Annotated in this window: 122 protein-coding genes, 6 tRNA genes, 3 rRNA genes and 1 pseudogene (2 of these 132 running past the window's edge); 66 read left to right on the top strand and 66 right to left on the bottom strand. The window is 36.3% G+C overall.

The features are described 5' to 3' along the window. The 4 genes and pseudogenes from petA to O5640_RS10285 form a co-directional block, all read left to right on the top strand. Window positions 1-384: the end of a cytochrome f gene (gene petA / locus O5640_RS10300; protein ID WP_269612381.1), read on the top strand. The gene continues 582 nt to the left of window position 1, outside the view; only the last 384 of its 966 coding nucleotides appear in the window; the start codon falls outside the window, past its left edge; its stop codon occupies window positions 382-384. Between the two features lie 13 nt (window positions 385-397). Further along, window positions 398-1308: pseudogene (gene lgt / locus O5640_RS10295) on the top strand (prolipoprotein diacylglyceryl transferase). Further along, window positions 1305-2057, top strand: coding sequence for a precorrin-4 C(11)-methyltransferase (cobM, locus tag O5640_RS10290; protein ID WP_269612380.1), 753 nt, complete (start codon window positions 1305-1307; stop codon window positions 2055-2057). Before lgt ends, cobM begins: the two are co-directional and overlap by 4 nt. Before the next feature lie 117 nt (window positions 2058-2174). Continuing rightward, the gene (locus O5640_RS10285; protein WP_269612379.1) at window positions 2175-2672 is read left to right on the top strand and encodes a helix-turn-helix domain-containing protein; all 498 of its coding nucleotides are present in this window, start codon (window positions 2175-2177) and stop codon (window positions 2670-2672) included. On the opposite strand, the gene O5640_RS10280 is transcribed toward O5640_RS10285, so the two are convergent. Further along, on the bottom strand, window positions 2669-4303 hold the full coding sequence (locus tag O5640_RS10280) for a Ppx/GppA phosphatase family protein (RefSeq protein ID WP_269612378.1): 1635 nt from the start codon (window positions 4301-4303) through the stop codon (window positions 2669-2671). The two genes, O5640_RS10285 and O5640_RS10280, sit on opposite strands and share 4 nt — an antisense overlap. 84 nt (window positions 4304-4387) lie before the next feature. On the opposite strand from O5640_RS10280, the gene O5640_RS10275 reads away from it, so the two are divergent. Together O5640_RS10275 and O5640_RS10270 are read left to right on the top strand one after the other, a co-directional pair. Further along, window positions 4388-5278, top strand: a complete 891-nt coding sequence (locus O5640_RS10275) for a 4-hydroxybenzoate polyprenyltransferase (RefSeq protein WP_269612377.1) — start codon at window positions 4388-4390, stop codon at window positions 5276-5278. A gap of 25 nt (window positions 5279-5303) precedes the next feature. Beyond that, on the top strand, window positions 5304-6179 hold the full coding sequence (locus O5640_RS10270; protein WP_269612376.1) for a S66 peptidase family protein: 876 nt from the start codon (window positions 5304-5306) through the stop codon (window positions 6177-6179). Here O5640_RS10270 and ispD read toward each other — a convergent pair. Next, window positions 6163-6840, bottom strand: a complete 678-nt coding sequence (gene ispD, locus O5640_RS10265; RefSeq protein WP_269612375.1) for a 2-C-methyl-D-erythritol 4-phosphate cytidylyltransferase — start codon at window positions 6838-6840, stop codon at window positions 6163-6165. The genes O5640_RS10270 and ispD overlap by 17 nt on opposite strands. A 161-nt stretch (window positions 6841-7001) precedes the next feature. Between ispD and fabG the strand changes: the two genes are divergently transcribed. Together fabG and O5640_RS10255 are read left to right on the top strand one after the other, a co-directional pair. Continuing rightward, window positions 7002-7754, top strand: a complete 753-nt coding sequence (gene fabG / locus O5640_RS10260; protein ID WP_269612374.1) for a 3-oxoacyl-[acyl-carrier-protein] reductase — start codon at window positions 7002-7004, stop codon at window positions 7752-7754. Between the two features lie 102 nt (window positions 7755-7856). Beyond that, window positions 7857-8102, top strand: coding sequence for a hypothetical protein (locus O5640_RS10255; protein WP_269612373.1), 246 nt, complete (start codon window positions 7857-7859; stop codon window positions 8100-8102). Window positions 8103-8150: 48 nt separating this feature from the next. On the opposite strand, the gene O5640_RS10250 is transcribed toward O5640_RS10255, so the two are convergent. Continuing rightward, window positions 8151-8294 (bottom strand): hypothetical protein, encoded by a 144-nt coding sequence (locus tag O5640_RS10250; protein ID WP_269612372.1) that lies wholly within the window; start codon window positions 8292-8294, stop codon window positions 8151-8153. 129 nt (window positions 8295-8423) lie between these two features. Here O5640_RS10250 and O5640_RS10870 point away from each other — a divergent pair, with 129 nt between their 5' ends. Further along, entirely contained in the window at window positions 8424-8795 is a 372-nt protein-coding gene (locus O5640_RS10870; protein WP_420063689.1) for a GtrA family protein, read from the top strand. Here O5640_RS10870 and O5640_RS10245 read toward each other — a convergent pair whose 3' ends face one another. Further along, complete coding sequence (locus O5640_RS10245) at window positions 8796-10145, bottom strand: DUF2079 domain-containing protein (protein WP_269612371.1); 1350 nt, start codon at window positions 10143-10145, stop codon at window positions 8796-8798. It lies immediately after the preceding gene. A gap of 72 nt (window positions 10146-10217) precedes the next feature. Further along, window positions 10218-11162 (bottom strand): glycosyltransferase family 2 protein, encoded by a 945-nt coding sequence (locus O5640_RS10240; RefSeq protein WP_269612370.1) that lies wholly within the window; start codon window positions 11160-11162, stop codon window positions 10218-10220. A 127-nt stretch (window positions 11163-11289) separates the two neighbouring features. Here O5640_RS10240 and O5640_RS10235 point away from each other — a divergent pair, with 127 nt between their 5' ends. Continuing rightward, on the top strand, window positions 11290-11481 hold the full coding sequence (locus tag O5640_RS10235; protein WP_269612369.1) for a hypothetical protein: 192 nt from the start codon (window positions 11290-11292) through the stop codon (window positions 11479-11481). A gap of 20 nt (window positions 11482-11501) precedes the next feature. On the opposite strand, the gene O5640_RS10230 is transcribed toward O5640_RS10235, so the two are convergent. Further along, window positions 11502-11678: a hypothetical protein gene (locus O5640_RS10230; protein WP_158466132.1), complete on the bottom strand. Its 177-nt coding sequence runs from the start codon at window positions 11676-11678 to the stop codon at window positions 11502-11504. A 128-nt stretch (window positions 11679-11806) separates the two neighbouring features. Here O5640_RS10230 and groL point away from each other — a divergent pair, with 128 nt between their 5' ends. Next, complete coding sequence (gene groL, locus O5640_RS10225) at window positions 11807-13507, top strand: chaperonin GroEL (RefSeq protein ID WP_269612368.1); 1701 nt, start codon at window positions 11807-11809, stop codon at window positions 13505-13507. 65 nt (window positions 13508-13572) lie between these two features. On the opposite strand, the gene O5640_RS10220 is transcribed toward groL, so the two are convergent. The 5 genes from O5640_RS10220 to O5640_RS10200 form a co-directional block, all read right to left on the bottom strand. Further along, on the bottom strand, window positions 13573-14049 hold the full coding sequence (locus O5640_RS10220) for a hypothetical protein (RefSeq protein ID WP_269612367.1): 477 nt from the start codon (window positions 14047-14049) through the stop codon (window positions 13573-13575). 29 nt (window positions 14050-14078) lie between these two features. After that, the gene (locus O5640_RS10215; RefSeq protein ID WP_269612366.1) at window positions 14079-14933 is read right to left on the bottom strand and encodes an ABC transporter permease; all 855 of its coding nucleotides are present in this window, start codon (window positions 14931-14933) and stop codon (window positions 14079-14081) included. 31 nt (window positions 14934-14964) lie between these two features. After that, on the bottom strand, window positions 14965-15978 hold the full coding sequence (locus O5640_RS10210; RefSeq protein WP_269612365.1) for an ABC transporter ATP-binding protein: 1014 nt from the start codon (window positions 15976-15978) through the stop codon (window positions 14965-14967). Window positions 15979-16079: 101 nt separating this feature from the next. Continuing rightward, window positions 16080-17075: a heme o synthase gene (locus O5640_RS10205; protein ID WP_269612363.1), complete on the bottom strand. Its 996-nt coding sequence runs from the start codon at window positions 17073-17075 to the stop codon at window positions 16080-16082. Next, the gene (locus O5640_RS10200) at window positions 17068-17994 is read right to left on the bottom strand and encodes a COX15/CtaA family protein (RefSeq protein ID WP_269612361.1); all 927 of its coding nucleotides are present in this window, start codon (window positions 17992-17994) and stop codon (window positions 17068-17070) included. The genes O5640_RS10205 and O5640_RS10200 overlap by 8 nt, the downstream gene beginning before the upstream one ends. Window positions 17995-18178: 184 nt before the next feature. Here O5640_RS10200 and O5640_RS10195 point away from each other — a divergent pair, with 184 nt between their 5' ends. From O5640_RS10195 to O5640_RS10180, 4 genes are all read left to right on the top strand, one after another. Beyond that, complete coding sequence (locus O5640_RS10195) at window positions 18179-18991, top strand: cytochrome c oxidase subunit II (protein ID WP_269612360.1); 813 nt, start codon at window positions 18179-18181, stop codon at window positions 18989-18991. 4 nt (window positions 18992-18995) lie between these two features. Then, window positions 18996-20636, top strand: a complete 1641-nt coding sequence (gene ctaD, locus O5640_RS10190) for a cytochrome c oxidase subunit I (RefSeq protein WP_269612359.1) — start codon at window positions 18996-18998, stop codon at window positions 20634-20636. Continuing rightward, on the top strand, window positions 20633-21238 hold the full coding sequence (locus O5640_RS10185; protein WP_269612358.1) for a cytochrome c oxidase subunit 3: 606 nt from the start codon (window positions 20633-20635) through the stop codon (window positions 21236-21238). The genes ctaD and O5640_RS10185 overlap by 4 nt, the downstream gene beginning before the upstream one ends. Window positions 21239-21333: 95 nt before the next feature. After that, window positions 21334-21690 (top strand): AbrB family transcriptional regulator, encoded by a 357-nt coding sequence (locus O5640_RS10180; protein WP_158466122.1) that lies wholly within the window; start codon window positions 21334-21336, stop codon window positions 21688-21690. A gap of 29 nt (window positions 21691-21719) precedes the next feature. On the opposite strand, the gene O5640_RS10175 is transcribed toward O5640_RS10180, so the two are convergent. The 6 genes from O5640_RS10175 to topA form a co-directional block, all read right to left on the bottom strand. Beyond that, window positions 21720-22376: a riboflavin synthase gene (locus O5640_RS10175; protein WP_269612357.1), complete on the bottom strand. Its 657-nt coding sequence runs from the start codon at window positions 22374-22376 to the stop codon at window positions 21720-21722. 75 nt (window positions 22377-22451) lie between these two features. Then, the gene (locus O5640_RS10170) at window positions 22452-23462 is read right to left on the bottom strand and encodes a hypothetical protein (RefSeq protein WP_269612356.1); all 1011 of its coding nucleotides are present in this window, start codon (window positions 23460-23462) and stop codon (window positions 22452-22454) included. Window positions 23463-23467: 5 nt separating this feature from the next. Further along, window positions 23468-24664 (bottom strand): nicotinate-nucleotide--dimethylbenzimidazole phosphoribosyltransferase, encoded by a 1197-nt coding sequence (locus O5640_RS10165; protein ID WP_269612355.1) that lies wholly within the window; start codon window positions 24662-24664, stop codon window positions 23468-23470. Between the two features lie 6 nt (window positions 24665-24670). Continuing rightward, window positions 24671-25357: a DUF2232 domain-containing protein gene (locus tag O5640_RS10160; protein ID WP_269612354.1), complete on the bottom strand. Its 687-nt coding sequence runs from the start codon at window positions 25355-25357 to the stop codon at window positions 24671-24673. Between the two features lie 5 nt (window positions 25358-25362). Then, on the bottom strand, window positions 25363-25851 hold the full coding sequence (locus tag O5640_RS10155) for a hypothetical protein (protein WP_269612353.1): 489 nt from the start codon (window positions 25849-25851) through the stop codon (window positions 25363-25365). A gap of 4 nt (window positions 25852-25855) precedes the next feature. Next, the gene (gene topA, locus O5640_RS10150) at window positions 25856-28750 is read right to left on the bottom strand and encodes a type I DNA topoisomerase (protein WP_269612351.1); all 2895 of its coding nucleotides are present in this window, start codon (window positions 28748-28750) and stop codon (window positions 25856-25858) included. A 130-nt stretch (window positions 28751-28880) separates the two neighbouring features. On the opposite strand from topA, the gene O5640_RS10145 reads away from it, so the two are divergent. Together O5640_RS10145 and O5640_RS10140 are read left to right on the top strand one after the other, a co-directional pair. Then, complete coding sequence (locus O5640_RS10145; protein WP_269612350.1) at window positions 28881-30443, top strand: NAD(P)H-quinone oxidoreductase subunit N; 1563 nt, start codon at window positions 28881-28883, stop codon at window positions 30441-30443. Then, window positions 30436-31143, top strand: coding sequence for an ABC transporter ATP-binding protein (locus O5640_RS10140; protein WP_269612349.1), 708 nt, complete (start codon window positions 30436-30438; stop codon window positions 31141-31143). The genes O5640_RS10145 and O5640_RS10140 overlap by 8 nt, the downstream gene beginning before the upstream one ends. On the opposite strand, the gene O5640_RS10135 is transcribed toward O5640_RS10140, so the two are convergent. Both O5640_RS10135 and O5640_RS10130 read right to left on the bottom strand, forming a co-directional pair. Next, complete coding sequence (locus O5640_RS10135; protein WP_269612347.1) at window positions 31144-31917, bottom strand: biotin--[acetyl-CoA-carboxylase] ligase; 774 nt, start codon at window positions 31915-31917, stop codon at window positions 31144-31146. Between the two features lie 29 nt (window positions 31918-31946). After that, entirely contained in the window at window positions 31947-32723 is a 777-nt protein-coding gene (locus O5640_RS10130) for a PspA/IM30 family protein (RefSeq protein ID WP_269612346.1), read from the bottom strand. A 72-nt stretch (window positions 32724-32795) separates the two neighbouring features. Between O5640_RS10130 and O5640_RS10125 the strand changes: the two genes are divergently transcribed. Further along, the gene (locus tag O5640_RS10125) at window positions 32796-33278 is read left to right on the top strand and encodes a DUF721 domain-containing protein (protein ID WP_269612345.1); all 483 of its coding nucleotides are present in this window, start codon (window positions 32796-32798) and stop codon (window positions 33276-33278) included. A 10-nt stretch (window positions 33279-33288) separates the two neighbouring features. On the opposite strand, the gene ubiE is transcribed toward O5640_RS10125, so the two are convergent. Both ubiE and hisF read right to left on the bottom strand, forming a co-directional pair. Continuing rightward, a complete protein-coding gene (gene ubiE, locus O5640_RS10120) occupies window positions 33289-33987 on the bottom strand; it encodes a bifunctional demethylmenaquinone methyltransferase/2-methoxy-6-polyprenyl-1,4-benzoquinol methylase UbiE (protein ID WP_269612344.1) in 699 nt (232 codons plus the stop codon). A gap of 80 nt (window positions 33988-34067) precedes the next feature. Beyond that, a complete protein-coding gene (hisF, locus tag O5640_RS10115; protein ID WP_269612343.1) occupies window positions 34068-34838 on the bottom strand; it encodes an imidazole glycerol phosphate synthase subunit HisF in 771 nt (256 codons plus the stop codon). A 54-nt stretch (window positions 34839-34892) separates the two neighbouring features. On the opposite strand from hisF, the gene O5640_RS10110 reads away from it, so the two are divergent. Then, window positions 34893-35111: a DUF2862 domain-containing protein gene (locus O5640_RS10110; RefSeq protein ID WP_269612342.1), complete on the top strand. Its 219-nt coding sequence runs from the start codon at window positions 34893-34895 to the stop codon at window positions 35109-35111. A 14-nt stretch (window positions 35112-35125) separates the two neighbouring features. Next, window positions 35126-36076: a chlorophyll synthase ChlG gene (gene chlG / locus O5640_RS10105; protein ID WP_269612341.1), complete on the top strand. Its 951-nt coding sequence runs from the start codon at window positions 35126-35128 to the stop codon at window positions 36074-36076. 61 nt (window positions 36077-36137) lie between these two features. On the opposite strand, the gene O5640_RS10100 is transcribed toward chlG, so the two are convergent. Further along, window positions 36138-37457 carry a 16S rRNA (cytosine(967)-C(5))-methyltransferase gene (locus O5640_RS10100; protein WP_269613851.1) on the bottom strand — a complete coding sequence of 440 codons (1320 nt, stop codon included), beginning with the start codon at window positions 37455-37457 and terminating at the stop codon, window positions 36138-36140. Window positions 37458-37675: 218 nt separating this feature from the next. Between O5640_RS10100 and O5640_RS10095 the strand changes: the two genes are divergently transcribed. Both O5640_RS10095 and trmH read left to right on the top strand, forming a co-directional pair. Then, entirely contained in the window at window positions 37676-38689 is a 1014-nt protein-coding gene (locus O5640_RS10095; RefSeq protein WP_269612340.1) for a porin, read from the top strand. Window positions 38690-38886: 197 nt separating this feature from the next. Beyond that, window positions 38887-39576, top strand: a complete 690-nt coding sequence (trmH, locus tag O5640_RS10090) for a tRNA (guanosine(18)-2'-O)-methyltransferase TrmH (protein WP_269612339.1) — start codon at window positions 38887-38889, stop codon at window positions 39574-39576. 21 nt (window positions 39577-39597) lie between these two features. On the opposite strand, the gene O5640_RS10085 is transcribed toward trmH, so the two are convergent. Continuing rightward, the gene (locus O5640_RS10085) at window positions 39598-40392 is read right to left on the bottom strand and encodes an ABC transporter permease (RefSeq protein WP_269612338.1); all 795 of its coding nucleotides are present in this window, start codon (window positions 40390-40392) and stop codon (window positions 39598-39600) included. 154 nt (window positions 40393-40546) lie between these two features. On the opposite strand from O5640_RS10085, the gene O5640_RS10080 reads away from it, so the two are divergent. Next, window positions 40547-40714 carry a hypothetical protein gene (locus O5640_RS10080; RefSeq protein ID WP_269612337.1) on the top strand — a complete coding sequence of 56 codons (168 nt, stop codon included), beginning with the start codon at window positions 40547-40549 and terminating at the stop codon, window positions 40712-40714. A 15-nt stretch (window positions 40715-40729) separates the two neighbouring features. Here the strand turns inward: O5640_RS10080 and lepA are convergent, their stop codons facing one another. Both lepA and O5640_RS10070 read right to left on the bottom strand, forming a co-directional pair. Beyond that, complete coding sequence (gene lepA, locus O5640_RS10075; RefSeq protein WP_269612336.1) at window positions 40730-42541, bottom strand: translation elongation factor 4; 1812 nt, start codon at window positions 42539-42541, stop codon at window positions 40730-40732. A gap of 83 nt (window positions 42542-42624) precedes the next feature. Continuing rightward, on the bottom strand, window positions 42625-44118 hold the full coding sequence (locus tag O5640_RS10070) for a malate:quinone oxidoreductase (RefSeq protein WP_269612335.1): 1494 nt from the start codon (window positions 44116-44118) through the stop codon (window positions 42625-42627). Between the two features lie 74 nt (window positions 44119-44192). Here O5640_RS10070 and O5640_RS10065 point away from each other — a divergent pair, with 74 nt between their 5' ends. After that, window positions 44193-44438, top strand: coding sequence for a NifU family protein (locus tag O5640_RS10065; RefSeq protein ID WP_011294385.1), 246 nt, complete (start codon window positions 44193-44195; stop codon window positions 44436-44438). A 523-nt stretch (window positions 44439-44961) separates the two neighbouring features. On the opposite strand, the gene O5640_RS10060 is transcribed toward O5640_RS10065, so the two are convergent. The 3 genes from O5640_RS10060 to O5640_RS10050 all read right to left on the bottom strand — a co-directional run bounded on the left by O5640_RS10060 (window position 44962) and on the right by O5640_RS10050 (window position 46654). Further along, window positions 44962-45630: a hydantoin utilization protein A gene (locus O5640_RS10060; RefSeq protein ID WP_269612334.1), complete on the bottom strand. Its 669-nt coding sequence runs from the start codon at window positions 45628-45630 to the stop codon at window positions 44962-44964. A 168-nt stretch (window positions 45631-45798) separates the two neighbouring features. After that, entirely contained in the window at window positions 45799-46035 is a 237-nt protein-coding gene (psbN, locus tag O5640_RS10055) for a photosystem II reaction center protein PsbN (RefSeq protein ID WP_225866589.1), read from the bottom strand. Between the two features lie 484 nt (window positions 46036-46519). After that, window positions 46520-46654 (bottom strand): hypothetical protein, encoded by a 135-nt coding sequence (locus O5640_RS10050; protein ID WP_269612333.1) that lies wholly within the window; start codon window positions 46652-46654, stop codon window positions 46520-46522. Between the two features lie 178 nt (window positions 46655-46832). Here O5640_RS10050 and O5640_RS10045 point away from each other — a divergent pair, with 178 nt between their 5' ends. Next, the gene (locus tag O5640_RS10045; RefSeq protein ID WP_269612332.1) at window positions 46833-48044 is read left to right on the top strand and encodes an aminotransferase class V-fold PLP-dependent enzyme; all 1212 of its coding nucleotides are present in this window, start codon (window positions 46833-46835) and stop codon (window positions 48042-48044) included. Here the strand turns inward: O5640_RS10045 and O5640_RS10040 are convergent. The 3 genes from O5640_RS10040 to yidD form a co-directional block, all read right to left on the bottom strand. Then, the gene (locus tag O5640_RS10040) at window positions 48037-49566 is read right to left on the bottom strand and encodes a UDP-N-acetylmuramoyl-L-alanyl-D-glutamate--2,6-diaminopimelate ligase (RefSeq protein WP_269612331.1); all 1530 of its coding nucleotides are present in this window, start codon (window positions 49564-49566) and stop codon (window positions 48037-48039) included. The two genes, O5640_RS10045 and O5640_RS10040, sit on opposite strands and share 8 nt — an antisense overlap. A gap of 212 nt (window positions 49567-49778) precedes the next feature. Further along, on the bottom strand, window positions 49779-50090 hold the full coding sequence (locus tag O5640_RS10035; RefSeq protein ID WP_269612330.1) for a glutaredoxin family protein: 312 nt from the start codon (window positions 50088-50090) through the stop codon (window positions 49779-49781). Continuing rightward, entirely contained in the window at window positions 50087-50326 is a 240-nt protein-coding gene (gene yidD, locus O5640_RS10030) for a membrane protein insertion efficiency factor YidD (protein ID WP_269612329.1), read from the bottom strand. The genes O5640_RS10035 and yidD overlap by 4 nt, the downstream gene beginning before the upstream one ends. Window positions 50327-50416: 90 nt before the next feature. Between yidD and rpsD the strand changes: the two genes are divergently transcribed. The 4 genes from rpsD (at window position 50417) to cysK (ending at window position 54837) form a co-directional block, all read left to right on the top strand. Beyond that, window positions 50417-51025 carry a 30S ribosomal protein S4 gene (gene rpsD / locus O5640_RS10025; RefSeq protein ID WP_269612328.1) on the top strand — a complete coding sequence of 203 codons (609 nt, stop codon included), beginning with the start codon at window positions 50417-50419 and terminating at the stop codon, window positions 51023-51025. A 104-nt stretch (window positions 51026-51129) separates the two neighbouring features. Beyond that, window positions 51130-52299, top strand: coding sequence for a trans-sulfuration enzyme family protein (locus O5640_RS10020; RefSeq protein WP_269612327.1), 1170 nt, complete (start codon window positions 51130-51132; stop codon window positions 52297-52299). Continuing rightward, window positions 52296-53762, top strand: coding sequence for a PLP-dependent transferase (locus O5640_RS10015; protein ID WP_269612326.1), 1467 nt, complete (start codon window positions 52296-52298; stop codon window positions 53760-53762). Before O5640_RS10020 ends, O5640_RS10015 begins: the two co-directional genes overlap by 4 nt. Before the next feature lie 88 nt (window positions 53763-53850). After that, entirely contained in the window at window positions 53851-54837 is a 987-nt protein-coding gene (cysK, locus tag O5640_RS10010; protein WP_269612325.1) for a cysteine synthase A, read from the top strand. Here cysK and queA read toward each other — a convergent pair. The 5 genes from queA to lipB all read right to left on the bottom strand — a co-directional run bounded on the left by queA (window position 54829) and on the right by lipB (window position 60817). Continuing rightward, window positions 54829-55944: a tRNA preQ1(34) S-adenosylmethionine ribosyltransferase-isomerase QueA gene (queA, locus tag O5640_RS10005; protein WP_269612324.1), complete on the bottom strand. Its 1116-nt coding sequence runs from the start codon at window positions 55942-55944 to the stop codon at window positions 54829-54831. The two genes, cysK and queA, sit on opposite strands and share 9 nt — an antisense overlap. Window positions 55945-55997: 53 nt before the next feature. Continuing rightward, window positions 55998-57368: a dihydrolipoamide acetyltransferase family protein gene (locus O5640_RS10000; RefSeq protein ID WP_269612323.1), complete on the bottom strand. Its 1371-nt coding sequence runs from the start codon at window positions 57366-57368 to the stop codon at window positions 55998-56000. 190 nt (window positions 57369-57558) lie between these two features. Beyond that, a complete protein-coding gene (locus O5640_RS09995; protein ID WP_011823206.1) occupies window positions 57559-57993 on the bottom strand; it encodes a YlqD family protein in 435 nt (144 codons plus the stop codon). A gap of 80 nt (window positions 57994-58073) precedes the next feature. Continuing rightward, window positions 58074-60047, bottom strand: a complete 1974-nt coding sequence (locus O5640_RS09990; protein WP_269612322.1) for an AMP-binding protein — start codon at window positions 60045-60047, stop codon at window positions 58074-58076. A 35-nt stretch (window positions 60048-60082) separates the two neighbouring features. Continuing rightward, window positions 60083-60817 (bottom strand): lipoyl(octanoyl) transferase LipB, encoded by a 735-nt coding sequence (lipB, locus tag O5640_RS09985; RefSeq protein WP_269612321.1) that lies wholly within the window; start codon window positions 60815-60817, stop codon window positions 60083-60085. Here lipB and hpf point away from each other — a divergent pair. From hpf to O5640_RS09965, 4 genes are all read left to right on the top strand, one after another. Continuing rightward, window positions 60800-61384, top strand: coding sequence for a ribosome hibernation-promoting factor, HPF/YfiA family (gene hpf, locus O5640_RS09980; RefSeq protein ID WP_269612320.1), 585 nt, complete (start codon window positions 60800-60802; stop codon window positions 61382-61384). The two genes, lipB and hpf, sit on opposite strands and share 18 nt — an antisense overlap. 14 nt (window positions 61385-61398) lie before the next feature. Continuing rightward, window positions 61399-62082: a deoxyribose-phosphate aldolase gene (gene deoC / locus O5640_RS09975; RefSeq protein ID WP_269612319.1), complete on the top strand. Its 684-nt coding sequence runs from the start codon at window positions 61399-61401 to the stop codon at window positions 62080-62082. Further along, complete coding sequence (recO, locus tag O5640_RS09970; RefSeq protein ID WP_269612317.1) at window positions 62082-62882, top strand: DNA repair protein RecO; 801 nt, start codon at window positions 62082-62084, stop codon at window positions 62880-62882. Before deoC ends, recO begins: the two co-directional genes overlap by 1 nt. 124 nt (window positions 62883-63006) lie before the next feature. Beyond that, window positions 63007-64281 carry a glycosyltransferase family 4 protein gene (locus tag O5640_RS09965; RefSeq protein WP_269612316.1) on the top strand — a complete coding sequence of 425 codons (1275 nt, stop codon included), beginning with the start codon at window positions 63007-63009 and terminating at the stop codon, window positions 64279-64281. Here O5640_RS09965 and proC read toward each other — a convergent pair. From proC to der, 6 genes are all read right to left on the bottom strand, one after another. Further along, complete coding sequence (proC, locus tag O5640_RS09960; protein ID WP_269613850.1) at window positions 64172-65014, bottom strand: pyrroline-5-carboxylate reductase; 843 nt, start codon at window positions 65012-65014, stop codon at window positions 64172-64174. The genes O5640_RS09965 and proC overlap by 110 nt on opposite strands. A gap of 13 nt (window positions 65015-65027) precedes the next feature. Then, the gene (locus O5640_RS09955) at window positions 65028-65603 is read right to left on the bottom strand and encodes a cell division protein SepF (RefSeq protein ID WP_269612315.1); all 576 of its coding nucleotides are present in this window, start codon (window positions 65601-65603) and stop codon (window positions 65028-65030) included. A 156-nt stretch (window positions 65604-65759) separates the two neighbouring features. Further along, window positions 65760-66407 (bottom strand): YggS family pyridoxal phosphate-dependent enzyme, encoded by a 648-nt coding sequence (locus O5640_RS09950; protein ID WP_269612314.1) that lies wholly within the window; start codon window positions 66405-66407, stop codon window positions 65760-65762. Window positions 66408-66418: 11 nt separating this feature from the next. Beyond that, window positions 66419-66685, bottom strand: a complete 267-nt coding sequence (locus tag O5640_RS09945) for a PipX family protein (protein WP_269612313.1) — start codon at window positions 66683-66685, stop codon at window positions 66419-66421. A gap of 16 nt (window positions 66686-66701) precedes the next feature. Beyond that, the gene (locus tag O5640_RS09940) at window positions 66702-67616 is read right to left on the bottom strand and encodes an energy-coupling factor transporter transmembrane component T family protein (protein ID WP_269612312.1); all 915 of its coding nucleotides are present in this window, start codon (window positions 67614-67616) and stop codon (window positions 66702-66704) included. A 9-nt stretch (window positions 67617-67625) separates the two neighbouring features. Further along, on the bottom strand, window positions 67626-68996 hold the full coding sequence (gene der / locus O5640_RS09935) for a ribosome biogenesis GTPase Der (RefSeq protein ID WP_269612310.1): 1371 nt from the start codon (window positions 68994-68996) through the stop codon (window positions 67626-67628). Between the two features lie 327 nt (window positions 68997-69323). Here der and dusB point away from each other — a divergent pair, with 327 nt between their 5' ends. After that, entirely contained in the window at window positions 69324-70316 is a 993-nt protein-coding gene (gene dusB, locus O5640_RS09930; RefSeq protein ID WP_269612309.1) for a tRNA dihydrouridine synthase DusB, read from the top strand. 6 nt (window positions 70317-70322) lie between these two features. Here the strand turns inward: dusB and cobI are convergent, their stop codons facing one another. Genes cobI through aroQ form a run of 3 tightly spaced genes read right to left on the bottom strand, consistent with a single transcriptional unit; the run spans window position 70323 to window position 72147 of the window. After that, entirely contained in the window at window positions 70323-71051 is a 729-nt protein-coding gene (gene cobI / locus O5640_RS09925) for a precorrin-2 C(20)-methyltransferase (protein WP_269612308.1), read from the bottom strand. 36 nt (window positions 71052-71087) lie between these two features. Then, window positions 71088-71702 carry a tRNA-(ms[2]io[6]A)-hydroxylase gene (locus tag O5640_RS09920; RefSeq protein WP_269612307.1) on the bottom strand — a complete coding sequence of 205 codons (615 nt, stop codon included), beginning with the start codon at window positions 71700-71702 and terminating at the stop codon, window positions 71088-71090. A 7-nt stretch (window positions 71703-71709) separates the two neighbouring features. After that, complete coding sequence (aroQ, locus tag O5640_RS09915; protein WP_269612306.1) at window positions 71710-72147, bottom strand: type II 3-dehydroquinate dehydratase; 438 nt, start codon at window positions 72145-72147, stop codon at window positions 71710-71712. Window positions 72148-72255: 108 nt separating this feature from the next. Here aroQ and O5640_RS09910 point away from each other — a divergent pair. The 3 genes from O5640_RS09910 (at window position 72256) to O5640_RS09900 (ending at window position 74275) form a co-directional block, all read left to right on the top strand. Continuing rightward, window positions 72256-72337: transfer RNA gene (locus O5640_RS09910), tRNA-Tyr, on the top strand. Between the two features lie 11 nt (window positions 72338-72348). Next, window positions 72349-72420, top strand: a tRNA-Thr gene (locus O5640_RS09905). Window positions 72421-72559: 139 nt separating this feature from the next. After that, a complete protein-coding gene (locus tag O5640_RS09900; protein WP_269612305.1) occupies window positions 72560-74275 on the top strand; it encodes a tetratricopeptide repeat-containing sulfotransferase family protein in 1716 nt (571 codons plus the stop codon). Window positions 74276-74365: 90 nt separating this feature from the next. Here O5640_RS09900 and O5640_RS09895 read toward each other — a convergent pair whose 3' ends face one another. Both O5640_RS09895 and O5640_RS09890 read right to left on the bottom strand, forming a co-directional pair. Then, window positions 74366-74641 (bottom strand): DUF1651 domain-containing protein, encoded by a 276-nt coding sequence (locus tag O5640_RS09895; RefSeq protein ID WP_269612304.1) that lies wholly within the window; start codon window positions 74639-74641, stop codon window positions 74366-74368. Window positions 74642-74948: 307 nt separating this feature from the next. Beyond that, entirely contained in the window at window positions 74949-75134 is a 186-nt protein-coding gene (locus tag O5640_RS09890) for a hypothetical protein (protein WP_269612303.1), read from the bottom strand. A gap of 228 nt (window positions 75135-75362) precedes the next feature. Between O5640_RS09890 and O5640_RS09885 the strand changes: the two genes are divergently transcribed. Then, the gene (locus O5640_RS09885; RefSeq protein WP_269603941.1) at window positions 75363-75533 is read left to right on the top strand and encodes a hypothetical protein; all 171 of its coding nucleotides are present in this window, start codon (window positions 75363-75365) and stop codon (window positions 75531-75533) included. 649 nt (window positions 75534-76182) lie between these two features. Next, window positions 76183-76284, top strand: coding sequence for a DUF4278 domain-containing protein (locus O5640_RS10865; protein ID WP_420063688.1), 102 nt, complete (start codon window positions 76183-76185; stop codon window positions 76282-76284). 60 nt (window positions 76285-76344) lie between these two features. On the opposite strand, the gene O5640_RS09880 is transcribed toward O5640_RS10865, so the two are convergent. Both O5640_RS09880 and O5640_RS09875 read right to left on the bottom strand, forming a co-directional pair. Next, entirely contained in the window at window positions 76345-77028 is a 684-nt protein-coding gene (locus tag O5640_RS09880) for a TVP38/TMEM64 family protein (RefSeq protein ID WP_269612295.1), read from the bottom strand. 143 nt (window positions 77029-77171) lie between these two features. Then, window positions 77172-77447: a hypothetical protein gene (locus O5640_RS09875; RefSeq protein WP_269612294.1), complete on the bottom strand. Its 276-nt coding sequence runs from the start codon at window positions 77445-77447 to the stop codon at window positions 77172-77174. Between the two features lie 252 nt (window positions 77448-77699). Between O5640_RS09875 and O5640_RS09870 the strand changes: the two genes are divergently transcribed. Both O5640_RS09870 and O5640_RS09865 read left to right on the top strand, forming a co-directional pair. Continuing rightward, window positions 77700-79079: an aldehyde dehydrogenase family protein gene (locus O5640_RS09870; RefSeq protein ID WP_269612292.1), complete on the top strand. Its 1380-nt coding sequence runs from the start codon at window positions 77700-77702 to the stop codon at window positions 79077-79079. 45 nt (window positions 79080-79124) lie between these two features. After that, on the top strand, window positions 79125-79985 hold the full coding sequence (locus O5640_RS09865; protein WP_269612291.1) for a lytic transglycosylase: 861 nt from the start codon (window positions 79125-79127) through the stop codon (window positions 79983-79985). A gap of 1 nt (window position 79986) precedes the next feature. On the opposite strand, the gene O5640_RS09860 is transcribed toward O5640_RS09865, so the two are convergent. Continuing rightward, complete coding sequence (locus tag O5640_RS09860) at window positions 79987-81036, bottom strand: hypothetical protein (protein WP_269612290.1); 1050 nt, start codon at window positions 81034-81036, stop codon at window positions 79987-79989. Window positions 81037-81240: 204 nt separating this feature from the next. Here O5640_RS09860 and O5640_RS09855 point away from each other — a divergent pair, with 204 nt between their 5' ends. Together O5640_RS09855 and O5640_RS09850 are read left to right on the top strand one after the other, a co-directional pair. Further along, complete coding sequence (locus O5640_RS09855) at window positions 81241-81459, top strand: photosystem I reaction center subunit IV (protein ID WP_269612289.1); 219 nt, start codon at window positions 81241-81243, stop codon at window positions 81457-81459. 13 nt (window positions 81460-81472) lie between these two features. Continuing rightward, complete coding sequence (locus O5640_RS09850) at window positions 81473-82321, top strand: DNA-formamidopyrimidine glycosylase (RefSeq protein WP_269612288.1); 849 nt, start codon at window positions 81473-81475, stop codon at window positions 82319-82321. A gap of 46 nt (window positions 82322-82367) precedes the next feature. Here O5640_RS09850 and rrf read toward each other — a convergent pair. The 5 genes from rrf to O5640_RS09825 all read right to left on the bottom strand — a co-directional run bounded on the left by rrf (window position 82368) and on the right by O5640_RS09825 (window position 87562). Further along, window positions 82368-82484 (bottom strand): 5S ribosomal RNA (gene rrf / locus O5640_RS09845). 94 nt (window positions 82485-82578) lie between these two features. Further along, window positions 82579-85454, bottom strand: a 23S ribosomal RNA gene (locus O5640_RS09840). A 302-nt stretch (window positions 85455-85756) separates the two neighbouring features. Further along, a tRNA-Ala gene (locus O5640_RS09835) sits at window positions 85757-85829 on the bottom strand. 9 nt (window positions 85830-85838) lie between these two features. Further along, a tRNA-Ile gene (locus O5640_RS09830) sits at window positions 85839-85912 on the bottom strand. Between the two features lie 165 nt (window positions 85913-86077). Next, window positions 86078-87562: ribosomal RNA gene (locus O5640_RS09825) — 16S ribosomal RNA — on the bottom strand. The 16S, 23S and 5S rRNA genes sit together here with 2 tRNA genes alongside, the layout of an rRNA operon. 639 nt (window positions 87563-88201) lie before the next feature. Here O5640_RS09825 and O5640_RS09820 point away from each other — a divergent pair. Continuing rightward, window positions 88202-89653 carry a glycoside hydrolase 100 family protein gene (locus tag O5640_RS09820; protein WP_269612287.1) on the top strand — a complete coding sequence of 484 codons (1452 nt, stop codon included), beginning with the start codon at window positions 88202-88204 and terminating at the stop codon, window positions 89651-89653. Here the strand turns inward: O5640_RS09820 and petD are convergent. Together petD and petB are read right to left on the bottom strand one after the other, a co-directional pair. Continuing rightward, entirely contained in the window at window positions 89650-90132 is a 483-nt protein-coding gene (gene petD, locus O5640_RS09815) for a cytochrome b6-f complex subunit IV (RefSeq protein WP_269612286.1), read from the bottom strand. The two genes, O5640_RS09820 and petD, sit on opposite strands and share 4 nt — an antisense overlap. Window positions 90133-90187: 55 nt before the next feature. Then, a complete protein-coding gene (gene petB / locus O5640_RS09810) occupies window positions 90188-90844 on the bottom strand; it encodes a cytochrome b6 (protein ID WP_011294336.1) in 657 nt (218 codons plus the stop codon). A 69-nt stretch (window positions 90845-90913) separates the two neighbouring features. On the opposite strand from petB, the gene ctpZ reads away from it, so the two are divergent. From ctpZ to O5640_RS09780, 6 genes are all read left to right on the top strand, one after another. Next, the gene (gene ctpZ, locus O5640_RS09805; protein WP_269612285.1) at window positions 90914-92224 is read left to right on the top strand and encodes a carboxyl-terminal processing protease CtpZ; all 1311 of its coding nucleotides are present in this window, start codon (window positions 90914-90916) and stop codon (window positions 92222-92224) included. 3 nt (window positions 92225-92227) lie between these two features. Beyond that, window positions 92228-93487 carry an HD domain-containing protein gene (locus O5640_RS09800; protein ID WP_269612284.1) on the top strand — a complete coding sequence of 420 codons (1260 nt, stop codon included), beginning with the start codon at window positions 92228-92230 and terminating at the stop codon, window positions 93485-93487. A 2-nt stretch (window positions 93488-93489) separates the two neighbouring features. Continuing rightward, entirely contained in the window at window positions 93490-94134 is a 645-nt protein-coding gene (minC, locus tag O5640_RS09795) for a septum site-determining protein MinC (protein WP_269612283.1), read from the top strand. Window positions 94135-94300: 166 nt separating this feature from the next. Beyond that, entirely contained in the window at window positions 94301-95116 is an 816-nt protein-coding gene (gene minD / locus O5640_RS09790) for a septum site-determining protein MinD (RefSeq protein WP_269613848.1), read from the top strand. A 4-nt stretch (window positions 95117-95120) separates the two neighbouring features. Beyond that, window positions 95121-95468 (top strand): cell division topological specificity factor MinE, encoded by a 348-nt coding sequence (minE, locus tag O5640_RS09785; protein ID WP_420063687.1) that lies wholly within the window; start codon window positions 95121-95123, stop codon window positions 95466-95468. A gap of 108 nt (window positions 95469-95576) precedes the next feature. Next, window positions 95577-95648 (top strand) — tRNA-Thr (locus O5640_RS09780). Window positions 95649-95841: 193 nt separating this feature from the next. Here the strand turns inward: O5640_RS09780 and O5640_RS09775 are convergent. The 4 genes from O5640_RS09775 to psbM all read right to left on the bottom strand — a co-directional run bounded on the left by O5640_RS09775 (window position 95842) and on the right by psbM (window position 98047). Then, a complete protein-coding gene (locus O5640_RS09775) occupies window positions 95842-96402 on the bottom strand; it encodes an L-threonylcarbamoyladenylate synthase (protein WP_269612282.1) in 561 nt (186 codons plus the stop codon). Window positions 96403-96419: 17 nt separating this feature from the next. Next, on the bottom strand, window positions 96420-97241 hold the full coding sequence (gene prmC, locus O5640_RS09770; protein WP_269613846.1) for a peptide chain release factor N(5)-glutamine methyltransferase: 822 nt from the start codon (window positions 97239-97241) through the stop codon (window positions 96420-96422). A gap of 69 nt (window positions 97242-97310) precedes the next feature. Then, the gene (locus tag O5640_RS09765) at window positions 97311-97751 is read right to left on the bottom strand and encodes an acyl-CoA thioesterase (RefSeq protein ID WP_269612280.1); all 441 of its coding nucleotides are present in this window, start codon (window positions 97749-97751) and stop codon (window positions 97311-97313) included. A gap of 137 nt (window positions 97752-97888) precedes the next feature. Further along, the gene (gene psbM / locus O5640_RS09760; protein WP_269612279.1) at window positions 97889-98047 is read right to left on the bottom strand and encodes a photosystem II reaction center protein PsbM; all 159 of its coding nucleotides are present in this window, start codon (window positions 98045-98047) and stop codon (window positions 97889-97891) included. A 481-nt stretch (window positions 98048-98528) separates the two neighbouring features. On the opposite strand from psbM, the gene psbB reads away from it, so the two are divergent. The 11 genes from psbB to O5640_RS09705 all read left to right on the top strand — a co-directional run bounded on the left by psbB (window position 98529) and on the right by O5640_RS09705 (window position 107012). Continuing rightward, window positions 98529-100052, top strand: a complete 1524-nt coding sequence (psbB, locus tag O5640_RS09755; protein ID WP_269612277.1) for a photosystem II chlorophyll-binding protein CP47 — start codon at window positions 98529-98531, stop codon at window positions 100050-100052. Window positions 100053-100088: 36 nt separating this feature from the next. Then, on the top strand, window positions 100089-100184 hold the full coding sequence (locus O5640_RS09750; RefSeq protein ID WP_011294325.1) for a photosystem II reaction center protein T: 96 nt from the start codon (window positions 100089-100091) through the stop codon (window positions 100182-100184). Between the two features lie 189 nt (window positions 100185-100373). Continuing rightward, complete coding sequence (nrdR, locus tag O5640_RS09745) at window positions 100374-100853, top strand: transcriptional regulator NrdR (RefSeq protein WP_269612275.1); 480 nt, start codon at window positions 100374-100376, stop codon at window positions 100851-100853. 103 nt (window positions 100854-100956) lie between these two features. Continuing rightward, window positions 100957-102066 carry a 30S ribosomal protein S1 gene (locus tag O5640_RS09740; protein WP_269612273.1) on the top strand — a complete coding sequence of 370 codons (1110 nt, stop codon included), beginning with the start codon at window positions 100957-100959 and terminating at the stop codon, window positions 102064-102066. An 18-nt stretch (window positions 102067-102084) separates the two neighbouring features. Continuing rightward, the gene (locus O5640_RS09735) at window positions 102085-102873 is read left to right on the top strand and encodes an HAD family hydrolase (RefSeq protein ID WP_269612271.1); all 789 of its coding nucleotides are present in this window, start codon (window positions 102085-102087) and stop codon (window positions 102871-102873) included. 23 nt (window positions 102874-102896) lie between these two features. Further along, entirely contained in the window at window positions 102897-104126 is a 1230-nt protein-coding gene (gene metK, locus O5640_RS09730; protein ID WP_269612270.1) for a methionine adenosyltransferase, read from the top strand. Between the two features lie 18 nt (window positions 104127-104144). After that, on the top strand, window positions 104145-105380 hold the full coding sequence (locus O5640_RS09725; protein ID WP_269612269.1) for an FGGY-family carbohydrate kinase: 1236 nt from the start codon (window positions 104145-104147) through the stop codon (window positions 105378-105380). Between the two features lie 93 nt (window positions 105381-105473). After that, the gene (locus O5640_RS09720) at window positions 105474-105743 is read left to right on the top strand and encodes a DUF2470 domain-containing protein (protein ID WP_269612268.1); all 270 of its coding nucleotides are present in this window, start codon (window positions 105474-105476) and stop codon (window positions 105741-105743) included. Window positions 105744-105887: 144 nt separating this feature from the next. Next, window positions 105888-105963 (top strand) — tRNA-Phe (locus O5640_RS09715). 251 nt (window positions 105964-106214) lie between these two features. Continuing rightward, window positions 106215-106382, top strand: a complete 168-nt coding sequence (locus O5640_RS09710; protein WP_269612267.1) for a photosystem I reaction center subunit XII — start codon at window positions 106215-106217, stop codon at window positions 106380-106382. Between the two features lie 399 nt (window positions 106383-106781). After that, window positions 106782-107012, top strand: a complete 231-nt coding sequence (locus O5640_RS09705; protein WP_269612266.1) for a hypothetical protein — start codon at window positions 106782-106784, stop codon at window positions 107010-107012. A 33-nt stretch (window positions 107013-107045) separates the two neighbouring features. Here O5640_RS09705 and O5640_RS09700 read toward each other — a convergent pair whose 3' ends face one another. Both O5640_RS09700 and O5640_RS09695 read right to left on the bottom strand, forming a co-directional pair. Beyond that, window positions 107046-108092: an NAD-dependent epimerase/dehydratase family protein gene (locus O5640_RS09700; protein ID WP_269612265.1), complete on the bottom strand. Its 1047-nt coding sequence runs from the start codon at window positions 108090-108092 to the stop codon at window positions 107046-107048. Between the two features lie 94 nt (window positions 108093-108186). Further along, window positions 108187-109137: a UDP-glucuronic acid decarboxylase family protein gene (locus O5640_RS09695; RefSeq protein ID WP_269612264.1), complete on the bottom strand. Its 951-nt coding sequence runs from the start codon at window positions 109135-109137 to the stop codon at window positions 108187-108189. Window positions 109138-109339: 202 nt separating this feature from the next. Between O5640_RS09695 and O5640_RS09690 the strand changes: the two genes are divergently transcribed. From O5640_RS09690 to O5640_RS09675, 4 genes are all read left to right on the top strand, one after another. After that, window positions 109340-109966, top strand: coding sequence for a TVP38/TMEM64 family protein (locus O5640_RS09690; protein ID WP_420063707.1), 627 nt, complete (start codon window positions 109340-109342; stop codon window positions 109964-109966). 105 nt (window positions 109967-110071) lie between these two features. Beyond that, window positions 110072-110854 carry a phycobilisome rod-core linker polypeptide gene (locus tag O5640_RS09685; protein ID WP_269612262.1) on the top strand — a complete coding sequence of 261 codons (783 nt, stop codon included), beginning with the start codon at window positions 110072-110074 and terminating at the stop codon, window positions 110852-110854. A gap of 48 nt (window positions 110855-110902) precedes the next feature. Then, complete coding sequence (locus O5640_RS09680) at window positions 110903-111436, top strand: phycobiliprotein lyase (protein ID WP_269612261.1); 534 nt, start codon at window positions 110903-110905, stop codon at window positions 111434-111436. Window positions 111437-111449: 13 nt separating this feature from the next. Then, window positions 111450-112049: a chromophore lyase CpcT/CpeT gene (locus O5640_RS09675; protein ID WP_269612260.1), complete on the top strand. Its 600-nt coding sequence runs from the start codon at window positions 111450-111452 to the stop codon at window positions 112047-112049. A 34-nt stretch (window positions 112050-112083) separates the two neighbouring features. Here O5640_RS09675 and O5640_RS09670 read toward each other — a convergent pair whose 3' ends face one another. Beyond that, on the bottom strand, window positions 112084-113388 hold the full coding sequence (locus O5640_RS09670) for a HEAT repeat domain-containing protein (protein WP_269612259.1): 1305 nt from the start codon (window positions 113386-113388) through the stop codon (window positions 112084-112086). Between the two features lie 152 nt (window positions 113389-113540). Here O5640_RS09670 and O5640_RS09665 point away from each other — a divergent pair, with 152 nt between their 5' ends. Further along, on the top strand, window positions 113541-114419 hold the full coding sequence (locus O5640_RS09665; RefSeq protein WP_269612258.1) for a HEAT repeat domain-containing protein: 879 nt from the start codon (window positions 113541-113543) through the stop codon (window positions 114417-114419). A 25-nt stretch (window positions 114420-114444) separates the two neighbouring features. Here the strand turns inward: O5640_RS09665 and O5640_RS09660 are convergent, their stop codons facing one another. Both O5640_RS09660 and O5640_RS09655 read right to left on the bottom strand, forming a co-directional pair. Then, complete coding sequence (locus O5640_RS09660; protein WP_269612257.1) at window positions 114445-115041, bottom strand: glycosyltransferase; 597 nt, start codon at window positions 115039-115041, stop codon at window positions 114445-114447. A 61-nt stretch (window positions 115042-115102) separates the two neighbouring features. Beyond that, window positions 115103-115343: the 3' portion of a bleomycin hydrolase gene (locus tag O5640_RS09655; protein ID WP_269612256.1), read on the bottom strand. It continues 227 nt past the right edge of the window; only the last 241 of its 468 coding nucleotides appear in the window; the start codon falls outside the window, past its right edge; the stop codon is at window positions 115103-115105.

Here is a 115343-nt window from a genome sequence, read left to right as displayed (position 1 = left end):
GGACAGGTTTATCCAACTGGTGAGAAGAGCAATAACAATTTATTTACAGCAACGAATTCTGGGACAATCACTTCAATAGAAACCAACGATGATGGAACAAAAATAATTAATTTAAATAATGAAGAAGGGGAAAGTTTTACTGAAAATCTTCCGGCTGGTACTTCATTATTAATAAAAGAAGGAGATACTATTGAGAAAGGTGCAAAATTAACTGAAGACCCTAATGTTGGAGGCTTTGGTCAACTTGACAAAGAAATAGTTTTGCAAAGCAAAGCAAGAGTTATTGGAATGATAATTTTCTTTATAGGGGTAGGTTTATCACAAATAATGCTCGTTCTCAAAAAGAAACAAGTTGAAAAGGTTCAAGCTGCTGAAGGAATATAAATTCAAATAGTTGATGGACAATATTTTTTTAGCGCTTAGATCACCAGGCCCTGAGTTGTTTCAACTGGGGCCTTTTTCATTAAGATGGTATGGATTGCTAATAGCTATTTCAGTCTTATTAGGTCTAAACTTATCAGGCAAGTTGGCCTCAGAAAAAGGGGTCAAAAGAAGCCTTATAAACGATTTACTTCCTATTTTAATTTTGGCATCTGTGTTTGGAGCAAGAATTTATTATGTTGCATTTGAATGGAGAAATTACATTGGCAAAAACTTCTGGAGTTCTATTAATTTCCTGAACTTAAATATTCCTATTCCCAGTGTGATAGAAATTTGGGGAGGAGGAATTGCAATTCATGGGGCATTGATAATGGGTACATTTTCTATCATATTTTTTTGCCGATGGAGAAAAGAACCTTTCTGGGATGTTGTTGATGTCTTGGTCCCCTCGGTTGCATTAGGCCAAGCAATAGGTAGATGGGGAAATTTTTTTAATAATGAAGCTTTTGGGATACCTACAAATTTACCCTGGAAATTATTCATACCTTATAGATTTAGGCCAGAAATATTCTCTACGCAAGAATATTTTCACCCTACTTTTCTTTATGAATCACTATGGAATATTTTTGTTTTTGGCATTCTGATTTTTCTTTTAAGAAGGCACATAAAGGAGAACTAACTCTACCGCCTGGTAGTTTAAGTTGCTTATATTTAATCACTTACAGCTTAGGCAGGTTGTGGATAGAAGCCTTAAGAATTGATCCTCTATGTTTGGGTGGTTTTCCACCTTTTTGCGAAGGGGGACTACGAATGGCACAATTAATTAGTTTATTTTTAATTAGTGCAGGTTTATTAGGACTATGGAGAATTTATATTTCTAAGAAAGCACTCCCCGATCCTTCCTTAACTAATGGGAGAAATCAATGAGCCCTATTTCAATTGTCGGAGCAGGTCCCGGCGCTTTAGATTTAATTACTATAAGAGCTCAACAAAGACTGAAAAAAGCTGATGTTCTTGTTTGGACAGACTCTCTTATACCTATACAAATAACAAAACTTGTTAAAGATGATTGTGAAAAGATAAAGACAAGTTCACTAACTCTAGAAGAAATTCTTTTAATATTAATTAAAAAGCATAAGGAAGGTAAAAAGATAGTTCGTCTCCATGATGGTGACCCTTGCTTATATGGAGCAATATCAGAACAAATATGTAGATTAAATGATGTAGGAATTGAGGTAGAAGTTGTTCCTGGAGTAAGTGCCTTTCAAGCTACAGCCGCAACTTTAGGGTTCGAACTAACAATTCCAGATTTAACCCAAACAATAATACTTAGCAGAGCTGATGGTAGGACAGGAAAACCAGAGAAGGAAAGTCTTCAAAAGCTAGCATCTATTCAATCTTCTTTATGTCTCTACCTAAGTGCAAGACATGTGGAAGAAGTGCAATCCATACTTATAAAATATTATCCGGCTAATACCCCTGTAGCAATTGCATATAGAGTGACTTGGCCAGACGAATGGATAAAAGTCATACCTTTGAGTGAGATGGCAAAAACATCTCAAGAACAAAATTTAATCAGAACAACTTTATACATAATCAGTCCAACGTTAAAGCTCGGGAATAATAGATCAAAGCTTTATAATCCTTCTCATTCACATTTATTTAGGTCGAATTAAAGAGAAAAACTAAGGAATATATTTTATTAATTATTAGAGTCATAGATAAATTATCTTTTAGAGACAAACGACTTTACAGAGCCTTTAGAATAATATTAATACCCAAAAGGTTTTTAATTGGAAAAAAGTGAAGAAAGAAAAAGCGGTAGCTCTTATATCGCAAATAAAAAATCCGCATTACGAACTGTTGGGGAGTTTCTCAGGGAAGCCCGACAAAGTAGAAATCTTTCAGTAGAGGATCTTTCTTCCTCACTCAGAATCGGGAAAGAACAATTGATTGCACTTGAATCAGGGGATGAAGGTGCACTTCCTGAAAAAGTTTTTATTAGAGCAATGGTTCGAAGAATAGCCGAAAAATTAAACTTAGATACAAGTTTTATTCTTGAAGAACTTAATGAAAAGAAAAACAATGAGCCAAAATCTAACCATGTAATTTATAAAAAAAATACCAAAAAGATTAAACATTTTAATCCATTTATCATTGTAATTTTATCGGGTATTTTAGGATTATCTAGTTCAATCATGCTATTAAAATATATTCAAAAAGAACAAAATGATTCGATCAATCCAAAGCCAAATGATATTATTTTACTAGACAAAAATAAATCTTCTTAAAGAATATTTATATCAACATCCTTTATCTTCTTAATTAGTAAAATCGCCCTATTCAAACTCCATTTCTCAAGATCTAAATTTTGGCCTAAGTCATTAGGAATTAGCTCTATATTAACTTTTTTATTATTAGCTTCAATAACTAATTTGGATACCAAAGGTTCTGGTCTTCTATCCAAAGCGCATGAAAGTCGAAGAAGTAAAGACATATCAGCTACTAAACTTCTTTGACTTTCATCAATCAATAATTGCCAAGATTCATGTCTTTTTTTTGGAAAACTTTTCCTGTGGTATCTTGCGATAGCAGCAACCATTAAATGCTCAATTTGGGAATAACCTAATAGCTCTCCATTTTTGATTAAATACCACGAGTGTTTGTGATAGGCAGTTATATTAATATGTTTACCGCATGAGTGAAGCTTAGCTGCTGCCCACAAAAGATCTCTACCTTCACCATTATCATTATGCAAAACCCCTTTAGTCTGATCATAAAAAGTAAGGGCAAATTCTGATACACTTTTTGATCGTTTTGAATTAACACCAAATCTTTTCGCTTGATGAATAACTGTTCTTTCTCTAATTGACCCTTGAAAGCTCAACTGATCTTTTAAATAATTATTTCGACACATCCAATCAACAACTAATCCTTCGCGAAGAGCTCTTTCACTTAAAATAATTTCATTAGCATCAACCATAGTCATGATGGTTTGCAAAATCAAAGCACCTGGAACAATAATCTCAGATCTTCTTTCACTTAATGAGGATAATTGACTCCGTTCAGAAGGTGTCATTTTAATTAACTCATTAACAATTATATCCAAATTATTTTTTTTTATTTTATATCCTTGTAATTTTACTTGCATATGATTTTCTTTATAAGATATTAACGACCCAATAGCCATGGCAGTTCCACTAGTTGCTACTAAAACTGGAATTTCTCCTACTTCAATTCTCTTAGATACTTTATCAATTGCAGACTCCATAGAGCCTCGAATAAATGACCTTAAAAACAATTCATTTTGAGAAGATATTGGCTCTTTTTTAATAAATTCTCTTTGTAATCTTACTGCTCCAATCTTTGTACTTGTTAATGCTCGTGCCTCAGAGCTATCAGCAAGAATTAATTCTGTCGATCCTCCTCCAATATCAAGAACTAGATGAGGTTTATTTCCAAATTGCATTCCTGAAAGTACACCAAGATAAATCAATCTTGCTTCTTCTGCTCCGCTTATTAATTCAACATCTAAGCCTATCTTCTTTTTTATTTCAGCAATAAAGGTTTGCCCATTTGGTGCTTCTCTAACCGCACTTGTAGCAGCAATAATAAGACTCTCAACTTTATAACTTTCAGATAAATCCTTAAACCTCTTTAATGTTGAAAAAGCCCTATTCATTGCAAGGGAAGTAAGTTCTCCCGTCTGAGTATCTCTTTCTCCTAGTCGTGTTGTAGATTTCTCTGCAAGTTCAATACTAAAAGTGTTTAATTTTCGCTCAATTTTTGCAATTAACAGATGAGTTGAGTTGGTGCCAATATCAATTGTTGCCACACGACATAATTCAGCATCTTGCTTTTCTCCAAGATCCAATTCAATAGAATTCCTTTCAGAGAAATTGTTTATTGAGTCACCTAACATAATTAGTAGGTTTAACCTCAATACTCTGACACCTTCAGCACCACATTGAGAAGACCTTATAAATCATTATCAATTTGAATTTTCGTGAATAATCTATTTACAAAAAAAATGGGATATTATTTTCAACTTCTTAGATGGAACAAACCTAGTGGAAGATTGATACTTCTCATTCCCGCTGGCTGGTCTCTTTGGTTAACTCCTTCAGCCCCTCCCTCTCTATTCGTTTTTGGAATAATAATTTTAGGTGGATTATTTGTAAGCGGTGCCGGATGTATAGCTAATGATATTTGGGATAGGAAGTTTGACAAGAAAGTACTAAGAACAAAAGAAAGACCATTGGCCAATGGCAACGTATCTCTTAAGACTGCATGGATACTACTAATTTTAATGTTATTTTTTAGTCTTTTCATAGTTCTTGCAATACCAACAGAGAGTAGAAATTTATGCCTTTTACTTGCGACCTTATCGTTACCTTTTATTCTTTTATATCCATCAGCCAAAAGATGGTTTAAATTTCCTCAACTTATTCTTTCTATTTGCTGGGGTTTTTCAGTTCTAATTCCTTGGGCAGCGAGCGAATCTTCATTGGAAGGAGGGGGAACATTGCTATTTTGTTGGCTTGCAACAATATTTTGGACTTTTGGCTTTGATACTGTTTATGCAATGGCAGATGAGATTGACGACAAAGTAATTGGTCTAAATAGCAGTGCAATCAGTCTTGGAAAAAAATCAACGCAAATAGTTTCTTTTTGCTACTTTTTTACCTGTTTATTTCTAGCTCTTGCTGCTTTCAAAGCAAATTTAGGATTAATATATTGGCCTTTTTGGTTGGTATCTACTCTAGGAATGCAAAGAGAAGTTCTCTTATTAAATTCAAGATCACAAGGTATTAAGACTTCAGGATTGCATTTCAGCAATCAGGTGCGAATTGGAAGTTTATTGCTTCTTGGCATGGTGTTAAGCAAGCTTATTTAATCAATGTTTTTAGCAAAATTTGCAAATGACTGAGCCGCTAAAAAAAGGTGATCTTTTCCACATAGTTGCTGCAAGTTCCCCTATAAACAAAAAAGAGGATCTTCAAGCTGGGATAAAAGTACTTGAGGAGTGGGGGTTAACATGCAACCAAATGGATACTATAGATAGGTCATGGGGTTATTTAGCAGGTAATGATGAAGTTAGGTTCAACGAATTACACCCAAACAGTTATTACCCTCTATTGACTTTTGCTAGAGGTGGCTGGGGATCAGCAAGATTACTAGAGAAAAGTCAACCATGGAAAGAAGGTTGGATGATTGGTTTTTCTGATTTGACTTCTATACTTCTTGCACGGCTAGCAGGTGGATTTCAAGGAGGAGTTCATGGGCCTCTAATTACAACTTTGGGGTCCGAACCCGAATGGAGTAAAGACAGGCTTAAATCAATTTTGTTTGGCAATTGTGTACCAGATATTTATGGAGACCCATGGGGAGGTGGGCTCGCAAAGGGGCCTCTAATAGTTGGGAACCTTACTGTCATGACTCACTTAATTGGGACTGAACATCTACCAACTTTCAAAGAATCAATTTTAATCATAGAAGATATTGGAGAAGCCCCCTACAGAATTGACAGGATGCTAACTCACTTAAGATTAGCTGGAGTTCTACAACAGCTATCTGGCATAGGTTTTGGATCATTTAAATATTGTGAAGATGAGAAGGACGTCGACGAAACAAAGACGTTTAGGCTTCTTGATATTTTCAAAAATCGAACACAAGATCTCAAAATCCCAATTGTTTCAAATTTGCCCATTGGACATTGTTGTGGGAATGCCTCACTTCCACTAGGTAGTCAAGCAATCTTAAATGGCGACAAAGGGAGTCTTAGTCTTTTAAAGTAGACAATAAAGACTCTGCAATTACGAGATCAAATGGGGTTGTAACTTTAATATTTGAAGGCCCTGCATCATAAATTTTTACTGGTAATCCCAAACGTTCAAATAAGGATGCATCATCGGTGACACTCCATCCTTTAGCGATTGCTTCACTGTGAGCATGCTTCAGTTTGTTTACTGGAAAGCCCTGAGGTGTCTGGGCTGCCCATAAATCTGAGCGAGGAGGGCTCTCAATAATCTCACCATCTTTATCAACCTTTTTTATCGTGTCAGTTACTTGTGAAGCAGCAATAACAGATTGTCCCGTGGAAACAATCTTTGAGATTTCATCAAAAACGAATGATCTCACCAAGCATCTTGCTCCATCATGAATCAGCACAGACTTAGCCTCAGATGGAAGGGCAGCCAAGCCCAGTTGAACTGACTGCTGTCTTGTAGATCCTCCATTGATCCATTGAACTGACTTAACTGAGTTATCAAGAATTGAACAAATAGAATTTTTGTCTTTGGGTTGTCCAATAATTCCAATCCAAGAAATTGTTTTAGCGTCGAAAGCTGCTTTCAAAGTCCACTCTAAAATCGTTTTACCTGCAACTTTCAAAAGAAGCTTATTTTTATCAGCACCCATTCGACTTCCACTTCCCGCCGCCGCAATTAACAAATGCACAACTGGTCCCTCTCCATTGATTATTCATTCAATATATTTCGATCAGTAAAAATAACTATTTTTGGTGTCTTAGCTTAAAGTCTTTTCAAAAAGCAAGTGGCTCAATAGTAAGTTAAATAAACCAGTTATTGGATTTTAACGATTTTAAAAATCATAAGATTATGACATTATCAAAATCACTTGAAGGTCAAATTGCAATTGTAACTGGAGCCAGTAGGGGGATTGGTAAGGCTATTGCGATTTTTTTAGCAAAAGAAGGAGCAGAAGTAATCATCAATTATTCTTCATCTTTGGAGAATGCAAATAAAGTCGTTTCAGAAATAAACTCCTTAGGGGGTAAGGCATATCCACTTCAAGCTGATATTTCAGATGAAAACTCGGTAAATGAATTAATAAAAAAAGTATTGGAGAAAAATAATAAAATTGATGTCCTGGTCAATAACGCAGGTATAACTAAAGATGGCCTTTTAATGAGAATGAAAACGGACGATTGGCAGAAAGTTTTAGACCTAAACTTGAGCGGTGTTTTTTATTGCACAAGAGCCGTTTCCAGGCAGATGTTAAAGCAAAAAAAAGGAAGAATTATTAACATCACTTCGGTCGTTGGGTTGATGGGCAATCCAGGACAAGCAAACTATTCTGCCGCCAAGGCAGGAGTAGTAGGTCTTACACAAAGTGCTGCAAAAGAATTTGCAAGCAGAGGGATAACTGTAAATGCAGTTGCTCCAGGTTTTATTTCAACTGATATGACAAAAGATCTGAACACTGAATCAATCCTTTCTGCTATCCCGCTTGGAAGATTCGGGAATCCTGAAGATGTTGCAGGAGCAGTGAGGTTTTTAGCCGCAGATCCTTCGGCTGCTTACATAACCGGTCAGACACTTCAAGTTGATGGTGGCATGGTTATGAGTTAACCGTCGTACTCGCTAACTTTATAGAAGCCAGTTATAACAAGGTCATTGAAGAAAAAACTACATAATCTTGCCCACAATGCCTAAAACTCAAATTCCAATTAGGTGGGTCGTCAGTTATCTGAGGTTTTCGACTGCAAAACAGACTGGAGAGACAAAGGACTCACCATCTTATTGGACTTAAGAACGGGAGCTTTTGAAATAGGTATAGGAAAATTTGAGAAAAATGTATTAGAAGAGCTTGATATGACTCTTGAAGATCTAGCTAGTTTGATTACTGATAAAGAACAGTTTGAAAAAGCAAAAACAATCAGAGAGAAGGAAATGGCAGTCGCATGCATACTAAATTAATCGCTAAAAAATCAAATAGCTTGTGGCATGCCGAGTTTATTTAGATGCCTATGTGAGCATTGAAGGCTCTTCTGCCCAAGACTTCGCTCCAGCATGCGCACCTTTCTCAGTCCCATCATGAGAAAGAAGTTCCAAGTTGCATCTTTGGCTCTGACAAACTCCCTCTCTTAGATATTGCAGAAGTGTTCTCACAGATTGATTATCTATATAACTCCAACCTCCTCTAGATGAGACGGATTTAGCTGATCCCTTTTACGATTCAAAGATGAGAATTTAAAACCTTAATTCGATTATAAAAAGAAACGGTTGAATTTTTATTGGATGAAAAAATTCCTTAAGTATATTTTGACTGGCATTATAAATACACTTACCACATATTTGACCTCGATTATACTTTTAGAAATTTTTAATTTCTACTTAATTACAAGCAATCTAATAGGCTTTCTATTTGGGATTTCTGTTTCTTTTTGTTTAAATAGAAATTTTGTATTTAAGAGTAAAGATAAGAAAATTAGAAAACAGATATTAAAGTTTATTTGTGCTTTTTTGATTTCGTATTTGATAAATTTAATTTTCCTAATTGTATTTACATATATTTTTTCAGTAAGTTATTATATTTCACAAATTTTATCAATGGCAACTTATAGTTTATCTTTTTATTATTTATCAAATAGATACATCTTTGCTAAATAATTATTTTTTGCAAAGCTCTAAATTATTTTCCCATTTTTTGCATTTCCATTTATTTGCCTTAGCAATTTTAAGATAGTCATTTTGCAAATAACTATTTGACATCACTCCTGGATCTAATGGATTAAGCAATAAAACATTATATACTTCTAAATCTGACTTTATATCATTATTGCTAGTTGGCAATTTGATAAATTGTCTTTGAGATAAGTGTGGAACTAAATAACTTGTTGTAATAACATTTGAATCTATCGGGATTTCCGAAAATGCTTCATTAGCCGGTTTTATAGAGTTTAATCTACCTAAATAAGGTCCAATAAACAAAAGAGGTTTCGCTAACGCAAACCAACATAAAAGTATCCATAGAAATCTTTTCTTTTCGAATCCTAACTTACCTTTATTTTGACTAATTCCATTTACGACAGAAATTACTATAACAAGTGCAATCGGTAGACTATATTGATGCAATAAATCCCTTTGGAGCGAATTATCAGAAAGAATATTAGTAATTATTAATGGAACTCCACTTATTAAAGTAAAAAGAGAAATCCTTTTGCAAAACACAAATGCAGGAAGAAATAAAATCAATATATAAAATATAGATTCACTCCAATTAATACTACTGATTACAAGATTAGGTTTTAAAAACAAAGTATATAATATTTCTTTAAATGTATCCCCATATTTTGAATATCTTTCTAATGCCATTACTGAACCTTTATCATCATTAAGCAATGGATATAGCCAATTGTTTAAAAATACGAACCATAATGTTGAAATAGAAAAAAGCATCAAAAACCTTCCAAATCTTTTCTTTAAAAGTTGTTCTAATCCAAAACCGAAAATCAGAAGAACTAATCCATCTCTTGTTCCTAGAATTATAAATGTGCAAGCAATTGATTTAATAAAATTTTCATTTTCTTCAAAATAATAATATAAAACAATAAAAGGCATCGACCATACCTCTGGATGAAAATCAAATAGATTTACATTAAAGACAACAGGTTGTAGAAGCCAAAATAATACTATTAAAAAACTAATTTTTTGATTTAAACCTTTACTTTTACAAAGCAAGTATAATGGAACAATTGTAAAGCAAAGAGAAGCAGATTGAGAAATAAATAATATATTTAAATCAGGTTTTATTTTATAAATTAATGATGCAATATAAAGTGTCCAGGCACCATGATCTGCAAGCATATGTAATCCCGTCATAGATGAATATGATGGAAGACCTTTACTAGTCAGCCAAATCCATTGGTCGAACAAACCCAAATCATAAGCTGTACTTTGAAGTAATATGTGTTTTAAAATAGCTAGTAAATAGAAAATTAATGTTGAGCTAATTGCCACTATAAGAACTTTTTTTAAGAGAATATCTTTTCTAATTTTATTTAAAATATACATAAATTATTTAAATATTTTTTAGATTATATTCTTTTCTTTAATAATGTAAATAGGTCTATTCTTTGTTTCAAAAAATATATTTCCCACATATTCTCCCAAAATGCCTATAAAAATCAATTGTACGCCTGCTGAAAGTAAGATGGTCATACAAATTGCAGCCCATCCTGCAACCCATGTTTGAGTAAACAGCCTTACATATAAGACATAGACTATGCCTAAGAATGATAGCGATGAGAAAAAGAATCCTATGAACGTAGCTACTCTGAGTGGTTTCCTAGAGAAACTTGTTAAGCCATCAATTGCAAAGGAAAGCATCTTTTTAAAAGGGTATTTTGTTACACCTGCAAATCTTGCATCTCTGGAATAGCTAACACTTACTTGTTTAAAACCTACCCATGATATTAAACCCCTCATGAATCGACCTCTCTCTGGAAGTTTATGTAATGCTTGAATAACAGTCTTATCAATTAATCTGAAATCGCCGGTGTCCAGTGGGATTTTTGTTCCAGAAAAGAAATTAAATAATCTATAAAAGAGAAATGCTGTGAATTTTTTGAATTGATTTTCTTTGTATCTTACTGTTCTTTGTCCATAAACTACTTCATAACCTTTTTCCCACTTGTCGATCATTCTTTCAGCTATTTCAGGTGGATCTTGTAAATCGGCATCAATAATTATTGCTGCTGATCCAGAACAGTTATCTATGCCAGCTTGAACAGCAGGTTGATGTCCAAAATTCCTAGAGAAACTCAACAAAATTATTGTAAATGGGTATTCATTAATTTCCTGAATAATTCTCTTTGTATTATCTGAACTACCATCGTCAATAAGAATTAATTCCCATTCAAATTTATTTAATTTCTCTGAAACTATTTTTATCCTTTCTAAGGTTTCTAGAATTACTTTCTCCTCATTAAAGCAAGGAATAATCCAAGATATTTTTTTATCTTTTTTTGCAGTCATTCTTACTTTATATCCATTTATTTTAATCAATCCTAATCATACTATTCTTTCTCGTAGCTTTTATCTTACTAAAATACTAGTTAAAGCTCTTGTGACTTTTTAGAGTAACTGTTCAGTTTATTTATAAATGAATCTTGCATTAAAAACTACTGCTTTAGCTATTCCTTCAGTTCCATTGGCTCTGCTATCAGGTCGGCTCGTGGCTATTGAAATCTATGCATCTAAGTTTCCAACTCCAATCGTTAAAGAATCAAGAGCCAACCCTACAGGGATCCTTTATGTAGATTGGTTTATAGGCTGTTGTCTACCGCGCTTGTAATAACTCATGAGTTGAGCAGATCAATTTTGAATAGGCTGTCCTAATTCATCTCTCAATCTTCTTATTCGCTGCAATAATTTTAATCTTCTGCTTCTTGCCGTGGCTGTAAGAAATATCCTCAAAGGGAAATAAATCAAAGTCATAGTCCCGGCCAACCCAGCCATGAGAATAAAAAATAAAGCCCCAGGATCGTTCATACGTTGACACTAACTACATTCTGCAAAAATTGGGAATTATTTGTGAATTACAATTCGGCTTTCCCCACTTATTTAGCCTCCCCTAATGTGTGTTTCCTGTGGGAGATTAAGTTTAATTCAATTCAAATATGGCCAAACTTCTAAGTTTTTCGGACGAATCTCGTGGTGCTCTCGAAAAAGGAGTAAACAATTTAGCCAATGCTCTAAAAGTCACTATCGGACCTAAGGGTAGAAATGTAGTTATTGAAAAAAAATTTGGTGCCCCTGATATCGTTAATGATGGAGTAACTATTGCTAAGGAAATAGATCTTGAAGATCCATTTGAAAATATAGGAGCAAAGCTAATTGAACAAGTTGCATCAAAAACGAAGGAAAAAGCAGGGGATGGAACAACAACTGCAACAGTTTTAGCTCAATTTATGGTTCAAGAAGGTTTGAGAAATACAGCTGCGGGAGCAAGCCCAATCGAATTGAGAAGAGGAATGGAAAAAGCTGTAGCTCAAATAGTCGATGATCTCAAGAGAAAAAGCAAGTCAGTTAGTGGTGATGCTATTAAACAGGTCGCGACAGTAAGTGCTGGTGGAGACGAGGAAATAGGCTCAATGATTGCTGATGCAATAGATAAGGTAAGTTTTGATGGAGTAATAACTGTTGAGGAATCCAAATCTCTAGCCACTGAACTAGATATCACTGAGGGAATGGCATTTGACAGAGGGTATAGCTCTCCATATTTTGTTACTGATGAAGATCGATTAATTTGTGAATTTGAAAATCCTTCAATACTCATTACTGACAAAAAAATTTCATCTATTGCCGATCTCATTCCTGTTCTAGAAACAGTTCAAAAGAATGGAACACCATTAATAATTCTTGCTGAAGAAGTAGAGGGTGAAGCTTTAGCGACACTAGTCGTAAACAAAAACCGCGGAGTTTTACAAGTAGCTGCAGTTAGAGCTCCCTCATTTGGCGAGAGGAGAAAAGCTGCTCTTGGAGATATTGCTGTTCTAACTGGCGGCACATTAATAAGCGAAGACAAAGCAATGAGTCTTGAGAAAGTTCAAATTTCTGATTTGGGTCAAGCTAGAAGAGTAACAATTACAAAAGACAGTACAACAATTGTCGCCAATGACAATCAAAACACTGAACTATCTAATCGCATTGCCTCAATAAAGAGAGAACTGGATGAAACAGATTCTGAGTACGACCAAGAGAAGTTAAATGAAAGAATCGCAAAACTTGCAGGAGGTGTAGCTGTAATTAAAGTTGGTGCTCCAACTGAAACTGAGTTGAAAAACAGAAAACTCAGAATTGAGGATGCTCTCAATGCAACTCGTGCAGCTATTGAAGAAGGTATTGTTGCAGGTGGAGGAACGACTCTTCTAGAACTAAGCGATGGACTTGAAGATTTATCTAAAAAGCTTGAAGGTGATCAAAGAACCGGAGTTGAAATTATAAAAAGAGCATTGACTGCTCCAACAAAACAAATTGCTATAAATGCGGGATTTAATGGAGATGTTGTTGTATCTGATATTAAGAGATTAGGTAAAGGCTTCAATGCACAAACTGGAGAGTATGTAGATTTACTTGAAGCAGGAATCTTAGACGCTTCAAAAGTGATAAGACTTGCTCTTCAAGATGCTGTTTCAATTGCCTCCCTTCTTATAACCACTGAAGTTGTTATTGCTGACAAACCTGAGCCCCCATCAGCACCAGGAGCTGATGGCGGAGACCCGATGGGCGGAATGGGCGGAATGGGCGGAATGGGCGGAATGGGCGGAATGGGCGGAATGGGCGGAATGGGCGGAATGGGTATGCCAGGAATGATGTAAGAAAGTAAAAAGATCTAAAATTTCAAACTCAATAGAAATAGAATTCAACAAAAGCAATTTATAACTTACTTTCTTAACAACCACTTCTTCAAATAACTATATTTAGGTTTAGGAGGCAAAGGAATCAAAGCTTTAATTTCAGGTTGACTTTTACTGTCATTTACTGAATTTATAGCTTTGTTTTCATTATTTTCTCTATCAACTATTGAATAAGATGCAATTGTAAAAGATTTATCATTTTCATCCTTAACTGACTCATCAAGCTCTTTGTTTATTATTTCTTTTAACTGATTATTATCGTCTTTTATAGAAGTTTCTTTTTCACCCTCGAGAGAATTTTCTTGTGATTGATCAATTTTTTGATTATCCACATTATTGGGGTTTTGATTTAACTGTTTTAAATCTAGGTTTTCCAGTTCTTCCAAACTATCTACTCCAAAACGATGAGCCCATTGAGATTTCAGGAGAGAATATAAATCATTATCATTAGCCTTAACAGCTTCTATAATTTGTTTTTGTAGCTGATACTTTCTAGAATCCAAAGTTCTTTTAAACCGCTAAATAAAGATTATCAAGCAAGTTTGCGATTTAAAAGAGGTCTTATAAGAAAAAATAATCCAACTGTAAGAATTAATAGAATTGCTAGACAAGAATATCCATTTACTTCTCCATAAGGAGCATTGATTAAAACTGCTTTCAGATCTACAGAACTGTGGTAAGCCATTCGAATAGGTTCAATCGCAAATGTTAATGGATTAATTGATGCTATCCATCCAAGCCATTCAGGCATAAAAGATATGGGAGCCAGAGCCGTGCTAGCAAAAAGGACAGGCAGATTAGCTATGAAGATAATTGCAATTAGTTCTATATGTCCTGGTAAAACAAAGGCCAAACCAAGACTTAGGCCAGTTATTGCAAATACCAATAACAATAGGGTTACAGCAATGAGAAGAAAACCTCCCAGACTTGGCCATCCATAACCCAAGAGAGCAGAAGTTGCCATTATTGCAAAACTCTGCAAAAGGCTAATAGAAGTTATGTAGATTACTGACGAAATTACGATTGAACTTCTACTCGTCAATGGTGCAACTAATAGTCGATTAAGAAAACCAAATTCTCTATCAAACATCAAAGGGAGGCCAGCATTAAGAGCACCACTAAAAGCAGTAAAGACTATTAATCCTGCTCCAAGGAATTCTCCATAGCTACTGCTCCCAGGCAAAAAATCAATGGGAGCTTTAGAAAATAACGCTGCAAAAAGTAAAAGCCATATCAAAGGCTGAAGAATCCCTGCAAATAACGTTGAGGGTCGTCGAATTAATTGAATAAAAAGCCTCCAAGTTAAAGCAGAAATCTCCTGAGACATTTCATTCAAATTATTTCTAGATTGCTTTTCCCTCTGAAGTGATGGATTAGTAGTAATCATGTGTTTAATAATTCAAGAGTAATACAGTTAATTAACGCATCGATTTCTTATTTTCAAGCTTAAAATCTCTTTTACCAGCAAGTTCTAATTCAGCGTCCATAAGCGTTTTTCCTGTCGCCTGCAAATAAACATCATCTAAACTTGGCCTACTGTGAGAAAGTGCAAAGACTTCGAAATTTTCTTTTGAAAGATGACCCGATAAATTAGATATAACATCATTACTTTGCACTAAAAAATTTAGAGAATATCCTTGCTTTTGATTCACTACTACATTTGAAACCCCATTTAAATTTTTAATTATTTTCTTTACAGATTCAGCTTCAACTTCATCACTGAACTCTCGCACCCTAAGTGTCACTCTATCTCCACCAAGTTCTTTTTTTAAATCATCTGGTTTTCCACTAGCAATGACTTTCCCTTTATCAATAATAGCCATCTCATCTGCCAATTCATCTACTTCCTCGAGATAATGACTACTTAAAAGAATTGTAGTTTCGTTATTTCTTAGTTCCTTCAATAATCCCCAAATAACTGATCGACTTTCTATGTCCAACCCAACAGTGGGTTCATCAAGAATCAATAATTCTGGTTCATGCAACAATCCTGAGGCAAGGTCAAGTCTTCTTTTCATACCTCCCGAAAAAGAACCACATCGTCTATCAATCCATTCATGCATATCCAGTCTTTCAATCAATTCATCAATTCTTTTTTTCTTATATTTTTTATCTAGATGATAAAGATCTCCTTGAAGCTGTAACAACTCTCTACCTGTAAGTATTTTATCGATTGCGACATCTTGAGCTACATAACCCAATCTTCGTCTAGTTTCTTTTTCCTCAAGCAAGACATTTCGTCCCCCGACCTCGATATGACCCGAATCAGGCGCAAGAAGAGTACAGATAATTCTAAGTGCGGTGCTTTTACCTGCCCCGTTTGGCCCCAATAACCCATACAAAGAACCTTTTGGCACTTCAAGGTTAAGTCCATTTAGAGCCATAATAGGACCATAAGACTTAAATAAATCTCTTAGTTTGATGAAAAACATCTAGGAATAAATTGCCTAAAAAGATAAGCTGATATCTTCTAACAAATTCTAATTAATTTTGCACAGCAAGTTCATAAAGTTTTTATTTTTATTTTATAGATTTACGAAAATCCCATAGAGAAGTCTTTAATTAAAGCTATCAACTGATCATTAAAAACAATTGACACTTGCAATCTACTAATAACAAGCAAAAAACAAACCCCAAACATATAAAGAATAGACCATCGAAACAAACCCTTCGCCCGATCTAAATCTTCAGGATTATCTCTTAATCTGGAAACCAATTGAAGAAGTCTTGAATTGTAAGGTAGTAATAGAATTCCATATAACAAACCTCCTTCAGGTAAAACAAAGCACCCTAAAAAGCTTAAACATACAGTTAGATATGCATACACAGATATAGCCTTAGCTGTAACGAAAGGTCCACTTACTGTTGGAAGCATAGGAATGCCAACAGATCGATAGTCCTCTTTTAACAAGATGGCCAAAGCCCAAAAATGTGCTGGGGTCCACACCATAACCAAAGTGAATAGCCACCAACCACCTAATCCAATATGACCAGCGGCGGCTGAAGCTCCTACAAGAGGGGGGATTGCTCCAGCGACTCCTCCAAAAACTATATTTTGAGATGTTCTAGGTTTTAAGAAAGCTGTATAGAGGAGTACGTAACTACAGAGTCCTAAAAGAGTAAGTCCCGCTGCTAAAAAGTTAACTCCACTTACTAAAATGACTGAAGAAACAAGTGTGCAAGCAACTGCTCCAATAAAAACAGAAGACTGAGAAAGGCGACCAGAGGGTAATGCTCTATTACTGGTTCGTTTCATTCGCTTATCAAGATCTTGTTCCCATAAGCAATTAAGAGCTCCTGCAGCCGCAGCGGCAAGAGCTCCTCCGACCAAAGTGCATGCCACTCTTGGATAAGGTAATGGCCATTCATCCGAGAGAGCCATTCCTCCAACAGTTGTAGCAAGTAAAAGAGGAATTAATCTTGGTTTAGCGACTTCTAGCCAAGCTGGCAGTTTAATACGCTTTCTAGAAGGAACAATTTCCTCTCGATTAACGGGCTGTGTAATTAAATCTGATGTAGAGCTAACCATGACATGTCTCCAATGTTGATTGAGTTATGTAAAGTGATTGGGAATAGTCAACATTTCCTCTACCTTTAAAATTCAATGCTGCTATTACGGCAACTAACAAGCAGGCAATTAGTTGATGACCAATGATAAGGCTAGGCTCACTCATCCTTAGATGAATAGACAAAGCTCCTAAAAGGATTTGTGCAATGATCAAAAAAACAATCGTTAAAAGATAGGGCCATTGCTTAATAAAAACATCTCTCTGTAAAGATGAAACAATTACAAATAAAATCACCAAAAAGCTCACTGGGATAGCACTTACTCGATGTAGTCCTAAAAGATTGCAAGACTCTCCCAAATCCAAGCATCTTTGAGCAGCCCACGAGGTTGCTACCCGACTACCTAGTAAAGACTGAGCTATTACTGTAAAAAGGGATAAAAATCCAAAACATCGAAGCCAAGTTGGGAAAATTGATTTGCCTGGATTGAGTAATTGTTGAGTCACACCACTCATAATGGCCACAAGAGTAAATGCAACTACAAGATGAGCCATGATGACTAAAGATGGTAATAATTGCAGTACTGTCAAAGCACCTAAAAAACCCTGAAGAGAAACCAAAAGAGTCAAGAATCCATAGGTCCTAGGAAGCCATTTAGGTAAACTTTTTGCCCAGCACAAAGAGAAAACAAATTGTGTAATTAACACAATCCCTACGAAGAAGGCATCTAAGCGATGAAACCATTCCAAAAAGACTTGTAAATTCATTTGCCTACCAGGCAAAAACGATCCATAACATAAAGGCCAGTCTGGGCAAGCGAGACCAGCCTCCATTACTCTGGTTGCTCCTCCAATCACTACAAGAGCGATAAGTGCGACTACCACGTGAGCGGCAAGCTGGCCCAATCTAAAGAGTGGCTTGGTTGGATAAATAACCTGCACGTATGCAAAAATCCATCAAGGTCATTGTTTACTCAACGTAGCGATTACTTCGTATACGTCACCTGAATAAACTGACTGGAACATAAAGATTCTCTTTAAAAAAAAATTATTCATCTTGAATTAACAATTAGCCGATACATTAAATACATTTGCCCATAACCTATAAATAGAAAAGGAGATCTTCTTGCCGAAACTGTCGGCCATCTTAACTCTTACAACAAGTTTAATTCTTGGAATAGCTGGAGTTTGGATTGCGTACAACGTAGATATGCTTCCCGTGAGCGCGAGCATGAATGCTCCTGTTTACGATGAACTCTATCGAGTCCTGTTCATTATTGGCGTCATACTTTTCATAGGTATGACTGCTTTAGTAATTTATAGTCTTATTCAATTCCGTCGTAGGCCTGGAGAAACTGGTGATGGGATTGACTTAGAAGGTAATATTTCTCTAGAAATTTTCTGGACAGCAGTTCCTGCAATTGTTGTTTTATTTGTAGGTTTATATAGCTACGATATTTATGATCGAATGGGTGGTATGCAACCTTTAATGCATGATCACAGTGGGCAAATGGATAATCAGGCTGAGAGAGTTTGGGGAGGGATTGGTTCTGGTCCAATTGAGTCTTCATCTAAAAAAAATTCATCCTCATTACCAATTGAGTTAACTGCAATGCAATTTGCTTTTATTTTTCATTATCCAAAAGGAGATATTATTTCTGGTGAACTTCATGTTCCAGTTGGAAAAGAAATTAGCTTAAAAATGGAATCTAAAGATGTAATACATGCTTTTTGGGTGCCTCAATTCAGACTTAAACAAGATGTCATTCCAGGCCAACCAACTATTTTAAATTTCACTCCTACAAAAACAGGTAATTTCCCAATTGTTTGCGCGGAATTGTGTGGGCCTTATCATGGCGGAATGAGATCAAACGTAATAGTTGATGAACAAGAAGACTTTGAAACTTGGCTAACAGAAAACTCTAAAGAATCAATATAAATATATGACTATTTCACTCAAACCAAATAATTCCCCTTCAGAGAAGCTTCAACCAACTGGATGGCTTAAATATCTGAGTTTTAGTCTCGATCACAAAGTAATAGGCCTTCAATATTTAATTTGTGGTTTCTTGTTTTATTTAGTTGGAGGATCTCTAGCTGGAGCAATAAGGGTAGAGCTCATCAGTCCCCTCTCAGATTTCATGCCTAGAGAGGTTTACAACCAAGTTTTAACTCTCCACGGAACAATCATGATTTTCTTATGGATTGTGCCCGTAGTAAATGGTGCCTTTGGCAACTATTTAATACCTTTTTATGTTGGTGCCAGGGACATGGCCTTCCCAAGACTGAATGCAGTTGCTTTTTGGCTAATACCTCCCTCGGGTTTGATGTTGATAACTAGCTATTTCATAAACGGAGCTGCGCAATCTGGGTGGACAGCTTATCCACCTTTAAGCATTACTACTCCTGCCGCTGGTCAAATCATTTGGATATTAAGTGTATTACTTTTGGGTGGAAGCTCAATATTTGGTGGTATTAATTTCATCGCCACCATCCTCAAGTTAAGGAGACCTGGCCTTAAATTAATGCAATTACCTATGTATTGCTGGGCAATGCTTGGTACAAGTATTCTTGTCGTTCTTTCAACTCCAGTTCTCGCTGGTACTCTAATACTTTTGAGCTTTGACATAGTTGCTCATACAGGTTTCTTCAATCCCAGTCTTGGTGGGAATGTAATCGTTTATCAACATCTTTTTTGGTTTTACTCACATCCTGCTGTTTATATCATGGTCTTGCCTGCCTTTGGTTTGGTCAGTGAAATACTTCCCATCCATAGTAGAAAACCACTTTTTGGCTATACAACAATGGTTTTCTCAATAATGGGAATAGTTGTATTAGGTCTAGTTGTATGGGCCCATCATATGTTTACAAGTGGTACTCCTCCGTGGATGCGCTTATTTTTTACAATCGCTACTGCATTCATAGCTGTTCCTACAGGTATTAAGTTTTTCAATTGGGTTGCCACCTTATGGGGAGGAAAAATCTCACTTAATGCTGCAATGCTATTTTCCTGCGGATTTATTATTAACTTCGTTTTAGGTGGGATAACAGGAGTTGCTCTAGCTCAAGTACCTTTTGATGTTCATGTACACGACACATATTTTGTTGTGGCCCATTTTCATTACATAGTCTATGGAGGTTCAGTATTTGTTATCTTCTCCTCGATTTACCACTGGTTCCCAAAATTTACTGGAAAAATGCTCAATGAAAATCTTGGAAGATTCCACTTCATAATTACATTCATAGGCTTTAATCTTTGTTTTGCTCCACAACACTGGCTAGGTTTAAATGGAATGCCTAGACGAGTTGCTGAATACGACCCACAATTTCAATTAATCAATCAAATAAGTAGCGTAGGTGCCTTATTAATGGCTATAAGCACTTTACCTTTTCTATGGAATATTTTTCAAAGCATCCTCTACGGGGATGATGCTGGTAATAATCCATGGGATGCCCTTACTCCTGAGTGGCTAACAAGTTCCCCTCCTCCTGTTGAGAATTGGGAGGGAGAAGCCCCACTCGTTCTTGAACCATATGGTTATGGAGAAAAAGATTCAAATAATACTCAGGAGGAAATGAAATGACATCGATAGTTCCAAAAGAGCAATCCTCAGAAAGCAAGAAAAGTCTCTCAACTGAAGAACATGAAGATTTTCGTATGTTTGGCTTAGTAGCTTTTTTAATAGCAGACGGGATGACATTTGCAGGTTTTTTTGCTGCATATCTAACTTTCAAAGCAGTAAATCCAATTGGTCCTGATGCTATTTACGAATTAGAGCTACCATTACCAACTTTAAATACAGTCTTGCTCCTAGTTAGTAGCTTTACTTTTCATCGAGCTGGGAAATTTCTTGAAAAGAATGAATCAAAACAATGTCAAAAATGGCTTCTTATAACAGGCTCATTGGGATTGGCATTTTTAATCAGTCAAATGTTTGAGTACTTTACCTTGCCTTTTGGATTAACTGATAACCTTTTTGCAAGTACTTTTTATGCATTAACTGGCTTTCATGGGCTTCATGTAACACTTGGTTCAATAATGATAATGATCATTTGGTGGCAAACACGTGTCCCCTCTGGTCGAGTAAATAATGAAAACAAGTTCCCATTTGAAGCAGTAGAGCTCTATTGGCACTTTGTAGACGGGATTTGGGTCGTTTTATTCATCATCCTTTACCTGCTTTAAGAGATAAATATTAATACTAAGCAAGAAAATTTCAATTAATTTGTTGCCACAATTCCACTTATTGGTCAGAATTCAGTTAATTAAAACAGTCTGAAATGCTTGTTGGAAAAGAACTCCTAGACAAAGCAAGATCTTTGAGCAACCGTCCAGAAGACGAAATAGCCAAAGGATGTGGTTACGTGGGGCCAAGCGGGAGAGTTTTACGTAAAAGTTTTTACCGAGCTCTAGTCGAAGCTAAAGGTTATAAACTTCGCTCAAACGGACCTGGGAGAGCAGGAAATAGATCTTCAAGAGGAAGGCAAGCGGAATTTCGAACTAAAGTTCATGGCAATGGCAATCTTCTTATCGGACATGCCTATACAAAAAAATTAGGTCTTGAACCAGGGCAGGAATTTCGTATTGATGTAAGGAAAGAGTCTGGAGCGATAAGTTTGTTACCACTCAAAAAATAATAAGTCTCTCAAATCATCATATAAATTTACTAATTCCAACCTTGCTCTTTAAGCCACTGAGAACTAATTATTGTGCTTTGTTTTAAAACGGAGTCATTATTATTTACTTTTAAAAGTTTTTCTGCGTACTTAGCCATCAAATCAACTTCCAAATTAACCTTTTCGCCAATTGTCAAAAACTGTAAGCATGTATTTGACCAAGTGTGGGGTATTACGGCTAATGAAAATTCACATCCATCAATATATGTCTCTGAGATAGTTAGACTTATTCCATTAAGGCTAATACTAGCCTTATCGCACATGTATTTGCAGAAATTTAAATCATTCCAAGATACTCTCAAATTCCAAGAATTTTTTAAATTTTCGATTGAAATTACTTCACCTAAACCATCAATATGTCCACTCACAATATGTCCACCCAATCGGTCAGAAAGACGTAATGCTGGCTCAAGATTTACAAAACCATTTTTCTGAGCTTTTTCTGCAAGATTTGTTCTCTTAAGAGTCTCTTCACTTATATTGGCGGTAAAAGAATCATTCATTAATTCAGAAACTGTTAGACAAACCCCATCCACAGAAATACTATCTCCAAGTTTTAGAGGGGAAAAAGAGCTACATCCATTTACAACTACCCCATAATTATTTTTCTTTATAGTGCCAATTGATTGAATTAAACCAGTAAACATTATTGGGCTTACAACTTTTAGAATGCTAGTTATGGTATTTAAAAATGTCTTTGAAAAGTTTTTTGAATTTCAAGTTTAGTTTCGTTTTGAATTATTCCAATTTAAAGCTAAGTCTTTTTTCCTCTGAATACTCAGCATTGGCAAAGACCAACATTTATTCCAAACACTTTCTTCTGGAAGAAAGATTGCTTGATAATGATGGGGGAAATTTATATTTTTTCTCCTTAAGTCTGATAAATCTGTTGGTGGCAAAAAACCTTTCCTAATTACACGACTCAAAAAAGTAGCGCCCCATAATGAATTAAACCAATCAGTAGGGAAATTCGCTTGAGACTGCGAAGGGAAGGCAAGTAATGTCCAATTTAGTGGAGCTCCCTCCTGGGGCAAAAGAACTGACAAACGAGGGTCTTTAATCAGGCTATCAACACAGCTAGATAAAGGTAAAACTGCTGCATTAGCTCTACCTGAAACAACCCAATTTAGAGCATTCCTATCATCAAAGGACTTAGCTTGACTCTTGATCATTGAGAAATCATTAACTAAACCTATTTTTTGTGCTATCGAAATAAGAAGATAAGGACTATTAGGAAAAACTATTTGATTTGTAAGTGAACTCGAAAAAATTACTTCCCAAGAATTCTTATTTTTTAGAGACAGAGAATTTTCATTTCTAAAAAGTATCACCCAAGGACTAACAGCTAAAGGTAAAAGTTTTTTTTTATAATTATCGCCTAACCCATCGAGAAAAGACCTAGTCTGCTTGCTGAAATTACTTCTAATATTATCCGCTTTGATTTCTTTAAGTGAATTAATAGGTAAATCAGAAATCCAACCATCATTTAAGACTAATAAATCTGTTTTTTCTTGCAGAGTAGAACTATAGGAGAATTTTTGTAACTCGATATCTTTTATAGGAAAAAATTCCCAACCTGTAGATAAACTATTAAAAAATTCACTTGGGAAGCTATTAGAAACTCCTCTCAGAACTAATTTTTTTTGGGACGTTGAGCAACCAGATAAAAAAAACAAAGAAGAGAGTAATCCATATTTAATAAACTCTCTCCTTCCAAATGTATCAGTATTCATATGACTTAGATCCCTTGACAAGTACTCTCATTATTTGACTTAAATAGATTACAAACCTCAATATCACATCTTTCAATCATTTCTTTCTGAGTCAATCCCTTAATTTGAGCGAGTAAAGATAAGGCACCAGCCCCAACACCCTCTTTGACGTAACCAATTTCATAGTCTCGAAGAACCTTTTGATTACTATCAGTAAATCTATAACCACTAGCGAGACCTAGGATATTTACTTTAAAATGACTAGCGACATGATTCATTAAATGAATAAAAGAATTTCTATTTTTTTTAGATGAAAGGGATTCATCAATTAACCATGATGTAGTTCCTATTAACATTTTACCAACAAATTCAGATCTTGATTCAGGTTTAATTTCATTCAATGCCAAAGCCAATACAGCCAGCATTTGGCAACCTCCTCCTAATAAAATCTCCTGGCCAGATTCTCTAGCTCCCATTAAGAGACCAACTGCAATTGGCTGAAATGGGTCTCCCACAGCAGCCATTATTTCAACAGAAGATGGGTTCTTCTTTAATTGCGCTGCCTGAAGTCCTTGTTTAACTAAATTTGTTTTTAATTCTGAAGGTGGATTTCTATGACTTCCGCTTATTAGACCATTAACATTAATTCCCAACCCAGAAAGAACGGCAAAAGCTGTAGATGTTCCTCCTGGCACACACTCAGTGATCAAAAGAGATTTTTTTAATTTCTTACCTATCTTAAAACCACCATCGAGTAAAAGTTGAACCCTAGTTTTTTCCATTGCATTACCTGAACTCAAGCATCTAGCGGGTCCTATCTCCGGCGACTCTAAGGAAACATGCGTAAAGGGTGGCGTTTGTAGTAGTCCTGCAGATATGATTGTTGGTTTAATTTTTAAGAACCTTGAGGCAACGTAACTAATCAATGCTGGAGAGACACCTGCAGGTAAAGGAGGCAAAGGCCATCTTTTGGGGAGATTAGGTCCTCTCAATAAAAGTTCAGCATCTGCAACTGCTGTATAACGTCTAGAAACAGCAGTGGAACCAGCAGCAGAAATCCCCTCAATCTCCGCAGTTTGAGATCCAGCAAGAATTAAAAAGAAAGCCATATTCGTAATATTTTCTTGCCATCTTTGAACTCTTTCGTCAACATTTTGCTCTTGGAGGCCTTCCCCAAAAGCTAATACGCCTGACGGCAACAAAATATAACTATCTCCTATCATTATTAATCAATTAGATTCTAAAGAAATTAGATTTTCTAGCAATGCGGGTGGTTCAGGTATTGATGACTTGAGCCTAGGAAAAATCCAATAAGCCAAAGCATGTATGCAAAGAACGTAAACGATTTCTTGAGTAATAATTAGACATAATGCAACTATTTGGACTTGTCTCATATCAGGAGTAAAAGAAAGATTGAAAATGTCTATTCCTTTTTCAAGCAATCCAGCTCCAGCACGAGTAAGAATAACCCACAAATTCTCACCAACCAACACAGATAATGCGAAGACCCTAATAAGAAAACCCATCGTTCCGATTGAGACTCCAACACTCCAACTTAACCACCAATTCCAACCCTTCTGCCAACTATATCCTAACCATAAAGAAAGTAATCCATATGGGAAAAGAACTAAAGGTCCTCTAAGCGGACCCATCAGAGCAGTTAATAACATTACGCATATTGTCACTCCCTCAATGCCTGTTTTCACACCTCTCCTAACCTGAAGAAGAGCCAATGGCAATGGTAAAGCAAGACGAAAAACAGCCCCACCTATAGGCAAATAATAAAGAGCTATCCAAATCAAAGCTGTTGCAGCAGCAAGATAAGAGGACTCAACGATTTTCAAGGCTTTCCTCTTACTTAGAGGAGATTTATAAAAAGATCGACTTTTTAAAAGATTTTTGTTATTTAAGGTCAAAATTATTATCTTTCCAAAGATGTATTCTTTGAGAAATTCTCCTCATCAAAACGTTCGATCTTTTCCACCTCAAATTGGACACCTGCTTTTCTTAGGGCCTCAGTAACTGTCTCAGCTGGTGCAGAGGGGTTTGCACCAGATAATCTTAGAATTATTCTGTATGGCTGTGGATTAAAAATTGTCTTCTTTATTGATTTGGTTGATTTTTGACTAAGTCTATCTTTATTAGATATCGAATTTCCTTTGATAATATTACCAAAATCATTTTCATTTTCTTTCTTATCATCTTTTATTCTTGATTTGATTTTTTTTAATTCATTAAGTTTTTGTGGCTTATTATTAGTTTTTTCTGAAGTTTTTGAATTCTCAATGATATCAAAGCTATTTTCTAACTTTTCGCCAACTTGAGTATTTGAACATGATTGAAGTGAGAAAAAGGTAACTATTAGAAATGAGCTAATAAATATTTTCTCAACAAGTCTTGAAATATTCAAAATTTTATTTTGTTTTAATTACTCTTACTTTACTCGCTCTTAAACGTCCTGTTTTAGTTGTAGAAGGTGCTTTTCGGGTACTACTTGTTATTGATGATATATCCATATCTTTCTTAGCTGTTTTTTTCGTAGATTTTTTTTTCTTAGTTGTTGTCTTTTTACTTGATTTCTTAGCTGCCAATAATTCAATAGCCTCCTCAATAGTGATATCTTCAGCGCTTTTGCCCTCTGGTAGAGAAGCATTTACTTTGCCTTGTTTAACATATAAGCCATAAGGGCCATTAAATAGTTGGATGGTTTCTTTCTCTCCCTCTGGGGCACCAAGTTCCTTCAAGGCAGTTCTACCACCTCTACCTCTTTTAGGGATAGATAAAAGCTCAAGCGCTCTTTCTAGGCTTACTTGAAGAACATCATCTTCTCCCTTTATTGAGCGATAATCTTTCTCACCACCATCTTTGCTCCAAACCACATAGGGACCAAATCTACCCAAACTTGATTGCACTTTACCTCCCTCTGGATGCTCTCCGAGTAGACGTGGTAATTGAATTAATCCAAGGGCCTCCTCAAAAGTCAAGTTCTCTGGTTTTAAATTCTTTGGCAATGAAGTCCTTTTCGGATTTGGAGCTTTTTTTAATGATTTGTCATCTAAAAATTCAAGTGCTTTTTCAACATCAATCTCTTCTTCTTTTATATTTTCCGGCAACAAAACTTGAACCTTTGATGAATCCTGCTTTAGATAGAGTCCATATTGACTACTTTTAAACAAGCGAAGATTACCTAGCTTTTTCTTACCTTTTGGAATCCCAAGATCTTTCAATTCGACTACTAAACCCCTTTGAACAAAATGACCATATCTACCATTTAATAGATATAAATTCTGTCCAGTATCAGGATCAACTCCAAGTGATTCAGGGCCCTCAGCTTTTTGTTTCAAGATCATCTCTGCGATATCCTCGTCCAGGTCTGCGGGAGTAATTTCCTGCGGAAGAGTTGCTGTTATGGGCTTACCATTTTCACCAAGTTGCTTTGATTCGAGATATGTTCCGAATTTGCCCAACCTAACAAGAGATGAAAGTCCCTCCAAGGAAACTGCTCGAAATTCTCCCCCGTCTATATCTCCTTCTCTTTGTTGAACTTGACTCTCTAGACCAGTATCACCTTTATAAAAGCCCTTAAGGTATGGTAGCCAACTCACTTTCCCTGTTGAGATCTCATCAAGTGTAGATTCCATTCGAGCTGTAAAACTGGTATCTACAAGATCAGGGAAATGTTCTTCTAGAAGTGCCGTAACAGCAAATGCTGTAAAGCTTGGAGTCAAAGAATTATTATTGAGGATTGAATAACCTCGATCTACGATTGTTCCTATAATGCTTGCATATGTTGACGGACGACCTATACCTTCTTTCTCAAGTGTTTTAACTAATGAAGCTTCGCTATATCTAGCAGGAGGCTGAGTCTGATGCCCCAACGCCTCTACATTCTTTGCTGTTGGAGAATCTCCAACAGCTAATTTAGGCAAAAGCACTTCTTGTCCTTCAAGCGCACTATCTGGATCATCACTACCTTCAACATAAGCTCTGAAGAAGCCAGGGAAATCTATTCGTTTACCACTAGCCCGAAAAGTTACATCCGATGCTTGTAATTCCACTCCAAGCATTGTCAACCTTGCGTCGGCCATTTGACTGGCAACTGTTCGTTTCCAAATAAGTTCATATAAAGAAAGGTCCCGCCCTTGTAATTCGGACTCTTTGGGGGTTTTAAAAATCTCACCAGAGGGACGAATTGCTTCATGAGCTTCTTGAGCATTTCTCGTCTTGTTAGAGAATTGGCGGGGCTTTTTACTTAAATATTCAACTCCATATTTTGATTCAACACAATTTCGTGAGGCATTAATTGCCTGTTCGGACAGATGAACAGAATCTGTTCTCATATATGTGATAAAACCTCTTTCATACAAACCCTGGGCACATCTCATGGTCTCCCTAGCTGATAATCGAAGTTTTCTATTAGCTTCTTGTTGTAATGTGCTTGTTGTAAAAGGAGGGACTGGTTTACGGATTGACGGTTTTTCTTCGACATTTATAACTTTCCAAATATCAGTATTTAACTTTTTAGCAAGTTCCTTAGATTCTTCTTCCTTAAGTAATTTGACATTCCTGCCAGATTTCAACAATCCAGTGGACTCATCAAAATCACTACCACTAGCAATTCTTTGCCCCCCAATTGAGGTCATTTTCACCTCAAATTCACCACCTTCTTTTTCTAATTTTGCTTTTAAGTCCCAATAACTTCCGCTTTTAAAAGATCTTCTTGCTCTCTCTCTCAGAACGAGCAATCTTACAGCAACTGATTGGACTCTTCCAGCAGATAAACCCCAAGAAACTTTTTTCCATAAAAGAGGCGACAAAGTATATCCAACTAATCTGTCTAAAATCCTCCTTGTTTCTTGGGCATGAACCAATTCCATATCAATTTCTCTTGTTTTCGATAGTGCTTTGGAAATAGCTTCTTTAGTTATCTCATGAAAAACCATCCTCTTCACAGGGATTTTGGGATCAAGCACATTCATCAAATGCCAACTAATACTTTCCCCTTCTCTATCTTCATCAGTCGCAAGCAACAACTCACTAGCACCTTTCAAAGATTGTTTTAATTCCTTGACAATTTTTTTCTTGTCTTTGGGTACTACATACAAAGGATCAAAATCAGCAGTTGTATTAACACCAATAGTTGCCCACTTTTCCCCTTTGTGTTTTGCAGGAATCTCAGAGGCATTATTGGGCAAGTCTCTTACATGCCCCATTGACGCAAGAACTTGAAAATCCTTAGGTAAAAACCCTCTGATAGTTTTTGCCTTTGTGGGACTTTCAACAATTACCAGGGTATGGTCAGTGGGCATCAGCTCAATTTTCCTCCTTCTTATCTAACGTACTGAATAGTAAAATGCATAGCCCAAAATGATAAAAAAGGCATATTTCATAATTTCGCTAGAGTTATAAAATCAGATACAGCCTAAAAACAATACATAAATGTTAGAACTTTTGTCTTTTCAAATATTCATAAACGAGCCCGTAGAGCTTTTAAATCTCTCTTTAAATGCAAAAGCTGTATTACCAGAGGCAGCAGTTCTAATAGCAATGCTAGGGACACTTTTAGTTGATTTGGCTGGTGAAAAGATTTCAGCCCGTTGGTCGCCTCCAATTTGTTATGCAGGTCTTTTAACTTCTTTAATTTTGCTTGCAATTCAATGGAACGGAGAAATTCAAGAATCTTTCTTAGGTGCATTCATAGCAGACAATCTTGCTATTGCTTTTAGAGGTGTAATAGCACTATCAACTCTTATTTCTCTGCTAATCAGTTGGAGGTACGCTGAACAAAATGGCAGTCCCATTGGTGAATTTGCAGCAATATTATTAGCTGCCACTCTGGGAGCAATGCTTCTATGTGGTTCAACTGATTTGGTGAGTGTTTTTATTTCATTAGAAACACTTTCTGTTGCTAGCTACCTTCTTTCCGGATATCTCAAAAGAGATTCAAGAAGTTCAGAAGCAGCTTTAAAATATCTATTAGTGGGCTCGGCTGCTGCAGCCGTATTTCTCTATGGAGCATCTCTACTTTATGGAATAAGCGGGTCTACAAACCTAAGAGATATTGGAATAACCCTTGTAAATGCTCCAACTCCTTTATCTGCCTTAGCGCTTGTTTTCGTTTTATCGACAGTAGCCTTCAAAATAGCTGCAGTCCCCTTTCACCAATGGACACCAGATGTTTATGAGGGTTCTCCTACTCCAGTAGTTGCATTTTTATCGGTAGGGTCCAAAGCAGCAGGCTTTGCACTTGCCATAAGGATACTAGTCGGATGTTTTAGCGCTTTTGACACGCAATGGAAATTGCTTTTTACTGTTTTAGCAGTTCTTAGTATGTCCCTGGGGAATGTTGTAGCGCTAGCTCAAAAATCAATGAAAAGGATGCTTGCTTATAGCTCAATTGGACAAGCCGGATTTGTAATGATTGGATTAGTTTGCGGAACTGAAGATGGTTTCGCTGCAATGGTTTTATATATGGCAGCTTATTTATTTATGAATCTTGGTGCTTTTGCATGCATAATCCTTTTCTCAATTAGAACCGGTAGTGATCAAATCTCAGATTATGCAGGGCTCTACCAAAAAGATCCATTGATCACCCTAGGATTAAGTCTATGCCTACTTTCATTGGGAGGAATTCCTCCCATGTTGGGCTTTTTTGGAAAAATTTACTTATTTTTTGCTGGATGGGCAGATGGACAATACTTACTAGTGAGTGTTGGATTGGTTACCTCAGTAATTTCAATTTACTATTACATCTCAGTTATAAAAATGATGGTCGTCACAGAACCTAAAGAAGCTTCCGCAGTTGTTAAAGCATATCCATCTATAGAATGGTCAATTCCAGGAATGTCATCTCTCAAAGTAGCTTTGATTTTTTGTGTTCTCATAACTGCTATTGGTGGAATAATTTCGAACCCTCTCTTTGACTTTGCTGATAGTGCGGTAAATGGGACTCCATTACTTCAAGAAGCTATTACTCTTGCAAGTAAGAGTTCAATTGGATAACCAAATCAAATCATTGAAAAAATCTGTAGCTCGACTAACGAATGTAAATAAATTTTACGGAGAAGGCTCTGGCAAAGTTAAAGCTCTTGACCAACTAAACCTTGAGGTTTTTCAGGGGGATTATCTTGCTGTGATGGGTGCGAGTGGATCTGGTAAAAGTACTGCAATGAATATACTGGGATGCCTTGATCGCCCTACTAATGGGACATATGAATTAAATGGGACTGCGGTTGAGAAGCTTGATGATGACTTGCTAGCAGATATTAGAAATAAAGAACTTGGTTTTGTTTTTCAGCAATTTCATCTACTTCAAGAAGTTTCAGCACTTGAGAATGTAATGCTCCCAATGATTTATGCATGCGTCCCCTCTTTAGAGAGAAAAAAGCGAGCTGAAGAGGCTCTAAATCGAGTAGGGCTTGGGAACAGAATGAGCAATCTTCCTAACCAATTGTCTGGAGGGCAACAACAGAGAGTTGCCATAGCAAGAGCAATAATCAATCAACCGTCACTTTTATTGGCAGATGAACCAACTGGTGCTCTTGATTCCAAAACTACTGAAGATGTTTTAAATCTTTTCGACCAACTTCATAGTCAAGGAATCACAATTGTATTAGTGACTCATGAAGATAATGTTGGTCAAAGAGCAAAAAAAATTGCAAGATTTAGAGATGGCAAGGTAACCGATATTTCTCAAAATTAACTAAATCAAGCGTGATGAAGTAGACAATACTTTTTCTCTATTTTCTTTAGAAATTATCAATCTGCCACTCAGGTCAATACCTTTGATATCCCAATGATAGCCGGTTTCATTGTCAATATATTTTTTTGACCACAATCTTTGTTGAACTTGACTACGTAAAAATTTTGTATTATCTAAAAAATCTAATGATCTCTCTATTGCGAGTAAAACTTCTGATGACCAAAAATTGATATTCATCTTTTTATTTCCAATAATTTGTTTTAATGAAATCCCTTCTGTTGGAACATTATTAAAAACGTTTAAACCTACCCCTACTCTTAATAATCGAAGTTTTCCTCCTCTGAAAAATAATCTAGGTAAAATTCCAGCTAATTTTTTACCATCAACCAATAGATCATTTGGCCATTTTATATTGACAATAATTCCTATACGTTCAAGTCTTTCAACCAAAGCTAATGCCACCGCTAAACCGAAAAGCTGAGAGTTATTTTCACAGCAACATTCTTTCTTAATAGCTGCACTTACCCAAATCCCTCCTTTCGGCGCGTGCCAAATACGACCAACTTGCCCTTTAGCAAAATTTTGGGAGGAAGAAAAAATTGCTTTTGGCTGATTTTTTTTTACTGGATTCTCTGCGATCCAATTCGATAGCTCTATTTCCGTACTAGCGCAAATATGTTTCAACCTTAATTTCCAAGATGTTGGAGAGGGATAATTTAATTTGTGATATCTATATATCAATCCAACCCCTATATCCAATTTTTGATTATTCATATTTCAAAAGTAAACATGTTCTTAAAAAATTAAGAATTATCCATTGACTTTTTCATCTCCTCTAATTCAACTTCAACTTCTTTAATTTCTACTTTATTTACTTCATTGAAATCTAAATCAGACGGAGGTAGAGCTATTACCTCAACTCCTGATTTCAATTGAGTCCTCAATGACTCTAATTCTTTCTCTATATCATCACCTCCTTCTAATTCTGCGAATTTACTTTCTAGATCTTCTCCAGCCAACTCCAATGCTGCTTGACTAGAAGCTTCCAATGCCTCAACTTTATCTTCCATTCTTTCAAAAGCAGCCATGGCAGACTTACTACCTAAATCACCCACTGCGCTTTGAATTTGTTGCTGAGCTTTAGCGGCCTGCGCTCTTGCTTTTAGCATCTCTTTTTTAGTTCGAGCTTCGGCAATCTTTCTTTCTAGTAACAAAAGGCTTTTCTTTAGTTTTTCAACTTGACCATTTTGAGTTTGAAATTGAGCCGATAAAGATTCAAAAGTTTCTTGAAAAGTTTTTTTTCTACTCAATGCTTCTCTGGCTAAATCATCCTCTCCTTTTTTCAAGGCTAGCTCAGCTCTAGAAAACCAATTTTTAATTTGTTCTTTTGCTTGATTTGCCTGATTCTCTAACCTTTTTTGACTTGCGATAGCCATAGCTACCGCTTGACGAAGTTTTACTAGATCTTCTTGCATATCAGCAACAGACTGATCAAGTATTTTTATTGGATCTTCTACCTCATTAACAAAAGCATTTAAATTTGCCCTTATTAAGCGGCTTAACCTATCTAATAATCCCATTAGTATGTTTTATGCAATCAAAAAAATATTAGCTAGATTTAAGCATCAACTCATCCATAGTGTCGAATTACATTGATTTTAAAAGACTTAAAGCATAAAACAAAAGAAAAAAGAGAGCGGTCAATATATTCATGCTTAGAAGAAATCAAGGCTTCGTGGAAAGGAGAGGTAGGAGGCCTTATTCAAGATTGGGTAGAAATAGCTGGAGAGCAACTCGCATTGAATTGCACACCACTTTACATAAAAAATAAAATTTTAACTATCGGAGCAAGCCATCCACAGTGGAGACAAGCTCTCCAATACAACCGTTTAGAGTTAATTGAATCTTTAAAATCATATGGATATCAAATAAGAGATCTACGAATTAGACAGCATTATCCTATTGATTTAGTCACTAGAGAAAGTGAAAAAGAAATCTGGGAAAAACACCCAAGTAGAATTGATAAAAATGGAACTACGAATTGTCCTTTTTGCAAAGTGCCTTCTCCTAAGGGAGAGGTAAAATTATGGGGCAAATGTAGTTTTTGTAGAAGGAAAGAATTGAGAATAGATTGAACAATTCACCTTACGCTTCAAGTAATAAAATCCCCATTTGCCCATTTGCTAAAGTTTGGTATTTTGCTTTTTTAAAGCCCGCAGAAAGTGCCAAATGAATTTGTTTTTCGCCTGAAGGGAAGTTAATTAAGCTTTTTTTTATGTATGAATATTCTTTTCCTAAACCAAAAAGTGATGCAATAGGAACTACATAAAAACTTAAATAAAATTTTTGGAATAGTCCTTGAATGCAACGTCCTTCAAAAGATCTAAAATCTAAAATTCCAGCTCTTCCACCTGGTTTCAAAATCCTTAAAGCTTCTTTTAGTCCAGCGAATGAACTGGAAAGATTCCTTAAGCCATAGGCCATTAAAACGCCATCAAATTGATCTGATTTAAGATTTGTCTCCAGAGCATCACCATTTATCCATTCAATTGAAGAATAGTTTTGTTTAGATCTTTCTCTCGCTACTAATAATGCTTGAGCAGCTGAATCTATTCCAATAATGTTTTCAGAGCTTTTTATATATCTAGCCAACATTATTGACATATCTCCCGTACCACAACAAATATCTATCCATTTCTCTCCAAAAGTCGGATTAAGAATATCCAACAATTTTCTTTTCCAAAACCTATGTAATCCGAAACTAAATATATCATTTAAAAAATCATATCTTGAAGAAATTGAGTTAAACATTTCCTCTATAGATTTATTATTACCAGGCCTCATACAAATATAGAAAAATACTAAACTATCACTGAAATTTTAACGCTGGATTCAATTTATACATCTTTTGATGAAAATATTTATTATTCGATTGGTCTTATGGGCAAATTCTCTTTAATTAAATATTCTTTTATTTCTCTAATAGTTAATTGTCCATCGTGTAACAAGGAAGCCAAGAGAGCGGCTGAGGATTTCCCAAGAGTAAAAGCCTCTTTAATGTGTCTCAAGCAACCAGCCCCTCCAGAAGCTATTACTGGTATTGGAACTTTCTCAGAAATAGATTTCGTAAGTTCTATGTCATAACCATTTTGAGTCCCATCACCGTCCATAGACGTTAATAGAATTTCGCCTGCTCCAAATTCATATACTTTTTCTGCCCATTCAACCACATCTAAACCTGTATTTTTTCTTCCACCACTTACATAAACGTCCCACTTATTAGGAATGATTTTGTTCTTTTTTGCATCTATTGCAACCACAATACATTGAGAACCAAAACAATTTGACCCTTCAGAAATTAAGGAAGGGTCCTTAACAGCACTTGAATTTAAACTTACTTTGTCAGCGCCTGCTCTTAATAATTCATTTATTCCATTTAATGAACTTATTCCTCCTCCAACAGTAAATGGAATCGTTACAGCTTCGGATGTGCGTCTAACCATATCAACCAAAGTTGATCTTTTCTCGTGTGTAGCTGTTATGTCAAGAAAGACCAATTCATCCGCTCCAGCCTTGCTATATCTACATCCCAACTCAACTGGGTCGCCTGCATCACGCAATCCAACGAAATTAACCCCCTTTACTACTCGTCCGTTTGAAACATCAAGACAAGGAATTAATCTTAAAGCAACCATGATTTTTAAACAGAGGAACTGTTAAGGTTGCCCAGACTTAAGCATTTTGATGCCATGGCCAAGCCAGCCTCCCTAACTAGGATAGGATCAAAAATCAAAATTAATATTGAACAAGTTCGTGATCGCATACCTTCTGATTTGATTAAGCAACTTTCAGAAGATCCAAGAGGAACAGTAATGGATTACAAAATGACTGATGGTAGAGGAATTGGTTTGGTGCTTAAACTTAAAGATGGCAGCCAAAATTGGTTCTTCGAAGATGAAGTTTCTTAACCCGAGATTACAAAGTGAGTGATGCTAGGCAACTCCTTGGAATAAAAGGAGGTTCTGAAACAAAAAACATTTGGAAGCTTCGTTTGCAATTAATGAAGCCCATTACATGGATTCCTTTATTGTGGGGAGTAATTTGTGGAGCAGCTGCTAGTGGGAATTACCACTGGGAATTAAGCAACGTTTTTGCTTCAATAAGTTGCATGTTTATGAGCGGGCCGCTCTTAACTGGATACACCCAAACAATAAATGATTACTTTGATAGGGAAATAGACGCAATAAATGAACCCAATAGGCCAATACCCTCTGGGGCTATTTCCCTTTTTCAAGTTAAATGTCAAATCTGGGTTCTATTAATAGCTGGTCTGGGAGTTGCCTATTTATTAGATATATGGGCACATCACACCATCCCTTCAGTCCTTCTGCTTGCATTGGGAGGTTCATTTGTAAGCTTTATTTACTCAGCGCCACCTTTAAAACTTAAACAAAATGGTTGGCTCGGAAATTATGCACTTGGTGCAAGCTACATAGCTCTTCCATGGTGGGCTGGACAAGCTCTGTTTGGACATTTAACTTGGACAACCTCACTGCTTACTCTTGCCTACAGTTTGTCAGGCTTGGGCATTGCAGTGATTAACGATTTTAAAAGTGTGGAAGGGGATAGAAGCCTTGGACTTGAATCACTCCCTGTCGTATTTGGTATAAAGAATGCAAGTCGCATTAGCGCAGGAATGATAGATATCTTTCAACTAGCAATGGTAATAGTTTTGATAGCGATAGGACAACATCTTGCATCTGTCATCCTGGTTTTACTCATAATCCCTCAAATAACCTTCCAAGACATATGGCTATTACGTGATCCGTTGAGTTTTGATGTTAAATACCAAGCCAGCGCACAACCATTTCTAATTTTAGGAATGCTTGTAACGGCTATCGCCATAGGTCATAGTCCACTGATTAGTTTGTAAAATTAATTATTAAATTTAAGAATAGAATGATAAATATTTAAGCTTCATTCATTTATATCTTTTATTTATTTTTAAATTTATTTAAAACTGCAATATAAAAACCATCCCCATTAGCTTTTTCTCCAGGCCATATTTGTTTTTCATAAACCAATATAAATTCAGCCTTTAATTGAAGAAACTTTTTTATCTGATTAAAATTTTCATCAGGGTGAATAGTACAAGTGGAATAGACCAATGTGCCTCCTCTTTTCAATAAAGGCGCCAAGGCGTTAAGTAACTGACTTTGAACAGAAACAAGCTCCTGTATATTATCTTGATTCATTCTCCATCTTGCATCAGGGTGGCGAGCGAGAGTACCCAGTCCAGAGCAGGGAGCATCAATAAGTATACGATCAAAAAAACCTTCCCATTCAGGATGTTTTAGTAATAATTCATTAGAATCAGCAACCAATAGTTGCAAACATTTAGTCCCTAGTCTCTCTGAGTTAGCTAATATTTTTTGAGATCTTCGTGATGATCTATCAACAGACCAAATCTTTCCCTCATTATTAATTAATTCAGCGATGTGTGTTGATTTACCACCTGGTGCGGCACAAGCATCAAGAATTTTTTCTCCAGGCAAAGCCCCTAATGATGGAGCGATTAGCTGTGATGATCTATCTTGAACACTCCATTTTCCTTCTTCATAACCCGGCCATTTTTTAGGCTCACCCCCACCAGCAGGGACTTCCAATCCATAAGGGCACCCTGGGATCAATTGGGTTTTAATACCGAAAGAATCAAAAATTTCTTTTACATCTTTTCTCTCTGCACGTAATTTATTCACTCTTATATCAATGGGGCTAACACTGTTGAATGCTTGCGCAATCTTATTAGCATCTTTAAATCCCCTCCAAGCAATCAATTCCTCTGCGAACCAAACAGGTATTGACTCATTTTTAGCTAATTCTAAACTCGGCTTCTTTGATTTAGGTGGTTGGAGATTTTTCTCCTTACTACGAAGAGCCGATCGCAAAATACCATTTACCACAGGAGCTAGCTTTGACAAACTAAGATTTTTTGTAAGTTCAACAGTTGTGTTAATCGCAGCAGCTGGAGGTATTCGCTCCATTTTTAAAATTTGATAAAGCCCAAGATGCAATAACCATCTCAATAGCGGAGGTTGTTTTTTGGCTGGTACTTTTCCTAAAAAATCTATCCAGTGATCCAAAAAATATCTTTGACGAATTGCGCCATAAGAAAGCTCTGTTATCAAGGCTTTATCTATCGGCTTAAATGAATAAAGATTAAAGACCCTCTCCAAAGCCACATCAGCAAAGGCTCCTCCACCAGCAGCTTGAATAACCTCCAAAGCAGCTTTTCTTGCCTCTAAGCCTTTCATTGCAGACAGATGTTTATTCAAAAGCAAACATTTTATACTGAAACGTAAAATATCAATGAAATAATATTAGCGCGAAAATACCAGGAAGTCTTTTACTGCAATCACTTTCAAAGGAAAGGCCTCCCCTAGTCCAGCCTAAGAGGTGTAACATAAGATACTTTTAACCTCTTGTTAACAGAGTTATTCTTGGAGCAACTTCTTTAATGTGTGAGGACACGATGAAGCTTTTTCAACGTTTATTAGTAGCTCCTGCAGCTCTAGGCCTTATGGCTCCAGTTGCAGCTAATGCTGATTCTGCATTTACATCAACTACTACTCTTTCTGGTACTGCTGTTTTCACTGTTGGTTCTGTTGCCGACGGCGGAACAGATGACAAGTCAGAAGAGCTTTATATGCAATATGCATATGGCCTTGACATCAATACTAGCTTCACTGGCGAAGACCTATTTACAGCTGGAATCATTACTGGTAATGCAAGTGGTCCTTTAGCAAGCATGGATAGTGCTGAAACAGGAACAGGTGCTCTAACAGTTTCATCTCTTTACTACGCATTCCCTGTAGGCGATCTTTCAGTAACAGCTGGTCCTTTGGTTGACCAAGATGATGTTGTTGCAGCAACAACTTCTGCTTACTCAGATGCTTTCAGACTAGGCAGCATGCCTTACTCTTTGGCTGGTAGCGAAACTGGTCCTGGAATTGGTGTTGCTTACTCTAATGACAACGGCGTAGTTGCTTCTGCTAGCTTCGTTTCTGTTGGTGGTGCTGATTCAACAGTAGGAATCGGTGGTGACAATGGTGATGACGTAACAACTGTAACCCTTGGCTACAACGGTGACGGATTTGGTGGTGGTCTTGTAATCGCTTCCAACGACGGTGAAGCTGGAACAACTGGTTACGACACATTTGGTGGCGGTATCTATTACAGCCCTGAGTCCATCCCAGCAACTATCAGCGTTGCTTACGACACAAAGGATCCAGAAGGAACAGCTAAAGACGAAACTGACTTTTTCGTTGGTGTCGACTATGAAGTAGGTCCTGGAACATTAAGTGCTGCTTACAATTCAACTGATGTTGATGGAAGCGATACTTTTGATAGAACAGGATTTGAAGTTTCTTACACCTATGCAGTGAACGACAGCGTTACAATCACTCCTGGTTTCTTCACAGTAGAAGATACAGGTGCTGGTGATGACGACTCTGGTGTTGTTGTTGAAACAGTGTTTAGCTTCTAAATTTACTAGAAATCAAAACACTCTCAAATTAAATAAAAGGCTTCTGTCCAATGGACAGGAGCCTTTTATTTATGTGATATTTTGATTAATTGTTTTTGATTAAAATAAGTTATTTAATTTAGCTTTTCATAATCAATTAAACTCAATTTCCTACTATCCTCATCAAAAAGAACTAACTGTTCTATGAATAATTAGAAATGCCTGTCTTACCTAGACGTTTTGAGCGACTAAAATCAGTCCTAAACAAAAGAATTTCAAATCTCACTGTCTTAATTGAGAATGTTGAAAAGCCTCATAATCTCTCAGCCATAATAAGAAGTTGTGATGCTGTTGGTGTTCTTGAAGCTAATGCAATATTCAACAAAGAGAAATTTCTAACGTTTAATAGCACCGCTCAAGGAAGCCAAAAATGGGTCAAAATAAACCAATATAAGGAAACCACCGAGGCAGTCAAAGTTCTTAAAGATAAAGGGTTTAAATTATTCGGAACGAACTTGAATCCCAAATCAATTGACTACAGAAAATGTGATTTCAAGGGGCCAACAGCATTTGTACTAGGTGCCGAAAAATGGGGTATTAGCGAAGAAGCAGCCAGCCTAGTGGATGAGCACATTCATATTCCAATGAGAGGCATGGTCGAGTCATTGAATGTATCAGTCGCAGCATCCGCACTATTATTTGAAGCAATAAGACAACGACAAGTAGCCAATATAATTCCTGAATCTGGAGAAGGTATGAGCCAAGAAACATATAAAGAAAAGATCTTCGAGTGGGCTTACCCCGAGGTTTCTCAATGGTGCAAGAATGAAGGAAGAAAATATCCAGAACTTAATGAAAAAGGTGAAATTATAGATGATCTCCCAAGAACAGAAAAAATGAGATATTAAATTCCAAACCTCAAGTATGATTTAATTATGCAAACTATTTTCACTTATAAATTTCTCTAAACCTTCTCCAATAAAAGATAAACCTAACACTAAAACGAACATAGCCATACCAGGATAAATCGCTGTCCACCAGATACCAGTTGGCAATGCAACTAATGCCATATTTAAATCGCTTCCCCATTCTGGAATATTCTCTGGGAGACCTAATCCAAGGAATCCCAATCCTCCAAGAACCAATACAGCATCGGCAGCATTAAGTGTTAAGACCACAGGAATAGAAGTAAGAACATTTTTAAGAAGATACTTTCTTATCACCCAAAGTGGGGATGCTCCCAATGATATGGCTGCCTCAATATAAAGTTCTGATTTAACCTGTGAAGTTTGGTTTCTAACGAGTCGGAAGTATTGAGGAATATAAACAACACATAATGCTATTGAGGCATTTAAAATACCTCTACCCAATAAAAATGCCATCACCACAGAAAGGAGGAGCACAGGGATGGTATAAAGAGTATCCATGAAAAGGACTAAAATCCTATCCAAAAGCCCGCCAATGTAGCCACTTAAAAGTCCTAAAAGTATACCTATCAGAACAGCAAGAGATACCGCAACGAAAACGACCTGTAATGCAACCCCACTCGCAGCCAAAGTTCTAATACAAACATCTCTTCCTAGTCGATCTGTTCCACACCAGTGATCTATGGATGGAGCTGAAAAAATCGGGTTCCCTAACCCAAGTTCACCATTAGGTACAATCTTTAAAGATATTAATAGTGGCATAAAAATAGAGATACCTATATATACAAACAAAATCATCAGCCCAACAAACAATAACCGTGTCGACAAGTTCTTTCGTCTTAAAAAATCTCTCAGATTCAATGATCAAATAAGAAAACCTAATTAAATTTAGCTGTAAAAGGTAGAAATTAAAAAAAAAATTGCTTAAATAAAGCAATACATACAGTTTAAGATGCATTTTAAAAATGATGGTCTCACCGTAGGGGAGCTCTCAATCACCATTGCAGCATTAATAATTATAGGTTTTATATGGACAAACCTAACAAAAGACAAAGGTAATCAAGAAGTCTCAATGTTTATAAATAATTCAAGTGAGATAAACTACACAAAACAAACATAGATCATAAAATATCTATTATTCATTATTTAATTTCAAGACTGCCATAAAAGCCTCTTGGGGAACATCTACTTTCCCCATAGACTTCATTCTTTTTTTCCCTTTTGCCTGTTTTTTCAACAATTTCTTTTTTCTAGAGATATCACCCCCATAGCATTTGGACAAAACATCTTTTCGTAAAGCACTAATACCTTCACTTGCAATAATTCGACTCCCAATTGAAGCCTGTAAAGGAATCTTAAATTGCTGTTTTGGAATAAGTTCTTTTAATTTCTCAACAAGTCCTTTCCCTACACCATAAGCATTATCTTTATGAACAATTGTCGTTAAAGGGTCTGCTCGCTCTGAATTAATTAAAACGTCTAATCTAACTAAATCATTTTCTCGATAACCAATTAAGTGATATTCCATCGAAGCATATCCCTTAGTTCTGCTTTTCATCTGATCAAAGAAGTCGGTGACTACTTCTGCTAGGGGTATTTCATAAATAAGAGTAACTCGGTCAGTTGTTATGTACTTCATATCAATAAAATCTCCTCTTCTGTCCTGACAAAGTCCCATCAAAGTTCCGTTGTAATCATTAGGAGCATAAATTTCCATTCTGACGTAAGGTTCTTCTATGGTTTCACGTTTTTGAGGGTCTGGAAGTGTAGCTGGATTATCGATCATCAAAACTTCTCCATCAGTCATTTTTACTTTATAAATAACTGAGGGTGCAGTAACAATTAAATCCAAATCATATTCACGCTCTAAACGCTCTTGAACAATTTCCATATGCAATAAACCCAAGAATCCACAACGAAAGCCAAATCCCATTGCACTACTTGTTTCAGGTTCATATTTCAATGCAGCATCGGATAGCTGTAATTTATCTAAAGCCTCCCTTAGATCTGGGTATTGGTCTGCATCCGTGGGGAACAACCCACAAAAAACCATTGGCTTAGCTTCGGTATAACCTGGTAAAGCTTCATCAGCAGGTCTATCCTGCAACGTGATCGTATCCCCGACTCTTGCATCAGCAACTGCTTTAATTGATGCAGCTAAATATCCAACCTCACCTGCATGAAGAGAGTTTACCTTTACTTGATCAGGAGCCATAACACCTATTTCATCTAACTCATAACTTTTTTTACTAGCCATAAGTAAGACTTTGTCTTTCTTACTTATGCCACCACTCATGATTCTGAAATATACAATTACCCCTCTATAAGGGTCGTAATAAGAATCAAAGATAAGTGCCTTTGTAGCTTGACCAGTATTATCTTTAGGTGAAGGTATTCTATCTACAACTGCTTGCAGTATTTGTGGAATGCCAACCCCTGTTTTAGCAGAACAGCAAATCGCCTTAGATGTATCTAAACCAATAATTGATTCAATCTCATTTTTTATTTTTTCAGGATCAGCACCAGGTAAATCAACTTTATTGAGAACAGGAATAATTTCTAAATCATTTTCCAAAGCAAGATAAACATTCGCCAAAGTTTGGGCTTCAACTCCTTGACTAGCATCAACAACCAGCAAGGCACCTTCACAAGCCTGCAATGATCTACTCACCTCATAAGAAAAATCAACATGACCAGGAGTATCAATCAAATTCAAGACATATTCCTCTCCATCATCAGCTTTATAATTCATCCGGGCTGCTTGTAATTTTATAGTTATCCCTCTCTCTCTCTCAAGGTCCATATTATCCAAAAATTGTTCTTGCATGTCCCTAGAAGAGACAGTCCCAGTGTCCTGAAGAAGCCTATCTGCCAAGGTTGATTTACCATGGTCAATATGTGCAATTATGCAGAAGTTCCTCAGACGAGAAATGGGAACATTAGTCATGCGAAAGATATTAAAGGAACAAGATTTTCATTTATCAATTCAACTCAGAATAAAGATTAAACATAACTCACCATTACTATGTTTTAAATTAATTTAAGTAAGAAATCGTTTCTTTTGCGAATTGACAAAAGTGCTTCTTGATTTGAATTAATATCTGTCCCAATACTTGGAAAAAGCTCTAACAATTTACTTTGCCATTTACTTGATTTCATTTTTTCCTGCCAGCAACGGTTTAAAACTTCAATCATAATTGTTACTGCTGTGCTTGCGCCAGGGGAAGCCCCAAGCAAAGCAGCTAAGGATCCATCTGATGAAGTAACAACCTCTGTCCCCATTTTTAAAACACCACCTTTAGAGGTTTTTTTAATTATTTGAACACGCTGTCCTGCTATTGAAAGCTTCCAATCGTTAGGTGAAACCTGAGGTAGAAATCTTTTTAAAGTTTTTATTCTATCCTCATTTGTTTGTAGTAATTGATTAAATAAGTATTTTCCTAAATCTATATTGTCTATTCCTGCTTGAATCATAGAGAAAAGATTAGTTGTTTTGATGGATCTGAATAAATCCAATTTTGATCCATACTTTAAAAAATTTGAACTAAATCCTGCAAAAGGCCCAAACAAAAGAGACCTTTTTCCATCTATCCATCGTGTGTCTAAATGTGGGACAGACATTGGTGGTGCTCCAACTGCTGCATTTCCATAAACCTTTGCATTATGTATTTTTGTTGATTTTTCCTCTTCACAAATCAACCATTTGCCACTTACAGGAAAACCTGCATATGACAATCCTTCTGGGATTCCAGATTTTTGCAAAAGAGTTAAAGCTCCTCCTCCCGCTCCAAGAAAAACAAACTTTGATCTAACAATTCTATGTTTTTTTGCTCCTCCTTCTAAAGATACATACCAATCTCCTTCACTATCTTGTTGAAGATTTTCAACATTAGTAGAGAAGTTAATCTCAATAGATTTTGCCTCTTGAATATGATTGATATATGAGCGAGTTAAATTGCCAAAATCAATATCAGTTCCTCTCTGAATTCTTGTCGCAGCGATCTCTTCGCTCTGTTTCCTACCATCCATAATCAACGGAATCCAATCTTTTAACTCACCATGATCCTTGGTGAATTCCATTTCTGCAAAAGCGCCATGAGAACTAAGTTCAGAGAATCTTTTTTTAAGCAAAAAGATATCTTTATCTCCAAAGACAAGACTGATGTGTGGCAACTTATTTAAAAAAGTTTTTGGAATCAATTTTCCTTTTTCTGCCAAAGATGCCCAAAACTCTAAGCTTTGCTCAAAGGATTTATTTATTTCAAAAGCTTTGGTAGTACTAAGAGATCCATCCTCTTGAATTGGAGTGTAATTCAGCTCACAGTTAGCAGCATGTCCTGTTCCAGCATTATTCTTAGCGCAGCTACTTTCCAAACCAGCAGAAGATAATCTTTCAACGACCAGTAATCGTAAATCTGGCTCAAGCTCATGCAGAAGTACTGCAAGAGTTGAGCTCATAATTCCTGCACCTACTAATATTGCGTCATAAGTATTTTCTGAATCTGAGGCACTAGTATTAAACAAAATCTTTATCAAGATTACATACAGACTATCCTGCAATTAACTAAGCTAAGCAAAATTAAATTAAATAGACCAAAATGAGCGACGAAACTCTTGCGCTTACGACAGAAAACGTTGAAAAGGTTCTTGATGAATTAAGACCATTTCTAATGGCTGATGGAGGAAATGTAGAGATAGCTGAAATAGATGGACCAATTGTCAAAGTCAGACTGCAGGGAGCTTGCGGAAGTTGCCCGAGTAGCACGATGACTCTAAAAATGGGTATTGAAAGAAAACTAAGAGAAATGATTCCAGAGGTTAGCGAAGTAATACAAGTCTTATAAATTAATTTTATACTTAGCCTTTATTATTAATTTATAGAACTTAATTCCCTTTTAATTGCAGACTTATAATTAAGACAATCTAAGGGGAGACCATTATAAATGAGATAAGCGATTGGAGCCATTAAGCCAACTGTAAAAATAAGGTTAGAGGCCCCTAAACCAATGCTTCTAAGCAAATAAGTTATTCCATATATCCCTAAAAGATATATGTGCATAATCAAAAATTCCTTAGTATTTTGAACAGGCCATCTAAAGATAGAACCTAAGAAAAACAAAACACCTTTCATCAATCTTCTTTATAGTTGAATGATCATACATAATCTTTAATCATTTTCACTGATAAATATGTATCTTAAGATGATAAATGATGTATCAATTAATTTTTGAATTTTGATTTATTTAAAGAATATTCTTGCTTAAGTTTCCTCATTCTTCTTGACCATATCAGTGTCGCAATAACAACCCATAAAAAAAAGAAACCCAAAGCAAGAAGGCTAGCTGTGTAATTCATGAAGAAAGACTTTTAAAAAGTTAGAACCGAAGTCTTTTGAAGCCAAAATATTCCTGTCGCTATTGATAGTGCTCCTATTGATCGCATCAAGAAAGGATAAAACATTTTATTAGCTTTACTCGTTGCAAAAGATATACCTAAAACAACGCATCCCATTGCAAAGACTGATCCAAGTAAATATGCAAATAAATAAGCCACAGCTCCAAACAATGGCAATGCCAATGCGGGAATGACTGCAACCAAATGACTAGCACCAGCAAAACCATGCAAAACGCCTAATCCCGTTGCAGCATGAGTATGCCTTCTATGAAGGTTATTTCCAGATGAATGGAAATGAAAATGTTTATGAGGTTTTTCTTCTCCATGCATATGCTGATGCATGTGAATGTTTACATTCAAGGAAGTCTTAATAGCTAAAAACCCCACAATCAAAAGACTTACGCCAACAAGAACTTCTGCATAAGAAGACATTAATTCAATATTTATTAAGTCCTTAGCCAAAATTCCTAATATTAAGAGAATTAGGACACCTGCTGAGTGTCCAATTCCCCATGCCAAACCATCATTTAAAGCTACTATTGGTTTTTTTATAGATGAAGGAGCCATTGCGACCATATGGTCAGCTCCGCTAACTACATGCACTGCCCCAGCAGTAAATCCAGTTAAGATGCTGATTAACATGAGCAATTATTGGTTGATACTTCTTTCAAGTAATGGATATTTTCTTTAACGTGAATCAATTTTTTAATCTTAATTACTCAATATTACATCGGGGTACCTAAAAAATATAGATGAAAATTTTTATGAATAAAATTTTTCATCTAGTTTGTTCTGGATACTGCTTGATTATTACGAAATTTGATCTTTTTGAAGTTTCCCAGACATTTCGTAGGCCTCTGAACTTCCACCATGTCCATGGGCAATACCTAATTCATGCATTTTCGCATGTTCATCAATGGTATCCCTGAGCTCTTTTGAGCCTGAACCGAATGTTGAGTAAACTCCATATGCTACTGAGCCAGCTAGTAAAACAACTATCCCTCCTATGAGCATCAATAATGTTGGATCAGTAGTTGAGGTTTCCATTCGTATTTAATTTAAATTCAAGTAATTCTACTGTATGAATAAAGACATCGAGAGCTAAAAATGGAAACTACATAAATTGGCCTAATTATAATCTTTGTTTCGTAAATCAAAAAGTCAAAAAATATTTATAGTTAACTAGTTTTAAATGATAGATAAGTTAGAAATAAATTGATAAAAATTTATATAAAATAATTTAATTCTATAAATAGGAATTAAATTATTTTATCATTAAAAGATTAATTAAAATATAATTAGAGAGTAGAGTTATAAGCCAAAAGCCCAAAGAAACCCAATATCAAGAGGATGCTAGCAATCCTGCTAAAAGTTACAGGACCAAAATCAATTTTCATCTTAAAACTCAATTAGGACTTACATCTTAATATAAAAAACCACAAAAAGTGAAATAGCTTAAATAGAAAGTAATTCAAAAGTTCAACAGAAATATCATTTCACTATTTTGCCTGATGGAACCAAAATCTAATCACTATTCACTCTTTTGATTGTTAACTTCCAAATGATGTTCATCAGAATTAATCTCTTTTTCACTTTTTCTTATTTGCCCATCGAACATGACCACCCATTCTTGAGCTTTGATTTTTTGTTCTTTTTTGATATTCATAAACCAGTTAACAATTAAAAACCATCCTACTTTAATGAAGTGCTTTTTGATTTAAAATCGCTCCAGAAAATAATTAAAAATGGTAGACGTTAAGGTTCATATAACTAAAAGATATAATTAAATTGGTAAGTTAGCTAAAAAAAGATATTCTTAGTTACCACAACTAAAAGATAAGGATATGTCACCAATATTGTTCAAAGACAATATGCCTGCTCTACAAAATAAAGACTATTTTAATTATGGAGGTCAAGGTCCACTCCCAACTCAATCATTAAATGCAATAACATCGAGTTGGGAAACAATTCAAAAGTTAGGTCCATTCACAAATAATGTTTGGCCATACATTACTAAAGAAGTCATAGCTACGAAAAATCTTTTAGCAGAGATTTGCGCTATTCATCCTAAAAGAATTGCCTTGACTGAAAATGTCACCTCTGGTTGTGTCTTACCTCTACTAGGACTGCCATTTTCTGATGGTGATAATTTATTACTTAGCGATTGTGAACATCCTGGGATAGTCGCAGCATGTAAAGAATTAGCTCGAAAAAAGAATCTAACAATCGCCATCCTACCAGTATCAAAATTATGCAATGGTAACGACAAGAAAGATGAGACATATAATGAAGTACTCAAATTGATAGATGAATATCTACAAAAAAACACGAAGCTAGTTGTTCTCTCACATCTCCTATGGAATACAGGACAAATCATGCCAATTAAACTTATTTCAAAAAAACTTAAAGAGCATTTAAGCAAACCTTATTTATTAGTTGATGCTGCCCAAAGTTTTTCTCATATCCCAATCAAAGATGCTTGTAACCATGCGGATATCTATGCGTTTACAGGACATAAATGGGCTTACGGGCCTGAGGGACTGGGGGCTGTTGCTCTTTCAACAAGAGTTCTAGAAGAATCAAGTCCAACATTAGTTGGTTGGAAAAGCTTAAAAGCTGAAGAAGGGATATATGTCAATAATAAAACTCCTTTTCATTCTGATGGCAGACGCTTTGAGATAGCGACCTCTTGTGTCCCTCTTTTAGCTGGTCTCAGGAGCTCTCTAATAATGTTAAAAGATGAAGGTCATGAGACTGAGCGCTTTTGTAAGATTAAAGATCTCAGCGCTATCCTGTGGGGAAAACTAAATCAAATCAAAAATATTGAACTTGTTTTAAATAGTCCACCACCTTCAGGAATTGTAAGTTTTAATATTAGAGGAATTAATTCTCCTGAAGAGGTTGTCAACTATCTTGGGCAAGAGAATTTATGGATAAGAGTTCTAGAAGATCCTAAATGGCTACGTGCTTGCGTTAATATCACTACCGATTTAAACGAAATAAATAATCTTGTTATTGGTCTGAAAAATTTCATATCGAATCAAGAGTCTATATAAAAATCTTTTTTATAGATAGTGCTTTTCTAGCTTGTTCACGATCATCAAAGTAAATTGTCTGATCTTTTAAAATTTGATAATCCTCATGACCTTTTCCTGCAATTAAAACAACATCGTTTGTCTTAGCTTTTGCTATGGCAAGTTGAATTGCTCTGGATCTCTCTGGCTCAACAGAGATTTCAGAATCGAAAATCATACCTTTTTCAATATCTCTAATAATTTCGCATGGGTCTTCTTGTCGAGGATTATCAGATGTCACAACTACATAGTCTGCAAACTTAGCAGCAATTTCTCCCATCTTAGGTCTTTTACCTTTATCTCTATTACCACCACAACCAAAAACGCAAATTAATTTATTTTTCGTCAAAGATCTTGATGCGAATAAAGCATTTTGCAATCCATCCGGTGTATGTGCATAATCTACTATTACTAGTGGATAGCCGTCTTTGACTTTAAATCCATCTATATTTATAAGTTGCATTCTCCCTGGCACTCCAGGGAATTTTTTTAAAGCAGCCAAAAGATCATCTAAGGGCAATCCTCTTTGAACTAGAACGCCTACTGCTTGCAAGATATTCATTAAATTAAAATCACCTATCAGTGGTGAAAAAAAGTTTCCTGCCCCAAAGGGTGTATGCAATTTTCCCTTATATCCATCTTGCATAACTTGAAGATTACTAATATATATATCTGGTTTTTCTCTGGTTTGAGACTTTTCTTTTAATGAGCATGTCCAACATTTTTGGTTTAGCTCTTTTGCTAATAAGGCGCCCCATTTATCATCTATATTAACAACTGATCTAGGCTCATCATCTTCTATTAAATGTGATCGGAACAAACTAGCTTTAGCCTCAAAATAAGATTCCATTGAATCGTGATAGTCTAAATGGTCTCTTGAAAGATTTGTAAATATTGCCCCACTAAAGTCGCAACCAGCAACTCTATTCTGAGATAACGCATGTGAACTTACTTCCATTGCTGCATATTCGACTCCTGCCTGAACAGCTTTTCTAAGTTGTTCCTGCAAAGGGACAGCAAAAGTAGTTGTATATTTTGCCGTTTCCTCATGGTTAGGCCATCGATTAATTAATGTTCCAAATAAGGCGGATGAATGGCCAAGCGAAGCAGACAAAAATTCAATTAAAAATGATGTAGTCGTTTTACCATTAGTACCAGTGACACCTATCAAACAGATCTCACTAGATGGTTTACCCCAAAAGTCTGCAGCTAATTTGCCCATAAATAGTGAGACAGGATCCGGAATAATAATTACAGGATCTTCATTAGTTGGTGGATTTAGAAGAGAGGCATTTTTACTAATAATGGCCGCACAAGCACCTTTCTCCATTGCTTTTGCCCAGTAAGTCCCTCCATCAACTTTTTCACCATCTAAACCTAAAAACAAATCACCTTTTTCAATTTCTCTAGAATCACATGAAAGATTTTTTATTTCTGGATTCGCTAATCCTGAAGGGACTTGAAGATCAATGGCTTTCAATAAATTGTGTAGATAACGCGACAAAGCAAACCTCTGATGATGAAAAATCAATAAAGGATCATTTCAAGTATGAAAGACCTGCATGATGTTCACTACAAAACAAATCTACTTACGATTCAATAATTAGAAAGAAATTTAATCTTCTTTATAAAAGAGTCTTGGTTACTAAAAAAATAAATTATATTTTCCTATTTAAATCATAAAGTAATTTCATAAAAGAGAAATTGATTATTTTCTTAAGCTGTTTTGTACAAAATATTCAAATTCTTTTGTATCCAAGATAAAAGCATGTCTTCCTTTAAGCGTGGAGAAACACGAGGTAATTCAATCTTTTTTAATAATCTAGCTGAGTCAAGAACCATTACTGGAACTTCATTTGTATACTTCATTTGAATATCTAAAGAGACTCTATTGCTATCTATATCGACAATTGAAAGTACAATAGAAGGTTTTAAATTTCTTAGACATATATTAGACAATTTTTCTTCAAGTGTTTGACACAAACAGCACCCTTGACGTGAATATAAAATCAATACCTCTGAGTTCATTTTTCGGGAACAGGGTCACAGCCACATGGGGTAAAAGGATGACATTTGCTTAACCTTTTCAAAGTCAGCCAACCACCTTTCCAAGGGCCATGCTTATTAACGGCTTCTATCCCATAAGCACTGCAACTAGGGATAAAGCGACAACTCGGACCAAACAATGGGGAAATCCACTTTTGATAAAAAGAAATTAAACCAACAAAAACAAATGCAATGGCTTTATTGATCTTTGTAAGCATCTTTAGATAGAATAAATAACTGGTGAATAAGGGCCAATGGATTTAGTTCCAGATTACCCTCGCCAGCAAACATTTCCAATTTAAGTCCTTATGTCTAGATACCGCGGACCTCGATTGAGGATCACGCGACGCTTGGGAGACCTACCTGGTCTCACCCGGAAGGCCGCTAAAAGGTCTCATCCCCCTGGTCAGCACGGCCAAGCCCGTCGCAAGCGCTCTGAATACGCGATCCGACTCGAAGAAAAGCAAAAACTTCGATTCAACTATGGTATTTCTGAACGCCAGCTTGTTCGCTATGTAAAGAAAGCTCGTGCTCAGGAAGGTTCCACAGGAACAAATCTCTTAAAGCTTTTAGAAAATAGGCTTGATAATGTTTGTTTTAGACTTGGATTTGGACCTACCATCCCAGGTGCAAGGCAGCTAGTAAACCATGGGCATGTAACTGTTAATGGCAGGACAACTGACATTGCAAGTTACCAATGCAAGGCTGGAGATGTTATTGCCATAAGAGATAACAAGGCTAGCAAGCAATTGGCTCAAGCCAACTTAGAGTTCCCTGGTCTTGCGAATGTTCCTCCACACCTTGAGCTTGATAAAACCAAACTCTCGGCCAAGATATCTGCAAAGACAGATAGGGAATGGGTTGCTATAGAAATTAATGAATTGTTAGTTGTTGAGTATTACTCAAGGAAGGTATAGAGCTACACATAGCTTCTTTCTTATTAAATTTATATATGGAGCCCCTTTTTTTAGGGGCTTTTTAGTTGTTTTTCTATAGCCTATAGAAAAACAACTAAAAAGATATGGGATCAGTAAAAAGGAAAAAGGAGTTCAGCACTGGAGTAAACACAAGAGTCATTCATCCCAAAGAAAATTTTTCTGAAGAGACTGGATCAATAATGCCTCCAATCTTCCCAACATCAACGTTCATTCATGGCAATGAGGGTGGCTTTGACTACACTCGTTCAGGAAATCCAAATTTCCGAATCCTTGAATCAGTTTTGTCAGATCTGGAAGAATGCCAGTTCGCAAGTGTGTTTAGTTCTGGAGTAGCTGCAATTACAGCAATAGTCTCCTCACTTAAGGCTGGAGACTTAATCATTTGTGAGGAGAACCTTTATGGATGTACGGTGAGATTATTTGAACAAGTTTTTAATCGTTTTGGATTAAAAACTAAATGGATAGACTTTACCAAGCCCAATTTTCAAGAAGTCATTTCAAATCACAAACCCGCGATGATTTGGATCGAAAGTCCGACCAACCCACTCCTTAAAATTATTGATATTGAAGGGATTTGTCACTTCTCAAATAAAATGCAAATACCTGTTGTTGTAGACAATACTTTTGCAACACCTCTATTACAAAGACCTCTAAAACTTGGCGCGACCTTATCTTTAACTAGCACGACCAAGTATATCAATGGTCACTCAGACGCACTTGGAGGTGCGGTATGTACCGAGAGTACCGTATGGAAAGACAAGTTGGATTTCGCCCAAAAAGCTCTTGGTTTAAATCCTTCTCCTTTTGATTGCTGGCTTATTACTAGGGGGATAAAAACTCTTCCACTTCGATTAGAAAGACAAATAAATAATGCATCTAAAATAGCCAATCAATTAGCCAACAATCCAGTAATAAAATCAGTTCGATATCCCTTCAGAAGCGATCATCCACAATGTAAATTAGCACAAAGGCAAATGACTCTTGGAGGAGCAATTGTTACTGCCACTGTTAATGCAACTCAAGCCCAAACTTATTCATTTTGCAAAAGTCTTCATTACTTCAAGATGGCAGAAAGTCTCGGAGGAATTGAAAGCCTTGTTTGCCACCCAGCAACAATGACACACGCATCAGTTTCCAAAGAAACCAAATTAAAGATCGGAATTACTGATTCACTTATCCGATTTTCCGTAGGATGTGAAGATATTGAGGACTTGAGTGCTGACTTAAATCAAGCCTTGGGAAACATCTCTTGACTGAAAGAAATTTACTAAATGATCCTTGCTGGAGTGCTAAAGATTTAGGAGAGCCTCTACCGAATAGGCCACATGCCGTATCTGTTGCTTTACCTAGATGGGAAGATGTAATCGCCTACGAAGAGAAGGTTCCAGCCTGTATTGATTCATTAAAAGCAATTTATCCTAGATTTGGGTTTAACCCTTTTGTTGCTGAGGTGGCTCGTAAATCACTTGAATTTCATGGTGAATCACAGCAAAGCAGTTGGCCCTATCCCAATAGAGCTTCTGCTTTGAGTGCTCAAACATATTGTCATCGAAAATATTCTGATTGTTCTTCAAAAATAAAAGATTTTCTTGGGATTTCATGTCTAATTGTTGATCAAAAAAGTACTCCTTCAGCAAAAGCCTACTGGCAACATACTGGTCTTGGATTATCATCACGTGAAGCTGCCATTGCCCTTGGGAGAGAGAACTCACCCTCCATTTCAGATAGCCATTCAGCTAGAGGTGAACTGCTTAATCGCTTAGCAAATATATATAATTGTGATTGCACTTTAATACAACTACATCGCTCAGGCATGGCGGCCTTAACGACTATTCTTACTGCGATAAAGTATATTAAAGGAAATAATTCGACACTTCAAATAGGCTTTCCATATGTTGATGTGCTTAAACTCCCTCAAATTATTTTCCAAGGAAGCGATCTCATTATAAAAACAAAATTAAATCATATAAAAGAAGAGCTGGATAAAAAAAATCCAGCTGCATTAATCATAGAAATACCAAGCAACCCGTTATTGCAATGTGTTGACCTAATATCTATTTCAAAATTAGCTCAAGATAAAAATATCCCAATTATCGTTGACGATACTATTGGTTCATCTCTAAATGTTCATCTAACTCCTTATGCAGATGTTGTTTTTAGTTCACTTACAAAAAGTTTTGCTGGAAGAGGGGATATTCTTGCTGGCAGCTCTGTCATAAGTCCTTATTCCAAGTGGAAAAAAGAATTAGCAGAGATAATTCCTAAAGTTGCATTATCTACCTTATCTGATTCAGATACTATCGAGTTGGAGAAAACCAGTCGAGACGTTGAGGATCGCTTGAAAAGGTTAAATCTATCTTGCTTAAGGCTGAAAGAAAAATTAGAAACAAAAAAAGAAATTTCAAAGGTTTTACATCCCCAATATTGTAAAAATTTTAATTCGCTACTGAAGAAAGGAGGAGGTTATGGATGTCTATTATCGTTTGAACTTAAAGGTGGGATTGAAGAATCAAAAAGAGTTTATGATTCATTAAGAGTAAACAAAGGACCAAGTTTAGGTACAAATTTTACATTGGTTTGCCCATATGTTCAGTTAGCTCACTTTAAAGAATTGAAATGGGCGGAAAGTTGTGGAGTCTCGGAACACTTATTAAGAGTGTCAGTAGGGTTAGAAAATGAAGATGAATTATGGTCAAGATTTAATTCAGTAATATAAAAAAATCACTAATAAAGATTATCTAAATAACCAATCACCGAGATTTTTATATAGATTTAGAATATTAGTTAATTAAGTCATTTAAAAAATGTCCAGAATCTATGAAGACAATAGTTTTGCTATTGGTCATACACCATTAGTGAAGCTTAATTCGATTACAAAAAACGCAAAAGCAACAGTACTTGCAAAGATAGAAGGCCGTAACCCTGCCTACAGCGTCAAATGCAGAATTGGAGCGAATATGATCTGGGACGCTGAGAAGAAAGGTTTACTCAACAAAGATAAAGTCATTATTGAACCAACATCTGGAAATACTGGAATAGCCCTTGCTTATACTGCTGCTGCTCGAGGTTACAAATTAATCCTCACGATGCCTGAGTCCATGTCAATTGAACGTCGGAGGATGATGGCTGTTCTTGGTGCCGAATTAATACTTACGGAAGCAGCCAAAGGAATGCCTGGTGCAATAGCAAAAGCGAAGGAAATAGCAGATAGCGATCCTCAAAAATATTTCATGCCAGGACAATTTGATAATCCAGCTAATCCAGAAATACATTTCAAAACAACGGGTCCTGAAATCTGGGATGATACCGATGGTCAAATTGATGTTTTAGTCTCTGGCGTCGGGACAGGTGGAACAATCACAGGTGTTTCTCGTTTCATAAAGCAAGAAAAAAATCATTCATTATTATCTGTTGCCGTTGAGCCCACTCATAGCCCAGTAATAACACAAACTCTAAATGGAGAAGAAGTAAAACCCGGTCCTCACAAAATCCAAGGGATTGGAGCTGGGTTTATCCCAAAAAATCTTGACTTATCAGTAGTCGATAAAGTTGAGCAAGTCTCTAATGATGAGTCTATTGCGATGGCATTACGTTTGGCACAAGAAGAAGGTCTACTAGTTGGGATCTCATGTGGTGCCGCTGCAGCTGTGGCTTTAAGACTGGCCGAAAAAGAAGAGTTCTCAGGGAAGACAATCGTTGTAGTTCTACCTGATCTTGCCGAAAGATATATCTCATCCGTAATGTTTGAGAATGTTCCTACAGGCGTTATTAAAGAACCATCATTAGCTTGAATTTTGAGTTTGTATGACTGACTCCGGTGTTATCAACATCGCGTCTCCATAAGAGAAAAATCGATATTTGTTAGAGATAGCATGTTTATAAAGTTTCAACATACGTTTTCGACCAATTAGAGCGCTAACTAAAAGCAATAGGGAACTTTTAGGTAGGTGGAAGTTAGTGAGTAATCCATCAATAACGGAAAATTTAAATCCTGGTTTAATTACTAAATTCACTTTACCCTCATACGGCTTCAAAGTACCTCTTCCTGAAAGGTAAGCAGCTTCAAGGGCTCTCACACTTGTAGTGCCAACGGCAAAGACTTTTCCCCCTTCGTCCTTACAATTAGTTATCACTTTTGTGGTCTCTTCAGAGACCTCTATCCACTCACTATGTAAATGTAACTGAGATAAGTCTTCTTTATCTAATGGTCTAAAAGTTCCTAAGCCGACATGCAAAGTAATTTGTGCAATTCTAATGCCTGTGATTTTTAAAATCTCTATAAGTTCATCACTTAAATGTAAGCCCGCTGTGGGAGCAGCTATTGCTCCTGGCTTCGAGGCAAATCTAGTCTGATATCTTTCCTCATGCCCACTAGATTTATCCTTATCTATATAGGGAGGCAATGGGACTTCTCCACATAAATCAAGTAAATTTTCCATTTCGATCCAATTAGTAAACTCATTAGGAAATTGAATAATTCTTCCGCCTGTAATCTCGTCTTTATCAATAACCTTTAAACATAAAGAATCATTTGAAGACCTATCCAACCATAATTGATCACCTCTTCTCATACGTCTAGCAGGGCGACCTAAACAAATCCATTGGCCATTCCCCTTTGGTTCCATTAGCAACAGTTCACCTAAACCTCCTCCTGATAATCGAATTTTCAATCTTGCCTTAATCACCCGCGTATTATTGACAACCAAAAGGTCACCCTTCTTCAAAATTTCCTTAATGTCCCATACCTTTGCATGCACAAGATTTAAAGGCTCATCGATCCCATCTTTTACAATCATCAGTTTCGCATCATGCCTACTCTCGATAGGTGATTGAGCAATTAAGTCATTTGGTAAATCATAGTTATAGGAGCTTAAAAGATTATCTTTTTGGTCTAACACATCAAATCAGATTAAAATAAGAAAAAATCACTTGTGGTTCCACTAATTAAATCTCAAGATGAGAGACTATGAGAGTTCTTTTCGATTAAGTAAGCCAAATCCTTCAGGAACAATGCTCCATCAGCCCCATAGATCACTCTATGATCAGCGGTAAGATTTACCTGCATCTGTTTTTTGATTGAAATCGAGCCATCTTTAGAAGCAACCACTTTAGGCAAGGAAGCTCCAACCGCTAAAATTGCTCCAGTCCCTGGGGGCAGAATTGCATCAAAACGATCAACACCAAACATACCTAGATTAGAGAGTGTAAATGTACCACTGCTATATTCTTGAGGTTCTAATTGCTTATTCCTCGCACGCTTAACAAGATCCGCCCATTGAAGGGATAAATCAGCAAGGCTGGTCTTGTCAGCATTTTGCAACACTGGAGTTATCAACCCTCCATCCTCCATTGCGACTGCAACGGCTACATTTATTTGTGAAGGATATGCTATCCCCTCAGAACTAAAAGCTGCATTCACCTGGGGGTGCCTAGCGAGGCTTAAACCAACCGCTTTAGCAAGTAAAGCGGTCATAGTTACTCCATTAGGTTTAACTTGTTTATAAAAATCATCCAATTCATCAGTAAGAATTGAATATCCGACTCTGAAACAAGGTGTATTTAAGCTTTCCTCCATGTTCCGGTTTACAGCTTGTTGAAGAGTGTTGAATGCAATTGTTTCCCCTCTAGATCCAAAACTTTTCCCTGGAGCAGGTGGCTTACCAGAGTCAACAGATTTTTTTTCTATGCGAGGCACGTCAGAAACGATTTTCGCTGGAGCATTACTTTCTGCAATCCAAGGAACGCTTATGGGTTGCCCTTTTGCACTTTGAACATCTTCAGCTTGTATTCGTCCATGAGGTCCTGAGCCCCTAACAGTTGCCAAATCCACTCCCATTTGAGAAGCAAGTTTTTTAGCTCTTGGGGAAGCGACTATTCGACCATCATTTAAAAACTGATCCTGATTTACAGAGGATTCTGAAACAAGAGGTGCAGGAGATGCCTTTGTAACTACTGTTGCTTTAGGAGAGTCAACAGAGGCTTGTTTTTCTTGAACTTGAGGCGATGAACTCTCTTTTTCTTGATTACTTGATTGCGGGGAAGGAGAAGGTGCATTTGCTTGAGCCGCAGCGATCTCATCTTCTGTCTCAACGATCAATCCGATTGTCTCTCCAACAGGTGCAGAGCTGCCTGCAGGCATCACAATCGAAGCAAGAAAGCCATCTTGGAAAGACTCAACATCCATATCAGCTTTGTCTGACTCAACAACTAAAACTGACTCACCTCTTTCAACTTTATCTCCAGGTTTTTTTAGCCACTCAACTATTTTGCCCTCAGTCATAGTTGAACTTAAAGCAGGCATAAAGATGTCATGAGTGGCCATAATTTGTTCCTATTTCCTTTATGGAGAGTTTTTGGCAAGGCTTCAAAAATTTCTATCTAGAAGCTTTGCAAGTATCAATACATACCAATGTTAGTTCTACATGAGTGTCCTTACAACGATAGTTTTTTTTATGTGGATTTCTTCTTAATATCAAAAATTATTTTTGGACTAATTGTAGTTCAACCAAATTTCAATCTTGATCAATTGCCTCTACTACGCCATCTCTGACCAAAATACTCACACCCATTTTACTGACTAAGTTATCACCAACTTTTAAATCACAAAAGCTGTCAATTTGTCCTTGCTCGACGATTTGTTCCATCTCCAACTCACGAACTTGAGATTGCTGTGACAGAAGATTTCTTTTTTGTTCTTCAAATTCCGATCTCTTTGAAGCAACTTGGTTCTGAACTTGGGCGACTTGCTCTTGAACTCTTGGGTCAAGGGGATTAGAGCTCTGACGTCTAATACCATCAACAATTTGTTGTCCTTCTTTTTCTAATTCACCAAGTTGCTGATCTATTGCTGATATTGCATTACTTAATTCTCGCTCAGCCTCCTCTTTCCATGAAGGTGTTACAACTGCTCTTACAGTTATTGAACGTTTTATAGAAATTGAGTCCACCTGATCAATCAATAATAGTTCGACTCATAGAGTCTCAGTAAAAGACTGTATTGGTCAATTTAATTGGCCAAACAAACAAATTACAAACCATATATTTCATTTATAAGTTTCAAATCACGTTGGATAATTTTTTCACGTTTTTGCTTAAGAGTTTGCGTTAACAAGCCATTCTCTATTGTAAATGGCTCTACCAAGGCAATTGAAAATAATCTCTCTTCTCTTCTAGATCCCAGACGATTTGCCAGTGCTTGATTCATTTCCAATTTTAGAGATTGTCTTAATTCATAATTTTCAGGAGATATTCCAAGAACAACTTTTGAATTCACACCCCTTTCGGCAAGCCATTCTTTTACGTTATCAATTCTTGGAACAATCAAAGCAGCAAGATATTTTTGATCTTGCCCCAACAGCAAAGCCTGCTCTATCAATGGACTAGCAATCAAACATTCCTCCAAAGGTCCAGGCTCAATATTTTCTCCACTACTTAGCACAATCGTATCTTTTGCTCTTCCCGTCAGGATTAAGGATCCATCAGAAAGCAACATCCCTAAATCTCCAGTATTAAACCAGCCGGTTGCATCTAAAACCTTCTTCGATTCAGATCGTTTCCCTAAATAACCAGACATTATTTGAGGACCACGCGCAAGAACCAAACCTTTTTGACGCAGTTTTTTTATTTGGAATGTTTCAGGATCTACTATTTTTATCTCAGTCTCTGGTAAAGGTTGACCTGCACCTCCACGTATATTTCTCCAAGGCCTTCTACATGTAAGGACTGGACTAGTTTCTGTTAAGCCATAACCAACTAATAATTCAACACCTAAAGCTTCAAAGAAAGAATCAATATGCGGAGCAATTGCACCTCCACCACTAATTGGGAATCTCAATCTTCCTCCACAAATCTTGGTAAGAATTTTTGGCCACAAATAAATAGAAGAAATTCTATGAATTGGGTACCGCATCAGAATCTCTATGAAAGAGACAATTTGTTCAAAACTAGAAACACTCTCAATAGTTAAAAAATAAAGTTTTCTTCGAGCCAATTTATATGCCTTACTATTAGAAATCGCACTTTTTATCAAGGTCTTTCTCAGTCTCGGCATTTTATCAACAGCATCCTCAAACCCTAACTTTATTGACTCCCAAAGTCTTGGAACTGTTGCCATTACTATTGGCTTAACCATTGGCAAATCTTCCTTAAGATGCCTAATTGATGTATATGTTTGAGTACAACCACAAGAAAAAAAATAATATTCTGCACTACGTTCATATGAATGCCAAATTGGTAAGACACTTAATACAGGCGCACCCGGAGAAGGGTTCGCTACGCAAGCAAGAGACCTGATTTGATGTAATAAATTAGAATGTGTTAGTGGAACTCCTTTAGGTTTACCAGTCGTTCCAGAAGTATATAAAATGGTTGCTATTCTTTTTGGTTGCCTATCAATTATTTTCTCCTGTTTACTTACATTTTCTATATTCAATCCTTTCTTCAAAAAACTCTCCCATTCAAAAACGCCTTCACAAGCTTTACCCTCAAGTTGAAGAACAAATTTCAAACTATTGATTTGATCATCATTAAGCGAAAGTCTTTCCCATACATCGGAGTTTTGAACAATCAATCCAACCGCATTTGAGTCTTCAAGAATATATCTAAGTTCACTTGGTGGAGCAGTCGCACCTCTAACAGAGTCTGTTGCACCTATTCGCATAAGACCTTGATCGGCGATGAGCCATCTAGGACTATTTTCGGCAAAAAGAGCGACCACCTCATCAGGTTCTACTCCGACCTGAGAAAAAGCAGAGGCTGCCATAGAAATATTTTCTGCAAGTTCTTCATATGTAAAGCTTTCTGGGTGGAAAGTATGTGGTGAATCAACCGCCAACACCTCCCCTAACTGAACTTTTAATAGTTCCCAAATCTCGTCAACTTGAGTGATCTTATTAAGATGAGATCTTCTATTGATTGCTTGTTCCTCTTTCCTATTAGGGATCCAAAAAGCCAAAGCATCCTCAGAAGAAAATATATTTTTTTGTGAGTTAGTTTTTGTCATAGCCAAAAAATAATTTGTTATTTTTTTAGTGATATTTAAAGAGGTTGATTTATTTTTTCCCAGTTCAATTTAAAACGTCTTTTAACAGATTCCCTTAAAAGAGGCGTAACGTCACAGACTTTGATGCCAGGTATCCAATCACTCAATTTCCCTACTTTCACTTTATCTAGTCCACAAGGAATTATCTTTTCAAAACCAATTAGGTCACAATCTACATTTAGTGAAAATCCATGCTGAGTCACCCATCTCTTGCAACCAATTCCTATTGAACCAACCTTTTTATCTTCGCACCAAACTCCTGTTAAGCCATCTACCCTCTTTCCCTCTATTCCCAACAAGTCAAGAACATCAATCAGCACTTGCTCCAATTCTCTCAAATACCAAGATAAGTCTTTTTTGTGAAGACTTAAATTTAAAACTAGGTATCCAACGATCTGCCCAGGCATGTGATGCGTAACTTCACCTCCTCTCTCAATACTAAAAACTGGCAAAGGAGAATTATTTTCTTCGAACAACAAATTTTTTTTGTCGCTACCTCTACCCATTGTGAAACAAGAAAAATGTTCAAGAAGCCATACTGCTTGGGGTGAGAACGGTTCCTCAATAAGGTTTTTTTGAAAATCCTTCTGCCAACCTAAGGCAGTCTCAAATGGCACAATATTTTTAGGTTCAAAAAGAAAAGCGGAAGAAGATTGTGCAAGTTGAGGGGTTAGATCTAAGTTGCTATTAGGCCCTGACTCAGGCGAAACAGAATGAAGCTTCTTATCCATGGACGCAATCTTGAATTAACTCCATCACTTCGTGATTACACCAAAACAAAAATTGATAAGGCAACTCACAATTTCCAAGAAATGGTGCAAGAAGCTGATGTCCACCTCTCAGTCGCTCGAAATCCTCGCGTGCCACAACAGACAGCTGAGGTGACTGTCTTTGCAAACGGAACAGTAATAAGAGCCCAAGAAAGAAGTGAGAATCTTTATGCAAGCATCGACTTAGTAGCAAATAAACTTGCACGACAATTACGTAAGTACAAAGAGCGACATAACAGTCATAATGTTCATAATAATCAGTCAACAAAATCAGTCCAAAACGAAGAAACTCAAAATCTCTCTTCTTCAGATCATTCACTCATTGAAGGCAAAGAGCCACTTCTACCTAGCCCAGGAATAAGACGCAAATATTTCGAGATGGATCCCATGAGCATTGAACAGGCAAGAGTCCAATTAGACCTGATTGATCATGACTTTTATTTATTTAGGGAAGAAGAAGGATCAGCTTTGCGAGTTATATATAAGAGAAATCAAGGAGGCTATGGCGTAATCCAAGAAAAAATTTAAATACTTAAAGTCAAATGAGTAAAAACAGCTTGGAACAAGCACATGCCAATATTTCTAATGTGATTTATCAAGCAGTTTTAAATCCTCATTTCGATCAAGAAATGCTTGTTCAAATTTGTGATGCCTCCAAGCGAAATGGTTTTGCAGGTTTATGCACAAGTCTTTCCTTTCTAGGATCTGCACGTGAGAGGTTAGGTAGCCAAAGTGCTACAAAACTAATCTCAGTAATTGCCTTTCCTTTTGGGTTTATCCCAACTTTTAATAAACTAAAAGAAGCTGAGTATGCGATCGAGAATGGAGCGGAAGAATTAGATCTTGTTCCAAATTATTTAGCCTTAAAAGAAGGAAATGTCGAACTTTTTGGTGATGAAATAAATCAAATAAGTGAACTTGGTATTCCAGTAAGAGTGATAATTGATGCAAATACACTATTAAATTCTTCAAAACTTGCTTTAGCAATAGATGCTTTAATTGATGCTGGAGCAACCGGAATTCAAATAGGTAATGGTTTTGGTCCATCTATTACCAATAATCAAACTAATCATGTTGCAAAAATTGTTAAGAATCGCTGCTCAATTAAAACTGTTGGAGGTATTAAAACTTTGGGTCAAGCAATAGAAATCATTGAAGCAGGATCAACATATATTGGGACAAGTTTTGGGTTTGAAATTGCTCAAGAACAAAAAAGAAAGGAGTAATGAATTCAAATCAAAGAATGAAAGGACTGTCTTTAAAGGTTGGTCCTCTTGGTGAAAATGACAGGCTTTTAACCATACTTAGCGAAGAAAATGGAATATCTCGTCTTGCCATACCAGGAGCAAGAAAACCCAAAAGCAGACTTGGAGCAACCTCTCCTTTTAATTTTTTAGATTTAAACATCGTTGGCAAAAAAAATCTTAGGCGAGTTACACAAATAAAGATCCTTAAGAGTTATGGGAATCTTGGCAAAAGTATCGAAACTCTTTCAGCAGCACAAGCAATTTCAGAGCTGATTTTATTTATGGTTGGAAATGAAGATCCACAAAAAGATATACTTAAACTGGTTTTAATCCATTTAGATAGATTAAATGACTTACATAAAACAGAAGTCGATTCATTAACCGCTCTAGCAATAAGCGTTCAATCGTGTATACATTTATTGGCTTTAGGAGGATATTGCTTACCACTTCAAAACTGTTGTCATTCTGGCTCAAGGCTTATACCCCCTATTGGAGAATGGAGCTGGAAGTGCAGTTTTATTCCTGAAGAAGGTTTTGCGATTGGAACAATCCCTAATGCAAGCACTGAGCTGAATCCATCTGAACTGGCTTTACTTCAAAGACTTTTACAAGAAAAATTACCTTTTCACAGTAATGGAAAATTATTGGGTCCTAAAAAAGTCTGGTTAAAACTACTTAAAATTGTTGAAACCTGGATTGAAACTCATTTACAAAGAAGAATCACATCTCTTCAAATGATGAGAGAGGTAATAATTAGTAATGATCTAAATACTAAGTAGGAGCATACATATTTTTTAAATAATTAATAGTTAAGTATCTTATTTATAAATTATTTAATTATTAACAATAGTTTGAGAAGAAATATAAGCTAGCTGCTAATTTGAAATACCGGTTTTTTAGAGTTTGACCCATATCGCCTGGCTAGGCAAAAAAACCCCTTTTTGCGGGAACGTCTGTTACGGGCTTAGCACCACTGAAGAGCTTAGAGCAAGGGGATATCAAACAAGTTTTATTCACTTTGATAACCCAATGAGAGATGGGAATAATAAAACTTCCTTACTAGCAAATGATCCTGATGTAAGTCTTCCTTATTTAATTAAATCTCAAGTTTATACAATCCCTTCTTTAAATGCTCAAAGAGAACTTAGAGAATCTCTCTCAAGACTTAAACCTGATTTAGTTCATGCGAGCCTGACTCTCTCTCCATTAGATTTTCGACTACCTGAGCTTTGTCATCAACTTAATTTACCTTTGATCGCAACTTTTCACCCTGCTTTCGATTCAAAACTCAGAAATCTTACAGCCAATACACAGCAACTTACCTATCAACTTTATGCTCCATCATTAGCTAAGTATGACAAAGTAATTGTTTTTTCAGATTTGCAAGCGGAGGTTCTTGCAAAACTAGGAGTAAAAGAGAGCCGACTAGAAGTAATCCCTAATGGAATTGACATAAAAAAATGGAAGCCTCTTAAACCAAGCAATTCTCAAAGTGAGCTTCAACTTGAACTAAGAAAAAAACTTGGTGCTGAGAGAATATTTATCTATATGGGCAGAATAGCTTCTGAAAAAAATGTTGAAGCTTTACTACGTGCATGGAGATTTGTCCAACCTAATGGATGTCGACTAGTAATAGTAGGAGATGGGCCACTAAGGCCAACACTCGAAAATCATTCAATCTTTAATAAGGAAGATAATGTGGTTTGGTGGGGATACGAAGCCGATCAAAATAAAAGAGTCGCCCTTCTGCAAATTGCCGAGGTTTTTTTACTTCCAAGTCTTGTAGAGGGATTATCGATAGCCTTGCTCGAGGCTATGGCAACAGGAACTGCATGTATCGCGACAGATGCTGGAGCAGATGGAGAAGTGCTTAAAAACGGAGCAGGGATCATACTTAACACTGAGGGGGTTACTTCTCAATTAAGGACCCTTTTACCGGTTTTGCGTGATCAACCAGTACTTACCCACGAATTAGGAAGACGTGCGCGTTTGAGAGTAGAAGAAAAATATACACTTCAACAAAACATTGACTCACTTGAAACTCTCTATGCAAACATTCTTAGATCATCTAAGTCGAAACTTCTTCGGACAATAGACGACTCTTCTGAGCTGCCAAAACAACTGCTTCAATTAAGGCGGATCTCAAGCCCGCAAGTTCAAGGTGTCGAAGAGCACTAATTGTAGTACCGGCAGGAGAAGCAACCATATCTTTTAGTTGAGCAGGGTGTATTTTTTTTTCTCTTAGCAGAGAGGCAGTGCCTGAAAGGGTTTTGTGCGCTAATTGATTCGATAAATATCGTGGTAATCCTGCGGCAACAGCCCCATCAGCCATTGCTTCAACAACTAAAGCGATATATGCAGGTCCTGAAGAAGTTAGAGCCAAAAAGGAATCAAGTTTTTGCTCCTCTAACTCGTAAATTTCACTTATGGGTTCAAAAATCTTTCTAACAACTTCCTTTTGATCAATAGTAATATCATCTGGCCAGGCCAGGCCAGTAAGTCCTTGGCCGACAAGAGAAGGGGTATTTGGCACTGCTCTAACACATGTGTGTCCAGGGAAAGCTTTATTAAGACTTTTCAATGTTATTCCAGCCAACACTGAAATTAATAAAGGTTTAAGAGGCTGATCATTCGATTGGAATGATGAGACCGGTTCTTTAATTTGATTTAATTGTTGAGGTTTTACAGCCAATATCTTCAAAGGAGCTTTCCATACTTCTCTGGAGAAAGAATCTTCACTAGATACAACTTTCACTTCCTTTGGAAGATCATTCAAAGCAGATGAAATACTTGAGCTCCTACCAACAATTCCTAAAACATGTTGAGGATGGTATTCACCTCTCTTTAAAAGAGGTGAAATAATAGCCTTTGCCATACTGCCAAGACCAATTATCCCAATAGAAATTTCCAAACTATTCAATCATTCAAAGAGCTGTAGCTACCGTCTCCCCCCAAGCAGGCTCTGGAGCAGGAGAGGTTTCCTTAGAAATCAAATCAGTACCTTTATTACTCATACTTGAAGGAGAGGCTTCCTCTTGAAATGAATTGGTTACTGTTACGCAAGAAGGTGCGAAAAGGAAAATACTTTCTCCGACTCTTTCTTGATGTCCATCAATCGCAAAGGTTCCACCTGCGACAAAATCAACTGCTCTTTGAGCCTGATCAGGCTCCATCATTGTGAGATTTAAAATAACTGTTTTACGCTCCCTCAAAGCTTGGATCACTCTTGGCATTTCATCAAAGCTTCTAGGTTCCATCAAACTAACTTCAGAATCATTTGTTGAGATCCCAGGCATACCAATGACATTTGAAGAACTAAACCCACTCCTTCCATCAAAAGGGTTAGTCTGAGAAATGGTTGCCATTTCTCCACTTCCTTCTTTGTTGCCTCTATTAAAATTCTCAAAATCATCACTTGTTTCGTAATCGAGCTCATCAAAATCACTATCTAAAAAGTCATCGCCAGCGACGACAGCACGAAGACGGGAAATAAGCGACACCAGTTAATCCTCTCGGGATGATTTGTTAAAAAGTTGGATAAGCCAACAATCGATACATCTTCAACAATATGAAGGATGAACCATATACTTAAATAACGTTCCTTATCTTAAGGGGCAAGCTTTTTTATTAGTTTTTTCATATCTTCAACAATTTATCTAAATCTGACGTTTGCCAAACAAAATAGATCCCAATCGAATCCAAGTAGTACCAGCTTTAATAGCTTCTTGCCAATCGTTACTCATTCCCATCGAACAATCCTTTAATCCCAAATGATTAGCAAAATCCCTGCATTCACAAAATAAATCTTTTCTTTGATAGGAATTAAGAGCTATTGGTGGAATTGTCATTAGTCCAATCAAATTAATATTGTTCAAAGAAATAATCTTGGACCAACTTTTCAGAAGATCTTGTTTTAAAAATCCACCCTTGTTGGGATCATCTTTGAATTTTACTTGTAAAAATATATTCGGAGATTTTTGCTCTTCTTTTGAGATTCTCGAAATCCGTTCAAGAAGCGGCAAAGAATCAACAGAATGAATAAAGTCAAATTCTTTAATAACCCCTCTAACTTTATTTTTCTGCAATTTACCAACAAAATGCCATCTAATTTGCTTTAGATCATTCAGATCGCTTTTTTTTGGAATAGCCTCCTGCAAACGACTTTCTCCAAAATCCAACTGGCCATAACCATAAAGTTTACGTATCAATTCATGATCATGTCCCTTGCTCACAGCAAGTAAATTAGCCCCAAGGGGTAAAGAATCTTTAATGACCTTAAATTCATTAGAACAAAGCAAAATCAAGTCAAATAGAGTTACATAAAAGTTTGATTAAATAATTCTTGCCAAACGTCCAAATCAGAGGATTTTTCTCTTTTACATTTAGCTAAATGCATTTCTGAATAATGTCTAGCATCCATATATGGAATAACTTCAAAAGTTGCGCCCCGTGGTTGCAAAGTAACTAAAAAAAATATTTTCTGTGCATATAAAGTTGCATATACGTCTCTACCATTACTTGCTGGTGACACTAGATATAGCATTCCAAAAGTTGGATGATTTAGATAGCGCTCAGCGTTCAAATCTAATTTTTTTTAATTAAGACGTACCATACATACAACGTAAGCTAATAGCTATCAAAAGCCAAAAAATCGAACTTATATTAATCCACAAATATTTAGAATTAACAACAATGCAAGATCGTAGTTGTTTTGACGATAGCCAAAGCCCCTCCCTGGACATCAAAGAATCAGCCCCCTGTTCAGCCCTAAGCAATATATTTGACAATAGTCTTTCAGCTAAAGATACAAACAAACCCAATGAACTTTTAAGTCCCAATTTTCTAAAATCAATAGCCCTCACACCAATTGAACGAAATAAGTTTTGGAGTTCCTCTTGAACTAAAGGTAAAAATCGTAAAGCCAAAAGAAGTTGAAATGATAATTTTTCTAAGGGAAATCCCAATAAAGTTAAAGGCGAAAAAAACCATCTAATTGCCCATACAAGATCTTCAGGTGGTGTTGTAATTAACATCAAATTAACACTATGAATAACAGTAAAAATCAAGGTCGAAGTTTTAATACCTAATTCTGCAGAGCGACGATCGACAATCAACGGTCCTAATGCCCCCCCCCCTAAGTCAAATGGTCCCAATCTGAAAACCTCCCATGATCGAGTCAAAACAATTGTTCCTGGTATTTCATCAGGAGCTCTTATTGTCAAATCAAATGATGCTTCACTAGTAGGTAAAACCATCGATAAGGATCCAATAATCAAAGAGAAAACCAATAAAAACACCAGAGACCGCCACCAGATACGTTGAGGGAGAAAACTTAGAAATGTAATTAATAAAAGAACAAAGACTGTTGAAATCCTCCAAACGGAATTAGCTAAAATTGGCGTTAACAAAAACAAAAGGATCCATGAGAGCTTGATTCTAGGATCGATAACACGAAGCCAGCTAGATTTGCCTGAGACATATTGACCAATTGGAATCTTTTTTAGCCAATCCATAAATAATTACTAATTCTGACCCCCTTTCTGTTGGCGTGCCATATCTTTTTCGACATCGCGTTGCTGCTTCCCTCTCCAAAATAATTTTACAGGAGTCCCTTCAAACCCTAGTCCCTCTCTAATTTGTCTCTCAATATATCTTCGATATGTTTCGCCAAACAATTTAGGATCATTCACAAATAAAGTAAAGCTTGGAGGATTAATAGCTACTTGAGTACCGTAATAAAGACGACCTTGTTTTCCACCTCTCGTGGTAGGAGGACTTCTCCATTTCAATGCCTCTGTCAGCACCTCGTTAACTACTGAGGTGCTGACCCTTCTTCTATTCTGATCAACAGCCAACGTAGCTAATGCAAAAATGCCTTCTACTCTTTGCCCCGTAAGTGCAGATGTAAAGATCATCTCGGCCCAGTCAAGAAAATACAGTTTCGCACGAATGTCTTTTTCCATTGCAGACATGGTATGACTATCTTTCTCGATAGCATCCCATTTATTAATGGCAATCAAACAAGCTCTTCCTTCCTGCTCAATTCTACCTGCAAGTCTCTGATCTTGTTCTGTGACGCCATCCAAAGCATCTATAACCAATACACAAACATCACTTCTTTCTATTGCCTTAAAACTGCGATTAATACCAAAAAATTCAGGGCCATAATTAACACTTCTACGTCTACGTATTCCCGCCGTATCAACTAATTTCCATTGTTTTCCCTGATGAGTAATTCGAGTATCAATCGTATCTCGAGTCGTACCCCTAATCGAACTAACAATTGCTCTTGTCTCTCCACAAATAGAATTAAGAAGACTTGACTTGCCAACATTTGGCCTACCAATAATAGCTAATTGAACAGGAGAATCACTGACTTCATCTAAATCTTTTGAGGGAAACAAATTGACCACATGATCAAGCAGATCACCTGTCCCTACACCATGAATGGCAGAAATTGGATAGGGCTCACCAAGACCAAGCTTCCAAAACTCAGCAGCCATTGCTAAACCTTGTTCGGGTGATTCACATTTATTTACCACAACTATTGTTTGGCAAGAATGAGACCTTAAAAACTCCGCAATCGATTCATCAGCTGTAGTAACTCCCTCTTGGCCATCAACAATTACCAATGCAACTACGGCTTCTTCAAGCGCAAGATTAGCTTGCTCTCTAATTTCAGGGAGAAACTCACTATCGTCATCAAAAACCAGGCCTCCAGTATCCACAACTTTAAAGTCTCTATCCCTCCAAAATCCATCTTGATAAGTTCGATCTCTAGTTACCCCTGGCTCATCATGAACAATGGCTTCTCTGCTCTGACATAAGCGATTCACCAATGTAGATTTCCCAACATTTGGGCGTCCAATTATTGCGACTATTGGTAGCGCCAAATTTCTCTACCTTTCATAAGATTATTCACCCTTTATAGGTCAGAATCAAGATTAGTTCTTCATACTACAAGTATGAGCTAAGAGTTCAATTCCAAAATGAAATTTAGAAATCAAAGATCCCTAAAAAGATTGACCAAAAACAAAAGGGATTCATTAACTAACAAACCATCTTTAATAGCAATACTTCTGCTTTTGCTAGCTTTTCTTCAAGTACCAATTTCCTTAAAATCATCAATAAGTATTTTTTGCTTATTTTCAGAAACCAGTGAGACAAATAAAACTTTGTTTTTTTGTAATGACTGAGATAAATCCAAAGTTACTTTGAAGATGAAAGAGTTATCTCCAATTTTTTTATCAGGCAATGGGACTTCCAGATCTTTGGAGTGTCCGGTTATTCAGTCCCCACTTGCAGGTGTAAGCGATCAAATATTCAGGAAATTTGTTCGTAGATGGTCCCCAAAAGCTTTACTTTTTACCGAAATGGTAAATGCTAAAAGTCTGAAATTAGGTCATGGGGAGGAGAAAGTAATTGAACTTTCAGAAGAAAGTGGACCAATTGGCGTTCAACTTTTTGACCATAGACCAGATTCAATGATAGATGCTGCAATTAAAGCCGAGTCATCTGGTGCATTTCTTATAGATATAAATATGGGTTGCCCAGTAAAAAAAATTGCCAAGAAAGGAGGAGGAAGTGCTCTATTAAAAGAGCCAGAGCTTGCTCAGTTAATCGTCAAAAAGGTTTCAAAAGCTATATCAATTCCCTTAACAGTAAAAATAAGGTTGGGTTGGTGTGAAACCACAAGTGATCCAGTATCTTTTGCTTTAGGGCTACAGGAGGCTGGGGCACAACTAATAACTGTACATGGAAGGACGAGAAAGCAAGGGTTTTCTGGATGTGCCAACTGGGAAGCTATTTCAAAAATCAAAAAGTCAGTAGATATTCCTGTCATTGCTAATGGTGATATTAAAAACTCTCGAGATGCTATTGAATGCCTAGAGATTACTAATGCCGATGGAATAATGATAGGAAGAGCAAGTATGGGCGCTCCATGGCTTGTTGGGCAAATTGATGAAGAAATTAAAAATCAAAAAACTTTCAAACCACCTGACGCAAAGATGAAAGTCAGTTTATCTTTAGAGCACCTAAAATTGTTAGTTACGAAGAAAGGTGATCATGGCCTTTTGATTGCTAGGAAACATATGAATTGGACTTGTAGGGGGTTTCAAGGAGCATCTACTCTCCGCCATAAATTAGTTAGAGCAAGTACTCCAAAAGACGCAATAAAACTACTCGAAGATGAACTGATTAAATACAACTAAAAAGTTTTAAGGCATTCTCAACGGCCAACTTTGTCTAATCAACAATAAAGAGAAATAGGGCCTAGTCCCTGCCGGTAGATCAGATGCCCTGAGAATTTGTTGATCTGAAAATCCTATTCTTTCTGCGAATATAGATTTGTTTATTAGATTAAGTTCTTTAAGCAAAGGTTGGACCCATTCCCATTTTTTACCAAGTTTAAGCAAGACAACTACCCTTTTTTTAGACGCTGCATCAGACAAAACAACCTTCAGCTCCTCATATGAGTCTGGAACGGGTAATACAAGTAATTGTTCATCTTGAAAAGCAAGTGAAAACTTACTATTCGCGGCAGCTGCAGAAAAAGATGTAACTCCTGGAATTAATTTAACAGCACATTCTGGATGATATTTTTCTAACTCCTTTGAAAGATACGAGCCTGTCGAAAAAAGAGAGATATCTCCTTGCGCAAGGAAAACAACTCTTTCACCATTCCCAACCATCTTCATTAATTCATTCCCAGCAAATCGCCATGCACTTTTTAAAGTGTTCTGATCGTTAACCATGGGAAAATGTAAAGGCAATTTTTTTTTATCTTTGGTTATCCATTTTGAAGCAATTTTTTCAGCAAGGCTTTCTCCGCCCAAGGTAGATACAGGATAAGAAACAACTGTTGATTCTTGAATGGCCTCAACTGCTGCCAGAGTCAATAAAGATGGATCGCCCGGTCCTACGGCAGTAATAGTCAAAACTTTCATTTGATTGGGCAACTTCTGTCCACTTACAAAAGACAATTAACTATGCATCCTTGGCTGATGATGCATTTCAAGTAAAGCATCAGATTCAACCTTAGCTAATTCTTCTAACCTAGTAGTAAGAATATTTCGATCAAAACGTTCATCTGCCAACTTCCAATAAATTCCAAAATGCCTAGCCTCGCTTTTTAGTAGGTCAGCGTATAAATTACGAAGTTCAATATCAGGAGAATGTATAGACAATAATTTCATTCTTTCATGACTCCTTGCCTCAATAAGTCCAGCAACGAGAAAGCTATCCAACATTCGTAATGGTTCATCTTTGCAAATATTTTTGGCAAGAATAGCTCCATAGGGAGGAGAGGCTAATTTTTGAAGTTTTATTCCACGAGCATTTAAAATAAATAAAACCCTCTCAAAATGTTCAAGTTCCTCTCGTGCTAATGGACTTAGGACCTCTGACAGACCTGGTTCACTTACATAACGAAACATGAGTTGTAACGCTACTCCAGCAGCCTTTCTTTCACAATGTGCATGATCCAAAAGTATTTCCATTGGATTAGAAATTGCAAGATCTACCCAATCCTCAGTAGTCTCATTTATTAGCCAGCGAATCTTTGATTGCCCAACAAATTTAGATTTTGAATTATCCATAAGCACCTCACACTCGCTTTAAATAAGAAACCATACCTTGCAAAGCAAGTTGATAACTATTTGATCCAAATCCACAAACCAAACCCAATGCTTTATCTGAAAGGAATGATTTATGGCGAAATTCTTCTCTCGAATAAATATTACTTAAATGTATTTCAACAAAAGGAATAGCAACTCCTAATAAGGCATCTCTAAGAGCTATAGAGGTATGCGTATAAGCGCCTGCATTAATTAATATTCCGTCAATGGAACTAACACTATTTTGAATGCAATCAATCATCTCGCCTTCTGAATTACTTTGAAAGAATTTAAGCCTTACATCAAGTTCACTTGCAAAAGTCAATAACTCGTCTTGAATGTCTTCTAAAGTTTGCGAGCCATAAATAGAAGGTTCCCTTTTTCCGACAAGATTCAAATTCGGACCATTAATAAGTAAAAGATCCATATTGCTTACAAATTAAACATCTTTCACGATCGTATCCATTCCGACCTCAAAGGACCAACAAATTCGAGAAAAGTGGCACCATTTGCTGTTAATCTCACGTAGTGGATCGGGTCGGTGCCCGAGTGGTTAATGGGGGCGGACTGTAAATCCGCTGGCTACGCCTACGTTGGTTCAAATCCAACCCGGCCCATCTTTCCACAAGCCCTTGTAGCTCAGCGGTAGAGCACTCCCTTGGTAAGGGAGAGGTCTCGGGTTCAAGTCCCGACGAGGGCACTCAGACCCTCTACCAAGAGCACCTAAGTAGAGCCAAAGACCCCTGAATGGGGTCTTTTTTTATTTCTAAAACAGCAATTTGGACGTCGGTAGAAAGATATTATGGTCAAAAGAAGAAAAGACCCTGAAATTTTTAAATATGAAAGGCTTTGGAGAGCAGCAAAAATCTAAAAAGAAAAGCAATAAAAAAACCAAACATTCTAAAGAAAAAATAATCAATCAAGCAATTCAGTTTCATCTAAAAGGAAATATTCAAGAAGCTACAAAATATTATCAACAGATAATAAATCAAGGATGTAATGATCACAGAGTTTTTTCTAATTATGGAGTCATTTTAAAAGATCTTGGAAAATATCAAGATGCAGAGTCATCTACTCGTAAAGCAATTGAACTCAATCCCAATTTCGCTAATGCTCATTCCAATCTGGGAATAATATTAAGTGATGTGGGCAAGTTAGAAGAAGCAGAATTATCATATCGCAAAGCAATTTTAATCAAACCTGATTACGCAGAAGCTCATTCGAATCTAGGCAATTTATTAAGAGACCTCGGAAAATTTAAAGATGCTGAAAACTCTTATCGCAAAGCAGTTGAACTCAAGCCTAATTTCACAGAGGCTCATTATAATCTAGGAAATATATTTAGAGTTCTAGGAAAATTAGAACAGGCAGAAATATCAATGCTAAAAGCCATTGAACTTAATCCTAACTTCTCTGCTGCTCACAATAATCTTGGAAACATATTAAAAGATCTTGGCAAGTTTCAACAAGCAGAAATATCAATACTAAAAGCCATTGAACTTAATCCTAATCTAGTTAAAGCATACTTTGCTCTATCAACTCTTAATCCCTCAAATAATAAAAATAAATGGCAAGATAAACTTTTCTCTGAAAGCATATTAAATCATTCAAGAGAAAAAGATCAGGTTGATATTTTTTTCGCTAGGGCCAATATACTAGAAGAAAAATATGAGTTCTCACAAGCTTCCAAATATCTAAAAAAAGCCAATAACTTGAACCGAAATATATATGGTTCAGATTATTTAGATATTACACGTAATATAAATATTTTCGATCAAGAGTTGCAAGAAAATAAAATTTTATTAAATTATACTAGGAATTTTCCAATTCCAATTTTCATATTCGGAATGCCAAGATCAGGTAAAACAATTACTGAATCTATACTTGCTTGTAATAATAAACTAACAAAATTGGGAGAGAACCCATCACTAGAGAAAGCAATCAAAATATATCTAGAGGCAAAAGAAAATTCACTTAATCCAAGTTTATTAAAACTCTATTATGATTATATACAAGCTGATTATATTGGCAAACAATTTATTTCTGCAACAATTCCAATAAATGTATTCAATTACGGTTTAATTATCAGCGAAATAGAAACAGCAAAGGTTATTTATTGCTATAGAAATCCTTTAGACAACATCAAAGAAATCTATAAAAAGAATATGGGAAATAAGCACACTTACTCCTGCTCTATAGATGAATCAGCAAAGCTTTGGATAGAAGTTTATGCTTTAATGGAAAAATACAAAAAAAAGTATAGTTCTAAAGTATATTTTCTGAATTATGATAATCTAGTCACAAATACTGAAGAAGAAATAAAACATCTTCTTAATTGGCTTGGATGGGAGAATGACATTAAATATATAAAGCCTAATCTAGATCCAACAACAATAAAAATAACAAATAAATTTAATTCAAAAATAATAAACAAAAATGAAATATCTAGCTGGAAAAGTTATCAAGATCTTTTGAAACCAGCAATTAAAATATTTAATAGTAACACAATGTTTAAAATGAAGTTCAATCAATATTTATCAGAGTTCAATCAATAACTCATAATTTTCCCGACAAACACTATTTCACTTCACATCTGATAAAACACAAATAAACCGGGTTCCATAAGCTTTTTTGATAATGCCCCACTATGCAGCGGCATCATTAATCTGATAGTCAACCAACTCCCAATCATTAGATAGGAGCTCATTCCAAGTTTCATGGGCAGATTCATAGTCCAATCGTCTTGTGTTCTTCAATTTGGTTGGAATCCCTTCTTCAGTGCAATACCAAAGCTGGGTGAAGACAGTCGGTGCAATCATGACCGATTTCGGATCTCGAATAAAAAACAAGCAAAAATCTCTGGCAGGAGCAACTAACCACCCTGATGGAGTTGGCAATGCTTCTCTTATTGGTTGGCTCATTTGCATGACTCAAGAGACAAAAAGCACCCGCCTATAAGATGCTTTAATCGCCGTTTTAACTAAGATTAAACTAATACAAATTTACTACTTTTGTCTGCCAGGTCAAGTCGCAGATTCCCTTCTCATTAAAAAGGGGGTGAGATTTTGATCACCCCCTTTTTGAGTTCAGCACTCTTGTATCCAATTGAACTATCCACACTGACTAACCAACCATCTACTGGAACGGAAGTGCTAGAACTCCTAATGCATTTTTAGCAAATCTAGATCTGGTGAACATGAGAAAAAACTCCTGTTAGTTCAATGTTTTTTAGTAGTCCATTGAGCAGTTACCAAACTGCAAGCATTCATTCTCGTAATCGACCTCATCAAAATCAGTTTCATAATTCGAAACCAGATCACACCAATCGTTCCCTTGCATAGGAACTCCACAAGATTTCGAGAATGTTTCCTTTACGTCTTCGATTGCATGTTTAAAAGGATTACCGCATGACATGGTTAGACCTCCTAATAGTTCCTTGCTTTATATCTACTTCCACTAATCAAAAATATCTATGCAGAGAACCCAACTGTAGAAATACTTTGGTGTTCTCACCCATATGAATTTCCATTTAAGAGGAGTACAACAAAATCAGGAGTCAAAACACTTCAATCTCTGGGGTGATGAACTCGAAGAGAGTAAACACATACACACATACCCCCTTACTTAATTCGAGGTATCTCTATGACTAGAAAAAGAGACAAGATCTGGACAGCAATTATTGCAACTAAGCAATGGTTCACCAAACTTTTTACAAGTGAAGCAGATGCTTTAGTTGATGACTTCGGAAATAATCCACCACCAGAGATAGGAACTCAATCTTATTCAGGAGATATCCACGATAAAGGAGACTGATTTAATTAATTAACAATGGTATTAAGAAAGGGACCCTGCTGCTTCAGCGACCTTGAGTCCCTCTCTTCATGTACAGAACGGATTGTGTGAGGAGTTGTTCTGCTTTTCCTTTTCTAATCAATTCCACCAAGGGTCTGCATCCGAAAAAATTCCTAATTAGATATCGTCCTCACTGTTTCCGAATGGGTTGTATCTGATATCAAAAATCAAAACTAATGCTGTGCTTAAAAGCAGTAATCCTAAAACAACTTGGGGAAGTGGAAATATGATTAAACCATCCTAGAAAAGGAACAAAAAAACCGCCCAGTTCTGTTAGGGCGGTTTCTTTGTGAGATCAGGCGCAAGTGTTTCCTTGTTTCCACTGCGGAGGATCTCAACTCCTCACAAATTAAACTTAATCAACGTTTTTGATAAGAGGTAGGCTGAGTATTTGAGTTCTTCAACTGTCACAGATCATAAGCATTGATAAAGTCTTGCCTAAGCAAAGACAGTCAACTTTATGTAACAAGGTGAACATCGACAATAAAATATTATGTTTATAGTAAATCTGTAGCAAAAACTACCAAAAACGTTCAACTCATTAAACGATGAGCCGCAGTTTGACTCAAGCCAAGGAACGGGGACTTGAGCATATTTCGGAGAAAAAAAAATGTCTTTAACCTACAGAGGTCTAAAGTACAACCAGCAAAAAGCAGTTGTAGAAAAGCAGCATGTACAACTTACATACAGAGGTAAGTCTTACCAAAGCTAGAGACAATTAAAGTTTCTATTTGCCCTTGATTTCTTAAGGGCTTTTTTTTTTGCAAATTAATTACTTAATAATATTAGATTTTTTATTTAAATATATATTTATAATTGCTAAAGTGAAAATTATTAGAAAAGATGTTATGAATAGAAAAAGATAATTTCCAGAAATCATATCTAATTCTCCATTTAATATTTTTTGTAAGAAGTTTTTCAATCCAATATCCTTAATTCTTCTTGCAGCAAAACCACTAGCAACAAAAGGGGAATCTGAGATTATTATGCTAAAAATCAAAGCAGGCATAAACCTTTTCCAAGTTATCTTTGTTAGTCCTATTGCATAGCAAACAAAATCAAAGAACCCTGACATCAGAAGAGCTGTCATAAGGAAATAATTATTTTCTAGATAATCTTGACTAATGCTTTCAACTTTTCTCATTTGCCTTGAACCGAGTAATCTACTAATATAACTTCTTCCTAATTTTCTGGCCAGCATAAATGATATTGAACAAGAGAAAAAATCTGCAAAAAATATAATAATTAGTCCCTGCGTAAAGCCAAACTGAAAACCAGCAGCAGCGGAAAATATTGTCCCAGGTAAAACTGGTATTATTATACTAGTGGATCTTAATATAAATAATAAGAATACTAATATTAAACTAAAAAAATTATTTGAATTTAAACCGCTTACAATTTTATAAAAGAAATCACTAATGATATCAGTATCTAGAAAAATAATATTAGTAGTCAAAATAACAACGAAGACAGTTATTATTACGCACCTAAAGTATTTACTTATAAAAAAATTAATAGTCATAAAATATTTTCAATCAAACACTAATTATATCTTGAAAATATAGTAATGAAATTATTAAAAAATTGCTATAGGGCTCACTAATTTTGTTCAAACTTTATACTGCACAAAGTATTAGCCTCTGTTAGAGGCATTTCTCCGGAGTTCCATTTTTCATATACACATGTATAAAAGGGTTCATTCAAACTACTTAAATCATTTTTTTGATCTATTAATTCTCTTAGATATTTAGCTTTAGCCCTAAGATATTCTTTTTTATATAACCAGTACATCACCTCAGCAACACCTACAAAAGCTAAGGAGAAAATAAAAACAACAAACAAATGATTAATCAATCTTTCACTTCTAGGGATCACATCTTAGGCCTAATATCCAAAACAAGTAACTCGTTAATAATACTCAAAAGCTTTTTCTTTATTGTTACTGAAAGCAGTGGTTATTACCTTTAATAGTTTTAATTACTATTCTTATTAATCTTCAGCAGTCAGCATCGTCCTTTAAGCGCATAGCAGTCAAAACCGAGTTAAAATAACTATGGGTCTATTTTCTAGACCTTAACCTCAATGAATGATTTATTTTGTTAGAAGGAAGAAAAATCTTAAAGAACAATGTCATTAGAAGATTTCTCACTTAGTCAATTACAAGATCTAGTTTTATCTGGCAAGACAAGAAATGAAAAATGGAGAAGGGAACAGCTTCATTCTCTATCAAATTTATTAGAAAATCATCAGAATGAAATCTTAAATGCTTTAAATAAGGATTTAGGAAAGCCCGCGACAGAAGCTTTCTTCGAGATTATCGCTGTCAGACAGGAAATAAAACTTGCACAGAAAAACTTATCCAATTGGATGAAGACACGACAAATCAATGTTCCAGTTTCGCTTAAACCAGCTCAAGCATTGATCCAGCCAGATCCGTTGGGCTGCATACTGATAATTGGTCCATGGAATTATCCTTTTTCTCTAACTCTTCAACCATTAGTAGGAGCATTAGCCGCTGGGAACACTGCTGTTTTAAAGCCCTCCGAGCATGCTCCTAACGTCTCAAATCTGATAAAAAAACTCATAGAAAAACATTTCCCTCTAGAGATCGCGCAAGTTTTTGAGGGAGATGGAAACATTGCTGCTGATTTAATGACTCGACAATTTGATCACGTCTTTTTTACAGGTGGCGAAAACATAGGGAAAAAAGTAATGGAAGCCGCTTCAAAAAATCTCACTCCAGTAACTTTAGAACTTGGGGGGAAAAGCCCAGCTGTTGTTATCGATGGAGCAAATCTAGAAGTAACTGCTAAGAGAGTCATATGGGGGAAAAGTCTAAACGCTGGTCAAACATGTATTGCTCCTGATCATTTACTAGTTGAGCATAAACTTTTTGATTCATTAATTTCTAATTTAAAAAATTCGATTAATGATTTCTACGGCAATACTCCTCTGCATTCAAAGCATCTGGGAAGCATTATCAATCAAAAACAATTTAACAGACTTAATAATTTACTAAAACATGCAAAAAATAATAACCAGATAATCTATGGAGGAGATAGCAATGAAAAAGAAAAAAGAATTAGCCCTACTCTGATCAAAATCGAAAATCGAAATGATCCACTAATGAAAGAAGAACTTTTTGGTCCATTGCTACCTATTTTGAGTATTAAAAATCTCGACCAAGCCATTTCAGATTTCAAGTTATTACCCAAACCCCTTGCTCTTTATCTTTTTGGAGGCGGTGAAAATGAACAAAGGAAAGTACTATCAATGACCTCTTCGGGAGGTGTTTGTTTTAATGATGTTGTTCTACAAGCAGGAATACCAGAACTTCCATTTGGAGGTGTCGGAACAAGTGGTATGGGAAAATACCATGGCAAGGCTGGGTTTGATAACTTTACTCATTATAAATCAATCTTAAAAAGACCCTTTTGGCTAGATCTAAATTTCAGATACCCGCCTTATAAATTGGATTTATCTTTACTTAATAAATTAATAGGTTAAGCTAAATTTAATATCTACAATATAAATTATTAATTTAGACTAGAGATGAACAAAAATATAAACACAACTCTTGGTTTGTTTTATATTAATAGTATTATCTTTCTTTTATCAATATTTATTTTAGATGTTAATGCAGAAACAAAGATTATCGCAAAACGTGGCGATACCCTTTTCAAAATATCCAAACAATATGGAGTTCCTCTAAAAGAACTAATGTATAAGAATAATTTCAACGATGCGACAAAAATAATAGAAGGAGAAATGATAATAATACCTCTTAAATTAAATGCTAAAGACAATAAAAATGAATATCTAAATTATAAAGTTGTTGAAGGAGATACTCTTTATAAAATTGCAAGAAATTACAATATTAATCTAAATGATATTCTTTCCTTAAATAATTTAAGTAATGATTCATATATTAAGCTTGATCAGATTATCTTATTACCAAAAGGAGCTACCTATAAGATAGAAAATAGAAGAGAAAATATTAAATTAGCTAGTAAGAAAGTTTTTTATCATAAAACTTCTAGAATAGAAAATCTTTCAGCCATAGCAGAGATTCACAAAATTTCAAAAGAAAAAATTAATACCTTGAACAAATTAAATGACCCTATAAAGATTAATCCGAACATAAAATTAAAAATAAGAAGAAGTAAAGAATCAAAATGGTTAAAATATGGATCAATAACAATCAACTGGACAGACTGGACATACTTTGATGGCAATTATGTCGCTCAAGCAAAAACAAAGAAAAATACATATTTCTATCTAGCTGTTAACTGCACAAAGAGAGCATTAAATAACACATTAGATAATTCGTACTGGACAAACTGGTATTTTCCTAAAACTGATTTTGAGTTTAAATTAATTAATGATTTTTGTGATCAGGATTTTAATTTTTAAATTATTTATTAATTCCAAGAGATGGAGGTTCCAACCTTTCAGCGTCTTCCTCAACAACTTGCAATCTCAAAGATTTCCCCCCTGAAAGTTCTCCTAGAGAAACTCTTATAGTTGAACCGGTTAGCGTTTGAAGGGTATCTAAAAGCTCTCTTAAATAGGGTGTACTACTTCCAGACTCAATCCATAGTCTCTCTTGTAAGCCTTCTAATCTTTTCCAAGCAGAATGAAACTTTAAAATACAACTCTCTATAGTTTTTGCTTGTCCAAAAGCATCTGAAAGTATTCCTAAAGAATCTAACCTCAGAGCTTCTTGAGTAGCTTTATCTAAATTTAAATTCTTATTATGAAAAGCTCTTAATGCTAGAGAAGCATCTAAAGACTTCCCCATCCATTTAGCGGTATTCGTCAAATCTTTTACTGAATCAATTTCAGGATTTTCTCTTAAAGTTTCGCATATTTCCTCTTGCTGAGTAGGCGTCAACTTTGATAATTCTCTTACCAATGGCGCAACAAACTTGGCAGGCAATAAATTTGATTGCGTTTTTTCTCTAATTTCATCAGGCAAAAGAGAACTGGTTGCAGCCATAAATTGATCAGTTAAGTTTTTTACTTGTCTTCTAGTTATGTCCTTCCCTTCATTAGCAGCCTCTGAAATCATATGTTGAATCTCAGGTTCCGCGTTTGCCGTTTCAATAAAAGCTCTTTTTGAAAAATTATTTACACTTGATTCTTCAAGAATTCCTTCAACCACCAAATTATCAGAGGAATCAGCTAATTGAATCAGAGAATATGCTTTGCTTTTACTTATTTCCATCTCTCTTAACCACTGCAAAAAGCCTGTACCTCTACCATCCCCTCCCCTCTTTTCTCTATCTCTTACAACACGTAAGATCCTTCCGCGCCATATTTCGGTTTGCAAGTCAAACTGCTCACAAATTGACCATGCATTCTCTAATCTCTCGATGAAATCAATATTACTTAATTCGTCTTGCTCAGGATCAGGTAAATCAAAACTTAGAGAAGAGGGGTCTAAAGATGGCTTTGATATCACAAAAAATAAATTCTTTTAATGTTCAACACTTCAAAGCTAATTGAAAATAAACCCAAAAATCAATATGAATTATTTTTGTCTGAAACTATAAAATCTACTAAAAGCGATCTAGTTTTTAAGATACCAGCGACAGTCTGTGACACAAATACAAATATCTCCTGTTCTGAGAGATAATAATGATAATAAATTATTTAGAGAAGTCAGATGAGCTTTGCTAGAAAAGATAAGGTTCGCATTTTGCGCCAAGAATCATACTGGTTCAATCAAATTGGAGAAATAGTCTCTATCGATAAATCTCCTTCAATGAGATACCCAGTAACTGTAAAATTTGAAAAATGTGATTTCAAAGCTTTTAGTGGTGTAGATGGAGGTGCAAATACCAGTCAGTTTTCAGCAAAAGAATTAGAAGCTGCCGCAAGTTAGTAGTTTATTACTTTTGCCAGAATTACCTGAAGTTGAAACAGTTAGGAAGGGACTTGAAAAACTTCTTAATGATTTTTATATTGAAAGATTAGAAGTATTAAAAGAACGCTCTATTGCAAGTTATGGTGGATCTAAAAGTTTCATAGATAATATTAAAAATAGTTATTTAGGTAATTGGCAAAGAAGAGGTAAATATTTAATAGGATCACTACATACAAAGGATAAAAGTAGCAAAGGTTTTTTAGTTGTACATCTTAGAATGACAGGCCAATTTAAATTTCTAGAGGAACCAATACTCCCATGCAAACATACCAGAGTTAGGTTTTTCAACGGAATAGGTAAAGAACTTCGTTTTATAGATATTAGAAATTTTGGACAGATGTGGTACGTACCAACCTCGAAATCAGTCCCAGAAATCGTATCAGGAATTAAAAGATTAGGGCCAGAGCCATTTAGTTCTGAATTCAATAGTAGATATTTAAAAGAATATTTAAAGAATAAAACTCGCTCAATTAAATCTGCATTATTAGATCAAGAAACTGTTGCTGGTGTTGGGAATATATATGCAGATGAGACATTATTCGATGCGGGTATTAATCCAAAAACTAAAAGTAGAAATTTAAAAAGCTCTGAATTAAAAAGGCTTTGCAATAGTCTTATCAAAATTTTAAATATAAGTATCGGAGAAGGAGGAACTACTTTTAGTGACTTTAGAGATTTAGAGGGAATTAATGGAAATTATGGTGGACAAGCCTGGGTTTATAGAAGAAGTGGTAAAAGCTGTAAAAGATGTGGAGATAAGATTTTGCGAGAAAAGATCTGTGGGAGGAGTACACACTGGTGTCCTAATTGCCAAAAATAATTGATCATTAAAAAAAGAGCCCTAAGGACTCTTTTTTTAATATTTTACCTGGCATTGAGCTATTTTCTCAGGGGGCTACCCCCCAAATATCGTCGCCGCTGATGCGTTTCACAACCGAGTTCGAGATGGATCGGAGTGGTTCCACATCGCCATGAACACCAGGATAGTAAGTGTGACTTATGAACCCTGAAGACTGCATAGAAGTTATTAAAAATAAGAAAGAAAAAATAAAGCAATAATTTGAATAAAAACAAAAGAAGGTCAAGCCCTCGATCTATTAGTACTCCTCCGCTGCATCTGTTACCAGACTTCCACGTAGAGCCTATCAACGGGTGTTCTTCCCGTGATCTTACTGGTTTAAACCATGGGAATACTCATCTTGAGGTGGGCTTCCCACTTAGATGCTTTCAGCGGTTATCCACTCCGCACATGGCTACCCAGCGTTTACCGTTGGCACGATAACTGGTACACCAGAGGTGCGTTCCTCCCGGTCCTCTCGTACTAGGGAGAAATCCTCTCAATATTCCTGCGCATACACCGGATATGGACCGAACTGTCTCACGACGTTCTGAACCCAGCTCGCGTACCGCTTTAATGGGCGAACAGCCCAACCCTTGGGACCGACTTCAGCCCCAGGTTGCGATGAGCCGACATCGAGGTGCCAAACCTCCCCGTCGATGTGAACTCTTGGGGGAGATCAGCCTGTTATCCCTAGAGTAACTTTTATCCGTTGAGCGACGGCCCTTCCACTCAGAACCGTCGGATCACTAAAACCGACTTTCGTCCCTGTTCGACTTGTAGGTCTCACAGTCAAGCTTCCTTCTGCTTTTGCACTCGACGACTGATTTCCAACCAGCCTGAGGAAACCTTTGTGCGCCTCCGTTACCTTTTAGGAGGCGACCGCCCCAGTCAAACTGCCCAGCAGATACTGTCCGTTTCCCGGATAACGGGTAAACGTTAGATCTCTAGCTCTGAAAGAGTGGTATCTCACCGTTGACTCAGTAGCACCCAAAAGCACTACATCAATGTCTCCCACCTATCCTGCGCATTCAGAGCCCGAGAACAATACCAACCTGCAGTAAAGCTTCATAGGGTCTTTCTGTCCGGGTGTATGTAGTCCGCATCTTCACAGACAATTCTATTTCGCCGAGCCTCTCTCCGAGACAGCGCCCAGATCGTTACACCTTTCGTGCGGGTCGGAACTTACCCGACAAGGAATTTCGCTACCTTAGGACCGTTATAGTTACGGCCGCCGTTCACCGGGGCTTCAGTCACTAGCTTCGCTTACGCTAACCAGCTTCCTTAACCTTCCGGCACTGGGCAGGTGTCAGCCCCCATACATCGTCTTGCGACTTAGCGGAGACCTGTGTTTTTGGTAAACAGTCGCCTGGGCCTCTTCACTGCGACCAGCTCGCGCTGGCATCCCTTCTCCCGAAGTTACGGGACCATTTTGCCGAGTTCCTTAGAGAGAGTTATCTCGCGCCCCTCGGTATTCTCTACCACCCCACCTGTGTCGGTTTCGGGTACTGGCAGTTATGCCTTAACGGGTATAGGGATTTTCTTGGAAGCATGACATCACCAACTTCGCTGCCGTAGCAGCTCGTACTCACGCCTCAGCTCAGAACGTTTTCTCCGTTCCTCAAAGCCTTGAACGCTTGAACCAGTAACCAACATCTGGATTGGCTAGCCTTCTCCGTCCCCCTTCCCAAAACATAACTGGTACAGGAATATTGACCTGTTATCCATCGACTACGCCTTTCGGCCTGACCTTAGGACCAGACTAACCCTCCGCGGACGAGCCTGCCGGAGGAACCCTTAGGGTTTCGGGGCATGGGATTCTCACCCATGTTTTCGCTACTCAAGCCGACATTCTCACTTCTATGCAGTCCACGCCCGCTTACGCTAACGCTTCACCCCACATAGAACGCTCCCCTACCATTTATAAATAAATCCGCAGCTTCGGTACAACACTTAGCCCCGTTCATTTTCGGCGCAGGATCGCTCGACCAGTGGGCTATTACGCACTCCTTTGAGGATGGCTGCTTCTAAGCAAACCTCCTGGTTGTCTGGGCAATCCCACCTCCTTTATCACTTAGTGTTGATTTTGGGACCTTAGCTGGCGGTCTGGGCTGTTTCCCTTTCGACTATGGAGCTTATCCCCCACAGTCTGACTGCCTAGTTACACACAGGGTATTCAGAGTTCATCACGATTTGGTACCGCTCTCGCAGCCCGCACCGAAATGGTCGCTTTACCCCCCTGCTGGAGCACTAGACGCTACGCCTCAACGTATTTCGGGGAGAACCAGCTAGCTCCTGGTTCGATTGGCATTTCACCCCTAACCACAGCTCATCCGGTGACTTTTCAACGTCAGTCGGTTGGGACCTCCACTTGGTATCACCCAAGCTTCATCCTGGCCATGGTTAGATCACCAGGGTTCGGGTCTATAAACACTGACAAAACGCCCTATTCAGACTCGCTTTCGCTATGGCTCCACCATTTTCGGTTTAACCCGCCAGTGCCTATAAGTCGCCGGCTCATTCTTCAACAGGCACACGGTCACCCGATAAGTCGGGCTCCCATTGCTTGTAGGCTCATGGTTTCATGTTCTATTTCACTCCCCTCCCGGGGTTCTTTTCACCTTTCCCTCACGGTACTGTTTCACTATCGGTCACACAGGAGTACTTAGCCTTACGAGGTGGTCCTCGCAGATTCACACGGAATTCCACGTGCTCCGTGCTACTCGGGATACAGATAGGCTAACTCTCCTTTCGATTACGGGGCTTTCACCCTCTGTGGCGCGCCATTCAAGCGCTTCTTCTAGGTTTGTTAGTCCACATTTCTGTCCCACAACCCCGATAGTCGAAACTATCGGTTTGGGCTATTCCCCGTTCGCTCGCCGCTACTTAGGGAGTCGTTATTTACTTTCCTTTCCTCCAGCTACTAAGATGTTTCAGTTCGCTGGGTTGGCTCGTGCCAGTCTATATATTCAACTGGCCGTTCTAAGGGTTGCCCCATTCGGAAATTCCCGGATCAAAGCGTGTATCCAGCTCCCCGAGACATATCGCAGGTAACCACGTCCTTCATCGCCTCTGTGTGCCAAGGTATCCGCCATGAGCCCTTTGTAGCTTGACCTTAAATACAAACACAAAATCAATTGTGCTCGGCTTTTACTCAAGAATTAAACATGAATTCTGTATTTAAAACTTAGCTTTGAAGCTAAATTTTTAAACAGAATTATGCATCCATGAGATGCTTTATTCTTTCTAATCTATGCAGTTTTCAAGGTTCTACTGAATTCTCATGGTGTAAAACCATGTGAGCCCAGCATATTATCAACTTGATAAAGATGATAAGAAGCTAGGTTCTATTCAAATAGACAATCAAAGTCACACCTAAAATTTTTCTCCGGAATTTAGTTACCAGGGAGGTTTCAGTGGAGGTAAGCGGACTCGAACCGCTGACATCCTGCTTGCAAAGCAGGCGCTCTACCAACTGAGCTATACCCCCAACAACGAATGGGCCATCCTGGACTTGAACCAGGGACCTCACCCTTATCAGGGGTGCGCTCTAACCACCTGAGCTAATGGCCCAGGAGAAACCCTTGTTGAGTGTGACCTAGACAAGTTTAGGAACTGAAATCAAAGAATTAATTATAAAATTAATACAAAAATCTGAGGTACCGATCGACCTTAAGGTGACAGGATTGCGGCCTAAGATAATTACTTAGACATCACAATCGATTGATTGTCTCCCTGTTAGGAGGTGATCCAGCCGCACCTTCCGGTACGGCTACCTTGTTACGACTTCACCCCAGTCATCAGCCCCACCTTCGGCGTCCTTCTCCACAAGGGTTAAAGTAACGACTTCGGGCGTGGCCAACTTCCATGGTGTGACGGGCGGTGTGTACAAGGCCCGGGAACGTATTCACCGCAGTATGCTGACCTGCGATTACTAGCGATTCCTACTTCACGTAGGCGAGTTGCAGCCTACGATCTGAACTGAGCCACGGTTTATGGGATTTGCTAGCTCTCGCGAGTTTGCTGCCCTTTGTCCGTAGCATTGTAGTACGTGTGTAGCCCAGGATGTAAGGGGCATGATGACTTGACGTCATCCACACCTTCCTCCGGTTTATCACCGGCGGTCTTTCTAGAGTGCCCAACTAAATGCTGGCAACTAAAAACGTGGGTTGCGCTCGTTGCGGGACTTAACCCAACATCTCACGACACGAGCTGACGACAGCCATGCACCACCTGTCACTGCGTTCCCGAAGGCACCCTCTAATTTCTTAAAGGTTCGCAGGATGTCAAACCCTGGTAAGGTTCTTCGCGTTGCATCGAATTAAACCACATACTCCACCGCTTGTGCGGGCCCCCGTCAATTCCTTTGAGTTTCACACTTGCGTGCGTACTCCCCAGGCGGAACACTTAACGCGTTAGCTACGACACCGAAGGGGTCGATTCCCCCGACACCTAGTGTTCATCGTTTACGGCCAGGACTACAGGGGTATCTAATCCCTTTCGCTCCCCTGGCTTTCGTCCATGAGCGTCAGTTATGGCCCAGCAGAGCGCCTTCGCCACTGGTGTTCTTCCCGATATCTACGCATTTCACCGCTACACCGGGAATTCCCTCTGCCCCTACCATACTCAAGCCTATCAGTTTCCACTGCCATGATGGAGTTAAGCTCCACGCTTTAACAGCAGACTTGAAAGGCCGCCTGCGGACGCTTTACGCCCAATAATTCCGGATAACGCTTGCCACTCCCGTATTACCGCGGCTGCTGGCACGGAATTAGCCGTGGCTTATTCCTCAAGTACCGTCATATCTTCTTCCTTGAGAAAAGAGGTTTACAGCCCAGAGGCCTTCGTCCCTCACGCGGCGTTGCTCCGTCAGGCTTTCGCCCATTGCGGAAAATTCCCCACTGCTGCCTCCCGTAGGAGTCTGGGCCGTGTCTCAGTCCCAGTGTGGCTGATCATCCTCTCAGACCAGCTACTGATCGAAGCCTTGGTGAGCCATTACCTCACCAACAAGCTAATCAGACGCGGGCTCATCCTCAGGCGAAATTCATTTCACCTCTCGGCATATGGGGTATTAGCGGTCGTTTCCAACCGTTATCCCCCTCCTGAGGGCAGATTCCCACGCGTTACTCACCCGTCCGCCACTAACCCGAAGGTTCGTTCGACTTGCATGTGTTAAGCACGCCGCCAGCGTTCATCCTGAGCCAGGATCAAACTCTCCGTTGTAGTCAGGCCCTATTGTAAAAATTAATTTCTACTCAGTCTGATTTGCTTCTCCCACTAATAACAGCACTGGCGTACTGATTGTGAATGTTGCCACCTTGTTTTTAATAAGGGTTCTAAAGAGTGCACTTAGTTTTATCTTCGTGACTTTCCCGGATCTCAGATCCGTCGTTGCTTCCTCATGTAGACAAAAAATTGAATAGAGCCGTGAAACTCAGATTCAATCTTGCTACGAGATTTGGCAACTAATTTCTTTTTGACGGGACCTCACACCCTTATCGCATTACATCCGATTCAAAAAATGAAACGGACGCGATAAAAGCGTCAGTTCCTAAACTTTTAAGTTGTCTAGGTTCTGTCTTGGCAAAAGCCAAAACATTTTTCGATCTTTCGACCGTTTTTCAGCTTACAACAAAGAAGGGGTTAGTCTTCAAATGTTGTAAAACTCCCACTTAACTAAAAATACTTTCGTAATTTTTGCTAACTGAGTACGCTCAAGATTGACTTTCGCGCAGAAGAATATTGTAGACCCTCGAAGTACTTACTTGCAACAAAGTTGCAAATGAAATGTTTTACCTCTTACTATCAATATCAAAGGAGTAAGCCATAACTAGCTTTTAGCGATGGCAACAGATTATCTTAATGCCCGCACGTTTTAGCCAACAGCATCAAAGGGTTCGCCCCAACTCGAATGAAGACAAAGTCGTTGCAAGAGCTAAAGAACATTTTGAAAAAACTCTGATTGAAATTTCTGGAGATATTGCAGGGAGTGTCGCTGCCTTAGAACATCCAACAAAAAATGACGCTCTCAATTACGGAGAAATTTTTTTAAGGGACAACGTCCCAGTAATGATTTATCTGTTAACGCAAAAAAGATATGACATTGTCAAAAAATTCTTGACAGTAAGTCTTGATTTGCAAAGCACCACCTATCAAACACGAGGTGTTTTTCCGACAAGTTTTGTTGAAGAAAAAGGGAAATTAATAGCAGATTATGGTCAGAGATCTATTGGAAGAATTACCTCTGCTGATGCAAGCCTATGGTGGCCAGTACTTTGTTGGCTGTATGTAAGAAAAAGTGGTGATCATAGTTTTGGTACAAGTCAACAGGTTCAAAGGGGTGTTCAACTTCTGCTTGACTTAGTTTTACATCCAACTTTTGAAGGTAATCCAGTTTTATTTGTTCCAGATTGTTCATTTATGATCGATCGGCCTATGGATGTTTGGGGAGCTCCTCTTGAGGTAGAGGTCTTGTTGCATGCATGTCTAAAAAGCTGCATTCAATTAATGGAATTAAGCAGAAAGCATCAAAAAAGTCGATTACTTGATCAGAGGCTTGTTTTAACTCGTCAGTGGGTGCATGATCTCCGGCAATTTCTTTTGAAGCACTATTGGGTTACAAGTAAAACGATGCAAGTTCTAAGAAGAAGGCCCACTGAGCAATATGGTGAAGATCAACATCAAAATGAATTCAATGTCCAGCCCCAAGTAGTTCCTTCATGGCTTCAAGATTGGCTCGAAAATAGAGGTGGATACCTTATAGGAAATATAAGAACTGGTAGACCAGATTTTCGTTTTTATAGCTTGGGAAATTCATTAGCATGTATGTTTGGAGTATTGACAGCACCACAGCAGAGAGCATTATTTCGTCTAGTTCTACATAACCGTGAACACTTAATGGCACAAATGCCAATGAGGATCTGTCATCCACCAATGGATATAGAGGAATGGCAAAACAAAACAGGTTCTGACCCTAAAAACTGGCCATGGAGTTATCACAATGGAGGACATTGGCCTAGTCTTTTATGGTTTTTTGGTGCTTCTATATTGCTTCATGAAAAACGATATCCAAAAGCTGACGTTTTATTAATGGGACAAATGAGGGCTCTTATTGAAGAGTGTTATTGGAGTCAATTGAATCAACTCCCAAGACAAAAATGGGCAGAATATTTTGATGGACCAACGGGTACATGGGTAGGTCAACAATCTAGGACTTATCAAACATGGACTATTGTTGGATTTTTATTACTTCACCATTTATTGAGGGCTGCGCCTGATGACGTATTGATGTTGGATTTAGAGGAAAGTTTTTAAAACAAACCTAAAGTCAAAGACTTATCAATAGGTAAGCATGCTCCAATTCCTAAATACATTGTCAAAACTGTTCCAAATAAAAATAGTGACATCGCTACTGGTCTTCTGAAAGGGTTAGCAAATTTATTAATATTTTCGATAAAAGGAAGAATCATCAAACCTAAAGGGATCAATGTCTGCAGAGCAATACCTAGTAACTTGTTAGGTACAACACGTAAAATTTGAAACACAGGGTATAAATACCACTCAGGGAGAATCTCTAATGGAGTTGCAAACGGATTAGCTTTATCTCCAAGAAATGCAGGATCTAAAACTGCTAAACCAACAACGCATGCTATCGTGCCAAGAATAACCACAGGGAATATATATAATAGATCATTTGGCCAAGCTGGCTCTCCGTAATAATTGTGACCCATTCCTTTAGCAAGTTTTGCTCTTAATTTTGTATCAGCTAAGTCAGGTTTCTTAAGAGTAGACATGGTTTAAGAAAGTTTTTGAATAAATTTAAGGTTTATTTGAATAAATAATTTTTAACTATAAGGGTCCGGAGATTCCTTGTTTCCTAATCATTAGGAAGTGCATCAACATGAATACTGCTAGTAACCATGGCATTACGAAAGTATGGAGACTGTAAAACCTTGTCAAGGTTGACTGACCAACACTTTCACCACCTCTAAGCAGTTCAACCATAAAGTCACCAATAACTGGGATGGCAGCAGGGACTCCAGAAACAATTTTAACTGCCCAATAGCCGACCTGATCCCAAGGCAATGAGTAGCCTGTAACTCCAAAAGCAACAGTTATGACAGCCATAACCACTCCAGTTATCCATGTCAATTCTCTAGGCCTTTTGAATCCACCAGTTAAATAAACTCTAAAAACATGCAAAATAAGCATGAGTACCATCATTGAGGCACTCCATCTATGGACTGACCTAATCAACCAACCGAAGCTCACATCTGTCATCAGATAACTAACTGAGCTATAAGCTTCAGTTACTGTAGGTTTGTAATAAAAGGTCATCGCGAATCCAGTCGCGAATTGAATCAAAAAACAAACCAGTGTTATCCCACCAAGACAATAAAAAATGTTGACATGTGGTGGAACGTATTTTGATGTGACATCATCAGCTATGTCCTGTATCTCAAGACGTTCCTGGAACCAGTCATAAACCGGTGAAGAATTCGCCATCCACTTATGCACTGTATTTTCAAATATCTTACTAGATGTGCCCCTTGGTCGCCGCAAAAGATCAATCCAATGCTTTTATCTGTTAAATCTTTAACTAAGCTACTGCAGAGATTTATTGCAGTTTTAATTAGCTTTGGGATTTTATTTCAAGTCTTAACTCAACCCGCTTTTGCTCTCAACGATGGTCAATTGCTGGTTATTGAGGCATGGAATCTTGTTAATGCTGGTTATTTAGATCCTAAGAAATTCGATGAAATTCAATGGAAAAAACTTCGTCAAAAAGCTCTTGAGAAACCGATCAACAATTCTCAGCAAGCCTACTCAGCTATAGAAGCGATGCTTCTTCCTCTTGGAGACCCTTATACCCGCTTATTGAGACCAGAGGACTACGAAGCGATGAAAAAAAGCAATATAGGTAGTGAAATTAATGGAGTTGGCCTTCAGTTGGGCGCAAGAAAAGAAGACGGAGAAATAGTTGTAATATCTCCTCTTGAAGGCTCCCCTTCATCGGATGCTGGTATTACAAGTGGAACAATTTTAAAAAAAGTCAATGGTCAATCTCCAAAACAATTAGGACTTGAAGCAACAGCAGCGAAATTGAGAGGGCAAACTGGAACTCAAGTAATTGTTGAATTAGAGAAACCTGACAATGAAATCATAGAAATTTCTTTAGAGAGGAGAAGTGTTGATTTAAGACCAGTTAGGACTAAGAGGATAAGAAATGAATCTCATACATTTGGTTACTTAAGAATCACACAATTTAGTGAGGGAGTTCCTGATCAAGTGAAGGAAGCATTAGAAGAATTATCCGGGAAAGACATAGATGGACTGATTTTGGACTTAAGAAATAACTCTGGAGGCCTAGTAAGTTCCGGACTTGCCGTAGCCGACGATTTCCTCAGCAATATGCCGATTGTCGAAACCAAAAAAAGAGATTCTATTAATGATCCGATCAGCTCTGGGATAGAAACTCTTTATAACGGGCCTATGGTTACGCTTGTCAATGAAGGCACAGCGAGTGCCAGTGAAATTCTAGCCGGTGCTTTACAAGACAATCAAAGATCTGAGCTTATAGGAAACAAAACCTTTGGGAAAGGCCTCATTCAATCTTTAACAAATCTAAGTGATGGCAGTGGTTTAGCAGTGACAGTTGCTAGCTATTTAACTCCGAGTGGAAGAGACATACAGAATCTTGGAATAGATCCTGATCGCATCTTAGAAATGCCAGAGCCACTTAATCCAGGTTCTGATGAAGACAGATGGCTTTTAGATGCAGAATTGATTATGCAAGCCACTTTAGATAAAGAAGAAGTCTCAGAGAAGTCATCAAAAGAAAGTCAAGAGCAAAAAGAACAATTAATTAGCAAAGAACTTGAATAAGCAATGTCAACTAGAACTTATTATGACCCTCTGCATAAATCCATTTCATTAAACAGCTCAATCCCGGAGGAAAAAATGGTGATGGAATTAATAGATTCCTCCCCATTTCAAAGATTAAGAAGAATTAAACAATTAGGTCCGGCATATTTAACATTTCATGGTGCAGAGTCAAGCAGATTTACTCATTCTCTTGGTGTATTTCATCTAGCAAGACGAGCAATAAATCATTTATCTGAGTTGGATTCTAGATTAAAAGAACACAAATTCATTCTCTATGGAGCTGCTCTTTTGCATGATTTGGGTCATGGTCCACTAAGTCATACAAGTGAGGAGATATTTAAAATAAATCATGAAGTATGGACGGGAAAATTAATAAATTCAAATCAAGAACTTACTAAAATACTTAATAAATATGGCGAGGGAAATGCAAAAGCAATTTCAGATTTAATTCAATCAAGAAAGGCTCCAGAACAATTAATTATTTCTTTAATTAGCAGTCAGTTAGATTGTGATCGACTTGATTACCTAATGAGAGATAGTCATACGACAGGTGCCAGATATGGGCAGTTAGATATTGATAGAATAATATCAGCAATGATAATTGCTCCAGATGGAGATTTAGCGATACACCCCAAGGGATTAATGGCAGTTGAGCATTATTTAGTTATAAGGAATCTAATGTATAGAAGTGTATATAACCACCGGTTAAATGAAGTTTGTAATTGGTTATTAGAGCAAATCATACAAATTGCAAGGAAGATTGGCCCCAAAAAACTATGGGCAGATAAAAATATGTCTGAATGGCTGTGGAATCATGAAGAAATGAGCTTAGAAAGTTTTCTATCTAATGATGATATAGTCACTGGATACCATATTCATCAATGGCAAGACTCTGGCTTTGATAGTCTATCTGCGCTCTGTAGTCGTTTTATAAATAGAAATTTATTAAAAGCATTAAATATATCCTCCTTCTGCCTAGAGGTAAGGCTAGAAGCTCTTGCTCAAGCTAGAATATTATCAGAGAAACATTGCATTGAGCCAGACATATCCTGTGGATTAAGGGAACAAATAGTTAAGAGTTATCATCCTTATAAATATGGACTTCGTTTATGGGATGGAGAGAACTTACAAGCTTTAGAGAAAGTATCACCATTAGTTGAGAGATTAATAGAGCCTAATCAATCTTCATGGCTAATTTATCCAAAAGAAATAGAAAGTGAATTAAGAATGGAGATCGAAAAGCTAAAAACGAAACATAATTAAAAATGAATTTAAACAACCAAAAAATAATAGTCAATATCGATGATAAAGAATATCTAGATTGGAAAATGTGTTTAAAAAGTAAATTAAAAATGCTAAAGTCATGCAATTTAGAAATTGATTCTAAAAATCTCGATCTTTCATGTAGCGACATATCAGAAATAATAGAGATTGCGAGTAAATATAATTGTAAAGTTTTTGGTTTTTGCTCAACGTCTTCAAAGACGATAGTAAGTTCTCAATCACTAGGATATAAATCTCAATTTAGTTTTGAAAATTGCTTAGATAATATATTAAATATAAATGACAAAGATCTAACTTTTTCACGAACCAATTTTCATCAAGGGACTGTCAGGTCAGGAGAATATCTTGATAGTCCTGGGGATTTATTAATCCTTGGAGATGTGAATCCAGGCGCAAAAGTTAGTGCAGAGGGAAATATCATGATTTGGGGAAGACTTCTTGGGATTGCGCATGCAGGCAGCAAAGGAAACTCTCAAGCAACAATATCGGCCCTTCAACTAAGACCGGTACAACTAAGAATCGCTAAAAAAGTTGCGAGAGGGCCCAAGGAGAAACCTCAACTTGGTATTGCAGAGCAAGCAAGAATAGATTCCGAGGAAATTGTAATTTCCCCACTGGAGACCTAAATAACTAGAAAACTAAAACCTGTATGTTTTCAGACAAAAAGCAAGAAAAATTACTTCATAAGTCCATAGAGATGTCTTCAAAAGCAAACCCAATGCTACTGATCTAACAATAAAGCTTTTTTCTTCATCAAAATCAAACTAAAGTTTGTCGAATCCAAGGAGGTCCGTGGGGACAGATACACGCGTCATTCTTATCTGCTCTGGCAAAGGTGGAGTAGGCAAGACAACCCTTACAGCAAATCTTGGCATTTCATTAGCAAGGCAGGGCTTAACTACTGCTGTTTTAGACGCAGACTTTGGTCTAAGAAACTTGGATTTGCTTTTAGGTCTTGAAAATCGAATTGTTTATACAGCGCAAGAAGTTCTAGAAGAGGAATGCAGGCTTGATCAGGCCTTAGTGAAACATAAGCAAGAATCCAATCTATCTTTACTTCCTGCTGGGAATCCAAGAATGCTTGATTGGTTAAAACCCGATGATATGAAGCGCATAGTCGACATGTTAAAAGAACAGTTCAATTACGTTTTAATTGACTGCCCTGCAGGAGTTGAAGATGGATTTAAAAATGCTATGGCAGCGTCTCAAGAAGCAATTGTAGTTACCAATCCTGAGGTTTCAGCAGTAAGAGATGCAGACAGAGTAATTGGTTTGCTTAATACAAATGCTATAAAACCAGTCCAGTTAGTTCTTAATAGAGTTAGGCCAAAGATGATGGCCAACCAAGAAATGCTTTCTATCGATGATGTGACTGATATTTTAGCCTTACCTCTACTTGGTCTTGTGCTAGAGGATGAACAAGTAATTGTCAGTACAAACCGAGGAGAGCCTCTAACTTTAAATAGCGTTAATTCCCCAGCAGCTAAATGTTATCTAAATATTGCCAAGAGATTACAAGGAGAAGATATTCCACTTATTGATCCCTTAGAGGAGAGTTCTGGCTTTGGTGCAAAATTCAGAAGACTAATGCAAACAAAAATTTTCTAAAGCAATGGCAATGACACTTAGAGACATCATCAACAAGTTGTTACGTAGACAGCCGTCTAGCGCTAGCACTGCGAGAGAGAGATTGCAACTTGTATTAGCTCATGATCGATCAGACCTCAGTACAGAACTTTTAGATCAAATGAGAAAAGAAATACTTGAGGTGGTAGCAAAGTATGTAGAAATAGATGTAGATGAAGGCGCAGTAAGTCTTGAGACAGAAGATCGCATGACCGCATTAGTTGCCAACCTACCAATAAAAAGAACTATCACTGGTCAAATCAAACTTAAAGAGCCCAATAATCAGTCAGAAGACAATTCTAAGGAAACTGAAGGCACAGATCAAATCTCCTAGTCAATTAAAAGATGGCATTATTTCTTTTATTAGCTAAAAAAGGAATTTTAACAAATTTCTTATATGGATTAACTTTTAGATTACTTTCTTAGGTAAGATAAATCGATTGCCGGCTTAGCTCAGCGGTAGAGCAGCGCTTTTGTAAAGCGAAGGTCATCAGTTCAAATCTGTTAGCCGGCATTTTAAAAACAACCACCAAAAATATCTATTTGGATTTACCAGAGATTATCCAAATTAAAAAAGCTGAAAAAAATAGGTTTAAAAATTTTAATTCCACTATCCAATCGATACTAATTATGGGAAGTCTTAAAAACCACCAAAAAATAGATTGAACTACAAAAACTATTAACAACAGATAAATCATTAGTTACTTTTATTTCAAAACGACTGAACCAGGCCTTAACAAATTCCACTTTCCCTTTTCCCATTCAACAACTGTGCTTGCCATACCAGAAGATTTTGGCCAAGGGATAGGAGAAAGTATTGGAATCCCAGGGAATGCAATCTCAGCTTCTATCTCATCTTTAACAGGTGCTTCTCCAGAAATATTTGCACTCGTAGTTGCAAGAGGACCAGTTTCCATCAGCAAATCTCTTGCAAGTCCTAAAGCGGGGACTCTAAAACCCACAGAATTAGAATGGCAATTCAAATACTCAGATAAATTTCCAATTGTTGGCAAAACAATTGTTAATGCTCCAGGCCAATAGATTTTTGCCAATTTCAAGCCTTCTTCTATCGCACAAGGGTGAACAAATTCAAACAAATCATCCAAGCAACCTCCCATTAATATGAGTGGCTTACTTAAAGGCCTTTTCTTAATGGTCCAAATTTTTTTTGAGTATTTAGGGTATGAGCAAATTGCTGGCAACGTATCAGTAGGAAATAAAGCTAAAGATCCCTTTTTCAACTTTAAAGCTAAGTCAGAAATCCCCAAGAGCTCAGTAATCATTTTTATTTTTTACGACAAATTGCATAACGATTTATTCCACTTAAATCTTTTTCAAAAGAAACTTCTTCCATTCCAGTTTTCTTCATAAGGTTAGTTATCTTTTCACTTTGATCATAATGATGTTCAAGAATTAACCAACCTCCTTTAGCAAGTCCATTTGATGCCCCAAGGATGATTGCTCGAGAAGCCTTCATTCCATCCTCTCCGCCATCCAAAGCTATACGAGGCTCATGATTTTTAACCACTGGTTCTAACTCTTCAATCAAACCAGAGGGTATATAAGGAGGATTACTTAAAACCAAATCAAAGCTTCCCCACCATCTTTTTAAAGGCTCCCACCAATCTCCTGAAGCGAATTTCACATTCGCATTGGGCACAATAGATTTTAAATTCTTTTTAGCTAGGCCTAGTGCTTCATTACTAATATCTAATGCATGTCCATTCCAATCAGGAAGAGATTTAGCTAACGATACCGCAATAGCTCCAGATCCTGTACCGAGATCAGCCCATCTTCCACGATCAATATTAGACACTTTTTTCAAAGCGAAATCAATCATAAGCTCAGTTTCTTGCCTAGGGATAAGAGCCTCTTCTGAGACCTCTAACTCTATATCTCTCCAAGGGCACTTAGAAATCAAATATTGAAGTGGGGTTTTATCTTTTATATGAGATTCCCAAATAACTTCTAATTCTTCAGTTTCGATTTCTAAGGAAATAAAATTCTCAGGATTCAAAATAATACTTTGCAATTTACTCCAAGAGACTCCAGCCGCAATATCTAAAAGCCAATCAAAATCAACTTTTCTGCCGCCTTTCGATATCATTTTTTGTCTCCATTCAAGAAAGGTATTACCAGTAATGGATTTCAAAATCATAAATAATAATTGAATTCTTTAAAACTCAGGACCTTCTTCGAGCATTAATAATATCTTTTTTATATCTACTGGTAAGTCTTTTACTAACTTTATTGAGTGATTTATTTTTCTTACAACAACAAGTCCAATTATTGCTTCTGCACCAATAGCACCATTTGATTTTAAGAATAAAGTTTTACAATTAAGTCTTATTTTATTTTCTAGCTTAAATTGACTCTTTAATAGAACCTTTTCGCCATGAATAAAAGAAATTTTATATCTAAGTTGAATTGAAATAACTGGGATTTCAAATCCCTTTTCAGATAATTTTGAATATGAAAGTCCAAGTTGATCCAAAGCATCAATTCTACCCTCTTCTAAGAAGTTTAAATAAGATCCATGCCACATAACCCCAGCATGATCAGTATGCTGGGGTAAAACGGTTTTTATTAATTTCCATTGATTATTTCTTGAACTCATCCTGAAAAAGACAGTTATATCAATGCTTTAATTTAATAAATAAAGTTTGAAATAATACCTCTTAGAGATAAAACCTCATTAGTAATTTAGATCTCAAGCAATTACTTGAGATCAATTATGAGAAAAAAAGACCTAAATTACTTTTTAGGATTAGGACTCAATCTACCCTTGCTGGAATCTGAATAAAAGCTTGATTTTTCACCATCACTGGTAGAAACAAACAAACCAATAAGAAAAATAGTTGGTACTCCAACAAATAAAAGACTTGCGGCAAAGCCAAAACTAGTGGTTTCCATAACCGAGGTTTTTACTCAGAACAAATTTTACTGAAATAAACTATATATCCCTTAAGCAGAAAAACCTGGAATTGAATCAAAGAGACTGAGATTTTGTAATTTGCCGACAAATAATTAGTTGAAATAGTCCATTTTGCCTATTTGAATTTGAATAGCTTTAAAAAATTTTGAAATATGGAGGTTTTTAAGTGAATTTAATCCATGAATTTTCTCTTTTTTCAAACTGATTGAAGAAAAAAACAACTTAAAATTACAAAATCGCTAGAAATCCGAAAAATTCTTCTTTTTCTTTTTTTTTTAATTTTTTCTTGTCCACCACTGTTTATTTGCCAATTCAAACCACTAAAAACAAGATGAATTTCACCCAAGAGTGTCAAAAGTCATTTCAGGTCTCTACATCCTGTGCATTAACTCAAGCAATACCATTTACGATCATCCGAGTCTTGCTGCATTAAGCAGCTTCGTTATACGAACCTGACCCATGGGATTGCCCTGGTATCGGGTGCACACAGTCGTTATCAACGACCCTGGCCGCCTCTTGGCCGTGCACCTCATGCATACTGCTTTGTTAGCCGGCTGGGCCGGCTCAATGGCCTTATATGAATTGGCCATTTTTGATCCTTCTGATCCAGTACTTAATCCAATGTGGCGCCAAGGCATGTATGTCATGCCCTTTATGGCCCGCCTTGGAATTACAGGCAGCTGGAACGGATGGGATATAACCGGTGCAACCGGAGTTGACCCCGGTTTCTGGAGCTTCGAAGGTGTTGCTGCAGCTCATATAGTTTTCAGTGGTCTTTTGATGCTCGCTGCTGTATGGCACTGGACATACTGGGACCTTGAATTGTGGGAAGATTCCCGCACTGGAGAACCAGCTTTAGATCTTCCAAGAATCTTTGGAATTCATCTCTTTTTAGCTGGCTTGACCTGCTTTGGGTTTGGCGCATTTCATTGTTCAACCGTTGGCATATGGGTTTCTGATCCATATGGATTAACTGGTCATGTAGAAAAAGTTGCTCCAGTTTGGGGCGCAGAAGGATTTAATCCATTCAATGCTGGAGGAATTGTCGCTAATCACATTGGTGCAGGACTCTTAGGAATAATTGGTGGAATATTCCATATCACCAATAGACCGGGAGAAAGGCTTTATAGAGCTTTAAAGCTTGGAAGCCTAGAAGGAGTTCTTGCCAGTGCTCTGGCTGCTGTTCTTTTTGTTTCTTTCGTAGTCGCTGGAACCATGTGGTATGGATCAGCAACAACACCAGTTGAGCTATTTGGTCCTACTAGATATCAATGGGATTCTGGGTATTTCAAAACTGAAATCAACCGCAGAGTTCAAGAGTCTATGAATGATGGTGCCTCAAAAGCTGAAGCATATGGAGCCATCCCTGAGCAATTAGCTTTCTATGACTATGTTGGCAACAGTCCTGCTAAAGGAGGTCTCTTCAGAGTTGGGGCAATGGTTAATGGCGATGGAGTTCCAAGTGGATGGCAAGGTCACATCTCATTTACTGATAGTGATGGAAATGACTTAGAAGTAAGAAGAATTCCAAATTTCTTTGAAAACTTCCCTGTCATTCTTGAAGACAAGGATGGAAACGTTAAAGCTGACATTCCTTTCCGTCGCGCAGAAGCTAAGTACTCCATTGAACAAACTGGTGTCACAGCTACTGTTTATGGTGGTGAATTAAATGGACAAACATTTACTGATCCAGTAATAGTCAAACGTCTAGCTAGAAAGTCTCAACTTGGAGAAGCCTTCAAGTTTGACAGAGATCGCTACAAGTCAGATGGTGTATTCAGAAGCTCTCCAAGAGCATGGTTCACTTATGCACACTTGTGCTTTGGCTTGTTATTCCTCTTCGGGCACTGGTGGCACGCTGCAAGAACTCTATTTGGCGACAGATTCTCAGGTATCGATCCAGAACTTGGGGATCAGGTTGAGTTTGGTCTCTTCAAAAAACTTGGAGACGAATCAACCCGCCGAGTTCCTGGTCGAGCCTAAATCAGGATTCTTTAACCCCTTATACCGAGAACTTAGATGGAAGCTTTCTCCTACGTGCTAATCCTTACTTTGGCACTTGTAACTCTCTTCTTTGCTGTCGCATTCCGCGATCCTCCGAAATACGACAAGTAAAAGACATTAAAAAAGCCCTGAAATTTCAGGGCTTTTTTAATGTCTTTTACTTAATTAAAAAAAATTTATTAACTTAGAGCCCCCAATAAAAATATATTTTTTTTAAGTAAATAGTATTTTTATTTAATCTACCCCTTCTCAGAAGCCAAATAAATGTTTAAAGTTAGTTAAATCATTGAAAAGGGCTGCATGCAGTGCCCATCTTGTCAAAATACAGACAGTCGAGTTCTTGAATCTCGTTCAGCCGATTCTGGCAGAAGTGTAAGAAGAAGAAGGGAGTGCTTAAATTGCGACTTCCGATTTACTACATATGAAAGAATAGAAACAACACCAATTACTGTTTTAAAAAGAAGCGGAGCAAAAGAATTATTTAATCGAAGTAAAATAATTAATGGTTTAAGTAGAGCATGTGAAAAAACACTTATAAATGCATCTAAAATTGAATTTATTGTTGATGAAATAGAATTAGAACTCCATCAAGGAATACGCAAAGAAATAAAAACAAATGAGATTGGAGAAATGGTGCTTACACATCTAAAAGATATTAATGAAGTTGCTTATATCAGATTTGCCTCTGTTTATAGACAATTTGATGGAATTAATGATTTCATGAAAACCCTTGAATCACTAAAACCCATAAAAAATGAACAATTGGCATCAGTTCTTTAACTAGAACGAGCGATCAATAAAGTAGAATTTAAGCTCAATATGGTCGGCGGGCCATATTGTATTTCTATCGCACTGTCCTACAAAGGCAGACCGCCATTCAAGCATGTCTGAAAATCCAGCAAGCAAAGTTCAAGAAAAGAATTCTGAAAAAGAAGAATCAATATCTGAAGAAATTATCTCAAATTCCGTAAACGCAGAATTTGAAGAGAATTCCATGAACGAATTAAAAGAAGAAGATATTCCAAAAAACATTCCTGCTGCTGATAACTCTTCAAGCAGAACTAATAAGAGTGATCTTGAAAGTGCAGGATTTACTCTTGATGAATTTGCATCTTTACTAAGTAAATATGACTACAATTTCAAACCTGGAGATATAGTCAATGGAACTGTTTTTGCTCTTGAATCCAAAGGAGCAATGATTGACATTGGTGCTAAAACAGCTGCTTTCATGCCAATGCAGGAAGTATCAATAAATAGAGTCGAGGGCCTAAGTGATGTTTTACAGCCTTCAGAAATTAGAGAATTTTTTATAATGACTGAAGAGAATGAGGATGGTCAGTTATCTTTATCAATTAGAAGAATTGAGTACCAACGCGCTTGGGAAAGAGTTAGACAATTGCAAAAAGAAGATGCCACAATTTATTCAGAGGTTTTTGCTACTAATAGAGGTGGAGCACTTGTTAGAGTTGAAGGGCTTAGAGGTTTTATCCCTGGATCCCATATAAGTACTAGAAAGGCAAAAGAGGAACTAGTCGCTGATTTTCTACCTTTAAAATTCTTAGAAGTTGATGAAGAAAGGAATAGGCTAGTTTTAAGTCATCGAAGGGCTTTGGTTGAAAGAAAAATGAATCGTCTGGAAGTTGGAGAAGTTGTTGTAGGAGCAGTAAGAGGAATTAAACCTTATGGTGCATTTATAGATATTGGAGGCGTAAGTGGACTGCTTCACATTTCAGAAATAAGTCATGAACATATTGAAACTCCACATTCTGTATTAAACGTCAATGACCAAATGAAGGTCATGATCATAGACCTAGATGCTGAAAGAGGACGAATTTCACTATCTACCAAGGCACTTGAACCAGAACCTGGAGATATGCTCACAGACCCCCAAAAAGTTTTTGATAAAGCAGAAGAGATGGCAGCAAGATATAAACAAATGCTTCTTGAACAAGCCGAAGAAGGAGAAGATCCTATTGCAGTAATGACTATTTGATTAGTTACATTTTTAGAAATGGCAGAGCTTTTAATAAAAAATAGTTCTGTTGGTTTTATTAAGGCAATAATATTTGATAAGGATGGAACATTATCAAATAGTGAAGAATGCTTATTAGAACTTGCTAAAACTAGGATAGATTTTTTTGAAGCTAGATTTAAAAAATTAAGACTCAGCAATATTAAAATTTGGTTTTTGAGAAAGTTCCTTAGTTCTGTTTATGGATTAAAAAAAGATTATCTTTCAGCTAATGCATCCTTAGCAATAGCTTCTAGAGAGCAAAATATTATATCTACTGCCACGATTTTTACCCTATTTGGTTTCGATTGGTTTCAATCACTTTCAATAGGTAAAGAAATCTTCAATGAAGTAGATATTTATCTTTCTAATCAAAAAGGTAATAATAAAAAGCAGAGAGCTCTAATTTCAGGAGCTTTAGATCTATTGGTTTCTCTAAAAAAAAAAGGAGTATCTATTGCACTAATGACAAATGATACACAAGGAGGAATTGAAGAATTTATTTGCAAGAATAAATTAGAAGGTATATTTGATTATATTTGGAGTGCTGAGAATAAACCGTCAAAACCTAACCCAAAAGCAGTTATAGAACTTTGCAAAAAAATGAACTTTAATCCTTCAGATTGTGCTCTTATTTCAGATGCAGATACTGATTTAAGAATGGCCAAAGAAGCGGGCGTACCAATAGTTGTAGGCTTTAATGGTGGCTGGGAAACCCCCCCCAGACTTACTGAAAAAAGATTTCTTATAGAAAAATTAAATGAATTAAAAATTCATTCAAGCAACTAAAATATTGAATATTAATATTTTAAATGAGTAGATACGTTTTCACATCTGAATCTGTCACGGAAGGTCATCCAGACAAAATCTGTGATCAAGTGAGTGACGCAGTTTTAGATGCATGCTTAAGTGCAGATCCAACCAGCAGAGTCGCATGCGAAGCAGTTGTTAATACTGGCTTATGTTTAATAACTGGAGAAATAACTTCCAAAGCAGAGGTGGATTTCAACAAGCTTGTTAGAGACGTCATCAAAAGCATTGGCTATAGAAGTGCTAGTGATGGGGGATTTGATGCTAATAGTTGCGCAGTTCTAGTCGCACTTGACCAACAGTCTTCAGATATAGCTCAAGGTGTAAATGAAGCTGAAGATCATTCAACAGATCCGCTAGATCAAGTTGGGGCTGGTGATCAGGGGATAATGTTTGGATTTGCTTGTGACGAGACTCCTGAACTTATGCCCTTGCCAATAAGTCTCGCTCATCGATTAGCAAGAAGGCTTGCGTTAGTGAGGCATCAAAAAATAATCGATTATCTTTTACCTGATGGAAAAACTCAAGTAAGTGTCTCTTATGAAAACGGAGTACCCCGCTCCATAGACACAATTCTGATTTCTACTCAGCACAAATCAGAAGTTGCAGGAATAACGCTTGAAGAGGAAATTCAGAAAAGAATTGCTAAAGACCTATGGAAATTTGTTGTTGAGCCTGCTACTGAAGACCTACCTCTAAAACCCGCGAAAGAATCAACACGCTTCCTTGTTAATCCCACTGGGAAATTTGTTATTGGAGGTCCTCAAGGCGACGCAGGTCTAACTGGAAGAAAAATAATTGTAGACACATATGGAGGATATGCTCGACATGGAGGAGGCGCTTTCTCGGGGAAAGACCCTACTAAAGTAGATAGATCTGCAGCTTATGCAGCAAGATTTGTTGCGAAGGCATTAGTTGCAGCAAGCCTTGCAAAAAAAGTTGAAGTTCAATTAAGTTACGCAATCGGAGTCGCAAAACCTATATCGATACTTGTAGATTCATTTGGTACAGGAAAGGTTTCAGACTCTGAACTGACACGACTTGTACAAGATCAATTCGATCTAAGACCAAGCGCAATTATTAAAGCATTCGATCTTCAAAACCTACCAAGTAATAGAGGTGGACGTTTTTATAGAGATACTGCTGCCTATGGTCATTTTGGTAGAACGGATATTCTTCTTCCATGGGAGGACGTATCTCAAAAAGCAAAAGAACTAAGTTTACTAAGATAAAAAGAATTTAATAAAAAAATGTTAAATAAATCTCTTGTACTTGGTATAGATCTTGGTACATCAGGTGTAAGAATTGCAATTATTAATACTAAAAAGAAAATACTATTCACGTCATCAAAAACATATTCTAAAGGTCTCGAAATATCAGAAGACTGGCTAAATAGCCTAAAAACTCTAATACAAGAAACTCCAAAAGATCTAAAAGAAAAATTGGTTTCTTGTTCAGTAGCAGGGACGTCTGGCACACTCTTAGCATGCAAGAAGGATGGAAAGCCTATAGGGAAAGCTCTACCTTATTTCTTATCGTTTTCGGAATATTCAAAAGAGATTGATAAGTTATTTACAAAAGAATGTCCAGGCTCAAGTATAAGTGGAAGTGTGGGGAGAGCACTAAGACTTATAGCATTATACGGTAATGAAATAATCTTAAGACACCAAGCAGATTGGATTACTGGATGGCTTATGAATAATTGGGATTATGGAGAGGAAGGTAACAATATTAGGATGGGTTGGGAAATATCAAATAATTCATGGCCAGAAAACTTTAAACATTTAAAGTGGTTACAATGCCTTCCTAAAATAATTCCCTCAGGTCAAACAATGGGAAATATATGTACTAATAAAGCAAATGAATTAAATCTACCCAAAAATCTTCAAGTAATAGCGGGAACTACAGATTCTAATGCTGGGGTTTTAGCGACTTTTCCTAATAAAAATGATGGAGTAACAATCCTTGGTAGCACAATAGTTATTAAAAAGTTTGTAAACAATGCCCTTTCAGGTAAAGGAATCTCAAATCATAGATTATTAGGAACTTGGTTATCTGGTGGTGCCTCTAATTCAGGTGCTGCGATACTTCTTGATTTCTTTAATCTTGAATATATTGAAGAATTAAGCAAACAAATAAATCCTAATAAATCAACAGGATTAAATCTTATTCCACTATCAAAGCAAGGAGAAAGATTTCCAATCGATAATCCCAATTTACAACCTAAATTAGGACCTAGACCAGTCAGTGATTCTCTTTATCTTCATGCATTATTTGAAGGGTTAGCAAAGATAGAAGCAAGAGGCTGGCACAAACTTCATGAATTAGGAGCTGATTTACCTAGGCAAATAATTACTATCGGAGGAGGTGCGAAAAACATTACTTGGAAAAAAATAAGAGAAAGAGAAATCGGTATACCAATAAAAATTTGCAACAGACCCCCGGCTGCAGGGGTAGCAAGTATTGCTTTAAAGGGATTATTATGAATAAAGAATTCAAATCTTTCTAAAATTCTTAATCTCAGTTTCTTAAAATCGATTTAACTTGTTAATTAATTTCTAAGTTTACTAGATAAAAAAATGAATTCCGAGTCAATTAACCAAGAATCAAGTACAAGGATATGTAATCATATGAACAAAGATCATGAAGATGCAGTTAATGCATATGCAAAATATTATGGAAAAATTAAAACTTTTAAATCAGCGAAAATGATAAGCCTATCTCCCAAATCTTTTCAGCTTAAAATTGATGACCAGACAGTAGAAATAAAATTTGATCATATTCTTCAAGACTGTTCGGATGCTCATAAAACATTGGTGAAGATGATTAAAGCTATTCCTGAGTTATGAAATTTGCTTTATAAAAAATCATGAGAAAGCTAGCTTTCTCATGATTTTCAAATTACTTTTGCAATTAGACATAAGAAAATTAAGGTGATTTCAATTTATTTTTCAATAAGGTACTTACGAATTGGTAGATTATTACATGTTAAAGCCGGGATAGCTCAGTTGGTAGAGCAGGCGACTGAAAATCGCCGTGTCCCCAGTTCAAATCTGGGTCCTGGCACCATTCAAATAGGAGCATTTGAATATTAAAAGCACCTCCAACAAGGTGTTTTTTAATGTCTAGAACATTATTCGTAATATTTTTATCTTTGTATCTACCCAACCTATATTTGAAACCGAGAGGCATTTAAGCCGTAAGTTGATAAGTAGCCCATCTTATTATTACAAAACTGTATAAGAGTTGATACTAGAAGCTCAAAAAGTAAAAGATCATTTCAATCTTGGGTTAGCATAAATGAAATTAGTTGTTAAGAGATGATGAACCTTTTATTTGGCGTTCAAAGTACGTTTGATCTATCCAAGGTAGATTTCTCATCAGGGCTAGGTATAAATTCACCTGATCTTGCTGGCATATCATTTTTAATGGTTATTTTTGCAGGGGTTTTAGCTTTGAGGCTTGGAACAACTCTTAGAGATTCCTAGTTGCCAAAAACACTAGAAGTTAAATTCTTAAAATTTATCATTTTAAATACTGGGTAATTAACTTTCTGGGCCATTAGTAAGATTAGATAATTTTAATTTTGATTTCTTCGAAAGAAGTTAACAATTAAAATGAAAACAATAATAATTAAGACTAGAAGATCGTTAATATCCGGCAAAATCAAAAGCTGATAATCAAATATATTTTAAACAATAATCAAAATTTTTGTTGGTTTTCATATCATTTATCTCCAAATTCATTAGTTAGCATATAAGCCAGAAATATACTACGGTAGGGTTTAGAGACCAAGATAAATAACGATTAACTATATTACACAGACTTCATAATTTTAAATATATCATTAAAGAGTTAAAATGAATTAAACATTTGATTTTATTTTCATGAATTTAGAGGCATCTAATGAAAATTTATATAATAATGCTGATAGTTTTGCAATGGCATTCGATGCAGCATGGAATGATTGTGATTTAGGAAATAATAAAGATATAAAAATCGATGAAAAGATAGAAAAAGCTTTTAAGAAGATTAAAAATCACCCTTTTCTAATTTCAAATCCAATCCAATCAAAAAATATTGCTCTCTTCAGAATTAAATTATTAGGTCTAGCCTAAGTTTCAAATAATAAGAAAAACCATATGCATTCTTCAATAGGTATTTTTAAAATAATCTAAGTACCATTCAGCAAACATTTTAATACCATTCTCTATGGATGTTGTGGGTTTATATTCTACCCATGAATTAAGCAAATCCATCCTTGCAGCTGTAGAAACCACATCTCCTGGCTGCATAGGTTGCAAATTCTTTATAGCTTTCTTTCCTAAATTCTTCTCTAATAACTCTATAAAATATGTGAGTTGAATTGGATGCGAATTACCTATATTAAAAATCCTATAAGGTGCAGATGAAGTTGAAGGGTTAGGAATAAGTGGATTAAAGTGATCATCAATACTTGCTTTCTTGAAGCAACAACGAATTACCCCCTCTACTACATCATCGATGTAAGTGAAATCCCTCTGCATTTTTCCGTGATTAAATACTTTTATTGGCTCATTATTTAAAATTGATCTCGCAAAAATCATTGGAGCCATATCGGGTCTTCCCCATGGGCCATAAACGGTAAAAAATCGAAGCCCAGTTGTTGGCAAGTCATATAAGTGACTATAGGTATGGGCCATTAATTCATTAGATTTCTTAGTAGCCGCATACAAACTCACTGGATGATTTACTGCTTGTTCTTCATAGAAAGGAAGATTTTTATTGCCACCATAAACAGAGCTGCTAGATGCATAAATCAAATGAGGAATCTTATGCTGCCTACATCCTTCAAGTACATTTCCAAAACCCACCAAATTGCTTTGTATATATGCCGCAGGGTTAGTTATTGAATAACGAACACCAGCTTGCGCCGCTAGGTGAACAAAAACTTTTGGGTTGTATCTATTAATTATGTCTTGCAATACTTTATTATCTTCTATAGGAATCTGATAAAAAAACCATTCTCCATTTTTCCTAGAAATTTTCTCAATTTCAGTTAATCTAGATCTCTTTAAGGAAGTAGAATAATAGTCATTTAAGTTATCAATACCTATAACTTTACAATCCAAAGTAAGAAGAGCTTTCACCAAAGCCGCGCCAATAAAACCTGCAGCACCTGTTACAAGAATTGTCTCATTACTTACCTTTGATTTCATAAGTTTATTGTAATTTACAAAAAATAAACAATTTCACTAGCATCATAGCATCAAACTGATTTACTTTTTAAATTTAAAATAGTTAATTACTTTTTTAGTTTAAAAAGGTTAATTTCTTTTCAAAATATTCTCTTGTAATTGCCAATCCCTCTCTAAACATTATTTTTGGCTCCCAATTTAATTGTTTTTTCGCATGATAAATTGAAGGTTTTCTTCTCATAGGATCATCCTCAAGTTCTTTCGAAAATTTTAGATTTACTTTTTTAATTGATGTATTTCTAATTAAGTTAGTTATTTGAAGAATAGATAATTCTTCAGGATTACCTAAATTCATAGGTCCTTTATTTGAAGAATCCATAAATAAAGTTAAACCATCTATCAAATCATCAACAAAACAAAAGCTTCTGGTTTGATTACCATTCCCATAAATAGTTAAATCCTTTCCATGTATTGATTGAACTAATAAGTTGCTAATAAGTCTCCCATCGTTTAATAACATTCTAGGACCATAAGTATTAAATATTCTGGCAATTCTTATCTCTATACCATGCACTCTCATATAGTCATAACATAATGATTCTGCAACACGTTTACCTTCATTATAGCAACTACGAATTCCGATAGGGTTTACATTTCCGTTATATTTTTCAGATTGAGGATGTATTTCGGGATTGCCATAAACTTCACTAGTACTTGCGAATAATATTCGAGCTCCAACTCTCTTCGCTAATCCGAGCATATTGTAAGTTCCAAGAAAACTCGTCTTAGCTGTTTTAATAGGGTTAAATTGATAATGAATTGGAGAAGCTGGACAAGCCAAATGCCAAATCCTGTCAACATCAAGCTTGATTGGCTCGGTAACGTCATGTTGTATAAGCTCAAAAAATGGATGTCCAATCCAATGTTCAATATTTTCTTTACTTCCAGTAAAAAAATTATCCAAACATATAACTTTTTCTCCAGATTTCATTAAGCGATCAATCAAATGAGAACCCAGAAACCCAGCTCCCCCAGTAACCAAGTTTTTTACAGGAAATGTGGGCATCAAATTTCACGCTTTAGAATTTTATTTTAGTATCGTGCCAAAAATCATGAAATTGATTATTTGTCTGTCACGTAAATCTTTATAGATTAACTAAATCAAACAAATTTTAAATAGGATAATTAAATTAGAAATCTTTTAACAGCTTATCCTCTATAACCAGGAGTCCAATTTGAAAAAAGAAAAATTAAAAAAGTGCCTCACTATTGCATTATTCACAGGTGGTTTTATTTTACTTGTCTTCTTAATTCAGACTTATGGAATTGAACCATTAAGAAGTGCCGTTAAAGAAATGGGCATTTGGGCACCTCTTGGAATTCTTATACTTCGTGGAATAAGCGTAATCCTTCCAGCATTGCCTAGCTCAGTTTATTCACTTTTAGCTGGATCATTACTTGGCTTCAAAACAGGTTATCTAACTATTTTTATTTCTGACCTAATTTTTTGCCAGTTAGCATTTTTTATAGCTAGAAATTTCGGACGTGCTCCTGTTCGGAAATTAGTTGGCGTAAAAGCCATGAAAAGAATTGAGGGTTTTAATCAAAATCAACTAGAAGGAAATTTCTTTCTAATGACAGGTTTATTAATGACTGGACTTTTTGATTTTTTAAGCTATGCACTTGGGATAGGGGGAACAAGTTGGAGGATTTTCACGCCAGCTCTAATAATCAGTTTATTAATAAGCGATTCAATTATTGTTGCTGTTGGAGCAGGAGTAAGTCAGGGCGCAGGACTAATGCTTGGGGGAGCTTTACTGGGCATGTTTGCACTAGCAACAATCGCTGGATTTAATAAAAATAGAGTCTCAGAAACTCAAGAGAAAAGCCAATGAATTCGAGACAAGTATTAAGAAATTAAATAATATCGATAACTAAAAAGAAAAAATTTATATTTATTCTCTTTATATTGTTAAACTTAAATGCTACAAAATATTGATATGAAAAGTATTCCATTTAAAGCTCTCAGGTTGGGAGCTGAAGCTATTAATAAAAATCCCGTTAAGTATAATAAAAGCAGAGTATCTGGAAGTAAAATAACCACATATGGATTACATATAAGAGGAGCATCGATGCCAGGAGAAAAAGATAAGTTCACAGTCACATCTAAAAGCAAACCTAAACAATTCGAAAACTTACTTCATAACAAAGTTATGAGTAGTTATAGAAGAGATAAGATTGAAAGTTATAACTACAAAAGACAAAACAGAGAAAGTTCTGAAGTAAATATGCTTCAAATAAACGAATTTGTTCCTAATGATGATGATGCATTACTTGTAGCAATTAATGCATTATATAAAAATATCTTTGGAAACTTATCTTTAATGCAATCTGAGCGTCCAATTGATATTGAAAGGAAACTAAGAAATGGAGATATCACAGTAAGAGAATTTACAAGAAAAATTTGCAAGTCAACTATTTATAAAAATTTCTACTTTGATAGTATTAGCCAATATAAATCTATCAAGTTAAGATACAAGCATATTCTTGGTAGGCCGATCAAAAATGAACTTGAAGTAACTCAAAGTTCGAATATTATAAATGACCTAGGTTTTGAAGCTCATATTGATTTTCTGATAGACTCTGATGAATATAATAATATTTTCGGTGAAGATATAGTTCCATACATGAGGTCATGGAATTCTCCAATTGGTTTTAAAACAAAAAGTTTTCTAGAAACTTCATCAATAACAAAAGCTTTTGCTACAAGTGACATTTGTTAGATCATTTAATTATCTATACATAAATTAATCCAAATTAAAATAAAGTAGATGAATATTGAAGAATTTTTCTTAAAAAGCGTTGGGGAGTGGAACTCAATGAGAAGTGGACATTCACTAGCATTTCAAGAGTTTGAAGAAATAAGAAGTAAAATAAAAATATTTCCTTCTAAAAGAAACGATTCTAGAGTAACTAAATTTTTAAAAGATAATTTAATAAATACTAATGTAATAAATAAAACATTCCTAATTAATTGGGAATCAAAAAGTGAATGGGATGAGGAGAATCAAAAAGAAAACTCTTCTGGCGAAAGTATACTCGTTCCGATAGAGGTTTCTAAAACAGAAGGAAAGATAATTAGGAGCGTTGGATACACTCAAGCAATAAAAGTAGTATCATTATATAAAATTCTTGCTGACGGAACTCTAATCATTTATTCAGACTATAGTGATATTTGTACAGAAGAAAGAATATGGTTTGTCTCCAACAATGTAAGAAGTAGATCTTCTGTTACCAGAGCAATAGGTTCATTAGCTATACTGCAAACCTCTTATGCATCCGAAATTCGTTATATAAAAAAATAAATCATATTTTAAGATGAGAAACAAAGCCTTAATAGAATTTTCAAAGATAATTTCAGGCGTATTTAGCAATAAGGAGCAAGCTTTAAATAATCCAAAAAACTTTGCACATATTCAAATACATATTCGGCCGTTATTTTTTAAAACTTATAAATGTTTTGCGTTCTACTCGGAACAGAGATATCAGCATGATATATGGAATCCATATAGACAGTCAATTAATAAATTATCACAAGATAAAGAAATCTTTATTTTAAGTAATCATAAAATCGAAGACAAAGAAAAATTTACTGGTGGTGCTTTAGATATATCTCTTCTAGATCAAATATCTAAATACAAGTTATATGAAAAGTCTGGTTGTTCTATGTATTTTAGAGAAACAAAACCAGGAAATTTCTCAGGGAGTATAGAATCAGGTTGTAAATGCTATATACAATATGGGAAAGATAAAACTTATTTAAAAAGTGAAGTTAAAGTTAATAAAAATAATCTTATTTCTGAAGATTCTGGATATCAAATAGAGACTGATAAAAAAATTTGGGGATCAGACTTTGGGCCATTAATATTTAAAAAAATAAATGATTTTGATTCTTTTATTGATGCAAATTGGTTATAGAACTTCGATTTCTCGTTTACAAAAAAAAAATTGACTAAGAACTAATTTCTTTTGCCTTTAATCTAACGAATCTATGGCTATCATTAAGAAACAATTTAGCTAAATCTTTTTTCATCTGATTTTGCTTATTCTGTAATACAAATAAGGCTGTATATCTATTTTTCCAGTAAGGTGTTTTACTCTCGTCTGAAAACTGATTTATATTATTATAAAATTTATTTTCATTCAAACAACCTAATATTTGTATTGCTGAAGATTTAAATTTCATATAATTAGGCCAAGTATCGGATAATACAAAATCTACTTTATCTAAAAGTAATTCATCATATAATTGCTGATCCAATAGTAATTTATATACACTAATAAAGAAGTAAATAGCGCCATAATCTGATCTAGCTCTATCCCAATTATTATTTAGATAATATAAAACATTTTCTAAAGGGAATTTTAATAATTCTTTGATTGAATGATAACATCTATTAAAGTCAGTATGAAAAAGTTGTTCAACAAAAAAACTTAATTCATTATTAAAGTTATTAACTTCTAAGGTATCTATTTTATTTGGATCATCAACAACAACTGAATCTATACAATTAAATAGTTTGATATTTTCGCAAAATAGTAGTTCATTGCTCCAAAGAGAGTCTATTGCCTGTAATTTAAATGATGGAGAAATTGGAGCCTTAATTAAAACCGGTAAAACAGATAAATGACCAGCATTTATAATATCCTGAACTGCACAATGTCTATCGTTTTGATTTGATAGTCTCAAAAACTTTTTCAGTTCACCCAGCTTATCCTCTTCACCAGCAAGTTTTATTAATGCCGCAAAGGATGCTCCTTTAACTCTATTAGAGGATTTCTTATCTCTTGATAATGATCTAATCATATCTATTTCTTTCCTAACTCCTAAATTAGTTAATGTTTGTATAACTACTCTTTTATTATTAAATTGATTATATAATTTTGAACAAATCTTGTTAATGATATTAATATCATCACATTTAAGTTTACCTAATGACCAAATAACTGTCTCAACAAGATAATCATCATCATTTTCTAGAAACTCTGCAATAGTTTGGATGGCTTTTTTACAACCGTAATTAGCAAGTACCTCTATTGCTTTCCTTTTGGCTATCTTATATTCAAGTTTTTCACAGTCATATTTAATAAAGTCAAGTAGGACCATTTCTGATTCTTCACAAGGAAAATTTGCCAAGTGGAATACAGCTTTATAATAATCTGCTAAAAGCTTAACCTCAGAAATTGGTCTTCTAAGAATATTGATAGCATCTATTTTATTTATTTTCGGTAGATTATTAAATGGATTAGATTGCACTTTAAATATAAGGGTATGTATTTATGAGATAAGCTGAGAGCTTTACATTCAGCATCAAAATTGTGCCGAATGTAAAAGGATATTATTTATGAAAATACATTTAATAAAATCATAGTGGATTATTTAATCTAGATTATATAATAATCTTTCAAGTGGATAAGAAAAAAGTGGATAATTACTTGAACAGTGAACTAACGGCTGAAGAAGAAATTGAAAAGGCCAAGGGGAATAAACACAACATAATGAGTAGGAAAAAATCAAGTCAAAACGAGATCAAGTTATTAGTCAAAGGCCTTTGTGATGAAAATGGTTTAGCAAGAAGAAATTATGCAAAAGCAATAGCCGAGTTTGGTTCAGCAGCCTTACCTGAGTTAATCAAAGCTCTTCTGAATAGTAAAAACGTAATACAGAGAAGAGCGGCAGCAAAAACTTTAAAGTTAGTTAACGATCCATCAGCTTTACCTCATTTAATCAAAGCACTTACCAATGATTCAGATTCTGTAGTGCAATTCTCAGCAGCTGGTGCAATTGCAATTTTTGGAGAGGCTGCTGTTAATCATCTAATCATTGTCTTGGAGAATCAAGAATATACAGAAATGCAATATGGTCTTGCAGCATGGTGTTTAGAATTTATCGGAGCGAAAGCCCCTAATGCAATAAAAAAAGCAGCTAAATCAAAAAACAATAATGTAAAATCAGCTGCAATTTCAGCACTTGAAGAACACATTAGACAGTCCCAAGATCAAGAAGCAATTCAATTAGTAGAAAGTGCTATTAATGATACTGCCGAAAATATTCAGATTGAAGCTATTAAATTAGTTGGTAAATTGTACAGAATAGAATCTTTAATTCCTACCTTAATATTAAAATTAAAAAACAAAAATCCAGATATTCGGAAAGCTTCCATATTGTCATTAATCCAACTTAATATTAACGAAGCTATAAATCCACTCAAAGACCTTCTTGAAGTTGAGCAGGATAAATATGTTATAGCAATTATTAAATTAGCTTTAAGAAAAATCAACAAATAAAAGACTTAATAAATAATCTAGAATATTAAATAATTTTATCTCTCAAAATATCTTCTTTTATCATTTGATCAATAGATTTATCATTTAATAAGTCATCAAATAAATCATCAATAGTCTGATCTTTCATTTCCAAAAGAGCGCTAATAGAAGCTTTCGATCTTAATAAGTCTTTATCTCTACAAGTTTTCATTAAAATATTTCTACCTGTTGTCCCTAATTGCCTCAAAAGAGAAATAACAGTCAAAATTATTTCAGGAGCACTATCTTTAAGTGCTAAATCAACTACTAACATCTCATCCTGAGTTAATTCTTCTAAATTAAAATTAACGACAACTTTAAGAATAGTTTTAAGGCAGCTAACTTTAACATTTGTGTTGTTAGTTTCCATATACAATTTACAGATTGACTTTAAAGCCTTTTCTCCAAATCGTCCCAAAGCTAATATTGATTTTCTTCTAATAAATAAATCTTCTTCCTTGAGATTAGCTAAAAGATTATTCATAAATTTAAACTCAAATTCTTTTTTTAAAATCAAAAATGCTTGAGAATTAATATTTGGATTTGGATGCAAGAAATCTTGATAAAGTTCTATATATTTATTTAAATCTAAAGAATTAATCATTATACGTTCAAATAATTATTTAAACACTACGAAAAAATATTTTAATTCAATTAATTTATTTTTATGCAAGTGCATTTATTAAATAATCCAATAATCCTTTGAATTCCGTTTCGGCTTGCTGACCCATAACATCATTGATTTTAATTTCATCTCGAATAAAAATAAATGCTTCAATATATGCAGCTGTTGGTAATAGCTGGATACGAATAATTTCTCTCATGCCTGATATTCCCCATTCATCTAAAGGACCTGTCCCACCAGTTACTAAGCAATAATTAATAAGACGCAAGTAATGATGAATA

The organism is Prochlorococcus marinus str. MIT 0912 (assembly GCF_027359595.1).
Lineage (GTDB): Bacteria > Cyanobacteriota > Cyanobacteriia > PCC-6307 > Cyanobiaceae > Prochlorococcus_B > Prochlorococcus_B marinus_C.
Note: the sequence above shows the minus strand (reverse complement) of the source record. Positions and strands in the feature narration are given on the sequence as shown.

Excerpts from the sequence above, each read along its gene's own strand:
- O5640_RS10165 (WP_269612355.1), bottom strand. The coding sequence starts at position 24,664 with ATGATAGGAGATAGTTATATTTTGTTGCCGTCAGGCGTATTAGCTTTT.
- O5640_RS10870 (WP_420063689.1), top strand. The coding sequence starts at position 8,424 with ATGAAAAAATTCCTTAAGTATATTTTGACTGGCATTATAAATACACTT.
- O5640_RS10240 (WP_269612370.1), bottom strand. The coding sequence starts at position 11,162 with ATGACTGCAAAAAAAGATAAAAAAATATCTTGGATTATTCCTTGCTTT.
- O5640_RS09700 (WP_269612265.1), bottom strand. The coding sequence starts at position 108,092 with ATGAAATCAAAGGTAAGTAATGAGACAATTCTTGTAACAGGTGCTGCA.
- O5640_RS09920 (WP_269612307.1), bottom strand. The coding sequence starts at position 71,702 with ATGGATAATTCAAAATCTAAATTTGTTGGGCAATCAAAGATTCGCTGG.
- petB (WP_011294336.1), bottom strand. The coding sequence starts at position 90,844 with ATGGCGAATTCTTCACCGGTTTATGACTGGTTCCAGGAACGTCTTGAG.
- O5640_RS10175 (WP_269612357.1), bottom strand. The coding sequence starts at position 22,376 with ATGTTTACTGGTTTAATTCAATCAATTGGCACTATAAAGAAAAATAAT.
- yidD (WP_269612329.1), bottom strand. The coding sequence starts at position 50,326 with ATGCTTACAAAGATCAATAAAGCCATTGCATTTGTTTTTGTTGGTTTA.
- O5640_RS10210 (WP_269612365.1), bottom strand. The coding sequence starts at position 15,978 with ATGTTTTTCATCAAACTAAGAGATTTATTTAAGTCTTATGGTCCTATT.
- O5640_RS10000 (WP_269612323.1), bottom strand. The coding sequence starts at position 57,368 with ATGGCCACTCATGACATCTTTATGCCTGCTTTAAGTTCAACTATGACT.
- O5640_RS10145 (WP_269612350.1), top strand. The coding sequence starts at position 28,881 with ATGTTAGAACTTTTGTCTTTTCAAATATTCATAAACGAGCCCGTAGAG.
- psbB (WP_269612277.1), top strand. The coding sequence starts at position 98,529 with ATGGGATTGCCCTGGTATCGGGTGCACACAGTCGTTATCAACGACCCT.
- fabG (WP_269612374.1), top strand. The coding sequence starts at position 7,002 with ATGACATTATCAAAATCACTTGAAGGTCAAATTGCAATTGTAACTGGA.
- O5640_RS10215 (WP_269612366.1), bottom strand. The coding sequence starts at position 14,933 with ATGATTACTACTAATCCATCACTTCAGAGGGAAAAGCAATCTAGAAAT.
- O5640_RS09990 (WP_269612322.1), bottom strand. The coding sequence starts at position 60,047 with ATGACAAAAACTAACTCACAAAAAAATATATTTTCTTCTGAGGATGCT.
- O5640_RS10085 (WP_269612338.1), bottom strand. The coding sequence starts at position 40,392 with ATGATTTTGTTTGTATATATAGGTATCTCTATTTTTATGCCACTATTA.
- rpsD (WP_269612328.1), top strand. The coding sequence starts at position 50,417 with ATGTCTAGATACCGCGGACCTCGATTGAGGATCACGCGACGCTTGGGA.
- prmC (WP_269613846.1), bottom strand. The coding sequence starts at position 97,241 with ATGATATCGAAAGGCGGCAGAAAAGTTGATTTTGATTGGCTTTTAGAT.
- O5640_RS10205 (WP_269612363.1), bottom strand. The coding sequence starts at position 17,075 with ATGGTTAGCTCTACATCAGATTTAATTACACAGCCCGTTAATCGAGAG.
- O5640_RS10100 (WP_269613851.1), bottom strand. The coding sequence starts at position 37,457 with ATGAAAGGCTTAGAGGCAAGAAAAGCTGCTTTGGAGGTTATTCAAGCT.
- O5640_RS10865 (WP_420063688.1), top strand. The coding sequence starts at position 76,183 with ATGTCTTTAACCTACAGAGGTCTAAAGTACAACCAGCAAAAAGCAGTT.
- O5640_RS10185 (WP_269612358.1), top strand. The coding sequence starts at position 20,633 with ATGACATCGATAGTTCCAAAAGAGCAATCCTCAGAAAGCAAGAAAAGT.
- O5640_RS09890 (WP_269612303.1), bottom strand. The coding sequence starts at position 75,134 with ATGTCATGCGGTAATCCTTTTAAACATGCAATCGAAGACGTAAAGGAA.
- psbM (WP_269612279.1), bottom strand. The coding sequence starts at position 98,047 with ATGGAAACCACTAGTTTTGGCTTTGCCGCAAGTCTTTTATTTGTTGGA.
- O5640_RS09870 (WP_269612292.1), top strand. The coding sequence starts at position 77,700 with ATGTCATTAGAAGATTTCTCACTTAGTCAATTACAAGATCTAGTTTTA.
- O5640_RS10280 (WP_269612378.1), bottom strand. The coding sequence starts at position 4,303 with ATGTTAGGTGACTCAATAAACAATTTCTCTGAAAGGAATTCTATTGAA.
- ctaD (WP_269612359.1), top strand. The coding sequence starts at position 18,996 with ATGACTATTTCACTCAAACCAAATAATTCCCCTTCAGAGAAGCTTCAA.
- O5640_RS10230 (WP_158466132.1), bottom strand. The coding sequence starts at position 11,678 with ATGAACGATCCTGGGGCTTTATTTTTTATTCTCATGGCTGGGTTGGCC.
- O5640_RS09855 (WP_269612289.1), top strand. The coding sequence starts at position 81,241 with ATGAGCTTTGCTAGAAAAGATAAGGTTCGCATTTTGCGCCAAGAATCA.
- deoC (WP_269612319.1), top strand. The coding sequence starts at position 61,399 with ATGAGTAAAAACAGCTTGGAACAAGCACATGCCAATATTTCTAATGTG.
- minC (WP_269612283.1), top strand. The coding sequence starts at position 93,490 with ATGAATTTAAACAACCAAAAAATAATAGTCAATATCGATGATAAAGAA.
- O5640_RS10095 (WP_269612340.1), top strand. The coding sequence starts at position 37,676 with ATGAAGCTTTTTCAACGTTTATTAGTAGCTCCTGCAGCTCTAGGCCTT.
- O5640_RS10080 (WP_269612337.1), top strand. The coding sequence starts at position 40,547 with ATGCATTTTAAAAATGATGGTCTCACCGTAGGGGAGCTCTCAATCACC.
- O5640_RS10135 (WP_269612347.1), bottom strand. The coding sequence starts at position 31,917 with ATGAATAATCAAAAATTGGATATAGGGGTTGGATTGATATATAGATAT.
- O5640_RS09865 (WP_269612291.1), top strand. The coding sequence starts at position 79,125 with ATGAACAAAAATATAAACACAACTCTTGGTTTGTTTTATATTAATAGT.
- O5640_RS09685 (WP_269612262.1), top strand. The coding sequence starts at position 110,072 with ATGAAAAGTATTCCATTTAAAGCTCTCAGGTTGGGAGCTGAAGCTATT.
- cobI (WP_269612308.1), bottom strand. The coding sequence starts at position 71,051 with ATGAAAGTTTTGACTATTACTGCCGTAGGACCGGGCGATCCATCTTTA.
- ubiE (WP_269612344.1), bottom strand. The coding sequence starts at position 33,987 with ATGAGGCCTGGTAATAATAAATCTATAGAGGAAATGTTTAACTCAATT.
- O5640_RS09800 (WP_269612284.1), top strand. The coding sequence starts at position 92,228 with ATGTCAACTAGAACTTATTATGACCCTCTGCATAAATCCATTTCATTA.
- O5640_RS09695 (WP_269612264.1), bottom strand. The coding sequence starts at position 109,137 with ATGCCCACATTTCCTGTAAAAAACTTGGTTACTGGGGGAGCTGGGTTT.
- O5640_RS09735 (WP_269612271.1), top strand. The coding sequence starts at position 102,085 with ATGGCAGAGCTTTTAATAAAAAATAGTTCTGTTGGTTTTATTAAGGCA.
- O5640_RS10050 (WP_269612333.1), bottom strand. The coding sequence starts at position 46,654 with ATGAATATCAAAAAAGAACAAAAAATCAAAGCTCAAGAATGGGTGGTC.
- O5640_RS10130 (WP_269612346.1), bottom strand. The coding sequence starts at position 32,723 with ATGGGATTATTAGATAGGTTAAGCCGCTTAATAAGGGCAAATTTAAAT.
- O5640_RS10020 (WP_269612327.1), top strand. The coding sequence starts at position 51,130 with ATGGGATCAGTAAAAAGGAAAAAGGAGTTCAGCACTGGAGTAAACACA.
- O5640_RS09710 (WP_269612267.1), top strand. The coding sequence starts at position 106,215 with ATGATGAACCTTTTATTTGGCGTTCAAAGTACGTTTGATCTATCCAAG.
- O5640_RS09705 (WP_269612266.1), top strand. The coding sequence starts at position 106,782 with ATGAATTTAGAGGCATCTAATGAAAATTTATATAATAATGCTGATAGT.
- O5640_RS09680 (WP_269612261.1), top strand. The coding sequence starts at position 110,903 with ATGAATATTGAAGAATTTTTCTTAAAAAGCGTTGGGGAGTGGAACTCA.
- cobM (WP_269612380.1), top strand. The coding sequence starts at position 1,305 with ATGAGCCCTATTTCAATTGTCGGAGCAGGTCCCGGCGCTTTAGATTTA.
- topA (WP_269612351.1), bottom strand. The coding sequence starts at position 28,750 with ATGCCCACTGACCATACCCTGGTAATTGTTGAAAGTCCCACAAAGGCA.
- O5640_RS09675 (WP_269612260.1), top strand. The coding sequence starts at position 111,450 with ATGAGAAACAAAGCCTTAATAGAATTTTCAAAGATAATTTCAGGCGTA.
- O5640_RS09720 (WP_269612268.1), top strand. The coding sequence starts at position 105,474 with ATGAATTCCGAGTCAATTAACCAAGAATCAAGTACAAGGATATGTAAT.
- hisF (WP_269612343.1), bottom strand. The coding sequence starts at position 34,838 with ATGGTTGCTTTAAGATTAATTCCTTGTCTTGATGTTTCAAACGGACGA.
- O5640_RS09765 (WP_269612280.1), bottom strand. The coding sequence starts at position 97,751 with ATGAGTTCAAGAAATAATCAATGGAAATTAATAAAAACCGTTTTACCC.
- O5640_RS09740 (WP_269612273.1), top strand. The coding sequence starts at position 100,957 with ATGTCTGAAAATCCAGCAAGCAAAGTTCAAGAAAAGAATTCTGAAAAA.
- lipB (WP_269612321.1), bottom strand. The coding sequence starts at position 60,817 with ATGGATAAGAAGCTTCATTCTGTTTCGCCTGAGTCAGGGCCTAATAGC.
- O5640_RS10170 (WP_269612356.1), bottom strand. The coding sequence starts at position 23,462 with ATGAATACTGATACATTTGGAAGGAGAGAGTTTATTAAATATGGATTA.
- petD (WP_269612286.1), bottom strand. The coding sequence starts at position 90,132 with ATGTCTACTCTTAAGAAACCTGACTTAGCTGATACAAAATTAAGAGCA.
- O5640_RS10035 (WP_269612330.1), bottom strand. The coding sequence starts at position 50,090 with ATGAACTCAGAGGTATTGATTTTATATTCACGTCAAGGGTGCTGTTTG.
- O5640_RS10270 (WP_269612376.1), top strand. The coding sequence starts at position 5,304 with ATGACTGAGCCGCTAAAAAAAGGTGATCTTTTCCACATAGTTGCTGCA.
- O5640_RS09750 (WP_011294325.1), top strand. The coding sequence starts at position 100,089 with ATGGAAGCTTTCTCCTACGTGCTAATCCTTACTTTGGCACTTGTAACT.
- cysK (WP_269612325.1), top strand. The coding sequence starts at position 53,851 with ATGTCCAGAATCTATGAAGACAATAGTTTTGCTATTGGTCATACACCA.
- minE (WP_420063687.1), top strand. The coding sequence starts at position 95,121 with ATGGCAATGACACTTAGAGACATCATCAACAAGTTGTTACGTAGACAG.
- hpf (WP_269612320.1), top strand. The coding sequence starts at position 60,800 with ATGAAGCTTCTTATCCATGGACGCAATCTTGAATTAACTCCATCACTT.
- O5640_RS09900 (WP_269612305.1), top strand. The coding sequence starts at position 72,560 with ATGAAAGGCTTTGGAGAGCAGCAAAAATCTAAAAAGAAAAGCAATAAA.
- O5640_RS09820 (WP_269612287.1), top strand. The coding sequence starts at position 88,202 with ATGCCCGCACGTTTTAGCCAACAGCATCAAAGGGTTCGCCCCAACTCG.
- O5640_RS10065 (WP_011294385.1), top strand. The coding sequence starts at position 44,193 with ATGAGCGACGAAACTCTTGCGCTTACGACAGAAAACGTTGAAAAGGTT.
- trmH (WP_269612339.1), top strand. The coding sequence starts at position 38,887 with ATGCCTGTCTTACCTAGACGTTTTGAGCGACTAAAATCAGTCCTAAAC.
- O5640_RS09725 (WP_269612269.1), top strand. The coding sequence starts at position 104,145 with ATGTTAAATAAATCTCTTGTACTTGGTATAGATCTTGGTACATCAGGT.
- O5640_RS10060 (WP_269612334.1), bottom strand. The coding sequence starts at position 45,630 with ATGTTAATCAGCATCTTAACTGGATTTACTGCTGGGGCAGTGCATGTA.
- psbN (WP_225866589.1), bottom strand. The coding sequence starts at position 46,035 with ATGGAAACCTCAACTACTGATCCAACATTATTGATGCTCATAGGAGGG.
- dusB (WP_269612309.1), top strand. The coding sequence starts at position 69,324 with ATGAAAGAGTTATCTCCAATTTTTTTATCAGGCAATGGGACTTCCAGA.
- O5640_RS10045 (WP_269612332.1), top strand. The coding sequence starts at position 46,833 with ATGTCACCAATATTGTTCAAAGACAATATGCCTGCTCTACAAAATAAA.
- O5640_RS09895 (WP_269612304.1), bottom strand. The coding sequence starts at position 74,641 with ATGAGCCAACCAATAAGAGAAGCATTGCCAACTCCATCAGGGTGGTTA.
- aroQ (WP_269612306.1), bottom strand. The coding sequence starts at position 72,147 with ATGGATCTTTTACTTATTAATGGTCCGAATTTGAATCTTGTCGGAAAA.
- O5640_RS09940 (WP_269612312.1), bottom strand. The coding sequence starts at position 67,616 with ATGGATTGGCTAAAAAAGATTCCAATTGGTCAATATGTCTCAGGCAAA.
- metK (WP_269612270.1), top strand. The coding sequence starts at position 102,897 with ATGAGTAGATACGTTTTCACATCTGAATCTGTCACGGAAGGTCATCCA.
- ctpZ (WP_269612285.1), top strand. The coding sequence starts at position 90,914 with ATGCTTTTATCTGTTAAATCTTTAACTAAGCTACTGCAGAGATTTATT.
- O5640_RS10110 (WP_269612342.1), top strand. The coding sequence starts at position 34,893 with ATGGCCAAGCCAGCCTCCCTAACTAGGATAGGATCAAAAATCAAAATT.
- O5640_RS10180 (WP_158466122.1), top strand. The coding sequence starts at position 21,334 with ATGCTTGTTGGAAAAGAACTCCTAGACAAAGCAAGATCTTTGAGCAAC.
- lepA (WP_269612336.1), bottom strand. The coding sequence starts at position 42,541 with ATGACTAATGTTCCCATTTCTCGTCTGAGGAACTTCTGCATAATTGCA.
- O5640_RS09660 (WP_269612257.1), bottom strand. The coding sequence starts at position 115,041 with ATGATTAATTCTTTAGATTTAAATAAATATATAGAACTTTATCAAGAT.
- recO (WP_269612317.1), top strand. The coding sequence starts at position 62,082 with ATGAATTCAAATCAAAGAATGAAAGGACTGTCTTTAAAGGTTGGTCCT.
- groL (WP_269612368.1), top strand. The coding sequence starts at position 11,807 with ATGGCCAAACTTCTAAGTTTTTCGGACGAATCTCGTGGTGCTCTCGAA.
- O5640_RS10235 (WP_269612369.1), top strand. The coding sequence starts at position 11,290 with ATGAATCTTGCATTAAAAACTACTGCTTTAGCTATTCCTTCAGTTCCA.
- nrdR (WP_269612275.1), top strand. The coding sequence starts at position 100,374 with ATGCAGTGCCCATCTTGTCAAAATACAGACAGTCGAGTTCTTGAATCT.
- O5640_RS09885 (WP_269603941.1), top strand. The coding sequence starts at position 75,363 with ATGACTAGAAAAAGAGACAAGATCTGGACAGCAATTATTGCAACTAAG.